The 110,919-nt window shown below is 70.7% G+C and carries 117 protein-coding genes, 1 tRNA gene, 1 other RNA gene and 1 pseudogene (2 of these 120 running past the window's edge); 73 read left to right on the plus strand and 47 right to left on the minus strand.

Annotated elements, in window-relative coordinates:
- Positions 1–115: the end of a purine-nucleoside phosphorylase gene (gene deoD / locus IW245_RS29905; RefSeq protein ID WP_197006474.1), read on the plus strand. It extends 593 nt beyond the left edge of the window; 115 of the gene's 708 nt are visible here — the last part of the coding sequence; its start codon lies beyond the left edge, outside the window; its stop codon occupies positions 113–115.
- 208 nt (positions 116–323) lie between these two features.
- On the opposite strand, the gene IW245_RS29910 is transcribed toward deoD, so the two are convergent.
- Positions 324–671 carry a DoxX family protein gene (locus tag IW245_RS29910; protein WP_197006475.1) on the minus strand — a complete coding sequence of 116 codons (348 nt, stop codon included), beginning with the start codon at positions 669–671 and terminating at the stop codon, positions 324–326.
- Between the two features lie 204 nt (positions 672–875).
- Positions 876–963: transfer RNA gene (locus IW245_RS29915), tRNA-Ser, on the minus strand.
- Between the two features lie 62 nt (positions 964–1,025).
- Here IW245_RS29915 and ffs point away from each other — a divergent pair.
- Positions 1,026–1,122, plus strand: an RNA gene (gene ffs / locus IW245_RS29920) — signal recognition particle sRNA small type.
- Positions 1,123–1,171: 49 nt separating this feature from the next.
- Here ffs and IW245_RS29925 read toward each other — a convergent pair.
- A complete protein-coding gene (locus IW245_RS29925) occupies positions 1,172–1,663 on the minus strand; it encodes a DUF402 domain-containing protein (RefSeq protein ID WP_197006476.1) in 492 nt (163 codons plus the stop codon).
- Between the two features lie 80 nt (positions 1,664–1,743).
- A complete protein-coding gene (gene sigJ, locus IW245_RS29930; protein WP_233472818.1) occupies positions 1,744–2,631 on the minus strand; it encodes an RNA polymerase sigma factor SigJ in 888 nt (295 codons plus the stop codon).
- Positions 2,632–2,662: 31 nt separating this feature from the next.
- Between sigJ and IW245_RS29935 the strand changes: the two genes are divergently transcribed.
- The 3 genes from IW245_RS29935 (at position 2,663) to IW245_RS29945 (ending at position 5,236) form a co-directional block, all read left to right on the plus strand.
- Complete coding sequence (locus tag IW245_RS29935; RefSeq protein WP_197006478.1) at positions 2,663–3,508, plus strand: polyphosphate kinase 2 family protein; 846 nt, start codon at positions 2,663–2,665, stop codon at positions 3,506–3,508.
- A gap of 115 nt (positions 3,509–3,623) precedes the next feature.
- Positions 3,624–4,250 (plus strand): DUF47 domain-containing protein, encoded by a 627-nt coding sequence (locus tag IW245_RS29940; RefSeq protein ID WP_197006479.1) that lies wholly within the window; start codon positions 3,624–3,626, stop codon positions 4,248–4,250.
- Positions 4,247–5,236 carry an inorganic phosphate transporter gene (locus IW245_RS29945; RefSeq protein ID WP_197006480.1) on the plus strand — a complete coding sequence of 330 codons (990 nt, stop codon included), beginning with the start codon at positions 4,247–4,249 and terminating at the stop codon, positions 5,234–5,236. The genes IW245_RS29940 and IW245_RS29945 overlap by 4 nt, the downstream gene beginning before the upstream one ends.
- Positions 5,237–5,341: 105 nt before the next feature.
- Here the strand turns inward: IW245_RS29945 and IW245_RS29950 are convergent, their stop codons facing one another.
- The 3 genes from IW245_RS29950 to IW245_RS29960 all read right to left on the minus strand — a co-directional run bounded on the left by IW245_RS29950 (position 5,342) and on the right by IW245_RS29960 (position 7,011).
- A complete protein-coding gene (locus tag IW245_RS29950; protein ID WP_197006481.1) occupies positions 5,342–5,503 on the minus strand; it encodes a hypothetical protein in 162 nt (53 codons plus the stop codon).
- A gap of 66 nt (positions 5,504–5,569) precedes the next feature.
- Positions 5,570–6,229, minus strand: coding sequence for an NUDIX hydrolase (locus IW245_RS29955; RefSeq protein ID WP_197006482.1), 660 nt, complete (start codon positions 6,227–6,229; stop codon positions 5,570–5,572).
- Entirely contained in the window at positions 6,226–7,011 is a 786-nt protein-coding gene (locus IW245_RS29960; protein WP_197006483.1) for a GNAT family N-acetyltransferase, read from the minus strand. Before IW245_RS29960 ends, IW245_RS29955 begins: the two co-directional genes overlap by 4 nt.
- Positions 7,012–7,034: 23 nt before the next feature.
- Between IW245_RS29960 and IW245_RS29965 the strand changes: the two genes are divergently transcribed.
- Positions 7,035–8,192 (plus strand): thiolase family protein, encoded by a 1,158-nt coding sequence (locus IW245_RS29965; RefSeq protein WP_197006484.1) that lies wholly within the window; start codon positions 7,035–7,037, stop codon positions 8,190–8,192.
- A 163-nt stretch (positions 8,193–8,355) separates the two neighbouring features.
- Here the strand turns inward: IW245_RS29965 and IW245_RS29970 are convergent, their stop codons facing one another.
- The 8 genes from IW245_RS29970 to IW245_RS30005 form a co-directional block, all read right to left on the minus strand.
- Positions 8,356–8,871 (minus strand): RNA 2'-phosphotransferase, encoded by a 516-nt coding sequence (locus IW245_RS29970; RefSeq protein WP_197006485.1) that lies wholly within the window; start codon positions 8,869–8,871, stop codon positions 8,356–8,358.
- A 76-nt stretch (positions 8,872–8,947) separates the two neighbouring features.
- Positions 8,948–9,724: a phosphate ABC transporter ATP-binding protein PstB gene (pstB, locus tag IW245_RS29975; RefSeq protein ID WP_197006486.1), complete on the minus strand. Its 777-nt coding sequence runs from the start codon at positions 9,722–9,724 to the stop codon at positions 8,948–8,950.
- A 6-nt stretch (positions 9,725–9,730) separates the two neighbouring features.
- Positions 9,731–10,774 (minus strand): phosphate ABC transporter permease PstA, encoded by a 1,044-nt coding sequence (gene pstA / locus IW245_RS29980; RefSeq protein WP_197008751.1) that lies wholly within the window; start codon positions 10,772–10,774, stop codon positions 9,731–9,733.
- The gene (gene pstC / locus IW245_RS29985; RefSeq protein WP_197006487.1) at positions 10,774–11,739 is read right to left on the minus strand and encodes a phosphate ABC transporter permease subunit PstC; all 966 of its coding nucleotides are present in this window, start codon (positions 11,737–11,739) and stop codon (positions 10,774–10,776) included. The genes pstA and pstC overlap by 1 nt, the downstream gene beginning before the upstream one ends.
- A complete protein-coding gene (gene pstS / locus IW245_RS29990) occupies positions 11,739–12,842 on the minus strand; it encodes a phosphate ABC transporter substrate-binding protein PstS (RefSeq protein ID WP_197006488.1) in 1,104 nt (367 codons plus the stop codon). The genes pstC and pstS overlap by 1 nt, the downstream gene beginning before the upstream one ends.
- Before the next feature lie 178 nt (positions 12,843–13,020).
- Positions 13,021–14,496 carry a hypothetical protein gene (locus IW245_RS29995; RefSeq protein ID WP_197006489.1) on the minus strand — a complete coding sequence of 492 codons (1,476 nt, stop codon included), beginning with the start codon at positions 14,494–14,496 and terminating at the stop codon, positions 13,021–13,023.
- A 42-nt stretch (positions 14,497–14,538) separates the two neighbouring features.
- A complete protein-coding gene (gene mshD, locus IW245_RS30000) occupies positions 14,539–15,450 on the minus strand; it encodes a mycothiol synthase (RefSeq protein ID WP_197006490.1) in 912 nt (303 codons plus the stop codon).
- Positions 15,447–16,151, minus strand: a complete 705-nt coding sequence (locus tag IW245_RS30005; RefSeq protein ID WP_197006491.1) for a winged helix-turn-helix transcriptional regulator — start codon at positions 16,149–16,151, stop codon at positions 15,447–15,449. The genes mshD and IW245_RS30005 overlap by 4 nt, the downstream gene beginning before the upstream one ends.
- A 72-nt stretch (positions 16,152–16,223) precedes the next feature.
- Between IW245_RS30005 and IW245_RS30010 the strand changes: the two genes are divergently transcribed.
- The 5 genes from IW245_RS30010 to IW245_RS30025 all read left to right on the plus strand — a co-directional run bounded on the left by IW245_RS30010 (position 16,224) and on the right by IW245_RS30025 (position 19,355).
- Positions 16,224–17,135, plus strand: a complete 912-nt coding sequence (locus IW245_RS30010; protein WP_197006492.1) for a hypothetical protein — start codon at positions 16,224–16,226, stop codon at positions 17,133–17,135.
- A 36-nt stretch (positions 17,136–17,171) separates the two neighbouring features.
- Positions 17,172–17,897, plus strand: a complete 726-nt coding sequence (locus tag IW245_RS30015) for an LmeA family phospholipid-binding protein (RefSeq protein WP_197006493.1) — start codon at positions 17,172–17,174, stop codon at positions 17,895–17,897.
- Between the two features lie 57 nt (positions 17,898–17,954).
- Positions 17,955–18,023, plus strand: a complete 69-nt coding sequence (locus IW245_RS42745; protein WP_372445316.1) for a putative leader peptide — start codon at positions 17,955–17,957, stop codon at positions 18,021–18,023.
- Positions 18,024–18,189: 166 nt separating this feature from the next.
- Entirely contained in the window at positions 18,190–19,029 is an 840-nt protein-coding gene (locus IW245_RS30020; RefSeq protein ID WP_197006494.1) for a sulfurtransferase, read from the plus strand.
- Between the two features lie 2 nt (positions 19,030–19,031).
- On the plus strand, positions 19,032–19,355 hold the full coding sequence (locus IW245_RS30025) for a DUF1416 domain-containing protein (protein ID WP_197006495.1): 324 nt from the start codon (positions 19,032–19,034) through the stop codon (positions 19,353–19,355).
- A gap of 81 nt (positions 19,356–19,436) precedes the next feature.
- On the opposite strand, the gene IW245_RS30030 is transcribed toward IW245_RS30025, so the two are convergent.
- A complete protein-coding gene (locus tag IW245_RS30030; protein ID WP_197006496.1) occupies positions 19,437–20,957 on the minus strand; it encodes an Ig-like domain-containing protein in 1,521 nt (506 codons plus the stop codon).
- Positions 20,958–21,069: 112 nt separating this feature from the next.
- Entirely contained in the window at positions 21,070–21,786 is a 717-nt protein-coding gene (locus IW245_RS30035) for a TetR/AcrR family transcriptional regulator (RefSeq protein WP_197006497.1), read from the minus strand.
- 118 nt (positions 21,787–21,904) lie between these two features.
- Here IW245_RS30035 and IW245_RS30040 point away from each other — a divergent pair, with 118 nt between their 5' ends.
- From IW245_RS30040 to IW245_RS30065, 6 genes are all read left to right on the plus strand, one after another.
- Positions 21,905–23,350, plus strand: a complete 1,446-nt coding sequence (locus tag IW245_RS30040) for an MFS transporter (protein WP_197006498.1) — start codon at positions 21,905–21,907, stop codon at positions 23,348–23,350.
- A gap of 168 nt (positions 23,351–23,518) precedes the next feature.
- On the plus strand, positions 23,519–23,725 hold the full coding sequence (locus tag IW245_RS30045) for a hypothetical protein (RefSeq protein ID WP_197008955.1): 207 nt from the start codon (positions 23,519–23,521) through the stop codon (positions 23,723–23,725).
- Positions 23,722–24,240 (plus strand): DUF6879 family protein, encoded by a 519-nt coding sequence (locus IW245_RS30050; protein WP_197006499.1) that lies wholly within the window; start codon positions 23,722–23,724, stop codon positions 24,238–24,240. Before IW245_RS30045 ends, IW245_RS30050 begins: the two co-directional genes overlap by 4 nt.
- The gene (locus IW245_RS30055) at positions 24,221–25,081 is read left to right on the plus strand and encodes a helix-turn-helix domain-containing protein (protein ID WP_197006500.1); all 861 of its coding nucleotides are present in this window, start codon (positions 24,221–24,223) and stop codon (positions 25,079–25,081) included. The genes IW245_RS30050 and IW245_RS30055 overlap by 20 nt, the downstream gene beginning before the upstream one ends.
- A 217-nt stretch (positions 25,082–25,298) precedes the next feature.
- The gene (locus tag IW245_RS30060; protein ID WP_197006501.1) at positions 25,299–25,523 is read left to right on the plus strand and encodes a DUF397 domain-containing protein; all 225 of its coding nucleotides are present in this window, start codon (positions 25,299–25,301) and stop codon (positions 25,521–25,523) included.
- A 707-nt stretch (positions 25,524–26,230) separates the two neighbouring features.
- Positions 26,231–26,986: a hypothetical protein gene (locus IW245_RS30065; protein WP_197006502.1), complete on the plus strand. Its 756-nt coding sequence runs from the start codon at positions 26,231–26,233 to the stop codon at positions 26,984–26,986.
- Positions 26,987–26,992: 6 nt separating this feature from the next.
- Here the strand turns inward: IW245_RS30065 and IW245_RS30070 are convergent, their stop codons facing one another.
- Positions 26,993–27,355, minus strand: coding sequence for a DsrE family protein (locus IW245_RS30070; RefSeq protein WP_197006503.1), 363 nt, complete (start codon positions 27,353–27,355; stop codon positions 26,993–26,995).
- Positions 27,356–27,377: 22 nt separating this feature from the next.
- Between IW245_RS30070 and mtfM the strand changes: the two genes are divergently transcribed.
- Together mtfM and IW245_RS30075 are read left to right on the plus strand one after the other, a co-directional pair.
- Positions 27,378–27,479, plus strand: coding sequence for a small membrane protein MtfM (gene mtfM, locus IW245_RS41835; protein WP_018347585.1), 102 nt, complete (start codon positions 27,378–27,380; stop codon positions 27,477–27,479).
- 12 nt (positions 27,480–27,491) lie between these two features.
- The gene (locus IW245_RS30075) at positions 27,492–28,067 is read left to right on the plus strand and encodes a heme-binding beta-barrel domain-containing protein (protein ID WP_197006504.1); all 576 of its coding nucleotides are present in this window, start codon (positions 27,492–27,494) and stop codon (positions 28,065–28,067) included.
- A 59-nt stretch (positions 28,068–28,126) separates the two neighbouring features.
- On the opposite strand, the gene IW245_RS30080 is transcribed toward IW245_RS30075, so the two are convergent.
- Entirely contained in the window at positions 28,127–31,183 is a 3,057-nt protein-coding gene (locus IW245_RS30080) for a Kelch repeat-containing protein (RefSeq protein WP_197006505.1), read from the minus strand.
- Between the two features lie 488 nt (positions 31,184–31,671).
- On the opposite strand from IW245_RS30080, the gene IW245_RS30085 reads away from it, so the two are divergent.
- On the plus strand, positions 31,672–32,064 hold the full coding sequence (locus IW245_RS30085; RefSeq protein ID WP_231400425.1) for a winged helix-turn-helix domain-containing protein: 393 nt from the start codon (positions 31,672–31,674) through the stop codon (positions 32,062–32,064).
- Between the two features lie 126 nt (positions 32,065–32,190).
- Here IW245_RS30085 and IW245_RS30090 read toward each other — a convergent pair whose 3' ends face one another.
- Complete coding sequence (locus IW245_RS30090; RefSeq protein WP_372445267.1) at positions 32,191–33,030, minus strand: aminotransferase class IV; 840 nt, start codon at positions 33,028–33,030, stop codon at positions 32,191–32,193.
- Between the two features lie 62 nt (positions 33,031–33,092).
- Between IW245_RS30090 and ygfZ the strand changes: the two genes are divergently transcribed.
- Entirely contained in the window at positions 33,093–34,100 is a 1,008-nt protein-coding gene (gene ygfZ, locus IW245_RS30095) for a CAF17-like 4Fe-4S cluster assembly/insertion protein YgfZ (protein WP_197006508.1), read from the plus strand.
- A 118-nt stretch (positions 34,101–34,218) separates the two neighbouring features.
- Here ygfZ and IW245_RS30100 read toward each other — a convergent pair whose 3' ends face one another.
- Positions 34,219–35,451, minus strand: a complete 1,233-nt coding sequence (locus tag IW245_RS30100) for an MFS transporter (RefSeq protein WP_197006509.1) — start codon at positions 35,449–35,451, stop codon at positions 34,219–34,221.
- Positions 35,452–35,482: 31 nt separating this feature from the next.
- Positions 35,483–36,022, minus strand: a complete 540-nt coding sequence (locus IW245_RS30105) for an ArsR/SmtB family transcription factor (RefSeq protein ID WP_197006510.1) — start codon at positions 36,020–36,022, stop codon at positions 35,483–35,485.
- Here IW245_RS30105 and IW245_RS42750 point away from each other — a divergent pair.
- From IW245_RS42750 to IW245_RS30140, 7 genes and pseudogenes are all read left to right on the plus strand, one after another.
- On the plus strand, positions 36,003–36,983 hold the full coding sequence (locus IW245_RS42750) for a dihydrofolate reductase family protein (protein ID WP_443673918.1): 981 nt from the start codon (positions 36,003–36,005) through the stop codon (positions 36,981–36,983). The two genes, IW245_RS30105 and IW245_RS42750, sit on opposite strands and share 20 nt — an antisense overlap.
- Positions 36,980–37,807 carry a beta-keto acid cleavage family enzyme gene (locus IW245_RS30115; RefSeq protein ID WP_197006512.1) on the plus strand — a complete coding sequence of 276 codons (828 nt, stop codon included), beginning with the start codon at positions 36,980–36,982 and terminating at the stop codon, positions 37,805–37,807. Before IW245_RS42750 ends, IW245_RS30115 begins: the two co-directional genes overlap by 4 nt.
- Positions 37,804–38,769, plus strand: a complete 966-nt coding sequence (locus IW245_RS30120; protein ID WP_197006513.1) for an asparaginase — start codon at positions 37,804–37,806, stop codon at positions 38,767–38,769. Before IW245_RS30115 ends, IW245_RS30120 begins: the two co-directional genes overlap by 4 nt.
- A 42-nt stretch (positions 38,770–38,811) precedes the next feature.
- Positions 38,812–39,147, plus strand: a pseudogene (locus IW245_RS30125) (helix-turn-helix domain-containing protein); the annotation flags it as partial.
- A 29-nt stretch (positions 39,148–39,176) separates the two neighbouring features.
- Complete coding sequence (locus tag IW245_RS30130) at positions 39,177–39,794, plus strand: hypothetical protein (protein ID WP_197006515.1); 618 nt, start codon at positions 39,177–39,179, stop codon at positions 39,792–39,794.
- 346 nt (positions 39,795–40,140) lie between these two features.
- Complete coding sequence (locus IW245_RS30135; protein ID WP_197006516.1) at positions 40,141–40,476, plus strand: DUF2516 family protein; 336 nt, start codon at positions 40,141–40,143, stop codon at positions 40,474–40,476.
- Positions 40,473–41,252, plus strand: a complete 780-nt coding sequence (locus IW245_RS30140; RefSeq protein ID WP_197006517.1) for an alpha/beta fold hydrolase — start codon at positions 40,473–40,475, stop codon at positions 41,250–41,252. Before IW245_RS30135 ends, IW245_RS30140 begins: the two co-directional genes overlap by 4 nt.
- A 173-nt stretch (positions 41,253–41,425) precedes the next feature.
- Here the strand turns inward: IW245_RS30140 and IW245_RS30145 are convergent, their stop codons facing one another.
- Positions 41,426–41,911 carry a carboxymuconolactone decarboxylase family protein gene (locus IW245_RS30145; protein WP_197006518.1) on the minus strand — a complete coding sequence of 162 codons (486 nt, stop codon included), beginning with the start codon at positions 41,909–41,911 and terminating at the stop codon, positions 41,426–41,428.
- Positions 41,912–42,086: 175 nt separating this feature from the next.
- Here IW245_RS30145 and IW245_RS30150 point away from each other — a divergent pair, with 175 nt between their 5' ends.
- Positions 42,087–42,965, plus strand: coding sequence for an RNA polymerase sigma-70 factor (locus tag IW245_RS30150; protein ID WP_197006519.1), 879 nt, complete (start codon positions 42,087–42,089; stop codon positions 42,963–42,965).
- Positions 42,966–43,014: 49 nt separating this feature from the next.
- Positions 43,015–43,785 (plus strand): EI24 domain-containing protein, encoded by a 771-nt coding sequence (locus tag IW245_RS30155; protein ID WP_197006520.1) that lies wholly within the window; start codon positions 43,015–43,017, stop codon positions 43,783–43,785.
- Here the strand turns inward: IW245_RS30155 and IW245_RS30160 are convergent.
- Together IW245_RS30160 and IW245_RS30165 are read right to left on the minus strand one after the other, a co-directional pair.
- Entirely contained in the window at positions 43,750–44,949 is a 1,200-nt protein-coding gene (locus IW245_RS30160) for an allantoate amidohydrolase (RefSeq protein WP_231398987.1), read from the minus strand. The two genes, IW245_RS30155 and IW245_RS30160, sit on opposite strands and share 36 nt — an antisense overlap.
- Entirely contained in the window at positions 44,946–47,591 is a 2,646-nt protein-coding gene (locus IW245_RS30165; RefSeq protein ID WP_197006521.1) for an AAA family ATPase, read from the minus strand. The genes IW245_RS30160 and IW245_RS30165 overlap by 4 nt, the downstream gene beginning before the upstream one ends.
- A gap of 121 nt (positions 47,592–47,712) precedes the next feature.
- Between IW245_RS30165 and IW245_RS30170 the strand changes: the two genes are divergently transcribed.
- Together IW245_RS30170 and IW245_RS30175 are read left to right on the plus strand one after the other, a co-directional pair.
- Positions 47,713–48,075, plus strand: a complete 363-nt coding sequence (locus IW245_RS30170; protein ID WP_197006522.1) for a nuclear transport factor 2 family protein — start codon at positions 47,713–47,715, stop codon at positions 48,073–48,075.
- Positions 48,076–48,198: 123 nt separating this feature from the next.
- The gene (locus IW245_RS30175) at positions 48,199–48,774 is read left to right on the plus strand and encodes an O-acetyl-ADP-ribose deacetylase (protein WP_197006523.1); all 576 of its coding nucleotides are present in this window, start codon (positions 48,199–48,201) and stop codon (positions 48,772–48,774) included.
- On the opposite strand, the gene IW245_RS30180 is transcribed toward IW245_RS30175, so the two are convergent.
- The gene (locus tag IW245_RS30180) at positions 48,771–48,959 is read right to left on the minus strand and encodes a hypothetical protein (RefSeq protein ID WP_197006524.1); all 189 of its coding nucleotides are present in this window, start codon (positions 48,957–48,959) and stop codon (positions 48,771–48,773) included. The two genes, IW245_RS30175 and IW245_RS30180, sit on opposite strands and share 4 nt — an antisense overlap.
- Complete coding sequence (locus tag IW245_RS30185; protein ID WP_197006525.1) at positions 48,950–49,276, minus strand: hypothetical protein; 327 nt, start codon at positions 49,274–49,276, stop codon at positions 48,950–48,952. The genes IW245_RS30180 and IW245_RS30185 overlap by 10 nt, the downstream gene beginning before the upstream one ends.
- A 149-nt stretch (positions 49,277–49,425) precedes the next feature.
- On the opposite strand from IW245_RS30185, the gene IW245_RS30190 reads away from it, so the two are divergent.
- On the plus strand, positions 49,426–50,325 hold the full coding sequence (locus IW245_RS30190) for a helix-turn-helix domain-containing protein (RefSeq protein WP_197006526.1): 900 nt from the start codon (positions 49,426–49,428) through the stop codon (positions 50,323–50,325).
- Positions 50,276–50,458, plus strand: coding sequence for a DUF397 domain-containing protein (locus IW245_RS30195; protein ID WP_231398989.1), 183 nt, complete (start codon positions 50,276–50,278; stop codon positions 50,456–50,458). Before IW245_RS30190 ends, IW245_RS30195 begins: the two co-directional genes overlap by 50 nt.
- Before the next feature lie 25 nt (positions 50,459–50,483).
- Here the strand turns inward: IW245_RS30195 and IW245_RS30200 are convergent, their stop codons facing one another.
- Together IW245_RS30200 and IW245_RS30205 are read right to left on the minus strand one after the other, a co-directional pair.
- Entirely contained in the window at positions 50,484–51,215 is a 732-nt protein-coding gene (locus IW245_RS30200) for a class I SAM-dependent methyltransferase (RefSeq protein WP_197006528.1), read from the minus strand.
- Positions 51,212–51,946 (minus strand): SDR family oxidoreductase, encoded by a 735-nt coding sequence (locus IW245_RS30205; protein ID WP_197006529.1) that lies wholly within the window; start codon positions 51,944–51,946, stop codon positions 51,212–51,214. Before IW245_RS30205 ends, IW245_RS30200 begins: the two co-directional genes overlap by 4 nt.
- Positions 51,947–52,090: 144 nt before the next feature.
- Between IW245_RS30205 and mshA the strand changes: the two genes are divergently transcribed.
- Positions 52,091–53,365 carry a D-inositol-3-phosphate glycosyltransferase gene (mshA, locus tag IW245_RS30210; protein ID WP_233472815.1) on the plus strand — a complete coding sequence of 425 codons (1,275 nt, stop codon included), beginning with the start codon at positions 52,091–52,093 and terminating at the stop codon, positions 53,363–53,365.
- Between the two features lie 11 nt (positions 53,366–53,376).
- Complete coding sequence (locus tag IW245_RS30215) at positions 53,377–53,862, plus strand: type III secretion system chaperone family protein (protein ID WP_269216224.1); 486 nt, start codon at positions 53,377–53,379, stop codon at positions 53,860–53,862.
- A 262-nt stretch (positions 53,863–54,124) separates the two neighbouring features.
- On the opposite strand, the gene IW245_RS30220 is transcribed toward IW245_RS30215, so the two are convergent.
- Both IW245_RS30220 and IW245_RS30225 read right to left on the minus strand, forming a co-directional pair.
- Positions 54,125–55,306: an MFS transporter gene (locus tag IW245_RS30220; protein WP_197006532.1), complete on the minus strand. Its 1,182-nt coding sequence runs from the start codon at positions 55,304–55,306 to the stop codon at positions 54,125–54,127.
- A gap of 185 nt (positions 55,307–55,491) precedes the next feature.
- The gene (locus IW245_RS30225) at positions 55,492–56,718 is read right to left on the minus strand and encodes an MDR family MFS transporter (protein ID WP_197006533.1); all 1,227 of its coding nucleotides are present in this window, start codon (positions 56,716–56,718) and stop codon (positions 55,492–55,494) included.
- A gap of 106 nt (positions 56,719–56,824) precedes the next feature.
- Here IW245_RS30225 and IW245_RS30230 point away from each other — a divergent pair, with 106 nt between their 5' ends.
- On the plus strand, positions 56,825–57,568 hold the full coding sequence (locus tag IW245_RS30230; RefSeq protein WP_372445270.1) for a phosphoglyceromutase: 744 nt from the start codon (positions 56,825–56,827) through the stop codon (positions 57,566–57,568).
- A gap of 96 nt (positions 57,569–57,664) precedes the next feature.
- Here IW245_RS30230 and phoU read toward each other — a convergent pair whose 3' ends face one another.
- Positions 57,665–58,312: a phosphate signaling complex protein PhoU gene (gene phoU / locus IW245_RS30235; protein WP_197006535.1), complete on the minus strand. Its 648-nt coding sequence runs from the start codon at positions 58,310–58,312 to the stop codon at positions 57,665–57,667.
- A 162-nt stretch (positions 58,313–58,474) separates the two neighbouring features.
- Here phoU and IW245_RS30240 point away from each other — a divergent pair, with 162 nt between their 5' ends.
- From IW245_RS30240 to IW245_RS30255, 4 genes are all read left to right on the plus strand, one after another.
- Positions 58,475–59,623 carry an ATP-binding protein gene (locus IW245_RS30240; protein ID WP_231400434.1) on the plus strand — a complete coding sequence of 383 codons (1,149 nt, stop codon included), beginning with the start codon at positions 58,475–58,477 and terminating at the stop codon, positions 59,621–59,623.
- On the plus strand, positions 59,620–60,300 hold the full coding sequence (locus IW245_RS30245) for a response regulator (RefSeq protein ID WP_197006537.1): 681 nt from the start codon (positions 59,620–59,622) through the stop codon (positions 60,298–60,300). The genes IW245_RS30240 and IW245_RS30245 overlap by 4 nt, the downstream gene beginning before the upstream one ends.
- A 314-nt stretch (positions 60,301–60,614) precedes the next feature.
- Positions 60,615–61,577, plus strand: a complete 963-nt coding sequence (locus IW245_RS30250) for an ATP-binding cassette domain-containing protein (RefSeq protein WP_197006538.1) — start codon at positions 60,615–60,617, stop codon at positions 61,575–61,577.
- Positions 61,574–62,320, plus strand: a complete 747-nt coding sequence (locus tag IW245_RS30255; protein WP_197006539.1) for an ABC transporter permease — start codon at positions 61,574–61,576, stop codon at positions 62,318–62,320. Before IW245_RS30250 ends, IW245_RS30255 begins: the two co-directional genes overlap by 4 nt.
- 5 nt (positions 62,321–62,325) lie before the next feature.
- On the opposite strand, the gene IW245_RS30260 is transcribed toward IW245_RS30255, so the two are convergent.
- The 3 genes from IW245_RS30260 to IW245_RS30270 all read right to left on the minus strand — a co-directional run bounded on the left by IW245_RS30260 (position 62,326) and on the right by IW245_RS30270 (position 66,661).
- Positions 62,326–65,436, minus strand: coding sequence for an ATP-binding protein (locus tag IW245_RS30260; RefSeq protein WP_197006540.1), 3,111 nt, complete (start codon positions 65,434–65,436; stop codon positions 62,326–62,328).
- A gap of 123 nt (positions 65,437–65,559) precedes the next feature.
- On the minus strand, positions 65,560–65,814 hold the full coding sequence (locus IW245_RS30265) for a DUF397 domain-containing protein (protein WP_197006541.1): 255 nt from the start codon (positions 65,812–65,814) through the stop codon (positions 65,560–65,562).
- Positions 65,777–66,661 carry a Scr1 family TA system antitoxin-like transcriptional regulator gene (locus IW245_RS30270; protein ID WP_197006542.1) on the minus strand — a complete coding sequence of 295 codons (885 nt, stop codon included), beginning with the start codon at positions 66,659–66,661 and terminating at the stop codon, positions 65,777–65,779. The genes IW245_RS30265 and IW245_RS30270 overlap by 38 nt, the downstream gene beginning before the upstream one ends.
- A gap of 129 nt (positions 66,662–66,790) precedes the next feature.
- Here IW245_RS30270 and IW245_RS30275 point away from each other — a divergent pair, with 129 nt between their 5' ends.
- Positions 66,791–67,087 (plus strand): hypothetical protein, encoded by a 297-nt coding sequence (locus tag IW245_RS30275; RefSeq protein ID WP_197006543.1) that lies wholly within the window; start codon positions 66,791–66,793, stop codon positions 67,085–67,087.
- Here the strand turns inward: IW245_RS30275 and IW245_RS30280 are convergent.
- Positions 67,084–67,860: a DUF3109 family protein gene (locus tag IW245_RS30280; protein ID WP_233472813.1), complete on the minus strand. Its 777-nt coding sequence runs from the start codon at positions 67,858–67,860 to the stop codon at positions 67,084–67,086. The two genes, IW245_RS30275 and IW245_RS30280, sit on opposite strands and share 4 nt — an antisense overlap.
- Before the next feature lie 34 nt (positions 67,861–67,894).
- Here IW245_RS30280 and IW245_RS30285 point away from each other — a divergent pair, with 34 nt between their 5' ends.
- The 3 genes from IW245_RS30285 to IW245_RS30295 all read left to right on the plus strand — a co-directional run bounded on the left by IW245_RS30285 (position 67,895) and on the right by IW245_RS30295 (position 70,341).
- On the plus strand, positions 67,895–68,491 hold the full coding sequence (locus tag IW245_RS30285; protein ID WP_197006544.1) for a type III secretion system chaperone family protein: 597 nt from the start codon (positions 67,895–67,897) through the stop codon (positions 68,489–68,491).
- Positions 68,492–68,493: 2 nt separating this feature from the next.
- Complete coding sequence (locus tag IW245_RS30290; RefSeq protein WP_197006545.1) at positions 68,494–69,393, plus strand: Ppx/GppA phosphatase family protein; 900 nt, start codon at positions 68,494–68,496, stop codon at positions 69,391–69,393.
- Positions 69,394–69,534: 141 nt separating this feature from the next.
- Positions 69,535–70,341 (plus strand): sugar phosphate isomerase/epimerase family protein, encoded by an 807-nt coding sequence (locus IW245_RS30295; protein ID WP_197006546.1) that lies wholly within the window; start codon positions 69,535–69,537, stop codon positions 70,339–70,341.
- A 114-nt stretch (positions 70,342–70,455) separates the two neighbouring features.
- On the opposite strand, the gene IW245_RS30300 is transcribed toward IW245_RS30295, so the two are convergent.
- On the minus strand, positions 70,456–71,052 hold the full coding sequence (locus IW245_RS30300) for a CGNR zinc finger domain-containing protein (protein WP_197006547.1): 597 nt from the start codon (positions 71,050–71,052) through the stop codon (positions 70,456–70,458).
- Between the two features lie 132 nt (positions 71,053–71,184).
- On the opposite strand from IW245_RS30300, the gene IW245_RS30305 reads away from it, so the two are divergent.
- From IW245_RS30305 to IW245_RS30325, 5 genes are all read left to right on the plus strand, one after another.
- Positions 71,185–72,105: a proline dehydrogenase family protein gene (locus tag IW245_RS30305; RefSeq protein WP_197006548.1), complete on the plus strand. Its 921-nt coding sequence runs from the start codon at positions 71,185–71,187 to the stop codon at positions 72,103–72,105.
- A 330-nt stretch (positions 72,106–72,435) separates the two neighbouring features.
- Positions 72,436–72,645, plus strand: coding sequence for a helix-turn-helix domain-containing protein (locus IW245_RS30310; RefSeq protein ID WP_197006549.1), 210 nt, complete (start codon positions 72,436–72,438; stop codon positions 72,643–72,645).
- Positions 72,646–72,729: 84 nt separating this feature from the next.
- Positions 72,730–72,831: a 30S ribosomal protein bS22 gene (locus IW245_RS30315; protein WP_007465623.1), complete on the plus strand. Its 102-nt coding sequence runs from the start codon at positions 72,730–72,732 to the stop codon at positions 72,829–72,831.
- 150 nt (positions 72,832–72,981) lie between these two features.
- On the plus strand, positions 72,982–73,902 hold the full coding sequence (locus tag IW245_RS30320; RefSeq protein WP_233472871.1) for an NAD-dependent epimerase/dehydratase family protein: 921 nt from the start codon (positions 72,982–72,984) through the stop codon (positions 73,900–73,902).
- A complete protein-coding gene (locus IW245_RS30325) occupies positions 73,889–74,704 on the plus strand; it encodes a lysophospholipid acyltransferase family protein (RefSeq protein ID WP_233472811.1) in 816 nt (271 codons plus the stop codon). Before IW245_RS30320 ends, IW245_RS30325 begins: the two co-directional genes overlap by 14 nt.
- A gap of 107 nt (positions 74,705–74,811) precedes the next feature.
- Here IW245_RS30325 and IW245_RS30330 read toward each other — a convergent pair whose 3' ends face one another.
- The 3 genes from IW245_RS30330 to IW245_RS30340 form a co-directional block, all read right to left on the minus strand.
- Positions 74,812–75,636: an HAD family hydrolase gene (locus IW245_RS30330; RefSeq protein WP_197008756.1), complete on the minus strand. Its 825-nt coding sequence runs from the start codon at positions 75,634–75,636 to the stop codon at positions 74,812–74,814.
- A gap of 25 nt (positions 75,637–75,661) precedes the next feature.
- Entirely contained in the window at positions 75,662–76,771 is a 1,110-nt protein-coding gene (locus IW245_RS41085; RefSeq protein ID WP_233472809.1) for a DUF5667 domain-containing protein, read from the minus strand.
- 121 nt (positions 76,772–76,892) lie between these two features.
- Complete coding sequence (locus tag IW245_RS30340; protein ID WP_233472807.1) at positions 76,893–77,756, minus strand: ECF subfamily RNA polymerase sigma factor, BldN family; 864 nt, start codon at positions 77,754–77,756, stop codon at positions 76,893–76,895.
- Positions 77,757–78,121: 365 nt separating this feature from the next.
- On the opposite strand from IW245_RS30340, the gene IW245_RS30345 reads away from it, so the two are divergent.
- Genes IW245_RS30345 through IW245_RS30355 form a run of 3 tightly spaced genes read left to right on the plus strand, consistent with a single transcriptional unit; the run spans position 78,122 to position 80,588 of the window.
- Positions 78,122–79,675, plus strand: a complete 1,554-nt coding sequence (locus IW245_RS30345) for an AMP-binding protein (protein WP_197006551.1) — start codon at positions 78,122–78,124, stop codon at positions 79,673–79,675.
- Positions 79,672–79,899, plus strand: a complete 228-nt coding sequence (locus IW245_RS30350; RefSeq protein ID WP_197006552.1) for a glutaredoxin family protein — start codon at positions 79,672–79,674, stop codon at positions 79,897–79,899. Before IW245_RS30345 ends, IW245_RS30350 begins: the two co-directional genes overlap by 4 nt.
- Before the next feature lie 50 nt (positions 79,900–79,949).
- Entirely contained in the window at positions 79,950–80,588 is a 639-nt protein-coding gene (locus tag IW245_RS30355) for an HAD family hydrolase (protein ID WP_197006553.1), read from the plus strand.
- Between the two features lie 137 nt (positions 80,589–80,725).
- Here IW245_RS30355 and IW245_RS30360 read toward each other — a convergent pair whose 3' ends face one another.
- Positions 80,726–81,367, minus strand: a complete 642-nt coding sequence (locus IW245_RS30360; RefSeq protein WP_197008758.1) for a response regulator — start codon at positions 81,365–81,367, stop codon at positions 80,726–80,728.
- Between the two features lie 11 nt (positions 81,368–81,378).
- Positions 81,379–82,623 carry a sensor histidine kinase gene (locus IW245_RS30365; protein WP_197006554.1) on the minus strand — a complete coding sequence of 415 codons (1,245 nt, stop codon included), beginning with the start codon at positions 82,621–82,623 and terminating at the stop codon, positions 81,379–81,381.
- 436 nt (positions 82,624–83,059) lie between these two features.
- On the opposite strand from IW245_RS30365, the gene IW245_RS30370 reads away from it, so the two are divergent.
- The 5 genes from IW245_RS30370 to hemB are packed head-to-tail and all read left to right on the plus strand — an operon-like array spanning position 83,060 to position 88,597.
- Complete coding sequence (locus IW245_RS30370; protein WP_197006555.1) at positions 83,060–83,758, plus strand: redox-sensing transcriptional repressor Rex; 699 nt, start codon at positions 83,060–83,062, stop codon at positions 83,756–83,758.
- Positions 83,755–85,092 (plus strand): glutamyl-tRNA reductase, encoded by a 1,338-nt coding sequence (locus tag IW245_RS30375; protein ID WP_197006556.1) that lies wholly within the window; start codon positions 83,755–83,757, stop codon positions 85,090–85,092. Before IW245_RS30370 ends, IW245_RS30375 begins: the two co-directional genes overlap by 4 nt.
- A complete protein-coding gene (gene hemC, locus IW245_RS30380) occupies positions 85,089–85,997 on the plus strand; it encodes a hydroxymethylbilane synthase (protein ID WP_197006557.1) in 909 nt (302 codons plus the stop codon). The genes IW245_RS30375 and hemC overlap by 4 nt, the downstream gene beginning before the upstream one ends.
- Entirely contained in the window at positions 85,994–87,592 is a 1,599-nt protein-coding gene (locus tag IW245_RS30385; protein ID WP_197006558.1) for a bifunctional uroporphyrinogen-III C-methyltransferase/uroporphyrinogen-III synthase, read from the plus strand. The genes hemC and IW245_RS30385 overlap by 4 nt, the downstream gene beginning before the upstream one ends.
- A gap of 21 nt (positions 87,593–87,613) precedes the next feature.
- A complete protein-coding gene (gene hemB / locus IW245_RS30390; RefSeq protein WP_197006559.1) occupies positions 87,614–88,597 on the plus strand; it encodes a porphobilinogen synthase in 984 nt (327 codons plus the stop codon).
- An 89-nt stretch (positions 88,598–88,686) separates the two neighbouring features.
- Here hemB and IW245_RS30395 read toward each other — a convergent pair whose 3' ends face one another.
- Positions 88,687–91,386, minus strand: coding sequence for an ATP-binding protein (locus IW245_RS30395; RefSeq protein WP_231400447.1), 2,700 nt, complete (start codon positions 91,384–91,386; stop codon positions 88,687–88,689).
- Positions 91,387–91,794: 408 nt separating this feature from the next.
- Here IW245_RS30395 and IW245_RS41090 point away from each other — a divergent pair, with 408 nt between their 5' ends.
- The 10 genes from IW245_RS41090 to mqnP all read left to right on the plus strand — a co-directional run bounded on the left by IW245_RS41090 (position 91,795) and on the right by mqnP (position 101,927).
- Positions 91,795–92,457 carry a lytic transglycosylase domain-containing protein gene (locus IW245_RS41090; RefSeq protein ID WP_233472805.1) on the plus strand — a complete coding sequence of 221 codons (663 nt, stop codon included), beginning with the start codon at positions 91,795–91,797 and terminating at the stop codon, positions 92,455–92,457.
- A 77-nt stretch (positions 92,458–92,534) separates the two neighbouring features.
- Positions 92,535–93,521, plus strand: a complete 987-nt coding sequence (locus IW245_RS30405) for a GNAT family N-acetyltransferase (RefSeq protein WP_233472803.1) — start codon at positions 92,535–92,537, stop codon at positions 93,519–93,521.
- Between the two features lie 111 nt (positions 93,522–93,632).
- Complete coding sequence (gene hemL / locus IW245_RS30410) at positions 93,633–94,934, plus strand: glutamate-1-semialdehyde 2,1-aminomutase (RefSeq protein WP_197006560.1); 1,302 nt, start codon at positions 93,633–93,635, stop codon at positions 94,932–94,934.
- A complete protein-coding gene (locus IW245_RS30415) occupies positions 94,931–95,584 on the plus strand; it encodes a histidine phosphatase family protein (RefSeq protein ID WP_197006561.1) in 654 nt (217 codons plus the stop codon). The genes hemL and IW245_RS30415 overlap by 4 nt, the downstream gene beginning before the upstream one ends.
- Positions 95,585–96,139 carry a TlpA family protein disulfide reductase gene (locus IW245_RS30420; RefSeq protein ID WP_197006562.1) on the plus strand — a complete coding sequence of 185 codons (555 nt, stop codon included), beginning with the start codon at positions 95,585–95,587 and terminating at the stop codon, positions 96,137–96,139. It abuts the gene before it with no gap.
- Positions 96,140–96,141: 2 nt separating this feature from the next.
- On the plus strand, positions 96,142–96,897 hold the full coding sequence (locus IW245_RS30425; protein ID WP_372445271.1) for a cytochrome c biogenesis CcdA family protein: 756 nt from the start codon (positions 96,142–96,144) through the stop codon (positions 96,895–96,897).
- Positions 96,897–98,423 (plus strand): cytochrome c biogenesis protein ResB, encoded by a 1,527-nt coding sequence (gene resB / locus IW245_RS30430; protein WP_197006563.1) that lies wholly within the window; start codon positions 96,897–96,899, stop codon positions 98,421–98,423. The genes IW245_RS30425 and resB overlap by 1 nt, the downstream gene beginning before the upstream one ends.
- Positions 98,423–99,439, plus strand: coding sequence for a c-type cytochrome biogenesis protein CcsB (gene ccsB, locus IW245_RS30435; RefSeq protein WP_197006564.1), 1,017 nt, complete (start codon positions 98,423–98,425; stop codon positions 99,437–99,439). The genes resB and ccsB overlap by 1 nt, the downstream gene beginning before the upstream one ends.
- 137 nt (positions 99,440–99,576) lie before the next feature.
- The gene (locus IW245_RS30440) at positions 99,577–101,037 is read left to right on the plus strand and encodes a menaquinone biosynthesis decarboxylase (RefSeq protein ID WP_197008762.1); all 1,461 of its coding nucleotides are present in this window, start codon (positions 99,577–99,579) and stop codon (positions 101,035–101,037) included.
- Entirely contained in the window at positions 101,025–101,927 is a 903-nt protein-coding gene (gene mqnP / locus IW245_RS30445) for a menaquinone biosynthesis prenyltransferase MqnP (protein ID WP_372445317.1), read from the plus strand. Before IW245_RS30440 ends, mqnP begins: the two co-directional genes overlap by 13 nt.
- A 145-nt stretch (positions 101,928–102,072) precedes the next feature.
- Here the strand turns inward: mqnP and IW245_RS30450 are convergent, their stop codons facing one another.
- A complete protein-coding gene (locus tag IW245_RS30450; protein WP_197006565.1) occupies positions 102,073–102,516 on the minus strand; it encodes an Lrp/AsnC family transcriptional regulator in 444 nt (147 codons plus the stop codon).
- Positions 102,517–102,652: 136 nt separating this feature from the next.
- Here IW245_RS30450 and IW245_RS30455 point away from each other — a divergent pair, with 136 nt between their 5' ends.
- Complete coding sequence (locus IW245_RS30455; RefSeq protein WP_197006566.1) at positions 102,653–102,892, plus strand: BldC family transcriptional regulator; 240 nt, start codon at positions 102,653–102,655, stop codon at positions 102,890–102,892.
- Between the two features lie 115 nt (positions 102,893–103,007).
- On the opposite strand, the gene IW245_RS30460 is transcribed toward IW245_RS30455, so the two are convergent.
- Entirely contained in the window at positions 103,008–103,679 is a 672-nt protein-coding gene (locus IW245_RS30460; RefSeq protein ID WP_197006567.1) for a UbiX family flavin prenyltransferase, read from the minus strand.
- 130 nt (positions 103,680–103,809) lie between these two features.
- On the opposite strand from IW245_RS30460, the gene cds1 reads away from it, so the two are divergent.
- The 3 genes from cds1 (at position 103,810) to IW245_RS30475 (ending at position 106,773) form a co-directional block, all read left to right on the plus strand.
- The gene (cds1, locus tag IW245_RS30465; protein ID WP_197006568.1) at positions 103,810–104,895 is read left to right on the plus strand and encodes an L-cysteine desulfhydrase Cds1; all 1,086 of its coding nucleotides are present in this window, start codon (positions 103,810–103,812) and stop codon (positions 104,893–104,895) included.
- A gap of 122 nt (positions 104,896–105,017) precedes the next feature.
- Positions 105,018–105,539, plus strand: coding sequence for an RNA polymerase sigma factor (locus tag IW245_RS30470; protein WP_197006569.1), 522 nt, complete (start codon positions 105,018–105,020; stop codon positions 105,537–105,539).
- Positions 105,532–106,773 carry a hypothetical protein gene (locus IW245_RS30475; protein WP_197006570.1) on the plus strand — a complete coding sequence of 414 codons (1,242 nt, stop codon included), beginning with the start codon at positions 105,532–105,534 and terminating at the stop codon, positions 106,771–106,773. Before IW245_RS30470 ends, IW245_RS30475 begins: the two co-directional genes overlap by 8 nt.
- A gap of 59 nt (positions 106,774–106,832) precedes the next feature.
- Here the strand turns inward: IW245_RS30475 and IW245_RS30480 are convergent, their stop codons facing one another.
- Positions 106,833–108,449 (minus strand): DEAD/DEAH box helicase, encoded by a 1,617-nt coding sequence (locus IW245_RS30480; protein ID WP_231398992.1) that lies wholly within the window; start codon positions 108,447–108,449, stop codon positions 106,833–106,835.
- A gap of 242 nt (positions 108,450–108,691) precedes the next feature.
- On the opposite strand from IW245_RS30480, the gene IW245_RS30485 reads away from it, so the two are divergent.
- A complete protein-coding gene (locus IW245_RS30485) occupies positions 108,692–109,834 on the plus strand; it encodes a MalY/PatB family protein (RefSeq protein WP_197006571.1) in 1,143 nt (380 codons plus the stop codon).
- A gap of 126 nt (positions 109,835–109,960) precedes the next feature.
- Here IW245_RS30485 and IW245_RS30490 read toward each other — a convergent pair whose 3' ends face one another.
- A protein-coding gene (locus IW245_RS30490; protein WP_197006572.1) for a hypothetical protein crosses the window boundary here: on the minus strand, positions 109,961–110,919 show its 3' portion. It continues 118 nt past the right edge of the window; 959 of the gene's 1,077 nt are visible here — the last part of the coding sequence; its start codon lies off the right edge, out of view; its stop codon occupies positions 109,961–109,963.

The raw sequence follows: 110,919 nt of genomic DNA on the forward strand, positions 1-110,919 counted from the left end.
GACCCTTCTGACGATCAGCGACCACATCCTCCAGGGCACGGCGATGCCCGCTGAGGACCGCGAGCGGAGCTTCTCCCAGATGGCCGAACTCGGCCTGGACACGATCATCGCGTGATCCTCGGCGACGGCCCCAGGGGCGTCGCCGAGACTCGACGGCCGCGATCCACCCGGGGTCGTGGCCGTCCTCTGTTCATCGCGTGGGTGGCGTGCCGGGCCGGGCCGGGCCCGCGGGAGACGGGGCTGGAGAAGGTCGCGGCCCGACCCGACGCGCGACGTAGGGCCGGAACCCCGACGGGTTCCGGCCCTTACACGTGGGGCGGTGCTCAGCTGGCGAAGGCGAGGACGAGCGAACCGACCGCCGGCGCCATGTAGATCAGCGGGAAGGCGACGTGCCCGTAGGAGCGGGCCCGCAGAACCGTGATCACGGCCCCGCCGAAGTAGAGCACCAGGCCGATGGCGGCCGCGATCCCGATGACGGGTACGAACAGGCCGACCACCATCCCCAGGCCGCCGGCGACCTTGGCGGTGGCGAGCCAGGTCCACCACGACCGGGGCACGCCGTAGGTGGCCAGGGGCTCGACGACGAACGCAGCGCCCCGGAAGATCGAGATGCCGGAGAAGGCGGCCATGGCCGCGCCGAGCAGGGTGACGATGATGAAGGCGATGGACATCGGATGGCTCCTCTGGCGGGTGCCGGCGCTGGGGTGCTCCGGTCGGGTTCACTGTGTTGACCCGCGGCGGGGCGCGGGTGTGACAGGACCGGGCGAGAATTTTTCTGGCGCTGGTGCCGGCGCGGAGGAGACCAGAGTTGAGACCGGAAACGACGTAGGGCCGGAACCCATCGGGTTCCGGCCCTACGTTTCGCCTGTACAGGCTGGCGGAGGATACGAGATTCGAACTCGTGAGGGCTTTCACCCAACACGCTTTCCAAGCGTGCGCCCTAGGCCACTAGGCGAATCCTCCGTGGGAGAGGCTACAGGATGCCCCCCGGCCCGCGCATTCCGGTACCACCCCGGTATGGTTGTCGAAGCTCCTCGTGCGGCGTGTATCTCGTGAACCTCCCCAGGGCCGGAAGGCAGCAAGGATAAGCGGGCTCTGACGGGTGCACGGGGGGCCCTAATTTTTTCCGGGCCCGACGTGGCCGGCCGGGCCCCGAGCTGCGGCGACGGCCCTACGGCACGAGCCGCAGCCATTCCTCGTGGATCCCGTCGAACGGCGACTGCCGCTCGCGTACCGCCCGCAGCAGCCAGTCCGCCGAGTCCTGCGCGGACTTGACCACCTGCGGCGGGTAGTCGTACTTCACCTGGTGCTCGATGAACTCGTCCTCGTCGAGCAGGTTGACCGTGCCGTCCCGCCACCGGGTGACGTCGAGATCCAGGTCGACCATGGTCACCTCCTCGGGGGTGATCACGGGCACAGTGGTGATGTCGCAGTACAGCTCGGTGCGGGTGGGTTGGGCGTTGAAGCACGCCGTCCACCACGCGTCCCGGGGGAAAAGCATGACAAACTTATACGAAAGCGTCTTCGGAGTCGTGTCCCGCAGCAGGGTCGCGCCGGCCGGGACCCCCAGCCACGTCCCGTGCTGGTCCGCACCCAGGTAGGTCGCCGGGTGGTTCCAGTGCAGACTGCCGTCGAATTTCGTGTACCGAACGAAAGTCTCCATCTGTAGACACTAACCGGAGACCCCGGTCACAGCTGACACATCCCGGGCCGGGGCCGGTCACCTCCCGTTCACCGAAATGGCTAGAACGCGATCGCGCGCGTCCGGTCCAGCTCGGGCACAAAGTGGAGTTTCTCCGGATTGAGCTGGTCGTACATCGCCGTGATCTTCCCGTCGGCGATCGCGAACGACATCACCACCGGGTTCTCGCCGTCGTGCGCGAGCACGCCGAGGTCCCCGTTGACGTCGACCAGCTCCGCGTACCCGCCGAGTTTGTGGCCGCGGCGGGCGAGGCCCAGCATGAACCTGGCCACCCGCAGCGCGCCGGGGATCGGGGTCGAGGCCGCCGGGGCGAGGCCGTTGCTGTCCCCGGTGACGACCACGTCCGGGGCGAGGACGGCGAGCAGGCCCTCCAGGTCGCCCTGTTGGACGGCGGCGAAGAAGGCGCCGAGGACACGTTCCTGCTCGGCGCGGTCCGCGGTGTGCCGGGCCTTGCCCTCCGCGACGGCTTTACGGGCGCGGGAGGCGAGCTGGCGGGCGGTGGCCGGGGTCGTGCCGAGCGTCGCGGCGAGGGTCTCGAACGGTACGCCGAACACGTCGTGCAGCACGAAGGCCGCGCGCTGTTCCGGGCTCAGCGTCTCCAGAACGACGAGCAGCGCCATGCTGATGTCCTCGCCGAGGGTGACGGCTTCGGCCGGGTCGGGCTCGTCCGACGGCCGGCTGACGAGCGGCTCCGGCAGCCACTGGCCGATGTAGGTCTCGCGGCGGACCCGTGCGGAACGCAACACGTCCAGGCAGATGCGTCCGGTGACCGTGATCAGCCAGCCGCGCAGGTCGATGATGGCCGCCTGGTCCGCGGCCGCGTACCGCAGCCAGGCTTCCTGGACGGCGTCCTCGGCGTCGGCGCGGGTGCCGAGCAGCCGGTAGGCGACTCCGAACAGGTGCGAGCGGTGCTCCTCGAAAACGTCCACGCGATCACCGTAACGGGGGCAGGATTGCAGGATGTTGACCAGTGACCTGCTCAGGGCCGGGCCGGGCGTCCGGCTCGCCGACATCGACCCGCGCGGCACGCCGGGGGTCACGTCGCGAAAGGACCCGAAACAGTGGTCCCGGGTCGAGGTCTCGCTGATCGGGGCCGAGCTCGCCAGCCACCAGGAGATGCTGTACGCGGACGCGAAGGCCGGCTCCGACCCCCGCCGGGTGCTCCTGGTCCTGCAGGCCATGGACTGCGGCGGCAAGGACGGCACGGTGAAGAACGTCGTCGGCCAGTTCGACCCGCTCGGGCTGCGGATCGTCAGCTTCGGCGCGCCGACGAAGGAGGAGTTGGCGCACCCGTTCCTGTGGCGGATCAAGAACGCGCTGCCGCCGGCCGGGTACGTCGGCGTGTTCAACCGCTCGCACTACGAGGACGTGCTGATCGTCCGGGTGCACGACCTGGTGCCCCGCCGGGTGTGGGCGCGGCGGTACGACACGATCAACCGGTTCGAGGCCGAGCTGGTCGGCGAGGGCTACACCCTGGTCAAGGTGATGCTGCACATCTCGAAGGAGGAGCAGCGCAAGCGGTTGGCCGACCGGTTGTCGGACCCGACGAAGCACTGGAAGTACAACCCGGGGGACATCGACGAACGGGGCTACTGGGACGACTACCAGGAGGCCTACCAGGCGGTGCTGGACCGGTGCTCGACCGAGGCCGCCCCGTGGTACGTGGTGCCGGCCGACCGGAAGTGGTACCGGAACTACGCGGTGGCCGCGCTGCTGAGAGAGGCGTTCGAGGGGCTCAACCTGAAGTACCCTAAAGCAGATTTTGATCTGAAAAATGAGGTCAAACGCCTGGAGGCCAGCATGTGAACGGCGGGTTAACCAGGGTTGAACCATTGACAAAGTAGGGTACGCGCCTGTAACCGCCGCCGAGGCAGTGCCTAGCATTCGCCTGGACCTGTCCATACACGCTCATGAGGTTGCCGTGCGATTCAAGCTTCGTCCCAGCGAGGACGCGTTCTACGAGTTCTTCAGTCGGGCCGCGCAGAACCTGGTCAAGGGCGCGGAGATCCTGAGCGAGCTGGGGCTGGCGGAGGTCGACATCCCGTCGGTCGCCGAGCGCCTGGTCGACGTCGAGCACGACAGCGACCAGATCACGCACGAGCTGTACAACAAGATCAACTCGACGTTCGTCACGCCGTTCGACCGGGAGGACATCTACCGGCTCGGCTCGCTGCTGGACGACTGCATGGACCACATCGAGGCCGTCGGCAGCCTGGTCTACCTCTATGGCCTGACCAGCCTGCCCACCCTGCCCCGGGAGATGCACGACCTCGTCGAGGTCATCAACGAGCAGGCCAGGGTCACCGCCGCAGCCATGCCGGGCCTGAAGGGCATGCGGGGCCTCAAGGACTACTGGGTCGAGATCAACCGGCTGGAGAACGCCGGCGACCGGGCGTACCGGATGCTGCTCGTCCGACTGTTCTCCGGCGAGTACGACGCCCTCACCGTGCTGAAGATGAAGGAGGTCGCCGACGAGCTCGAGGCCGCCTGTGACGCCTTCGAGCACGTCGCGAACACCATCGAGACCATCTCGGTCAAGGAGTCATGAGCGCCGCGCTCGTCGGCACGATCGCGGTCATCGTGCTGGCCATGGGGTTCAACTACACCAACGGCTTCCACGACGCCGCGAACGCCATCGCCACCTCGGTCTCCACCCGCGCGCTGACGCCGCGGATCGCGCTCGGCGTCGCCGCCGTGGGCAACCTCGTCGGATCCTTCCTCGGCGTCAAGGTCGCCGCGACGGTGGGCAAGGGCGTCATCGCGCACGCGACGCTGCCCGTCGTGGGCGCCGGCCTGGTCGGCGCGATCACCTGGAACCTCGTCACCTGGTACTTCGGCATCCCGTCCTCCTCCTCGCAGGCCCTGATCGGCGGCCTGGTCGGGGCCGCGCTCGCCGGCGGCGTGACCGTCCTGTGGGCCGGCATCTGGGAGAAGATCATCAAGCCGATGCTCGTCTCCCCGCTGGTCGGCTTCGCGCTCGGCTTCCTCGTGATGCTCGCCGTGTACTGGATCTTCCGGCGCGGCCACCCGGGCAAGCTCAACCGCGGCTTCCGGATTGCGCAGACCCTGTCCGCGGCCGGGATGTCGATCGGGCACGGCATGCAGGACGCCGCCAAGACCATGGGCATCGTGGTACTGGCCCTGGTCGCCGGCGGGTACCACGGCGAGCACGACAAGAACATTCCGCTGTGGGTGTTCTTCCTGACCGCGGCGGTGCTGGCCGCCGGCACGTACTCGGGCGGCTGGCGGATCATCAAGACCCTCGGCCGCAAGGTCATCGACCTGGGCCCGGCGCAGGGGTTCGCGGCGGAGACGGCGGCGACGACGGTGCTGTTCGTCTCGGCGCAGTACGGACTGCCGATCTCGACCACGCACACGATCACCTCGGCGATCATGGGCGTGGGCGCGACCAAGCGGCTGTCGGCCGTGCGGTGGGGCGTGGCGGGCAACATCATCATCGCGTGGGTGTTGACCTTCCCGGCGGCGGCGGCCGTGGCGGCGTTGTCGTACTTCGTATACTCCCGGTTCGCTTAGGCCGCCCTGCGGCCCCGGGCGGTGCTGCCGAACGCGGGGCCTGCCGGTCGGTGGACACGGCGAAGGCGCGGCATCCCTGGCGGGGTGCCGCGCCTTCCGCGTTCGTCACGCCTTGCGGGACCTGCGGCTCTTCGTGAGCGCCAGCCCGGCGCCCACCAGGGCGAGCCCGCCGACCAGGAGCGCGATCTTCTTCCCGCGCCCGCCACGGACCGCGCCGTCGGCGACCGTCGGATCCGTCGTCGACTCCCATGCGTCCTGCTTGGCCATCTCTGCCCCCTTCGCCACCCGTGACTGTCTCGACCGTAGCCTAGGCGACAAAAGGTGCATTACGGGTCAATATCCGGGCTCGCCGGGCAGGACCATCCGCGCGCCGTCCGGCGTGACCACGGCGCGGGGCACGATCGGGGTACCGGCGTCCCGGCCCACGGCGGCCCCGAGCACCGCTGCCACGTCCGGCAACCCGGCCAACTCGCGCAGCGTCTCCACCGTCGGCGGCAACATGGCCAGGTCACCGGCGGCGTGCCGGCGCACCGCCTCCGCCGGGCTCAGCCAGACGACGTGGTCGGCCTCCCCGCCCTCGAAGTACTCCGGGGCCTGGCCCTCGGGCAGCGCGGCGACGAAGAACCAGGTGTCGTACCGGCGCGGCTCGAATTCCGGGGTGATCCACCGAGCCCAGGGGGCCAGCTCCGTCAACCGCAGCCCGGTCTCCTCGAACACCTCGCGCACGGCGGTCGCTGCGATGTCGGCGTCCTCCGGCTCGGCGCCCCCACCGGGGAACGCGTGCATCTGGGCCGCGAACTTCATCGTCGTGGCCCGGCGGAACAGGTACACCTCCGGACCCGTTGGCGTGTCCCGCAGGATCATGACGGTGGCCGCCCGCCGGGGCTCCACAGGGGTTCCCGGGGACTCGGCCCAGGCGCGGGCGCGCTCGACGAGCCAGTCGGGAAGGATCCGGGCCGGATCGACGAGCTCACCGTGCGTGGGGTCGGTCATGCCGGTTCTCCCGCCATCGCGGTACCGACCCGGCGGAAACCCACCTGCTCGTACATCCGGGCCACATCCGGGTCGCCGGCCGACAGGAACACCGTCCGCACCCCGGACGCCAGCGCGTCGGCCGCCAGGGCCCTGGTCACGGCGGCACCGAGGCCCCTGCGCCGGGCCGAGGGCAGCGTGGCCACCCCGACGATCTCGGTCACGTCGCCCACGGGCTGGTGCATGCCGGCAGCCAAGGGACCTTCGGGGTCGAACGCGGCGTACACCATCGTGGTGTGCGCCCTGATCCGGGCGCGCAGCGGCTCCAGCGCCGGCTCCTCGCCGGCGGCGGTGTCCCGCTCGGCCGTGCCCGCCGCGCCGACCATGGTGCCGGGCGCGCCGAAGCCCACGTGCTGCACCCCGCGGATCAGGGCGAGGTCCGGGTCGTTGGCCGCGATCCGTCGGACCCTGTCGTCCACCGGGTCCGCGCTGAGCTGCTCCAGGACCATCAGCGGATGGGCTGAGACCCGCAGGCCGGCCTCCTCGGCGGCGGCGCGCATGCTGGGGCTGATCTCGTCCACCCACTCGAACGACTCGGGCAGGCCCAGCTCGCGCTGCCGGTCCCGGACCTTGGTCACGTCCGCTGCCGTGATCTCGGCGGCGAGCCCCAGGGCGGGCCGGGCGTAGTACGGCCAGCCGCCGTCAACCGTGATGAAAAGGGTGAGTGGGCCATAAGTCTCGGTTCGCGCCGCTGTCCGGGGGACGGCGTCGAAATACGCCTCGAGCTGGAGAAGATCGGTCACGCCCCCAGACTAGGCTCTGCCTCGTGGACGCCTACCTGATTAACGCCGTGCGTACCCCCTTCGGCAAGCACCGCGGCGGTCTCTCGCACATCCGCACCGACGATCTGGCAGCGTTGCCCCTCGTCGAGCTGCTCCGCCGGGTGCCCGGCCTGGACCCGGCGAGGATCGACGACGTCATCCTCGGCGACACCAACGGGGCCGGCGAGGACAACCGCAACGTCGCCCGGATGGCGGCGCTGCTCGCCGGCCTGCCGGTGACCGTGCCCGGGGTGACCGTCAACCGGCTGTGCGCGTCCGGCGGCGAGGCCATCACCCAGGCCGCGCGGGCCATCGGCTCCGGCGACGCGGCCGTGATGGTCGCCGGCGGGGTGGAGAGCATGAGCCGCGCGCCGTTCGTGCTGGCCAAGCCGGACAAGCACCTGCCGCCCTCGATGGAGCTCCTGCAGACCCAGGTCGGCTGGCGCATGGTCAACCCCGCCTTCCCCGCCACCTGGACCCGGTCGCTCGGGGCCTGCGCGGAGTCCGTGGCCGCCGAGCTGGGCGTCGGCCGCGCCGAGCAGGACGAGTGGGCGCTGCGCTCGCACACCCTCGCCGCCGAGGCCTGGGACCAGGGCCTGCACGACTACGTGCTCCCGGTCGGCGACGTGACCCGCGACGAGTCGATCCGCGCGTCCACCCTCGACCAGCTGGGCGCCCTGAAGCCGGCGTTCACCCGGGACGGCACGGTCACCGCAGGGAACTCCTCCCCGATCAACGACGGTGCCATCGCGGTACTCATGGGCAACCGCGCCGTCGCCGACGAGTTCGGCGGCCCGATGGGCCAGGTCGTGTCCTCGGCGACCGTGGGCGTCGAGCCCGACCGGTTCTCCGTGGCACCCGTTCCGGCGATCGAGAAGGCGCTGGCCAAGGCCGGGCTCTCGGCCGGCGACATCGACGTGTGGGAGATCAACGAGGCGTTCTCCGCGATGGTGCTGTCCTGCCTGACCCTGTTGAAGATCGACCGGGAGAAGGTGAACCCGCACGGCGGGGCGCTCGCGATCGGGCACCCGCTCGGGGCTTCCGCGCCCCGGGTGATCGTGGACCTGTGCCGGGAGCTTCGCCGGCGGGGCGGGGGCTATGGCGTGGCCGCCGCGTGCATCGGGGTCGGTCAGGGGACCGCCATGGTGATCAAGGTCGAGTAGTGGTCGGACGCGCGGCTGCGGGCTGACCGTGGCCGCGCTCCGGCCGCAAGGGCCTTTGCGATGCCGTCCGGCCCCGGGTCGCCGACGCGTGCCGGGGCAGGTGTCGCCGTAACCGTGTGGTGACGGGGTTGACCTTGAAGCCTGTGCCGCGCCGTGGGCGCCTCTAGCCGGCCGTCACGAACTCCGCTGGCACGTGCTCCGTCAGCCACACGCCGTTCGTGGAACGGTAGAACACGTGGCCGGCCGCAGCCATCCGTCCGGAGTGGACGGTGAGCACCGCCGGTCGGCCGCGCCGGGCCCCCACCTGCTCGGCCGTGCCGGTGTCCTGGGACAGGTGCACGTGGTGCCGGTTGCCCTTGAGCAGGCCCTGCTCCAGGATCGGGGCCACGTTGCCGATCGGGGTGCCGTGGTAGAGGACCGTCGGGGGTTCGGCGGGCTCGTAGCCCAGGTCGACGTCGACGGAGTGGCCCTGGCTGGCCCGGATCCGGCCGTCGACGATCTCGAAGCGCTTCTTGTTGTTCTCGGCGACCACCTGGTCGAGCTGGTCGCGGGTGAGGCGCAGCGCGGCGAGGAGGTCCTCGACGTCGACCCATCCGGCCGGGTCCAGGGTGAGACCGGCGCGCTCGGGTTGGTGCCGGAGCACCTTCGACATCCGCTTGCTGACTTTCACTACATCCATGGCTTCAATGTAGGACCCGGGGCCAACGAGATTCGGCCGCCCAGACAGCGTCCGGACGGCCGAAGTGAGGTGGGTGCTACCCGAACCGACCAGTGATGTAGTCCTCGGTCTTGCGCTCGGTCGGGTTCGTGAAGATCTTCTGCGTGTCGTCGTACTCGACCAGCCGGCCCGGGTCGCCCGTCTTCTCGATCGAGAAGAACGCCGTCCGGTCCGACACCCGCGCGGCCTGCTGCATGTTGTGGGTGACGATCACGATCGTGTACTTGTCCTTCAGCTGCGAGATCAGGTCCTCGATCGCGAGCGTGGAGATCGGGTCGAGCGCGGAACACGGCTCGTCCATGAGCACGATCTGCGGCTCGACGGCGATGGTCCGGGCGATGCACAGCCGCTGCTGCTGACCGCCGGACAGGCCGCCGCCGGGCTTCTTCAGCCGGTCCTTGACCTCGTTCCACAGGTTCGCGCCGCGCAGGGCCTTCTCAGCGGCGTCCTCCAGGGTGGCCTTGCCGCGCACGCCGTTGAGCCGCAGCCCGGCCACCACGTTATCGAAGATCGACATGGTGGGGAACGGGTTGGGGCGCTGGAACACCATGCCGATCATGCGGCGGACGGCCGTGACGTCGACGTCGCGGGCGTACACGTCCTGGTGGTCGACCGTCAGGCGGCCCTCGACGCGCGCGCCCGGCAGTACCTCGTGCATGCGGTTGATCGACCGCAGGAACGTGGACTTTCCGCAGCCGGAGGGCCCGATGAGGGCCGTCACCGACTTGGGCTCGATCGTCATGCTGACGCTGTCGATCGCCTTGAATGCTCCGTAGTACGCGGTCACGCCGGCCGCTTCGATGCGCTTGGCCATCTCAGGTCACCTCGAGAGCTTGCTGCGGCGTGCCAGGAGCTTGGCCGCGACGGTCAGGGTCAGAACAATGACGATCAGGGTGAGCGCCGCGGTCCAGGCCCGCCCGGGGGCGAACTTGGAGGAGTCGGTGGCCTGGTCGTACACGAAGAGCGCCAGCGACGACTGGCTCTCGAACGGGTTGAAGTTGATCGCCTTGCTCGCACCGGCCACCAGCAGCACCGGGGCGGTCTCGCCGGCGGCCCGGGCGATCGCCAGCATGACGCCGGTGACGATGCCGGGCGCGGCGGTCGGGAGCACGATCTTGGTGATGGTCTTCCACTTCGGGATGCCCAGCGCGTACGAGCCCTCGCGGAGCTCGTTCGGCACCAGGCGCAGCATCTCCTCCGTCGACCGGACCACGGTCGGGAGCATCAGCACCGCCAGGGCCAGCGAGGCGGCGAAGCCGGAGAGCACCGGGCGGCCGTCGGCGGAGAACATCGGCGTGATCGCCATGACCCAGAAGGCCAGGATGAACAGGCCGGCCACGATCGACGGGATGCCCGTCATGACGTCCACGAAGAACTGGATGGCCTTGGCGAGCCTGCCCCGGCCGTACTCCACGATGTAGACCGCGCCGAGGATGCCCAGCGGCACGGCGATCACCACGGAGATGGCCACCTGCTCCAGGGTGCCGATGATCGCGTGGTACGCGCCGCCGTGGGCGTCGCGTGCCGTGATCAGGTTCATCGACGTGCTGAAGAAGTTGGCGTCCAGGCGTGCGGAGCCCTTGCTCAGCACCGTGATGATGACCGAGACCAGCGGGATGATCGCCAGCAGGAACGCGCCGTAGATGAACGACGTGGCGACCCGGCTCCGCGCGGCCCGGGGGCCCTCGACGGCCCGGGTGGCGATGTAGAGGCCGACCACGAACAGGACCGCGCTGAACAGGGCGGTGAGAACCACGCCGCCCAGGCCCAGGCCGAAGCACAGCGCTGCGGCCACGACCACGGCGGCCGCACCGATGCCTGCCGGTGCGAACCGGGGCAACCTGCGTGCGGTGAGTGCGACCATCACCGGAACTCCCTCCGCCGGTACACGATGATCCGGGCGGTCATGTTGACGACCAGCGTGATGATGAACAGCACCAGACCGGAGGCGATGAGCGCGCCGCGGCCGATCTCGCCGGCCTCACCGAAGCCGTTGGCGATGTTGGCGGCGATCGAGTTGCCGCCGCTCTCGATCACGTTGAAAGAGATGACGAAGGTGGCGCCGAGGGTCATCGCCAGCGCGATGGTCTCGCCGAGCGCCCGGCCGAGGCCGAGCAGGACGGCCGCGATGATGCCGGGCCGGCCGTAGGGCAGCACCGAGGTGCGGATCATCTCCCACTTGGTGGCGCCGAGGGCGATGGCGGCTTCCTCGTTGGCCTTGGGGGTCTGCATGAACACCTCGCGGGACAGCGAGGTGACGATGGGCAGGATCATGATCGCGAGCACGACCGAGCCGAGCAGGATCGACTTGCCGAACGGGCCGTCGCCGCCGAAGATCGGCAGCCAGCCCAGGTTCTTGTTCAGCCAGGTCGACAGCTCGGTGACCGGACCGACCAGGTACTCCCGGCCCCAGAGACCGAACACGATACTGGGTACCGCGGCGAGCAGGTCGATCACGAAGCCGAGGGCCGTGGCCACCCGGCGCGGAGCGTAGTGCGACAGGAACAACGCGATCCCCAGGGCGACCGGCACGGCGAGCAGCAGCGCGATCGCCGAGCTCAGCACGGTGCCGAAGGCCAGCGCCGCGATACCGAACTTGGGCGTCGGGTCGTTGGGGAACCACTTCGAGTAGGTGAGGAAGTTTTCACTGTTCGCGTTCAGGGCGGGGATGGCCTTCACGATCAGGAACGTCGCGATGGCCACGATGATCACCAGGACGGTGACGCCCGCGCCGGTGGTCAGCCACCGGAAGATGGTCTCCGCGCCGAAGCGCCGCCGCCGGGGGAGAAGCTCCCCGGCGACGGGCTCGGTGGTCGTGCTCGGCAGCATTAGGCTGCGATCTTCGCCGCGACCGCTGCGACCTTGGCCCGGACCGACTCGTCCAGCGGGGCGTAACCGAGCTTGGTCAGCACGGCCTGCCCGTCCTTGCTGGACGTGTAGGTCAGGAAGCTCTTGATCAGCGGAGCCTTGTCGGTGTTGCCGGCGGTGCAGACGATCTCGTACGTGACGAGGACCAGCGGGTACGCCTTCGCCTCGGTCGTGTTGTAGTCGATCTTCAGCTTCAGGTCGTCACCGGTGCCGGCGATCTTGGCGCTCGCGACGGTCGCCGCAGCGGCCTCCGGGGTGAGCGCGACGGCAGCGCCGGACGCGTTGTAGACCTTGGCGATCTTCAGGCCCGAGGTCTCCGCGAAGGAGAGCTCGACGTAGCCGATGGAGCCGGTCGTCTTGGCCACGTCAGCCGCGACGCCGTCGGAACCCTTGGAGCCGACGCCGCCCGGGGCCTTCCACTCCTTGGCCTTGCCGAACGTCCAGGCGTCCTTGGCCGTGTCGGTCAGGTAACCGGTGAAGTTGTCCGTGGTGCCCGAGCTGTCCGAGCGGTGCACGGCCTGGATCGCGGTCTCCGGGAGCTTGGCGCCCGCGTTGTCCGCGGCGATCGCCGGGTCGTTCCACTTGGTGATCTTGCCGCCGAAGATCCCGGCGATGGTGGCCGGCTTCAGGGACAGGTTGTCGACGCCGTCGACCTTGAACACGATCGCGATCGGGCCGGTGACCATCGGGAGGTTGACGGCCTTGCCAGTGGCGCAGCGCGCGTCAGCCGGACCCTGCTCGGTGTCCTTGAGAGCCGAGTCCGAGCCCGCGAAGTCGGCGGTCTTGGCCGTGAAGCCCTGGATGCCGGCGCCGGAGCCGTTGCCGTTGTACTCGATCTTCCCCGCGGGGCAGGCCGTGGTGTAGTTCTTGATCCACTCGGCCATCGCGTTCTTCTGGGCGGACGAACCCGCCACAGCCAGGGAGCCGGACGCACACTCGATCTTCGCGGGAGCGGCGGAACCGCTGGCACCCGGAGCCGGGGTGTTGTCCGAACCACATGCCGTCAGCGCTAGCGTCGCCGTCAGGCCTACGCCGGCGATCATGCCGAGCCGCTGGAGCTTCACTTCGGTACCTCTCAACGCAGGGAGCCGGTCCTACTCACCGGATGCCTGGGACGTTAGGAGCGCCAGGTTGCGGGTTCCCCGAAGTCGGGTGAACGAAGAGTGAACAGGTCTAGCGCTCAGAGTGACGCCGTGCTGTTGGCGAGATGTATGTCACGTTAACGAGGTCGCGAACCGGTGATCAGGAAAACGACGGAAGTGACACCCTGTCCTCCGCTGGCAACGTGCTGACCAGGGACAACGCCTTCGTGTTCACGTCCCACGCGACCAACGGCCGATAGGTCGGGTCACCCAAACGGACGAGGACGGTGGCGTTGTCGAGCCAGCCGAGAACGACCGGGGCCGATGGAATCGAGGTGTTCAGGATCTGTTGGACGAGCGCTCCGCGGACCTTTCCCGCCAGGTCCACGACGACCGTCGCGAACTGCGGAGTGCCATAGCCCTTCTTGACGGGTACCCGCATCGAGCCGGCGTTGCAGCCGCGCACGATCAGGTCCCCGCGCAGCCACGCCGTGCCGTCCCAGTAGCCGATCCACTTCAGGTCGTCGCCGACGGCGATCGCCCGCACCTGGCGGGGCGCGCCGGTGGGCAGCGGGCCGTCCGCGGGGCCGGCCGGCTCGGCGTCGGTGGCGCTCGCCGGCCAGACGGACACCGTCGGAGCCCTGCCGGCGATGGTGGGGTCGAGCACCACGAGGTCCGGGCCGGAGCCGACCGCGACGGACTCCACGTCGTAGGCGACCGGGCGGACGGAGACCGTCGCGACGTCGAACACCCGGGACCGCGCGCCGCCGGCGCTGAGCAGCCGGCCGTCGGGCAGCCAGGTCAGCTGGCCGTGGTAGCCGCCGACCTCGAACCGGCGGACCGTACCGGTCGGCATGTCGGCGATGAAGATGACCCCGCGCTGGCCGAACGCCGCCCGGGTGCCGTCCGCCGACAGGGAACTGGGCTGCACCCAGCCGGGGATGGAGGGGTCCAGGTCCTGGAGGAGGCGGTACTCGCCGTCGGCCCCGAGCGCGTACACCCCCTCGCTGTTGCCGACGATCGCCAGCGCCCTGGGCGTCGGCCGGCCGGCCAGCGTCGGCGCGGAGACCGGCGGGGTGAGCTGCGCGGGCAGCCCGGTCGACCGCCGGGGCAGCCCCGACAGCACGGCCGGCTCCGGCGCGAACTGGACGAGCTTGGGCAGCGAGGTCGGCGGCGGCTCGATCGTCGACTCGGGGGCCGGCGTGAGGCTCACCCGGCTGCTGACGGCGAACAGGCCGGCCAACGCCACGGCCCCGCCGCCGATCAGGAACCGGCGACGCCGGATCGCCCCGGCGCCGGCCCACGCCGCGGCGGCCAGTTCCGCCGGGGGCTGCACGAAGGCCCGGCCGCGCAGGCCGATCTGCACCGTGTCGCCGTCCGGGGTGATGGTCAGGTGCGCGCCGTGCGGGTCCTCGCGCCACTCCTGGAGGTTCTGTTCCAGCCGGTGGGTGACGAACGGCAGCCGTCGGCCCTCGGCGAGCTTCCGCCACCGGGTGGCCAGGTCGCCCAGGGCCTCCCGGAGCGCCTGTTCCGTCTGTTGGTCGTGCCCGACGAACGCGGTCGCGGCTTGACGCAGTGGCCCGGCATAGGTGGAGACGAAATCCACGTACTCCTCAGGCGGCGACCCCTCCAACATGAGGTTGATACTGGCCGCAACCGGGGGGCAGTGGAAGGGACATCACGTGTTTGTAATGCGTTGGAAACCGACGTCGACGGTCCAACGTGAGAAGCCCAGTTTTTCGTACAGCTTCACGGCATTCGGGTTGTCCTCGTCCACGTACAGCATTGTTTGGGATAGACCAAGATCCCTTAAGTGACGCAATCCGGCGAGGGTGACGGCCTTGCCCAGCCCGAGGCCCTGGGCGTCGGGATCCACGCCCACGACATAGACCTCTCCGATCGGCTCTTTCCCGTCGGTGTGCACCTTTGTCCAGTGATACGCGAGCAGTTCGCCGCCGCGCTCGGCGAGCAGGAACCCGGCCGGCGAGAACCACGGCTCGGCCATCCGCAGATCGAGGTCCGCCCGGGTCAGCCTGCCCTGCTCCGGATGGTGCACGAACGCGCGCGCGTTCACCCGCAGCCACGCGTCCTCGTCCCGGCCGGGCTCGAAGGCGCGGATCGTCACCCCTTCGGGCAGGATCGGCGCCTCGATGGGCGCGAACAGCGACCTGCGCATCTGCCACAGCGACCGGTACCTCGCGAAGCCCAGCCGGATCGCCAGCGCGCTCGCAGACGGGTGGTCCCCGTGCGCCCACAGCTTCAGCCGGCCCCGGGGGTCGGCCTCCTCGGCGATCGCGACGGCGGTGTCGACCAGTCGGCGGCCGTGCCCGTGCCGGCGGTGCCCCGGGTGCACGACCAGCTCGGCGGCCGGGCCGTCGACGGGGTCGCCGGTGTCGACGTGCGCGTAGCCGGCCAGCGCCCCGCAGTCGCGGACCATCGCGTGCCAGCCCGGCGCGCCGGACTTGATCTGAAGAACGACATGCTCGGACAGGGGGTACGCCCCATCGGTGTTGCCGGCGGCGGCTGCCAGTGCCAGCACCTCGTCGACCTGGTCAGGCGTGAGCCGCGCCTCGCGCGTTACGGAGATCACCGGGCAACGGTAACCGGCTCCGGTGCGATGGCCGGTTCGCGGCTCGACGGCGGGGTGACGAACTTGTAGCCGACCTGGCGGACGGTCCCGATCATCGACTCGTACTCGCTGCCCAGCTTGGCGCGCAGCCGACGGACGTGCACGTCGACCGTCCGGGTGCCCCCGAAGTAGTCGTAGCCCCAGACCTCGCGCAGCAGCTGGTCGCGGGTGAACACCCGGCCCTGGTGCTGGGCGAGGAACTTCAGCAGCTCGAACTCCTTGTAGGTGAGGTCGAGCGGCCGGCCCTTGAGCTTCGCCGCGTACGTGTCCGGGTCGATCGTCAGCTCGCCGGCCTTGATCAGCCCCTCGCCGGGGGCGACGCCGCCGAGCCGGCCCACGGCGAGCCGCAGCCTGGCCTCGACCTCGGCCGGGCCGGCGCTGGCCAGCAGCAGGTCGTCGAGGCCCCAGTCGGCGGAGACGGCGATCAGGCCGGCCTCCTCGACCACGGCGAGCATCGGGACGCCCAGGCCGGTCGCGTGCAGGAGGCGGCAGGTGGACCGCGCGTCGGCCAGCTCGCGCCGGGCGTCGACGAGCACGACATCGGGGCTCGGACCGGACATCAGGGCCCGCACGTCGCGCTCGGCCACCCGGATCGTGTGCGGGAGCAGGTCGAGAGCGGGCAGCACGGGAAGCTGGGCGGTCGTCAGGACCAGAATCTCCACGTTCGTCACCTCCGGGCGCTATAAAACGCTACCCCGGCTGCAGTGGCGGGCGGATGCAACGAGAATAACAAGGTGACCGCCCCTGACATAGCCTTGAACGAACCGCCCCGGCGTGCCGGACGCCACACGTCGCGGCAGGCCAGGCGCGAGGCGCTGGCCGCCGGCGAGGTGCGCAGGGTCCCGGTGTACAAGCTCCGGTCCCTCGTGCTGGCCGGGATCGCCGTGCTGCTCACCGGCGTGCTGCTGGCCGGAGCGCGCCAGAACCACTGGGTGTACGCGGGCGTCCTGCTCGCCGTCCAGCTCCTGTGCGTCGCCACCTGGATCAGGGCGACGAAGCCGGCCGGCTGGCCCCTCGTCGGCGGGGTGGCCCTGCTCGTCGGGGCCCTGGCCGACGTGGGCGCGGTGCTGTGGAGGAGCACGTCCCTGGCCCCGGTGGCCTACGCGCTGGCCTCCGGCTTCCTGCTCGCCGTGTTCGGCCAGCTGGCCCGGCGCGACGGGCGGGGGCGGCTCACCGAGGCGTTCGCGTCCACTCTGGCCCTGAACGTACTGGTCGTGGGCTATCCGATTGCCCTTATTCTTGTCCGACAGGACAGCGGTGCCCGAACGCTGGGCGTGTGCCTCCTCGCGGCCGGCGCCGCCGTGGCCGTCGCGCGGATCGTCGACATCGTTCCGGTCGGCCCCCGACTGGCCCCCGATGTGCCCCGCCCCCTGCTTGGCCTGCTGCTGGGCATCGCCGCCGGTGTCGGGGTCGCGGTGCTGGCCGCCCAGTTGCGCACGGATCTCCCCGTCCTGCATGCCGTCCTCCTGGGGGTCGTCACCGCCGGCGCGGCGGTGCTCGCGGACCTGGCCGTCGCGTACTTCGAGGCCGACGAAAGTGGCAGTGAGTGGACGAACTGGCTAGCCTCGGCGCGGGGACCGGTGACGGCTTTCGCCGTGGCCATCCCCGTCGCGTACGTGGCGAGCGTTCTGATCCAAGGGGTCTAATCCGTGAAGAGTCATCGACCAGGGGAGCGTCGGGCCGTGCCCAAGGCTGCGAAGATCGCGATCATCGTGCTGGTGGTTCTCGGCGTCGTGGTGGTGGCCGCCGACCGGGTGCTGGCCGTGGTCGCGGAGAACGTGCTGGCCGACAAGGTCGCCGAGCAGCTCAAGAGCCGCGAGATCACCTCGACCGGCAAGCCGGACGCCACGATCGAGGGCTTCCCGTTCCTCACCCAGGCCGCTGGCGGCGAGTTCCAGGCGGTACAGGTGCACGCCGCCGGGCTGAAGTCCCAGGGCGTGGCGCTCACCGACCTCACGGTCCGCGCGACCGGGGTGAAGGCCGACGTGCAGGCGCTGGCCTCCGGCAAGGGCGAGGTGACGGCGGCGAAGGTCACCGGCACCGGCACCGTGCCGTACTCGTCGATCGCCGGCCTCCTCCAGCAGGCCGACCTGACGATCACGGCCGAGAACGGCCAGATCAAGCTGCGTACCCCGTTCCGGGTCGCCGGGCAGACCTTCCGGGTCGTGGCGACCGGCACCGTGGCGCTGGACAACGGCCGGGTCCGGCTCACGGTCACCGACTTCCAGGCCGACGGCGGCGGGCTGCCCCCGGGCGCCCAGCCGCTGCTGCGGGCTCTGGCCACCCGGCTCTCCCAGGACATCGCGCTGCCGACCCTGCCGTACGACCTGAAGCTCGAGCGGATCGAGACCGGAAACGACGGACTGACCGTGCACGCGAGCGCACTCAACGTGCCATTGTCGGGCTGAGACCCGCCTCACCCTTCAGTTGGTCCGCCGCCCCTGCTAAGGTCCCTGACTATGGCTATGCGGCTCACGAAGCGCCGGGCGATCGACTTGTGTCGAGTCGCCGCCGCGCTGTGTCGCCAGGGCTGAGTAGACCCGTCTCTTCGACGCGGCGCCCCCTGAAGCTGTGAGTCCCGGCCAATGTCGGCCTGATCTCCGTTGTTTCTTTGTGTAGCTGAACCCTGTTTTCCGGCGGGGTCCGGTTGTGGCGTCGCATCCCCACACCATCTTTCTAGTGCACAAAAGGGGCAACTCTATGAGCCGCGACACCGCGCTCGTCTCCGCCGAGTGGGCGGAGCAGAACCTCGACCAGTCCGGTCTCGTGTTCGTCGAGGTCGACGAGGACACCGCCGCGTACGCCACCGGGCACATCCCCGGCGCCGTCCGGCTGGACTGGAAGACCGAGCTGCAGGACCAGGTCCGCCGCGACTTCGTCGACCAGGAGCAGTTCTCCGCGCTGCTGTCCTCCAAGGGCATCGGCAACGACGACACCGTCATCCTGTACGGCGGCAACAACAACTGGTTCGCCGCGTACGCCTACTGGTACTTCAAGCTCTACGGCCACGGCGACGTCAAGCTCCTCGACGGTGGCCGCAAGAAGTGGGAACTCGACGGCCGCCCGCTGACCACCGAGGTGGCCGAGCGTTCGGGCAGCGACTACAAGGCCCAGCCGCAGGACCTGTCGATCCGGGCGTTCCGCGACGAGGTCATCAACGCGATCGGCGTGGTCAACCTGGTCGACGTCCGCAGCCCCGACGAGTACGCCGGCCGGCTGCTCGCCCCGGCCCACCTGCCGCAGGAGCAGTCGCAGCGCGCGGGGCACATCCCGACCGCGATCAGCGTCCCGTGGTCGAAGGCCGCGAACGAGGACGGCACCTTCAAGTCCGACGCGGAGCTGCAGGCGCTCTACGCGGATCTCGAGGACAAGCCGACCATCGCGTACTGCCGGATCGGCGAGCGCTCCTCGCACACCTGGTTCGTGCTCAAGGAACTCCTCGGGCAGCAGAACGTGAAGAACTACGACGGATCCTGGACCGAGTACGGCTCGCTGGTGGGCGTTCCCGTCGCCCTCGGCGACAACCCTGGAGGTAAGTAGACATGGCTACTGCGACTGTTTCCGCCGCGAGCTGCGCTGCCCCCGACCAGGCTGCGCCCATCCCGGCCAGTGTGGACCTGGAGAAGGAGACCGTGGTCTCCGGCGTCGTGCTGGCGGGCGACCTGCCGGTCCCGGGCGCGTACGTGCGCCTGCTCGACGCCACCGGTGAGTTCACGGCCGAGGTCGTGACGTCGGCGGAGGGCGTGTTCCGCTTCTTCGCCGCGCCCGGCACGTGGACTCTGCGGGCACTGTCCCGGGCCGGCAACGGCGACGCCGTCGTCGCTGTCGACCGGGGCGTGTCCCAGGTGACCGTCAAGGTCGCGTAGGTTTACCGGCCCGCCTATCGGGCCGGTAAGAAAAGGGAGTCGGTACGCGGGCGGCGCACCGACTCCCTTTTTCATGCCCGATCAGCAGATGCTCAGCCAGGCCCGGTCCGACTTGTCGGTCGCCCCGGTCCGGTTGACGTCACCGGCGTAGGTCGCGTCGTACTTGCCGCCCAGGATCACCCAGGCCAGCAGCTCGATCGTCAGGTGCCGCGTGGTGCACGCCGCGTCGCCGCGCGCGTCGGTGACCGCGGTGCAGTACGTGACGCCGTTGCGGGACATCGCCACGGTCTTCCCGACCAGCGGCGTGCCGTCGACGGCGGTGAGCCGCGCGGAGAACGTGACGCTGAGCTGTGCGATCCGCAGATGCGCCCCGTCGGCCTCCAGCTTGGAGCCTGCCTTCGTGACCACCTGGGTGTAGGTGCCGGTGCTGCCCGTGTGGGTGGCGTCCCCGGCGTAGGTGGCGGTCACGGCGTGGCTGCCGGCGGCCAGACCGGCCACGGAGACGCTGGCCTTGCCGGTGGCGTCGAGCGTGCCGGTACCCAGAACGGTCGTGCCCTCGGCGAACGTGACGGTGCCGGTCGCGGCCGGGCCGGTGGTGGCGACGGTCGCGGTCAGGGTGGCCGGGGTGCCGTAGACCGTGGCGGTGCCGGTCAGGGTCAGCGTGGTGTCCCAGCTGAGCGTCGCGTCGCCGTCGACGGCGGTGCCGGCGGTGTTGCCGGCCGCGTCTGTGACCCGCAGCTCGATCCGCTTCGGACCGTTGCCGGCCGACAGCGCGAACGGCGCGCCGCTGGCGCAAGGCACCCAGGCGGTCTCGGCGGGCAGCGTGTTGCGGCACTCGGTGGCCGCGACGCCCGACAGGGTGGGCTGGTCGGCCGCCGTGAACGTGAGGACCACGCTCGGGGTGGTGGCGTGGAAGCCGGTCGCCGGGGCGGTCAGCGTCACGGTCGGGGCGACCTTGTCGATGCCGAGGACCGCGTCGACCTTGCCCGGGAGCGCGGAGACGGTGTCACCGGGGCCGATGGCGACGGTGTAGATGCCCCACAGGCCGTTGGCCGGCTTGTTGGGGAACGTGGACACGATCTGCCCGTCCGGGCTGTCCGGGGTCACCTCGGAGCCACTGGTGATGTGGCTGGAGCCGACCCGACGGCCGCCGGGGCCGCACGGGTCGGCCCGGGTGTGGCTGGTCGGCATCGTGAACAGCCCGGTGGCGTCGCCGCCGGCCGGGACGGCCTCCGCCGAGTAGATGCCGCACATCACGGCCGAGTAGCGGCTGACGGCCGGGTCGCCGCTGCTGGCGTAGTAGCCGCTGGTGACCTCGGTGCCGTTGTACCAGAGCTTGGCGGGGGCTGCGGCGTGCGCGGAGAGCACGCCGGGGCCGGCCAGCGCGAAGGAACGGGCGGCGAGGCGCGGAGCCTGCGCGGCGTCCGCTGAGGCCGCTTCGTCGGCGTACGCGATGTCGGCGGCCAGAAGAGCGTCGTTGGCGTAGTTGTACTCGTCTTCCCAGTCGGCGTGCGCCGAACCCGGGGTGACGGCGACCAGGGCCACCGCGCACAGGGCGGCGGTGCGCACGGCGCGACGGATTCGTACTGTCTGAGTGGTCATGCGGCATCCCTGCGATCGAGGGGAGGAGTAATGCTCGCAGGAGATCTATCCTGTCGCGTGCCGCGAGCGCAAATCCTGATCGGAATAGCGTCGAAACACTTGACTCTGAAAGCTATCCGTGTGCTTTCCGGGCTTCCTCGGCGCGGGCCGCCAGCCCCCTGATGAGCAGGTCGAGTCCAAACTCGAATCGCACGTCGCCGTCCCCGGTCGTCAATAGTCCGGCCAGCCCGACAATATTGGGAAACCGGTCAGACGGCAACTGGTGGAAATACTCCCCGATCGCGGCGACATACGCCATTCCCTCGTCCTCGTCGCCGTGGAGTTGTTGTAGGCCGTTCTCGTAGGCGTGCGCCACGACGTACAGCGAGAGGATGTCCGCCGCCCACGCGCAGTCCTGGTCGGGCACTCCGCCGGTCCGCAGGATCGCGAGCAGCGCCTCGGAGGAGGCGAGCGCGTTGGGGCTGACCGGGATCCGGGCGAGCGCGGCCCGGCCGAGGTCCTTGTGGCTGATGAGGACCCGGTTGAGATCGCGGAGGAAGTCCTTCGCCCGGTCCTGCCAGTGTTCGGCGTCCGGTGCAGGGAGCCGCACCTCGCCTGCCGCCTGATCGAGCAGCAGGGCGTAGAGCTCGTCCTTGTTGGCCACGTGCGCGTACAGCGACGCCGGGCCGGTGTCGAGCTCGTCGGCGATCCGCCGCATCGTGACGGCCTCAAGCCCCTCGGCGTCCAGGATCTTGAACGCCGCCGCCACGATCGCCTCCTGGCTCAGTGGCTGCTTGGTCGAGCGCCGCTTCTGCGGGCGCTGCTCCCACGGGGGTACCGGAAGGCTCATGTCCGGCAGCTTACTCCATCACGAACGGCGTTCGCTGAACGAACATAGTTCTTGACGCGAACGCCGTTCCCCGTGTAGAACAGTGTTCGTAACCAACGAACAGCGTTCGGAGACTCCGATGACTCTCGCCACCGCCCCGCACACCGAAGCCGAACCGGCGCCCTACAAGTACCGCTGGATGGTCTTAGCCACGGTCCTGGCCGCCGAGGTCATGGACCTGCTCGACTCCACGATCATCAACGTCGCGGCCCCGTCGGTCCAAAGGTCGATCGGCGGCACGTTCTCGACCATCCAGTGGATCGCCGCCGGCTACACCCTGGCCTTCGCCGTCATGCTGATCACCGGCGGCCGCCTCGGCGACATCTTCGGCCGGAAGAAGATGTTCCTGCTCGGCGCCGCCGGCTTCACCCTCAGCTCGATCGCCTGCGCCCTCTGCCAGACCCCCGGCCAACTGATCACGGCCCGCGTCCTGCAGGGCGCGCTCGGCGCGATCATGATCCCGCAGGGCCTCGGCGTCCTCAAGGCGGTCTTCCCACCGAAGGAGATGGGCGCGGCCTTCGGCGCGTTCGGCCCGGTCATGGGCCTGTCGGCGGTGTGCGGCCCGATCATGGCCGGCGCGCTGATCGACGCCGACTGGTTCGGTACCGGATGGCGCATGATCTTCCTGGTCAACGTCCCGCTCGGCCTGATCGCCTTCTTCGCGGCCCTGAGGTACATGCCCGAGGGCGGCTCCCCCGACAGGCCGAAGCTCGACCTGCTCGGCGCGCTCCTGGTCACCGCCGGCTCGCTCGCGCTGATCTACCCGCTCGTCCAGGGCCAGGAGAAGGACTGGCCGGCCTGGATGTTCGCCCTGATGGCGGCGTCGGTCCCGATCTTCGCCCTGTTCACCTGGTACCAGAGCCGCCGCAGGAACTCCCCCCTCGTCGAGCCGAGCCTGCTCAAGCAGCGCGCGTTCACCGGTGGCCTCGCGGTGTTCCTGGTCTTCTTCGCGGCCATGGTCGGCTTCATGCTCGTCTTCGGCCTGTTCGCCCAGATCGGCCTCGGCTACAGCCCCCTCAAGGCCGGCCTGAACATGGCCCCCTGGTCCTTCGGCATCGCGATCGGCGCCGTCCTCGCCGGGGCGGTGCTCACCGCGAAACTCGGCCGCAGGGTCGTGCACCTCGGCCTGATCGTGATGGGCATCGGCCAGGTCGCGATCTGGTTCACCCTCGGCCACTACGGCACGGCCGTCACGGTGTGGAACTTCCTGCCCGCCACGCTGCTCAGCGGGATCGGCATGGGCATGGGCATGGTGCCGCTGTTCGACTTCATCCTCGCTGGCGTGAACGAGCGCGAGGTCGGCTCGGCCTCCGGGGTGCTCAACGCCTTCCAGCAGTTGGGCGGGTCGATCGGGGTCGCGCTGCTGGGGACGCTGTTCTTCCACGGGTTGGGCGGGCGGCCGTCCGGTGGGGACTTCGTGCACGTCACGCAGAACCTGCTCTGGATCTGCCTGGGGTTGTACGCCCTGACCTTCGCCCTGGTCTTCCTGCTCCCGAAGAAGGCCCGCGAAGACCAGACCCACTAGACGGGTACTGAGCGAGCGGCGCGCCGGGACGTTGTTCCCGGCGCGCCGTGATGTTGTTTGGGCTCGGCGGTGGCTCGCAACTATCCGCAACCTCCTTGACCGCGTAGCGTCCACAAACGAACACTGTCGATGCGCAACCATCCGCAACCGCCACGACAGGGAGCTGTCATGCGCCTAACATTCATTGGCAAGGACCCCGACTCCAACCCGGGCGGGTCGCCTACGGTGTACCGCACCGACAGAGGGAGTTGGATCGTGCAGGGCTGGATTGTCACCGATCCCGAGGCACTCGCGTTGATGGACATTCCTGCGGGTGAGACCTCCGTGGAGATTCCTGATCGCATGATCCAGTTCTTTGGGCTGGGGGATCGTTGATATCTATCACCGATCAGCAGTTTGCCGAGCTTGTGGCCGGCTTTGAGGACAACTTCATTCACCTCGAAACCCGTGACGCCTACGGGACGGCAGTCGAACTGCCGTACATGGCGAAGTGGGCGGCAGGCGAGCGAGACGACCTTGGGTGGCTGCAAGACTGGTGCACCAACCTTCGCCAGAAGCGCACCGCCGGGAAGTCGATGCGTAGGGCGCGCATCGTGTCCGAGCCGCTGAGCGACTACCAGCGCTGGTCCTACAGCATCGCGCACCCAATGGTCGAGGCCGGGGAGGACATCCGCTGGGTTCCTCGACGGCTCGTGTCCTCGATCGCGTTTCCTGGGAATGACTTCTACGTATTCGACAATCGGACGGTCATGTTCCTGATCTACGCGGGAAACGGGCTGGCCACCGAAAAACTTGTCTCTACCGATCCTGCGGACGTTCAGCTCTGCCGGTCCGCGTTTGAAGCCGCATGGAAGTTGGCCGTTCCTCACCGTGAGTACAAACCCCTCTAGCTCCGCCAAACAGGCGCAGAACGAGCTAGGCTCCCGGCTGCGAGAACTCCGCTTGGACGCGGGGCTCTCGGGCCGTACTCTGGCTGTGGAAACAGGGCAGCACTTCACGCGCGTCAGCAAGATTGAAAATGGCGTTCAAGCTCCCACCGAACACGACGTCAGAGCCTGGTGTCGTGCCTGCGACGCTGAGGACCAGGTTCCAGACCTCATAGCGACCCTTCGCGCGATTGACTCGGCATATACCGAGTTCCGACGGCAGAGCCGTGCTGGAATGAAGCGGGTGCTGGGGGCCCACACGAACGGGCGTTACGACCAGACTTCGCTGTTCCGGATCTATGAACACAACGCCGTACCGGGCCTTTTCCAGACGGCCGAATACACGGCGGCCATGCTGTCGTTCTGGGTTGACTTCCTGGAGGCGCCAGACGACGTAGATGCCGCTGTAACCGCTCGCGTGGAGCGCCAGAGACTCATCTACCGGGCGGACAAACGATTCGCGGTGGTCCTCGAGGAGCAGGTATTGCGAACCTGGTTCGGAACCGAACAGGTTCAGGCTGGGCAGTTGGATCGACTCTTGACGGTGATGTCTCTACCCACCGTCTCGCTCGGCATCATTCCGATGATGGCCGAACGGGGGGCGGTAGGGTCAGCTGGATTTTGGATGTTCGACAACAACCTGGTCGCGTTGGAAACCCCCACGGCGAGTATTGAGGTCTCCAGGCCACGAGAGATCGAAATGTACAGCCGAATGTTTGAAAACCTAAGAGGATCGGCCCGCTATGGCCGAGACGCTCGGGCGCTTATCATCAAGGCGCTTGAAGACTTGCCCTCTCGCAACTAGCGGCAACTTTCTGGACCTCCACTTGGTGTCCCCTTTAGCGTTTCTTCCAGAGCGTCCCCCGTCGGTTGGGTAGGCAGGCCGAGTGCAGGCTGACAGCCCTTAGTCGCATGGTCACAAGCGAAGGCACCGGCGGGGGCTCGCTCATCAAGGTCCCGACCGGGTGAGAGATCGCCTGATGGTCGGGACTACCTGCCCAACGTACGAAGGGAGTTCGACCATGAAGGATCTGTATGCCGTCGACCTGGACGGCGTGACCGGAGTCAAGGCGTGCGGCGGCAATACCGGTGACTCCGGCACCGGCGAGTCATGTGCGGTCTTCACCGCCATCCCTGGCACGACCGGCGCCTACGAGCTGACCGACTCGAAGCGTCCAGAGCTGTCCGGGCTGCGGTTCACCAAGGATGAGTTGACCGCTGCCGCGCGGTTCATCCTCATCGACTAGCACCGGCGAACCGGGGGCTCCCTGCCCGCTGATATCAGGCAGGGAGCCCCCTTCATTTTCACGGGGACGTCATGCCTGAACAAGCGCGGTGGATCTGTTTTCAGTGGGTTGGTCGGCCCAGGCACGATATCGGCGAGAACACGTCCAAGCCGAACATGCCTCCGGCGGGAGATGCGAAGCGTCGTGATCCGAACGTAGCCGTGCCACCACTCCTGACCCGAGAGTGGTTGAACAAACCCGAGTCGATGCGCCGAGGTGAACACGATGAACCCGGGCACGCCACTGCTTGGCTCAGGGAGGTGATTGGGCAATATGAGCCGCAACTGCCCGCACGGGCTCAGTTCCTCATGACGTATGACGAACAGTCGAAACGGAGCCTCGGCCATCTACGCTGCGGTAGCGACGTCGTTTGGTGCTCATGGCTATCGGACGGTTCCACTCAACTGGTACTGGCAATTCTCCGAACCTCAGCTTGAAACCAGACACGGGAGACCTCATGTTGAGCGAACGTCCGAAGCGCTCCGTCAGTGTCGCGGCCGTTCAATGCGACTGAGAATCGACCACGGATTCGAACACCGGGACAAGCCTTACATCGGCTGAGTGCCCTTGGCGCGCAAAATGGCTGGTGTCGCTAGATCCGTGGACAATTCGACGAGGCTGGCTGGTCCGGTCGGGGGGAAGTTGACCTCACCTGCCACCATGGGCGGATGACCAAGCAGCGTCGGTGGCTCGTGTGGTTCAGCGTGGCGTGGGGCGTCGTGCTCGTCGTCGCGGCGCTGTACGCGATCGCCAACGGCCACGCGACCGTCAAGGAGCAGCGCACCATCACCCAGGCCCAGCCCGTCGTCGACCGGGCGACCGAGGCCGTGGTCGTCGCGGCCGGGCCGGTGGCGGCGCGGATCGGCGGGTACGACCAGCGGGAGACGTGCAACGTCACCGTGGCCCGCGCCGGGCTCAACTTCCAGCGCACCATCAATCTCTACACCTCGCCGGGTGAGGAGAAGGCGCTGCTCAAGGGGCTGGCGGACCGGCTGCCGAAGGGGTATCGGGCTTCGCTGGTCGGGGACTCGCTGTATGCCGACGCCGGGGAGTTCATCCGGGTGACCGGGATGGTCGCCGGGCCGGGGCAGGTCAGGGTGCTGGCCGCGACGGGGTGCCGGCCGGCCGGGGACGGGCCCGTCCGGGCCAAGGAGCAGCCGGACCGGCCGCCGGTGGCCGCGGTGTTCGCCGCACTGGGCGTCGAGCCGTTGGACTGGGCGGCCTACCACGCGGGATGCGTGGACACGACCGTGGCGACGACCCGCAGTGCCGTGGCGGGTCCGTTGACGGCGAAGTTCGCGGGGCGGGAGCTGATTGTCGGTGCTCCCGAGCTGGTCGTCTTCCGCGATGGCGCCGCCAGCGTGGTGGTCACGGCGACGGCCGGCAGCGTCAGTGTGTCCCGCACGGTCACGACCTGCCGGTAGCGGCGGTCAGTAGACGAGGGCCTGGGTGCCGTCGGCGAGGCACTCCTCGACGAACAGGGCTGCGCCGGCGATGCGTACCCCCGGGACGAGGTCCTTGTCGGTGATGCCGCGGCGCACCGCGCACTGGGTGCACAGCGTCACGGTGCCGGCGGTGAGCACGGCGTCCAGCAGGTCCTGGAGCGGCGCGGAGTGCGGCAGTTCGAAGGTGGCGGCCCGGCCCGGCAGCGCGAACCACGACGCCTCGCCGGTGAGCCACAGCGAGACCTGGGCCCCGGCGGCGACGGCCGTGGCGGCCACGGTGAAGGCCTGCGCGCAGCGTTCCGGCGCGTCCGAACCGGCGGTGACCTTGACAATCAGTGAGCGAGCCATGCGGGCAGTCTAGACTTTGCCGGTGACCGAGATCGGGTTTGTCAGCCTGCTGGTGGCGGGCTTCGGCGCGCTGGCCGGTGGCCTGGGCTACCTGGCGTTGCGGGTCGCGAGAAGTCGCTGGTAGAAGGAGATTCGCATGGAAACGCCTCCGTGGCTCAACGCGCCGCCGGTCGAGGAGTACCCGTATGAGGAGACCCACGACCTGCGCGTCGGGCCGGATCTGCACCCGGGTCTGCTCGCGCTGCTGCCGTACGTGGGCGTGTGGCGCGGCCGGGGCCAGGGCGGCTACCCGGACATCGAGGACTTCCAGTTCGCGCAGGAGATCCGGTTCAGCCACGACGGCCGGCCGTTCCTGTCGTACGAGTCGCGGACCTGGCTGCTCGACGAGGACAGCAAGCCGATCCGGCCGGCGGCCCGCGAGGTGGGCTGGTGGCGGCCGGTGCTCAACGACGGGCAGGCCACCGACGACGTCGAGGTGCTGCTGACGATGCCGACGGGCTTCCTGGAGCTGTACATCGGCAAGGTGTCGGGGCTGAAGGTGGAGATGTCCACCGACGCCGTGGTGCGGACGGTGACGGCCAAGGAGGTCACCGGGGGGCACCGGCTGTACGGGATCGTGGAGGGCGCGCTGCTGTACGCGTACGACATGGCGGCCGTGGGCCAGCCGCTCCAGCCGCACCTGTCGGCCCGGCTGCTGCGGGTCGCCGGCTAGGGACACACGAAACCGCCCCGGAGGGAATCCCTCCGGGGCGGTTCGCCGTTCCTCCCCGACTACTGCAGCATCACCCGTGCGGCCATCGTGCACGGGCTCGACGGCCGCAGGTTGAAGTCCACGGTGTGCACCTGACCCGCGACGAGCGACTGGTCCTTGACCTGCGGGATCCAGCCGTCCTTCGCGACGATGATCTGGTACTTGCCGCGCGGCACCCAGTACTGGTACTTGCCGTCGGCGACCGACGACTTCAGCGTGAACTGGTTGGTGCCCGTCCCGTTGACCTGCACGGTCGCGCCGACCGGGCCGGTGCCGCCGGCGCACGAGGTTCCGGTGACGGTGCCGGTGAGCTTGCTCCAGTTGCTCGGCGGCAGGGCGTGCATCAGGATGTCGACCTTCGGAGCCGTGTACGGGGTCGCCCCGTTCGCTGCCAGCTCGGCCCGGTAGTCACCCGGCTGGGCGACGCCCTTCTCCGGGGTCGCGGTCAGCTGGACGAGGACCTTGACCGACTTGCCCGGCTGCAGGGTGACCTGCGACGGGGTCTCGGTCAGCCACGGGACGTCGCCGCCGCCGGGGCCGCTCGCGCCGCACTGGTCGTAGCCGGCCAGCTTCTCGACGCCGGTGGACGGCTCGAACGGGCCCGTCCAACCGCCGACCTTGTACGAGCCGCAGGCCCCGCCGCCACGCGCGGTGGGCACCCGGGACTCGGGCAGCTCGGTCCACGTGTTGTCGGCCGGGTTGTAGGCGAACCCGCGGTTGGTCAGCGCCGTCGACTGGCCGGTGATGCCGCCCAGCAGCAGGAACTGGCCGTTGGCCGACGCGCCGCCGGAACCCCACAGGTCGATCGGCAGGTTCGCGATCGGGGTCCACGCGTCGGCGGCCGGGTCGTAGGAGTACCCGTCGGTGTACGCGCTGGCGGCGGTGCCACCGGCGCAGTACGCCTTGGCGCCCAGGTTGGCGCAGTCGATCCACGCGACGCCGTGCGGGTACGCCGCGGCGGTGCCGAACGTGCCGGCGGCCGGGTCGTACACCGTGACGTCGGAGGTGTCGCCGCACTGGGAGCCGTCGCACCCGCCGACCAGGTAGACCTTGCCGCCGAGGACGGCCGAACCGGCGGCGGCCTTCGGGGACGGGTTGGTCGCTGCGGCCGTGGTCCAGGTGTTGGTGGCGAGGTCGTACACGTCGACGCTGGCGTTGTTGCCGCTGGCGCCGAAGCCACCGAAGGCGTAGAGCTTGCCGCCCACGATCGCGATCTGCGGCTTCGAGCGGGCCGAGGGCGCGTCGGCGCCGGCGGTCCAGGCGTTGGTGGCCGAGTCGTAGATCCAGAGCTTCCTGGTGTTCGTCCCGTCGGAGTTGCCGCCGAGGTTGTAGATCTTGCCCTGGTAGCCCAGCGCGGTGTTGTCGGAGATCGTGGTCGGGAATGCCGCCACGTCCTCCCAGCTGCCGTCGAGGGCCGCGTTCAGGTTGCCCGGCTTGTGGGTGATCCCCTCGGTGCCCGGCTTGCTGTCGGCGGCGACGAAGCCCTTGTCCACGCCGCCGGCGACGACGACGTTGCGGACGCCGGCGCCCTTCTTGGCCAGCGTCGGGGTGGTGGCCCCGGACTGCTCACCGAGGGTGACGTCGACTGCGGCCGAACCGGTGTTCTTCACCGTCACGTAGGTGTTGCGGTTCGCGCCGACCGACTGGTACATCTCGATGTTCGCCGTGTCGATCTCGAGCCGGCCGGCCTTCAGCGAGCTGTTGAAGCACACGACACCGTCGGCCACCACGTTCGCGGTGACGCTGTCAGAGACATAACCGGATTTCACAATCCCGAACGGGTGCGGGCCTGTGATGGTCGAGAACAGCCAGAAGAAGCCGTCGTCGGCGCCCGGGTCGTCCGGGGTCGCGGCCGAGGTGGCCTTCTCGGCCGGCTTGTCGGTGCTGGTCACGGTCGCGCCGTTGACCGGCTTGCCGGTGTTCACGTCGTAGGTGTTACCGACGACGAGGCCACCGGCGGTCGGGTCGCAGCTGCGGTTCTGCAGGACGACGTCGTCGACCTCCCACCAGTAGTCGTAGGTGCCGACGTAGTGGAAGCGGACCTGCGCCGCGGCGGCACCCGCGGCGGCCGCGAGGGACACCTCGTTGGTGACCGGGCCGCGCTGGCTCTGACCGGCCATCCGGTGCCACACGTTCGTCCAGGTCGCGCCGCCGTCGGTCGTCACGTCGACGTCGACGGTGTCGTGCAGGAACGTCCGGTAGTCGCTGTTGAACTTGAGGATCGGCGCGGTGGCCGTGCTCAGGTCGACGACCGGGGACAGCAGGACACTGTCCTGGTGCTTGCCGGAGCCGTAGGCGTCACTGTCCAGGATCGCGAACTTGCCCGAGCCGCCGGTCATGTTGCCGCGGTTCTTGACGTCGTTGAAGACCCAGCCGCCCTGCGTGGTCGCGTCGACGACGGACCAGCCGGACGGCGCGGCGCTCGCCGAGTCGAAGGACTCGTTGATGATCGGGGCGCCCAGGTGCACGCCGTACCCGGCGGCGGTGCAGGCCGGGTCGACCTTCAGCCTGGCGTTGCTGACCACGTCGGAGTCCGACGCCGGCAGGGTGACGGAACCGCCGGTGTACCCCGGGTACGCCGGGGCGTAGCTGATCACCGACTTGACGCCCTTGGGCACCGAGAGGGTGTACTCGCCGGTCAGCGGGTTCGTGTAGGTACTCACCGGGGTGCCGACGACCGACACCTTGCTGTAGAGCGGGTAGCCGTGGCCCGAGTCGTCCAGCACCTTGCCGGTGATGGCGACGCTCGGGACGGGCACCAGGTTGAAGCCCTGGGTGACAGTTCCGTCCTCGACAACGTTGACGGTGACACTCTGCGGCGCGTATCCGTACGCGGAGATGTCCACCGGTTGCGCGCCGGCCGGCACGTTCAGCGAGTAGCGGCCGTCGGCGCCGGTGACCGCCGAGATGCCGCTGACCTCGATCCTGGCCCCGACGACGACGTGGCCGGTGCTCGCGTCGTACACGAGACCGGTGACGGCGCCGACGCCCTCGATGTTCTGGACGCTGTTCTGGCCGACCGCCGCGGCCGGGGTCGACGGCGCGGCGAGTGCCAGCTGGTTGCCGGCGCCCAGCATCGCCAGCACTGTGGTGCCGACGATGACTGGTGGTGCGAGTAAACGTCGAACGTGGACAGATGCCACGTGTGACCTCCCCAACTCCGATGTGCGATCCGGGGCCGCGACGCTCTCCGCCACGCCAGACCTAAGTGGTCATGCTCCCCAGTGGCTTAAGAGACATTCAAGATCGTGAGTCTGGCAGTTTCCGGGCAGGATTCTGTCATGAGGTAACGACATCGATGGTTACGGGGAGTAGTGGGGGCTTGACGTCGGCCTTCCGGACGGCTTGGCTGTACACGAACGACCCATGGGCAAGCTCGCCCGAGAGGTGGTACAGGATGGCGGCTCCAGTCCTCCGGTTGGTGGAGGCCGGTCGGACGCAACGGCGTCGGACCGACCTCGGGCAGGCCCTTGACGGAGAGTTACCTCTCGTCGTCTGCGTCACGCCCGACGCCGGGTTGCGGCTCCGGCTCGCCCGGGAGTTGGACGGCACCGGCGTCGTGCTGATGTGCCCCGACCTGGACACGCTGCGTTCCCTGCTCGCGCTGCCCGGCAGCCAGCAGGCCGTGCCGCCGCCTCCGCAGATGCCCGAGCCGGGGGTCGTGGCGGTCGGCGAGCTCACGATGGACCGCCGGGCCGCCCAGGTCACGTGGCGGGGCAGCCCGGTCGAGCTGACCCGGCTCGAGCGCGAGCTGCTCGACAGCCTCGCGACCCCTGTCGGTCGGGTGTGGAGCTACGAGAGGCTGTACCGCAGGGTGTGGCGCTCGGCGTACCTCGGGGACGCTTCGGTGCTGCACTCGGCGATCAAGCGGCTGCGGCGCAAGCTGCGCGAGGCCGGCGTGGCTGTCGGGGTGGAGACGGTGCGGGGCGTGGGTTACCGGTTGCGCCAGACCGCCTGACGGCCGGGCTGCCTTACGGCCGGACCGCCTGACGGCCGGGCCGGGCGCTGCCCGGCCGCCACAGTCCGGTCAAGCCCCGCCCGACGGTTACGGACAGCTGCATGCCGGGTGAATGAATAGCCCGCCCTAGACGGGGTAGCTGACAAGATCCTGCAACGAGCGGGTCTTCGCCGCGGTAGGCAACGCCGCCCCGTCGATCGCCGTGATCTCGACCAGCCCCCGCACCGAGGACGCCAGCCACACCCCCTGGGACCCGAGGAGCTCCGACGGGGTGACCAGCTTCTCGCCGGCCGTCAGCCCCACGTCCCCCGCGCGGTCGAGCACGAACCGCGCGGTGGTCCCGGCCAGCACCCCGGTCGACGTCGGCGTGGTGAGCAGTTCCCCACCGACCTGCCAGAGCAGGGTCGAGGTGGGGGCCTCCAACGCGTACCCGTCGGTGGACAGCCACAGCGCGTCGTCGTAGCCGTTGCGGACGGCCCAGCGCTGACACGCCATGTTCATCGCGTACGACACGCTCTTCACGCCGCCCAGCAGCCACGGGGCCGGGGTGCGGGCGTGGGTGGTGACGCCGAGCGGGAGGGTGGCCACGGCGACGCCGCCGGCCCGGTACGTCTTGAGCTTGGGGGAGACGGGGGCCAGGGTGGCGTACACCGTGGGCGGGCCGCCGTCCTCCGGTCCCCGGGTGCACACCAGGCGCAGCGCGCCCTCCTCGGTGTGCGGCCACGCGGAGCACGCCTGGCGGGCCAGCTCGATCATGTCCGTGACCGGCGGCAGGTCCAGGTCGAGCCGGTCCGCCGAGTTGATCATGCGGGCGAGGTGCTCGTCGAGCAGCCAGGGCGCCCCGGCGCGCACGTGCATCGTCTCGAAGACCCCGTCGCCGCGCACGGCCCCCAGGTCGTCGGCGCGCAGTAGCGGAGTGTCGGCGGGCACCAGGCCCCGGCCCAGGACGGCGACTATGCGGTTCACGGAAAAGGATCGTAGTCGGCTGACCGGCATATGATCGGTAGGTGTCGGACAGGAGAGTGCCCATGACCGCGGTTTTCGGTGAGGGTCGAGACGCAGGGGTGCCAGCGCACTACGGCGACCCGGCGCGTGAGCAGCGGCTTCTCGCCACCCGGGCCGGCCTCGTCGACCGCTCGCACCGGGGCGTGCTGGCCATCCCCGGCGAGGACAGGCTGACCTGGCTGCACAGCCTGACCACCCAGTTCCTCCAGGGCGCCGTGGAGGGCACGGAGACCCTGTTCCTGTCCCCGCACGGCCACGTGGAGCACCACGCCGTGCTGGCGGACCTCGACGGCACCCTGTGGCTGGACGTCGAGCCGGGCACCGCCGGCGATCTCTACACGTACCTCCAGCGGATGCGGTTCATGCTCCGGGTCGAGCCCGTGGACCTGTCCGCCGAGATGGCCGTCTGGTCCGTGGTCGGCCCGGAGGCGCTCAAGCACTTGCCGGAGCTGGGCCCGGTGAGCGGGTCCCCGGTGCCGGGGGCCAAGTTCGCCTCCGCCGACGTCCCGAAGCGGCCGACCACGGGATATCCGGTGCTGCCGCTGCCGGGCGGCGGGTTCGTCCGGCGGATGTCCTACGGCGCGGACCTCGTGCTGCCCCGGTCGTCGACCTTCCTGGACACCCTGGACCTGCCGTTGGCCGGCCTGTGGGCGTTCGAGGCGCTGCGGGTCGAGGCCCGCCGGCCCCGGCTCGGCTTCGAGACTGACCACAAGACGCTGCCGGCCGAGGTCGACTGGCTCGCGCCGGCCGTGCACCTGGACAAGGGCTGCTACCGGGGCCAGGAGACGGTCGCCCGGGTGCACAACCTGGGCCGCCCGCCCCGCCGCCTGGTGATGCTGCACCTGGACGGGGTGGACGAGGAGCTGCCGGCGATCGGCGCTCCGGTCGAGCTCGACGGCCGGCAGGTCGGCTTCGTCGGCACCACCGTCCGGCATCACGAACTGGGCCAGATCTCCCTCGCGGTGCTCAAGCGCACCGTCGCCGACGACGCCAAGCTGATGATCGGCGCGCGCGCGGCCGCGATCGACTAAAACCTTTTTGATGGTTACGGCGGTCCCCGACCCGGGCGCGTCGGCGGTCCCGCGCCGGAGATTCCGGTCCGCTCCCCGGCCGCCGGGGCGGTCCGCGCGCTGACGAGGGCCGGCCGCCTCAGTGCCGCCGGCTCGCCGTGTCCGCCAGGGTCGGCTCCCCGGCCACAGCGGGAGTCCGCGCGGCGCGCCGGCCGTCGAGGAGCCGGGTCACGGTCAGCGCAAGGGCCGCCAGCACCAGGCCGCCGGAGATGGCGAAGATCAGACGGGGTTCGAGCACGGACGTCAGCGTCCCGCCGGCCACCAGCGCGAGCACCATCACGGTGTTGTTCACGGCGCTGCCGGCCGCCGACGCGCTGCCCCGGTGCTCGGCGGGCACGTCCCGGCCGATCGTGGTCTGCTTCGCGACCGAGAACGCCGCCCCGGTCGACCCCTCCACCGCCATGATCACGAAGAGCACCGGCAGGTGGAACGTCACGGCGGTGCCCAGGATCAGCAGCCCCGACACGCCGGCCGCCACGAACGCGACGGTCCCCGTGGGCCGCCGGGCCAGGTGGTTGCCGGCGAACCACGCCCCGGCCATCTGGCCGGCCGCGCACACCATGGTCAGCGCGCCGAACGCCGTACCGCTGCCGCGCAGGTCGTCGCGGACCAGGAACACCTCGGCGACGTTCATCAGCTGGATGGCGAACCCGAGCACCGCGCCCAGCACGAGCAGCCGGAACACCAGGCTCTGCCCGCGCAGGGCCCGTATGCCGACGAGGAAACCCGACCGGTCGGCGCGCGGGTGCTCCTCGCCGGGCCCGAGCCGGGGGAACGCGAACCCGGCGAGCAGGATCGCGACGTACGTGGCCGCGTCGATCAGGAGCACCTCGCGCAGGCTGAGCCAGTCGAGCAGGAAGCCGCCGAGGGCCGTGCCGAGCAGCACGCCCAGGCTGGCCCCCGCCGAGACCCGGCCGGTGGCCCGGCTGAGCAGGTCACCGGGGGCCGACCGGGTGACCGCCACGAACACGGCGGGCATCACGATCGTCATCAGCGCGGACAGCACGGCGAACAGGCCGATGAGCACCCCGACCGCCTCCGCGTACGCCATCGCCGCGCACACCGCCGTCAGGGCCGCGCCGACGGGCGGGAGCAGCCTGCGGGGCGGCACCCGGTCCGCGATCCGGCCGGAGACCCCGGCGAGCAGGACGGCCGGCAGGGACATGGCCGCGAACAGCGCAGCGATGGCGCCCGCCCCGGCGTGCCGGTCGTGGAAGTCGAGCATCAGCGCGGTGATGGCCAGCCCGTCGCCGAGCATGGTCACGGCGAACGCCGCGGACACGGCGTGGATCTGACGCGGCAGCCTGGTCATACTCCGAAGGATAAACTTCGAAGTTTTCACTTCACAAGAGTGGAACCGCCCGGAACGAGATCGACACCTTCCGCGCGTCGCCCTCGGCCTCGTCCCGGTACTCCTCCAGCAGGCCGTGCACCCGCTCCATCAGCTCGACCAGCCGCTCCGGGGTCACGGTCACCCGGACGTTGTCCACCCGGACCACGTCGCGCCACTCCGGCGCCTGGGTGTGCTCCTGGTCCATCCAGTCGTCGAGGACCTGATCCTGGCGGGCCAGCCACGCCTTCAGCAGGTGCCGGCCGGCGGTCCGGGACTCCGGCGTGTCCTGATGGACGTGCATGTGGGTCGACTTCGACTGCCAGACCGTCTCCCGGCCGTCGCCCCGGGACTCGGCCTTCTCGATCAGTCCGTAGTCGGCGAGAGCCCGCAGGTGGTAGCTCGTCGCGGACGGGGACAGGCCCGTGACCTCGGCGCACTCGGTCGCCGTCGTCGGGCCGTGCTGATGGAGGCGGGTCAGGATCGCCAGCCGGGCGGGGTGCGCCAGGGCTCTCATGACCTTCGGGTCATCGATGTGCACAGGACTCGTCACACTAGAGATTATGTATGTGGTCCTGAGCTGCGCCGCTTCCATCGACGGCTACCTCGATGACAGTTCCGACACGCGCCTCCTGCTGTCCAACGCCGCGGACTTCGACCGGGTGGACGAGGTCCGGGCCGGCTGCGACGCGATCATGGTCGGGGGGAACACGTACCGGCGGGACCAACCCCGGCTGCGGATCCGCTCAGCGGACCGGATCGCCGCCCGACGGGCCTCCGGCCTGCCCGAACACCCGCTGCGCGTCGTGGTCAGCCGGTCGGTGGCCGCTGTGGACGACTGGTTGGCGTACCCGTCGATCGATCTGGCTCTGAAAGATCTTGAGGCGCGCGGGGTGCGCCGGCTGATGGTCGAGGGCGGGGCCGACGTGCTCGCCCAGTTCCTCAACCGGGGCCTGGCGGACGAGCTGCACCTGGCCGTCGCGCCGCGGTTCGTCGGCGACCCGCGCGGCACCCGGCTGAACGGCATCGCCGAGGCCACCCTCGCCGAGGTCACCCAGCTCGACCAGATCGTCGTCCTGCGCTACCTGCTCCGCGACCACGCCTTCATGCGCCAGGCCATCGAGCTGTCCAAGCTCTGCCCGCCCTCGGACACCGCGTTCGCGGTCGGCGCGGTCATCGTCCGGGAGGGAAAGATCCTCTCCACCGGGTACTCCCGCGAGACCGACCCCACCGTGCACGCCGAGCAGGCCGCGCTCAACAAGATCGGCGACGCGAAGGGCGCGACCGTCTACTCCTCGCTCGAACCGTGCTCGATCCGCAAGTCCGGCGCCCGCCCCTGCGCCGATCGCCTCATCGAGGCCGGAATCGCCCGAGTTGTCTACGCATGGCGGGAGCCGCCCCTCTTCGTGCACGGCGACGGCGCCGCGGTGCTGAAAGACGTCGGCATCGAGGTCGTGGAGCTGACCGAACTGGCGGCCGAGGCGCGGGCGACCAATGTCATGATGGGGCCATGACGCTGATCACTGTGGCCCCGACCGGGGCGGAGACGAGCAAGTCCGACGTCCCCGCACTCCCGGTGACCCTGTCCGAACTGGTCGGCACCGCGCAGGAGTGCGAGGCGCTGGGGGCCAGCGTCATCCACATCCACGTCCGCGACGCCGACGCCAAGCCGTCCCTGGACCCGGCGATCCTCAGGGACACCGTCCAGGCCGTGCGCGCCGAGACGAACCTGATCGTCCAGCTGTCCACCGGCGGCGCGGTCACCGACCCGGAGGCCGCCCGGCTCGCCGTGGTCGACGCCGGCCCCGACATGGGCTCCTGCACGATGGGCACCCTCAACTTCGGCGACGACGTGTTCATGAACCGGTGGGAGTTCATCGTCGCCCTGCACCAGAAGATGCAGGACAACGGCGTCGTCCCGGAGTACGAGATCTTCGACCTCGGCCACCTGACCGCCCTCGGCCGGCTCCTCGACAAGTACGGCCTGCCGGCCGGCGGCCACGTCCACGTCGACTTCGTCCTCGGCGTCCCCGGCGGCGCGCCCGGCACCGTGGAGAGCCTGGTCGCCTTCAAGCACGCGCTGCGGGACCTGCCGGCCGGGGCCACGTTCTCGGCCACCGGCGTCGGGCGCTCCAGCCTGCCGGTGATGCTCGCCGCGCTGTCGGCCGGAGGCCACCTCCGGGTCGGCATGGAGGACACCCTCACCTATGCCAAGGGCCAGCCGGTCGACGGGAACATGCAGCTCGTGGCCCGGGCGGCCGGGTTCGCCCGCCTCGCCCAGCGGCCGCCGCTGACCCCGGACGAGGCGCGGAGCATGCTGGGGATCAAGGGCCGATGACCCGCAGCTACCAGGGCGGACGACTCCTCGTCGAGGTCGTCCGCTCCGGGTTCGTCGAGTGCCTGCACCACGGTTCCGTCGTCGTCCTCGACGCGGACGGCCGGGACGTCAGCGTGACCGGCGACGGGGACGCCCCGATCTTCCCCCGGTCGTCCAACAAGCCGCTCCAGGCCGTCGCGATGCTCCGGGCCGGGCTTCAGCTCGACGACACCGCCGACCTGGCGATGGCCTCGGCCAGCCACTACGGCGAGCCCCGGCACGTCGCCAGGGTCCGGGCGATGCTCGCCGCCGGCGGCCTCGACGAGTCGGCGCTGTCCTGCCCGGCCGACCTGCCGCTGTTCGAGCACGCCCGGCGCGCCGTCCTGGCGTCGGGCGGCTCGCCGGCCCCGATCTACATGAACTGCTCCGGCAAGCACACCGCGATGCTCCTGACCTGCCTGGCGGCCGGCTGGCCCCTCGACGGGTACCGCGAGGCCGACCACCCGTTGCAGGTCGCCACCCGCGAGACCCTGGAGGACCTGGTCGGCGGCCCCGTCGTCGCCACCGGGGTGGACGGGTGCGGCGCGCCGGTCTTCTCCCTGACGTTGCGGCAGCTCGCGGCGTCGTTCCTCGCGCTGGTGTCCGCCGAGCCGGGCAGCCCGGAGCGCCGGGTGGCCGACGCGATGCGCGCGCACCCGGACCTGATCGCCGGGACCGGCGCCGACGACACCCTGCTGATGACCGGGATCCCCGGCCTGCTGTCCAAGGGCGGGGCCGAGGGCGTGTCCGCGGTGGCCGTGCCCGGGGTGGGCGCGGTGGCCGCGAAGATCGACGACGGGGCGATGCGCGCGCGTACCCCTGTGACGGTCGCCGCACTCCGCCGCCTCGGCATCGACGCCCCGGTCCTCGAAGACCTCGCTGAGCAGGTGCTCCTCGGCGGCGGCCGCCCCGTCGGAAAGGTACGTGTGCTGTCTCTCAGCTAGCGCTTGCTTGCAACAGTTAGCACGCCGAGGTACCGTCGGGTCATGACAGATGGCCCCCGGGACCTCGGCGAATTCATTCGCGGCCTCCGCCGCAACGCCCAGATCTCCCTCCGCGAGCTCGCGGAGCGTGCCGGGGTCAGCAATCCCTACCTGAGCCAGATCGAGCGCGGGCTCCGCAAGCCCAGCGCTGAGGTGCTGCAGCAGATCGCAGCGGCCCTGCGGGTCTCCACCCCGATCATGTATCTGCGGGCGGGTCTCCTCGACAACAAGGATGACCAGGGCGTTCCGGCAGCCATCGCCGCCGACCCGAGCCTCGACGCGTCGCAGAAGCAGACCCTGATCCAGATCTACGAGTCTTTCCGGCAGCAGAACCAGCGAGCCGAAACCCCCGAGCACAAGGAGTCGAAGTGACCACCGAGACCAAGCTCCCCACCGCCCTCTACGCCGCCGCCGGTGCCGCCGACATCGCCCGCGAGAAGATCGAGCAGATCCCGGCCCAGGCCGCCAAGCTGTCCGCCAAGGTCCGCGAGGGCAACCTGAAGGACAAGGCCCTCGACCTGGGCGGCCGCGCCGCCGGCGACATCGCCGAGCTGGGTGCCCGCGCGTACGTCGAGATCTCCGGCCTGCGCCGCAAGGTCCGCAAGGGCCAGGCCCGCGACTACCTGCTGTCCGAGGCCGAGAAGGCCCGCGAGGCGGCCAAGCGCAGCGCCGACAAGCTCGCCGAGCGGGCCCAGACGACGTTCGAGAAGCTCGTCGAGCGGGGCACCGTCGTCCTCGAGGGGGAGCCGACCCCGGAGCCGGTCAAGGCCGAGGCGACGATCGACGCGGCTCCGCACACCTCTTCCGCGCCGAAGGACCCGGCTGACGCTGCCGAGTTCATCGCGTCCGCTCCGGCGGCGCCTGCCGCCTCGGCTCCGAAGACCGACGCGCCCAAGGCCGAGGCTCCGAAGGCTGAGGCGCCGAAGGCTCCGGTCAAGAAGGTCGCCAAGAAGGCCGTGAAGAAGGCCACCCCGCCGGCCGAGTAGTCAGCATCCCACGCACGACGGAGCCTGGGCCGGGAGGCCGGGGCTCCGTCGGCGTTTCCGGATGGGGCGGCCGGCCGGCCTTCGAAACGCGGCGGAATTCTGCGGTCGCGAGGTCGCGAGGTCGCGGGGTCGCGGGGTCGCGAGGTCGCTATGTCGGCAGGTCGCCCGCGCCGAGCCACGCGTGCGCCGGACCGCTCCCGCTGGAAGGCCCGCTACCGGCCCCGCGCATCCCGGCCTGCGCCGCCCACTTGTGCCACCCGGCCCATGCGACCGGGCACCGGGTCGCCCGGGTCGGAGCCGGGCGCAGGTCGCCGATCCGGGGACGGGGCGGCAGTACTCTGGGGGCATGAGCAACCTCCTCCCGCTGGGCGGTCCGTGGGTCTACTCGGTGATAGCGCTGGTCAACCTCGTGATCGCCATATTCGCCATGATCATCTCGGCGGCGGCTCTGATCCACTGCGTGCGCCAGCGCGCCGACGCGTTCACCGCGATCGGCACCCTCGCCAAGGGCCCGTGGATGGCGCTGCTCGCCGGGGCGACCCTGATTTCCCTGGTCACCATCCTGGCCGGGGTCGGCAGCAGCGCCCCTGGCCTGTTCAGCATGCTCGCGATCCTCGCCTCGTCGGTGTACCTGCTCGACGTCCGCCCCGGCCTGCGGGACGCGACCAACGGCCACTGGTGACCATCGAGACCTCCCCCGGGGTGCGCCTGGAGAGCCTGACCACCGGCTCCGGCACCCCGGTCACCGTTTTCGCGCACGGCCTGGCCGGCGGCATCGCCGACACCCGCCCCCTCGGGGGCGCCGTGCACGGCAGCCGGGTGTTCTTCCAGTTCCGGGGGCATGGCGCTTCGACGGCGCCGGCCGGGGAGTGGACCTACCGCGACCTGGCCGACGACCTGCGCGGCGTCGCCGACGCGACCGGCGCGACCCGGGCGCTGGGCGTCAGCCTCGGGGCCGGAGCGCTCTGCCGGCTGCTCGCCGACGATCCGACGAGATTCGACAGGATCGTCCTGTTCCTCCCCGCCGTCCTGGACATGCCCCGGCCCGCCGCCGCGCGGACCAGGCTCGGCGGTCTGCTCCGGGGCATCGCCGCCGCCGACCGGGACGCGGTCTCGGCCGAGGTCGCCGCAGAGGTGCCGGCTGACCTGCGCGGCACGTCCGCCGCCCGCGCCTTCATCGCGCACCGCACCACGACCCTGCTGGCCAGCGGCCTCGGAGCCTCCCTGGCCGGCCTGCCGGACCAGACGGCCGTCGAGTCCGCCGAGCCGCTCAAGGCCGTGACCGCCGACGCGCTGGTCATCGGCTGCCGGGGCGACACGCTGCACCCGGTCGAGACCGCCGAACGGATCGCCGGCATCCTGCCGTCGGTGACCCTGCACGTCTACGACGAGCCGCACCCCTTGTGGCGGCACCGCCACGACCTGCGCGAACGCATCTCGGCATTCCTCAACCGGTAGACAGGATCAAAAACAAACCTCAGACGGTTACGCCGCGTCCCTGCTCCCTGTTCCGACGGCACCTCCGCCAGCCTGTCCTGGGCCGCTGAGGGACGGGTCCGCCAACGGGTGACCACGTGGACCACCCCCGGCGCCCCGCCCGCCAGGCCCGGATCGCACGTTCGTGGGCGTGGTCAGTCGAGTGCGGTGGCGAGCATGCCGGGTTCGTAGGAGCCGCCCGGGTTGCGCACGATCACGTTGAACCGGTTGGCCGCGTTGATGAACGCGATCAGGCTGACCAGCGCCCCGATCTGGTCGTCGTCGTAGTGCTCGCGTACCTCGGCCCAGGTCGCGTCGGACACGCCGTGGTGGGCGTCGGCGATCCGAGTACCCTCCTCCGTCAGCGCCAGCGCGGCCCGCTCGGCCCCGGTGAACACGGTGGCCTCGCGCCACACGGCCACCAGGTGCAGCCGGAGCGGGGTCTCCCCGGCGGCCGTGGCCTCCTTGGTGTGCATGTCGGTGCAGAACGCGCAGCCGTTGATCTGGCTGGCCCGCAGGTTCACCAGTTCCTGGGTGGACTTCGGGAGCGTCGACTGCGCGATGGCCGACCCTGCGTTGTGGAACCGCTTGGCGACCTTCACGGCGGTCGGGCTGTCGAACAGGTTGAATCGGGCGTCCATGGCTTCGTCCTCACTCGTGGTGTCGCGCGTACCGAACGAACACAAGATGCCGGTGACCCGTGTTCTGTGACAGGGCGGCGACGTGACGCACGACACCGGTCCCCGGTGTCACAGGGTGGTGGTGGCCGGCGTCCTGTGCGTGACACAGTCGAGCGCCCAGAGACAGGAGCGACCCATGGACCCGGCCACCGAGGTGTTCGTCGCCCACCGCAACCTGCTGTTCACCGTCGCCTACGAGATGCTCGGCTCGGCCGCCGACGCCGAGGACGTCCTGCAGGAGACCTGGCTGCGGTGGGTGGGCGTCGATCTCGACTCGGTGCGCGAGCAGCGCGCGTACCTGGTGCGGATCACCACCCGGCAGGCGCTCAGCCGGTTGCGTACCCTCAGCCGGCGCAAGGAGTCCTATGTCGGCCCCTGGCTGCCCGAGCCGCTGCTGACCGCGCCCGACGTCGCCGAGGACGTCGAGTTGGCCGACAGCGTCTCGATGGCGATGCTGCTGGTGCTGGAGACGCTCACGCCGACCGAGCGCGCGGTGTTCGTGCTCCGCGAGGTGTTCGACCTGGACTACGACGAGATCGCCGAAGCCGTCGACAAGTCCCCGGCGGCGGTCCGCCAGATCGCCCACCGGGCGCGGGCGCACGTCGCCGCGCGCCGACCGCGCGGGGTCGCGTCGCGGGCCGAGACCCGGGGCGCGCTCGAGGCGTTCCAGCGGGCGATCGAGACCGGCGACCTGCAGAGCCTCCTCGACATTCTCGCCCCGGATGTCGTCTTCCTCGGTGACGGCGGTGGGGTCGTGCAGGCCGTGCTGCGGCCCGTCCTGGGCGCGGACAAGGTGGCCCGCCTGCTGACGGCCGGCATCCCCCGGATCGACGCCGAGGTGTCGGTCGAGCTGGTCCAGATCAACGGCGGCCCGGCCCTGATCATCCGGTTCGACGGGGACATCGACAACGTCGTGGCGGCACGCGTCGACGACGGCCTGATCACGGGGCTCTACGTGGTGCGCAACCCCGAGAAGCTGTCGCGGGTCGAGAACGAGACCGCGATGAGCCGCTGAGCCGGCGTACCCGGATGATGGGTTTGAAGGGGTCCCCTACTCTGTGCCGATGAGTGTCGTGCGGGACTTCTTCGCCGGTGTCGGCTACCTGGGCAAGGGCATCGGCCTGTGGTTCCGGTCGCCGCGACTGCTCGCCCTGGGCCTGATCCCCGCGATCATCGCCGGGGCGGTGCTGCTCACCGCGATGATCTTCTTCTGGGTCAACGTCGGCGACATCGCGACCTGGATGACCCCGTTCGCCGACTCCTGGGACGAGACCGGCCGCGACGTGTTCCGCTTCACAGCCGCAGCGCTGCTGGTCGGGGTGTCGCTGCTGCTCGGCGTGCTGCTGTACACCGCGCTGACCCTGGCGATCGGCGACCCGTTCTACGAGAAGATCTCCGAGCGGGTCGAGGACTCCCGGGGCGGCGTGACCGGCGAGGTGCAGCTGTCCCTGGCCCGGTCGATCGGCCGGTCGATCGTGGACTCCCTGCGGTTGGTCGGCAAGTCGCTGCTGTTCGGGATCGTGCTGTTCGCGTTGGGATTCATCCCGGTCGTCGGGCAGACTGTGGTGCCGGTGCTCGGCGCGCTCGTCGGCGGCTGGTTCCTGACCATGGAGCTGACGTCCGTGCCGTTCGAGCGGCGCGGCCTGCGGGTCTGGGACCGGCGGCGGATCCTGAAGGGCCGGCGCGCGCTGGCGGTCGGCTTCGGTACGGCGACGTTCCTGTGCTTCCTGGTCCCCGGCGGGGCGATCCTGGTCACCCCGGCGGCCGTGGCCGGGGCGACCCTGCTGGCCCGCGAGGTGCTAGGCGAGCGCCCGCAGCACGTCGACCAGGGCTGACACCCCGGACAGACAGTCGGGGATCTCGGCGTGCTCGTCGGGGGAGTGCGACACGCCCGTCGGGTTCCGGACGAACAGCATCGCGGTCGGCACGCCGGCCACGGCCAGTACACCGGCGTCGTGCCCGGCCCCGGTGCCCAGGATCGGCGCGCCGTCCAGCAGCGCCGACAGCCGGTCCCGCAGCGCCGGGTCGAACGCCGTCTCCCCGGTGTAGGACTCGTTGACCATGTGGAAGCCGGTCTCGTCGCGCTGCGCCCGCTCGGCGGTCGCGTCGTGGATCTCCTTCACGACGTCGGTCAACGTGGACTCCTGGGGAGCCCGGGCGTCGAGCCAGGCGGTGACCCGGGACGGCACGGCGTTCGTGCCGTTCGGCTCGCACACCAGCTTGCCGATCGTGGCGACAGCGCCACCGAGCCGGGCCTTCTTCCGCGCCGCGAGCACCGTGTTCGCGTACGTCAGCATCGGGTCGCGGCGGTCCTCCAGCCGGGTGGTGCCCGCGTGGTTGGCCTCGCCGGTGAAGTCGAGCCGCCACCGGCCGTGCGGCCAGATCGCCTCGCCGACCGCCACCGGACGGTCCATGTCGATCAGGCCCCGGCCCTGCTCGACGTGCAGCTCGATGTACACCCCGACCTTCGCCATCAGCGCCGGGTCCGGCCCGACGGCCGCCGGGTCGAAGCCCGCTGCGCCCATCGCGTCGCCGAAGGTGGTGCCGGCCGCGTCGGTCAGGCTCAGCGCCTTGTCGACCGTGATCGCCCCCGCCATCAGCCGCGAGCCCAGGCACGCGATCCCGAACCGCGCGCCCTCCTCCTCCGCGAACGCCGTCACGGCGATCGGCCGCCGGGGCACGAAGCCCTCCGCCCGCAGCCGGTCCACGGCCGCGAAGGCGCTCACCACGCCGAGCGGCCCGTCAAAAGCACCACCATCGGGTACCGAGTCCAGATGGCTCCCGGTCACCACCGCGTCCCCGGCGTCCGGGTCGCCCCACCACGCCCACAGGTTGCCGTTGCCGTCGGTGCGCACAGGCATGCCGCGCTTGTCCGCCTCCTGCCGGAACCACGCCCGGCACTCCAGCTCGGCCGCCCCGAGGGTGTACCTCCGGTAGCCGCCCGTCGCGTCGAACCGTCCGACCGGGGCCAGGTCGCGCCACATCTCCTCGAAGCTCATGCCACCAACTTAGCCAGCTCACCCCGGGACAGGATCCCCAGCTTCGGATACGCCTTGTACAGGTGGTGCCCGACCGTCCTCGGGCTCAGGAACAGCCGGGCCGCGATGTCCCGGTTCGACAGGCCCTGGGCCGCGAGGTGCACGATGGCCAGTTCCTGCGGGGTGAGCACGGCCAGCGGACCACTCCGCGGTGCCGGCGCGGCATCACCGGTGGCACCGAGTTCCGCGCGCGCCCGGGTGGCCCACGGCTCCGCGCCGAGCTGTTCGAAGATCTCCATCGCGGTGCGCAGTGGCCCGCGCGCCTCGGCCCTCCGCCGGCCCCGGCGGAGCCATTCGCCGTAGAGCAGGTCGGTGCGGGCCCGCTCGAAGGGGCGCTCGGGACGCTGGCCGGTCGGGTCCATGACCGGTCTGGCCGCCTCGTGCGCCGCGTCGTGGTCGGCCTCCTCGCCGGTGAGGAGCGCCCGGCAGCGCAGCGCCAGGGCCAGGGCCCACGGCTGGCCCGTGTGCCCGGCCCAGGCCTCGAACCTGGCCAACGGCGCGACCGCCCGCTCCGGCCGCCCCAGCCGTACCGCCGCCTCCACCAGGTCCGGCACGCACCGGGTCGCCGACACGTGGAACGCCAACGGCCCGGTGGCCAGGCCCTCGAACCGGTGCAGGGCCGCCTCCACCCGGCCCAGCCCGAGGTCGAGCATCCCGAGCGCCCACTCCGTCCACGGCCCACCGGCCTCGGCGCTGCGGGCGGCTGCGGCGTACCCCAGGCAGGCCTCCTCGTCGCCCCGGATCGCCGCCAGGTACGCCAGCAGCCCGTTGACCTGGCTCAACCACTGCCGCTGTCCGGTGTCCGCGGCGATCTGGACCGCCTCGTGCGCCGCCGCGGCGGCCTCAGCGTGCCGGCCGGCGAACAACTCGGCCTCGGCCTGGAAGAACAGCGCTGTGGGAAGGAAACCGAAGCCGCCCTGGGCCCGGCCGGCGACGGCGAGCGCCCCGGCATGCTCCGCCGTCAGGTCGTCGCGCCCCAGCGCGAGCGCGATCCCCAGCACCATGACCAGGTCCCTCGGCTCGCCGGCCGCCGACAACAGGGCCGCGTCGAGTGCCTCGTCGACAGGTACCGGCAGCCCCGTCCACGGCGACACCGCTGCCGTCAACAGCCGGGTGACCGGGGTGGCCGGGGCGGTCGCCATCCGGCGGACCACGTCCAGGACAGCGGCCTCATCGGTGTACCAGCCGGTGTGGAACGCCTGGACCAGCATCCTGGTCCCCTCGCCGGGCCCGGTGTCCCGGCAGGCCTCGAACCCGGCGATCAGGAGGGCGTGCGCTGCCCGGAACTCGCCCCGCCAGAAGGCGACCGTGCCCTGGAGCAGGGTGAGCCGGGTACGGGCCGCCCTCGGGTCGACGTCCCGGACCGCCTCGTCGGCGAGGGTGCCCGCCCGGTCGAGGTCGCCCGACTCCACGGCCGACTCGGCCGCCAGCAGCAGTCGGTCGGCGCGGGCCGCCCGGTCCGGGCTGAGCCGGGCGGACCGTTCGTAGCCGGTGCTCGCGGCGGCGTACCCGCTCCGGGATCTGCTGTGTTCGGCGGCCCGGGCCAGTTCTGCGGCGACCTCCTCGTCCGGGCCGGTCGCCGCGGCGGCCAGGTGCCAGGCACGCCGGTCGGTGTCCCCGTCGCCGAGGGCCGCGGCGAGCGCCCGGTGCGCGGCGATCCGGTCGAGGAGGGGTGCGCCCTGGTAGACGGCGGCCCGGACCAGTGGGTGCCGGAACGCCACGGTGCCGTCCCCCTCGGCCAGCAGGTGCTCGGCCGGGGCCACGTCGGCCAGGCCGGCGCCGAGCAGCGCGCCGGCCCGCAGGATCAGCCCCGGGTCCCCGGTGTCGTCGGCGGCCGCGACGAGGAGCAGGGTTCGGGTGGCCGGCGGGAGCATGGCCGCCTGGCCGTGGAAGGCGAGCTGGAGCCGGTCGGAGAGTGGTAACGGTCCTGTCGGGCCGGAGGCCGTGGCCAGGCTCGCCGGGAGTTCGCGCAGCGCGAGCGGGTTGCCCCGCGCCTCGGCCAGCACCCGGTACCGGACGGCCGGGGTCAGTCCGGCGTCGTGCGCGTCCAGCAGCGCTGCGGCGGCGTCCGGTTCCAGCCCGGCCACGGTGCGGGTCGGCAGCCCCGGTGCCCGGAACCCGGGACGGGCGGCGAACAGCAGCCCGACGCCCTCGGAGTGCAGCCGGCGGGCCGCGAACAGCAGGGCCTCGGCGGACGCCCGGTCCAGCCACTGGGCGTCGTCCACGAGACAGAGCACAGGTCCCAGCTCGGCCAGCAAGGACAGCACGGCCAGCCCGGTCAGCAACCGGTCGACCGGGTCCGCGACGCCGAGCCCGAACGCCCCGCGCAACGCCCGGCGCTGCGGCCCGGGCAGCGCGTCGACCCGGTCGAGGGCCGGCCGGAGCAGCATGTGCAGCCCGGCGAACGGCAGCTCCGCCTCCGACTCGATGCCGGTGCCCCGCAGGAGGGGGAGGTCGGTGGCGCGCCCGGCCGCGTACCCCAGCAGGTGGGTCTTGCCGATCCCTGGTTCTCCACTGAGGACCAGGGTGCCGCTTTCCCCGGCCCGGCATCCGGCCAGCAGCGCGTCGATCGCCTGCCGCTCTCCCGTCCGACCGAAGATCATTTGTTGACCCTACCTATGGCGGTGCGCGGAATTACCTATGCGACGACCGATTCCGGGGCACACGGAACTCCGTAGCGTTCTCCCTGTCAGCAACAAGCACAACGAACCAGGAGAAAATGCCATGAGCGACTTCACCGAGCTGGTCGGCCGCTACCTCGCCAGCTGGAACGAGACCGACCAGGCCGCCCGGCGCGCCGCCCTCGACGAGATCTGGACCGCCGACGCCGTCTACATCGACCCGATGGTCTCCGTCGAGGGCCGCGACGCCATCGACGCCGTGATCGGCGCGGTGCACGCCCAGTTCCCCGGGCTGGTGTTCACGCTGGTGGGGGCGGTGGACGAGCATCACGACCTGGCCCGCTTCCAGTGGGGCCTCGGGCCGGCGGGCGCGGAGCCGATCGTGGTCGGGTTCGACGTGGCGGTCCGGGTGGATGGCCGGATCAGCACGGTGCACGGCTTCCTGGACAAGGTCCCCACCGCCTGAGGGGCGACCGCCACCCGGGGCCCGGAGCCCGGCCCCGGGAGCCTGGCCCCGCAGGACCGGCGACCGACCCGGAATCGGCCACCGTTCCGGACAACGACCGAGCCAGCGGCCTACCCTGGGGTCATGCGGATCGAGGTCGTGGCCGGGGACATCACCACCCAGCAGGTGGACGCGATCGTCAACGCCGCCAACTCCTCCCTCCTCGGCGGAGGCGGCGTCGACGGCGCGATCCACCGCAAGGGCGGCCCAGAGATCCTCGCGGCATGCCGGGCCCTCCGCGCCGGCCACTATGGCAAGGGCCTGAGGACAGGCCAGGCGGTCGCCACCACGGCCGGCCTGCTTCCGGCCCGCTGGGTGATCCACACCGTCGGCCCGGTGTACTCGCCGTCCCTCGACCGTTCCGCCGACCTGCGCTCCTGCTACACGGAGTCGCTCCGGGTCGCCGACGAGCTGGGCGCGGCCACGGTCGCGTTCCCGCTGATCTCCGCTGGGGTCTACCGCTGGCCGGCCGAGGACGCGATCCGCCAGGCCCTGGAGGCGCTCCGGACCGCCGACACCACGGTGGAAGTCGCCCGGCTGGTCCTTTTCGAGGCCGACCGGGTGCCTCTGGCGGAGCGGCTTCGGCGTGGCTCTGTACCCCGAACCGGTCCTGGTCCGGGGCCACACCCGGACGGCCGCGACGCGCCCAGGGTCGGCTAGATTCGCCAGCCCTTTCTAGCCCGGGTGTGGAACATGCCGGGAAACGTCGGGCACGCGAACACCTCGACCCGGCTGAGCTGCACGGCCGAGAACGCCTGCACCTCCGCCAGCGTGAACCTGCTCCGTTCCATCCGGCCGTCGAAGCAGCTCGGATGCTTGCACTGCGGCGGCACCGTCACTGGCACCGGGAGAGCCACCACTCGCCCTGCCCGGCATGGGATATCTGGTACTCGTGCGACGGCAGCAAAACGACCTCACCCCGATCGGTCGGTATGGAAACGAGGGGATTCCCGGCGCGGGTGAGCCGGTAGCCGTGTCCGGCCACGAACCACGCGCCCCCGGTGACCTGCCAGTGGAAGCCGACGATCCGGAGCCGGTAGGTGTCACCGGTCTCCATCCAGTACGTGTGGAATCCGTCGTTGTCGAGCCGCAGGCTGACGACCGCGGCCCGGCCGCCCCTGACTACGGTCTCCACTGTGGCAAGTCGGGTGATCGTGGGCATGGTGGACCTCCTCGTCGGTTAGTTCGTGTCGCAGGGTGGTTTCCGTTACACGCTCGGTCGAGGGGATCTGTCGGGTTTCGGATTCGCCTAGCCAGATTGGCACTGTGACAGATCTAGCGCAAGGTAATCGCTAGTGCCAACATGAGTGAGTGACGTCGAACATGCTGAGCCGGTACATCGGCGGCGAATTACGCCGGTACCGGGATGCGCTCGGCCTGACCCAGGACCACGCGGCCGACCACCTCAACATGAGCCGGCGCACGATGATCCGGGTGGAGGCCGGGGACAGCCGGATCAGCATGGGCAACCTGCGCACCCTGCTGGACCTGTACGGCGTGACGAACGAGGTGACCCGGCACGACCTGGAGATCATGCAGCGCGAGGCGAAGCGTCCCGGCTGGTGGGTGCGCGACATGGCCGTCGGCCCGGCGTCCTACAAGCTCTACGTCGAACACGAGCAGTGGGCGACGGCCATCGCGATCTTCGCGTCTCTGGTGGTGCCGGCACTTCTGCAGACCGAGGACTACGCCAGGGCGGTGCAGACGGCCGGCCTCGGGTCCTCGGACCCGGAGTTGGCGGTCAAGCTGCGACTGGAGCGGCAGCACCACTTCTTCGCCCGGTCGCCGCTGCCGGACATGTCAGTGGTCCTCGACGAGGCGGTGCTACTCCGCAGGGTCGGCGCCCATGAGGTGATGGCTGGCCAGTTGCGGCACATCGCCAACTTCGCCGAGGCCGGGCGGTACACCGTGCGGGTGGTGCCGCTGGACGCCGGCGAGTTCCTCACGCCGGAGCACTTCACGGTCTTCACTCCGATCTGGGGCACACCGATCGCCTGTTCGGAGGGGGTGCTGGCGATGGGCTTCCACGAGGAGCAGCATTTCGTGGAGCGCTACACCCGTGCGCACGCGGTTTGCCGGACGGCGGCGCTGTCCCCCACGGGTAGCATCGCGTTGATCCGCGAGCACGCGGACCGGTATGGGCAACAGGGGAAAGCAGCTCATGATCGAGCCAAGGTTCCGAAGGGCGACCGGGAGCAACGCGGGCGATAACTGCGTCGAGGTGGCCACCGCTCCGGGGGCCGCGTTCGTCCGGGACAGCAAGGACCGGTCCGGCCCGGTCCTCGCCGTGTCCGCCGCGGACTGGTCAGCCTTCGTCACCGACATCAAGTCCGGCCGGATCTAGCCCGTCCACCTCGGACGGTGCGCGCTCACGGCCAGTCGAGGGTCAGTTCCCCGAGGCGCCACCGGCCCGGCCGGTCCCGCACCAGCCAGCCGGCGTCCCGTACCGCCGCCACCGACCGCACCCACCGGTCCCGGGCCCCGAACGCCTTGTACGGCGCGGCGGCCAGCCACGCGTCGTCGAGCGCGGCCAGCAGGTCGTGCACCCGTTCGCCGTGCACATTGCGGTGGATCAGCGCCTTGGGCAGCCGTTCGGCGATCACCGCCGGGCGTTCCAGGTGCGCGAGGCTGACGGAGAAGGTCAGCGACTCCGGGCCGGCCGGGGTGACGGCGAGCCACGCGCAGACCCGGCCCAGTTCGTCGCAGGTGCCCTCGACGAGTACCCCGCCGGGGGCGAGCGCCGCCGTCATCTGCCGCCACGCGTCCCGCACGGCCCCCTCGTCGTACTGGCGGAGCACGTTGCACGCCCGGACCAGGGTCGGCCGCAGCCCGGCCAGCTCGAAGCCGCCCCGACGGAACTCCAGGTCGGGGCGGGCGAAGGGCTGGGCGGCCAGTACCCGGAAAGGGTCGATCTCCAGGCCGACGGTGCGCGACGGGCGCAGCCGCCGGTGCATCTCGACCGTGGTGACCGGTGAGGCCCCGTAGCCGAGATCGACGACGAGGCCCAGCCGGTCCGGGTACCGCCAGGCGATCCACCGGTCGAACCTGCGCAACCGGTTCGGGTTGGTGGTCCCCCTGGTGATCTCCCCGACGGGCTTCACAGCACCCGGTGCACCTTGTAGTTGGACGCCTGGGCGAGCGGCCGGAGCACGATCCGGTCGATGTTCACGTAGTGCGGCCGGGTCACGGTCCACGCCACGGCGTCGGCGACGTCCTCGGCGACGAGCGGCTCGGCCACGCCCGCGTACACCTTGGCGGCCTTCTCCGGGTCCCCGAGCCGGTTGACCGCGAACTCCTCGGTCCGCACCATCCCGGGATCGATCTCGATCACCCGGACCGGCCGGCCGCACAGCTCCAGGCGCAGGGTCCCGGTCATCGCGGTCTGGGCGTGCTTGGCGGCGACGTAGCCCCCGCCGCCCTCGTAGACGTCGAGCCCGGCGGTGGACGAGATCATCACGATCGAGCCCCGGCCGGAGACCTCCAGCGCCGGCAGCAGGGCCTGGGTGACCCGGAGCGTGCCGAGGACGTTCAGCTCGTACATCCGGGCCCAGTCCGACACCTGACCGGTCTGCACCGTGTCGGCCCCGAAGGCCCCGCCGGCATTGTTGACCAGCACCTCGACCTCGCCCACCGTCGCGGCGAGTGCCGCGACGTCGGCGTCGGAGGTGATGTCGCACGGCACGGCGGTGCCGTCCAGCTCGTCGGCCAGGGCCTTGATCCGGTCGACGCGGCGGGCGGCGAAAACGACGTGGAAGCCCTCGGCGGCGAGTCGGCGCGCGGTGGCGGCCCCGATCCCGCTGGAAGCTCCGGTGACGACGGCTGTGGGTCTCATGAGCCGATCTTAGGTGCGGCCAGGTCCGGGCCGCGCCGCCCGGCCTGGGCGGGACGGAGGTCCATGTCCGATTTCAGCTGTGAGTCACGACACGATGGGTACCGGCGGGGGAAGAGCCATCTTGTGAACACAGTTGGAAATCGCGTGCCATTCTCTTCTGAGCTGCCGCGCCGGATCGCCACGCTGTCCGTGCACACGTCGCCCCTGCACCAGCCGGGCACCGGCGACGCCGGCGGCATGAACGTGTACATCGTCGAGGTGTCGCGCCGCCTCGCCCAGGCGGGCGTCGAGGTGGAGATCTTCACCCGCGCCACGTCCAGCGACCTGCCGCCGACCGTCGAGATGGCCCCGGGCGTGACCGTCCGGCACGTGCACGCCGGCCCCTTCTCGGGGCTCAGCAAGGAGGAGTTGCCGGCGCAGCTGTGCGCGTTCACCAACGGCGTCCTGCGCGCCGAGGCCGCCCGCACCCCCGGCTGGTACGACCTGGTGCACTCGCACTACTGGCTGTCCGGCCAGGCCGGCTGGCTCGCCAAGGACCGGTGGGGCGTGCCGCTCGTGCACACCGCGCACACCCTGGCCAAGGTGAAGAACGCGCAGCTCGCCGAGGGCGACAAGCCGGAGCCGAAGGCGCGGGTGATCGGCGAGGAGCAGGTCGTCGCCGAGTCGGACCTGCTGATCGCCAACACGCTGGCGGAGGCCAGGGACCTGATCAACCTGTACGACGCCGAGTGCGCCCAGGTCGAGGTCGTCCAGCCCGGCGTGGACCTCGACCGGTTCAGCCCCGGCAGCCGGTCCGCCGCGCGCCAGCGGTTCGGGCTGCCCGACGACGCGTACGTGCTGGCGTTCGTCGGCCGGATCCAGCCGCTCAAGGCCCCCGACGTGCTCGTGCGGGCCGCCGCCGAGATCGTGGCGCGCGACCCGGAGCTCGCTCGCAAGCTGGTGGTCCTGATCTGCGGCGGCAACAGCGGCAGCGGCCTCGACCTCGCGGCCCTGACCAGCTCCCTCGGGCTCGGCGACGTCGTGCGCTTCATCCCGCCCCAGGGCGGCTCGGCGCTCGCCGACCTCTACCGCGCCGCCGACCTGGTCGGCGTCCCCAGCTACAACGAGTCCTTCGGCCTGGTGGCCGTCGAGGCGCAGGCCTGTGGCACCCCGGTCGTCGCAGCGGCGGTCGGCGGGCTCACCACCGCCGTGAAGCACGAGGTCAGTGGCCTGCTGATCGACACCCACGACCCGCACGACTGGGCGACGGCGATCTCCGGCCTGCTGCACGCCCCGGCGCGCCGTGCCGAGTTGGCCGCCGGAGCCGTCGCGCATGCGCAAGACTTCTCCTGGGCGCGGACCACGGACGGGCTGCTCGCCGGCTACAAGGCCGCGCTCGCCGTGCACCGTTCCCGCCTGCTGGAGGTCGCCGGGCTGTGAGTGTCCCCGAGCTGATCGAGACGACGCTGCGCGCCCGCGAGTTGGAGTTCGAGCGGGTGGACGACCGGTTCGTGGTGACGCTGCCCGGTACCCACAAGCTCAAGACGGTCTGCAACCTCGTCGTCGGCGCGCACGCGCTGCGGATCGAGGCGTTCGTGATCCGACAGCCCGACGAGAACCGCGAGGCGGTGTGGGCCTACCTGCTGCGCCGCAACGCGGCCATGTTCGGGGTCTCGTTCGCGATCGACGCGGTCGGCGACGTGTACCTGACGGGCAGGGTGCCGCTGTCCGGGCTCACGGAGGACGACCTGGACCGGCTGCTCGGCTCCGTGCTCACCTACGCCGACGAGAGTTTCGACCCGCTGCTGGAGCTCGGCTTCAGTTCGGCGATCCGGCGCGAGTGGGCCTGGAGAGTCTCGCGTGGAGAGTCGCTGGCGAATCTCGCGGCGTTCCAACACCTGGTAGAAGACTCGGACGGGTCTAATAGCAGACAGTGAGCGTGTGAGGGATCGTACAGTTGGCAACGCTTGCGTATCAATTTGTTGATCACCTATGGTTACCCCTAGTTACGGGGGCGAGGTGTCGCGCGACACCAGGACAGTGGTCGGGGGGCTACGGGTCCGGTGTTGCGCGACTGAGTCGCTGAGCGCTGCCGGGGGGTGGCGGCCGCCGCGACGAAGGTTGGCGGGCGTGGGATCAGAGTCGGGGGGCTCCTTTCCTACGCCCGCTTCTCTACGCGTATTTTCCTGCGCCGCTTCTCTACGCGTCGACGAGTTCGCGCAGCTCCGCGACCCGGCGCTCCCGGGTCGGACCGCTGAGCAGGTGCCCGGCCGCGGCGAGCAGCCCCAGCCCCAGACAGATCACCCAGTGCCAGTCGCCGAGGGTCTGCAGGCTCAGCCCGCCCAGCGCCGGCGCGGCGAAGGCCGAGGCGGCGAAGGACAGATTGAACACTCCCTGGTACTGGCCCCGCAGCCGCTCCGGCGACAACTCCGCGATGATGGCGGCGTTGGGCGGGGCCGCCAACATCTGGCCGACGGTCCAGATCACGACGGTGATCGCGTACCCGGCCAGTGAGCCCACCAGCGCCGTCAAGCCGTAGCCGACGGCCACGAGGAGCAGGGCCAGGGCGAGCACCCGGGCCTTGCGCGCCCGCCCGATCAGCTTGGGCACGAACAGCTGGCCGGCGACGACCATGCCGGCGCTGAGGGCCATGACCAGCCCGTACTGGCCGGTGCTCAGGCCGTCGCCCTTCATCGCGAGCGGCAGCATCGTCGTGCTCTGCGCGAAGACCATCGCCATCAGGAACGTCAGCCCGACGAACACCAGGTAGGGCCGGTCGCGGAGTGCCCGGCCGAGACCCTGCCCGCCGGAGGCCGTCGGGTGCCGGACCAGGGTCTCGGGCACCCGGAACGCGATGATCAGGACCGCGATCAGGGTCGCGGCGGCGTCCAGGCCGAAGAGCAGCAGGTAGGACACCTCGGCGAGTACCCCGACGAGCAGGGCGGCGATGGCGGCGCCGCCGAAGAAGGCCCAGTACAACAGGTTGAACGCTGGCAGGCGCTGCGGCTCGGGCACCACGTCCGTGATCGCCGCGACCGAGGCCGGACCGCCGAGCTGGGTGGCCACGCCGAGCAGGGTCGCCGTGACGCCGATCGCGACCGGGGTGCTCGACAGCCCGACGGCCATCATGAGCACCGAGGCGGTCGAGTACGCCAGCAGCATCGTCTTCCGCCGCCCCCATCGGTCGGCGAGCACGCCCCCGGCGAGGACGCCGAGCGCGCCGCCCGCGCCGTGCAGGCCGATGACGAGGCCGGTCGCGGCGGTGGTCAGGCCCCGGATGTCCTTGAGGTAGATCGCCAGGAAGATGATGGCGAAGCCGCCGAGCCGGTTGATCAGGAGTCCGGTCCAGATCGCCCAGTAGGTGCCTGACAGCCCGCGCACGGCGCTCCCCAGTAAAGAAGGTAGTCGGTAAGCGATTACCAACGCTACGAGCTGGGACTCGCCACCAACAGAGGTCGACTCGGCACCCGGCTGTGTCTCTCGTCACGGGTCAGCGATCTCGGTCCAACCACGGGCCGTGGCGGCACCGGGCCCCGCCGGTTGCGAGGTCGGCCGTGCACCGGTCGCTACGCGTTGACGAGTTCCGGTTCCTTCAGGGCCGCCGTCCGCCGGTTGCGGGCCGGGCCGGCGGCGAGGTTGAGGCCCGCGACGAGCAGGCTGAGCACGAGGCAGCCGATCCACAGCGGCGCGTTGCCGAACTCGTCGAACACGAACCCGCCGACCAGTGGGGCGGCGAACGCGGCCCCGGAGAAGGCGAGGGAGAACACGCCCTGGTAGCGGCCCCGCGCGTCGGCCGGGGACAGCTCGGCGATCAGCGTCGAGTTCGACGGGGACTGCAGCATCTCGCCGAGGGTCCAGATCAGCACGGTGGCCGAGTACAGCCACAGGTCGTGCGCCAGGGCGGTCAGGCCGAAGCCGACGCCGACGATCAGGGACGCCATCGCCAGGGTCTTCGACCGGTCGCGGCCCCGGACGAGGCGCGGGATGAACAGCTGGCCGAGCACGATCAGGATCCCGTTCAGCGCGATCACGGTGCCGAACGTCCTCGCGGACAGGCCGTCGCGGGCCATCGCCAGCGGCAGGGACGACAGGTGCTGCATGAACACCATGGCGCTGAGGAAGGTCAGGCCGACGAGTCCGAGGTACACCGGGTCGAGGAAGGGGCTGCTACTGGGCCGGGCGGGGCCGGCGACGGCCGGGCGGGCCGCGGCCTGCGGCCGGGTCTCCGGCACCTTCAGGAACACGATCAACGCTGTGAGCAGCATCGTCGCGGCGTCCACGATGAAGATCCACAGGTAGTCGAGGTCCGCCACCAGGCCGCCGAGCAGCGCCGCGACCGAGAACCCGAGGTTGATCGCCCAGTAGTTCAGGCTGAAGGCGCGCAACCGGTCCTTGTCGGGCACGATGTCGACCATCATCGCCGAGAACGCCGGCCGGGACATGTTCTGGACCAGACCCAGGACGAAGCCCATCACCACGATGAGCCACCTCTCCTGGGTGAGCCCGAGCAGCACCAGCATCACCGCAGTGCCGACCTGGGCCACGAGCAGCGTGCTCCGCCGCCCCCACCGGTCGGCCAACTGTCCGCCGATCAGGACCCCCACGGCCCCGCCGGCGCCGATCATGCCGATCACGAGCCCGACGAAGGTGGGCTTGAAGTGCCGCTCGTTGCTCAGGTAGAAGGTCAGCAGGATCGTGACGAAAGCCCCGGCGCGGCTGATCAGGGTGCCGGACCACAGGTACCAGAAGGTCTTCGGCAGGCCGCCCGTCGTCTGCTGTAACCACCCGCGCAAGGAGCACCTCCGTGTAAGGATCGTGGCTCCTACAATTCCTTACCGCCCCGGCTCGGGTCACCCAGTTTTGGACGTGTCCTCGGTCACTGGGCGTGACGTCCCTAGGATGAGCGTCATGACGATCGGAACCCTGGTTCTCCTCCGGCACGGCGAGAGCGTCTGGAACGCGAAGAATCTGTTCACCGGCTGGGTGGACGTCGACCTCACCGAGAAGGGTGAGGCCGAGGCCCGGCGGGCGGGTGAACTGCTCCGGTCGGCCGACGTGCTGCCCGACGTGCTGCACACCTCCCTGCAGCGCCGCGCCATCCGGACCGCCGAGCTCGCTCTCGACGCGGCGGACCGGCACTGGATCCCCGTGCACCGTTCCTGGCGGCTCAACGAGCGGCACTACGGAGCGTTGCAGGGCAAGGACAAGAAGCAGACGCTGCAGGAGTACGGCGAGGAGCAGTTCATGCTCTGGCGGCGCTCCTACGACATCCCCCCGCCGCCGATCGACCCGGCGGACGAGTTCTCCCAGGCCGGCGACCCCCGGTACGCGGCGGTGCCCGCCCCGCTGGCCGAGTGCCTGGCGGACGTGGTCGACCGCGCCCTGCCGTACTGGTACGACGCGATCGTTCCCGACCTGCTCCTCGGCAAGACGGTGCTGGTCGCCGCGCACGGCAACTCGCTGCGCGCGCTGGTCAAGCACCTCGACAACATCTCGGCGACCGACATCGCCGGCCTGAACATCCCGACGGGCTTCCCGCTGCGATACGAGCTCGACGAGGAGCTGCGCCCGGTGAAGTCGGAGTACCTGGACCCGGCCGGCGCAGCTCAAGCGGCTGCCGCCGTCGCCAACCAAGGCCGCTAGAAAACGAGGGAGCCCGACCGCCGCATGCGGGGCCGGGCTCCTACTCGTAAAAAATAATGATCTTGATCTTTGATCTAAGGCGCCCTGAGCGGGTCCTCACTCACCAAGAGGGGCACCCGTTACCAGGTAGACGACCTGCTTGCCGGCGTTGACCGCGTGGTCGGCGTAGCGCTCGTAGAACCGGGCCAGCAGCGCCGTGTCCACCGCCGCCTCGATCCCGTGCTGCCACTCCGACTCGAACAGCGCCTTGAAGAGCTTGCGCTCCAGGGCGTCCATCTCGTCGTCGTCCTTCTCCAGCTCCGCGCCGAGGGTGGCGTCGCGCTCGGCGAGCACGGACACGACCTTCTTGGCCATCCGGTCGGCGACCTTGCCCATCTCCGTGAAGATCTCGTGCAGCTCGGCGGGCACCGCGATCTCGGGCTTGCGGCGCAGCGAGGTCTTCGCGATGTGCTCGGCCAGGTCGCCCATCCGCTCGATGTCGGTGGCGATGTGCAGGCTGGTGATGATGGCGCGGAGGTCGCCGGCGACCGGCGACTGGCGGGCGAGGAGCTCGTAGACGGACTCCTCGACGCTGCGGTACATCGCGTTGATGCCCTCGTCGTCGGCCAGCACGTTCTCGGCGAGCACCTGGTCGGCCGTCAGCAGCGCGCGGGTGGCCTGGCGGAGGGCGTGGCGCACCTCGCCGGCCATGGCCACGAGGGTGCCGGCGAGTTGGGCGAGGTCAGAGCGGAATACGTCGCGCATGGTCACCACCGTAGGGCGGATCGGCATACGGTGCATGAACGTCGGTGAACGTGGACAATCCTGAGAGTGAACATTCGGGAGAACCGAGCGTTTCCAGAGGTACCGGCTGGTGGAATCCGACGAAACTCACCCTACGATCGCCCTGTGAATGTGGTGCTGGCGATGGTTGTGGGCGCCGCTCTTGGTGCCGGAGTGACCGCGCTCTTTTTCAGGGCGGTTCGGGGGAGTAAGACAGTGCAGGTTGTGGAGACCGACCTCGCCAGGACCAGCCTCGACGGCCTGCGGGCCGGCGTGATCGTCCTGGACCCGACCGACCGGGTGGCGCTGGCCAACCCCGCGGCGGTCGGGATGAAACTACTCAAGAACGACGAGAGCGGCCTTTCCCATGCCGTACTGCGCAGCCTGGTCGCCCAGGTCCGCCGCAGCGGCGACCCGCGCGACGTCGAGCTGGACCTGCCCCGCAGCGGCGGGCGCAACCCGCTCGGCGTGCGGGTCCGGGTCACGGTGCTCGACGACGAACACGTGCACCTCGAGGTCGAGGACGTCACCGAGGCGCACCGCGTCGCCCGGGTCCGTCGGGACTTCGTGGCCAACGTCAGCCATGAGCTCAAAACCCCGGTGGGCGCGTTGCAGCTGCTCAGCGAGGCGCTACTGGAGGCGGTGGACGATCCGGAGACCGCCCGGCGGTTCACGGAGCGGATCCAGCACGAGTCCGCCCGACTGGCCCGGCTGGTCAGCGAGCTGATCGAGCTGTCCAGGCTCCAGGGCGCCGAGCCGCTGCCCGAACCGGAGCCGGTCGGCGTCGACCGCATGATCAACGAGGTGCTGGACCGGTCGCGGACCGCCGCCGTCGCCAAGGAGATCGTGGTCCGCTGGGAGGGCGAGCACGGCCTGACGGTGTACGGGCACGAGGGCCAGCTCGTCACCGCGCTGGCGAACCTCGTGGAGAACGCGATCGCGTACAGCCCGGAGAAGACCTCCATCACCATCCACTCGGAGAAATCCGGCAAGCGTGTGAAAATCGCGGTGGCGGACGAGGGGATCGGCATCGCGGCCGAGGACACGGATCGCATTTTCGAGCGGTTCTACCGGGCCGACCAGGCGAGGTCCCGGGCGACCGGTGGAACGGGCCTTGGCCTGGCGATTGTCAAACACATCGCCAGCAACCACGGTGGGAGGGTCGAAGTGAGCAGCGAAGTAGGGGTTGGGTCAACGTTCACTTTGCGGCTACCGTCCCGCCCCCCTGCGGGGGCCTCCGCTTTGAAAAGTCAGACTCGTATGGCTGACATGAAGACGAAGGGACGCCCGTGACCAGGGTACTTGTGGTCGAGGACGAGGAGTCGTTCTCCGACGCGCTGAGCTACATGCTGCGCAAGGAAGGGTTCGAGGTCTCCGTGGCCGCGACCGGCACCGCGGCGATCGTCGAGTTCGACCGGGCCGGGGCTGACATCGTGCTCCTCGACCTGATGCTGCCGGAGATGTCCGGCAGCGAGGTGTGCCGGCAACTGCGCACCCGGTCCAACGTGCCGATCATCATGGTCACCGCGCGGGACAGCGAGATCGACAAGGTCGTCGGCCTGGAGATCGGGGCGGACGACTACGTCACCAAGCCCTACTCGCCGCGCGAGCTCGTCGCCCGGATCCGCGCCGTGCTCCGCCGCCAGATCGAGCCCGCCGAGCTGCTGCCCGGCACCCTCGAGGCCGGCCCGGTCCGGATGGACGTCGACCGGCACACGGTCAGCGTCTCCGGCGGGACGGTGCAGCTGCCGCTCAAGGAGTTCGAGCTGCTGGAGCTGCTGCTGCGCAACGCCGGCCGGGTGCTGACCCGGGGCCAGCTCATCGACCGGGTGTGGGGCGCGGACTACGTCGGGGACACCAAGACCCTCGACGTGCACGTCAAGCGCCTGCGCTCGAAGATCGAGCCGGAGCCGTCGACCCCCCGCTACATCGTCACCGTCCGAGGTCTGGGCTATAAATTCGAAGCTTAGGGGTTGTGCCGACCCGCTGAGAACGAATCTGGACGGCGCAACGACAAGAGCCGCAGGGCCTGCCCTAGCGGCTCTTGTCGTTGCTTGCCAGATTCGCCCTCAGCGGGCCACCGCGCCTTAGGTCAAGAGCCAGATCGACACCATGCGACGGTTACGCCGCGTTTCTGAGCCTGTCGCGGCGGCTCGACCGGCCCCCCGGTCGGCACCTCGCCGCACCCGGCCGCGTGGCGTCCCGGCCAGGCACGACACCGTGTCAGCCCCCGTGTCAGGGCGACGACAGGTCGGTGACAGACCGGCTGTCGATAGTTGGCCGCATGACGAGTTCAGCGATCGCGGTCTCCGGACTGCGCAAGGCCTACGGGAGCAAGGTCGTGCTCGACGGCATCGACCTGGATGTTCCCGCCGGCACGATCTTCTCCCTCCTCGGCCCGAACGGCGCGGGCAAGACGACGACGGTCAACGTGCTGAGCACGTTGATGAAGGCGGACAGCGGGACGGTGCGTGTCGCCGGCCACGACGTGGCGACCGAAGCCAGGGCGGTGCGCGCGGCGATCGGGGTCACCGGTCAGTTCGCGGCGGTGGACGAGCTGCTGACGGGGCAGGAGAACCTGCAGCTGATGGTGGACCTGAAGGGGATCCCCACCGGCGACGGCAGGCGGCTGGTCGCCGGGCTGCTGGAACGCTTCGACCTGGTGGACTCGGCGCGCAAGCCCGCGTCGACCTACTCCGGGGGCATGCGCCGCAAGCTCGACCTGGCGATGACGCTGGTCGGCACCCCGCGGGTCATCTTCCTGGACGAGCCGACGACGGGTCTGGACCCGCGCAGCCGCCGCACGATGTGGTCGATCATCCGCGATCTCGTGGCCGACGGCGTGACCATCTTCCTCACCACCCAGTACCTCGACGAGGCCGATCAGCTCGCCGACCGGATCGCGGTGCTCGACCAGGGCCGACTGGTCGCCCAGGGCACGCCCGCCGAACTGAAGCGCCAGATGCCCGGGACGCACGTCCGACTCCGGTTCACCACGGTCCCCGAACTCGACGCGGCCGCGGGTCTGTTCCCCGGCGCCACCCGCGACGACGAGGCTCTGGCCCTGCGGGTGCCCAGCGACGGTGGCACAAGGTCGCTGCGGGCCCTGCTGGACCGGCTCGACGAGCACGTGCTCAGTGCCGAGGAGTTCTCCGTGCACACCCCCGACCTCGACGACGTCTTCCTCGCCCTGACGGGCCACACCACCCTCGCCGCGGCGGGCCAGAGCACGGAGGCCACGAAATGAGCAAGTCCCACTCGATGGTGATGTTGCGTCGCAACTTCAAGCACATCGCCCGCAATCCCACCTCGGTGTTCAACGCGGTCCTGATGCCGATCGTGGTCATGCTGATGTTCGTGTACATGATGGGCGACGCCTTCAACGTCGGCGTCGACTACATCGACTACGCCACGCCGGGCCTGATCCTGCTGGCCGTCTGCTACGGGCTGGGGGCCACGGCCACCTCGGTGAACTCCGACATGACGAAGGGCATCATCAACCGGTTCAAGGTCATGGACGTCTCCCGGGGCGCGGTGCTGACCGGTCACGTCATCGCCAGTGTGCTGACCAATCTGGTGGCCATCGGGGCGCTGATCGGGGTGGCGTTCCTGCTGGGGTTCAGCCCGAAGGCCGGTTTCCTGGAGTGGCTCGGCGTGGCCGGCATCGTCGTACTGCTCGGCTTCGCGGCCGGCTGGCTCACCGTCGCGCTGGGTCTGGCGGCGAAGTCCCCGGAGACCGCTGGCCTGGCCTCCGTGCCCCTGGTCATGCTGCCGTTCTTCAGCAGCGCGATCGTGCCGGCGGAGAAGATGGGGCCGGGTCTGCGGGAGTTCGCGGAGTACCAGCCCTTCACGCCGATCATCGAGACGATGCGCGGGCTCCTCAACGGCGCGCCGGACACGGGCGACGCGACGATCGCCATCGCCTGGTGCGTCGGGATCGCGCTGGTCGGTTACCTGTGGGCGCGTTCCACCTTCAAGAAGCGGGCCTGACGGCCTCAGGGGCCGAGCGTGACCTCGACCAGGTGGGACCAGTTGGCGAGCGTGCCCTCCCGCGTAGCCTCGGCGAACCCCGTGTCGCCGAGGCGCACGCGTGCGGCCTGTCCGATTCGGGCCACGTCCGGGTGGAAACGGTCCTCCAGCCCGCGCACGCCGGCGCTGGCCGCGAGCAGCCGCGCGGCCTGCGCGGGCTCGTCGCGGCGCAGGGCCAGGTCCGCGACGCCGACGAGGACCAGGGCGATCAGGGGCGCGTGCCCCGCCTCGGTGGCCGCCTGGACGGCGGCCGCGTGGTGCGCGCGGGCCTGGCCCTGATCGTCGGCGAGGTAGCCGAGCAGGTCGGACGTCAGCGCGCGGACGTGCGCCCACTCCGCCTCCTCGCCCAGGGTCCTCGTCGCGACGCCGAGTTGCCGGAGCGCCTCCTCGGCGTCGCCGTGCCAGCGGGCCAGTTCCGCCCGGGAGAGGGCCAGCATGCCCAGCGCGCTCGGCCAGGTGACCCGTTCGGCGCACCGCTGGGCGTCGGCGAGGGCGGCGGCGCTGGAGTCCTCGTCGCCGAGCAGCCAGTACAGCTGGGCCTGTCGGGCGCGCAGCCGGATGACGTCCTCGATGGCGCCGACCTCGGTGACGACGGCGACCGCCTGTTCGTAGTACGCGCACGCGCCGGCGAACTCGCCGCGGACGGCGATCCGGTCCGCCAGTTCGGTCAGGGCGAAGGAGATCCCGAACCGTTCGCCGACGGCCCGGAACTCGGCGAGCGCCCGCTCCAGGTGCTCGTCGGCCTCCCGCCCGGCCTGGCCGAGCAGCACCCGGGTCTTGCCGAGGTGCAGCCTCACCATCGCGCGCGCCCAGGGGTCCTCGTGCTCCAGCAGGGATTCCCACGCGGACAGGACCTCGTCGGGTGCCCGCACCATGAGTTCCAGCGGGACGATGAACCCGATCAGCGGGTGTCCGCCCTGGCTGCGCAGGCTGAGCTGGTACGCCTTGTGGATCCACTCCGCGACCTGGTGCGCGTCGCCCAGCCCGGAGGTCATGAACTGCACCACCAGCGCGTACACCATGGCACGGATCTCGTCGGTCACCTCGCCGGGCGTGGCGGTGGCCGCGGTGATCAGTTCCATGCCTTCGGACCGGTGCCCGCCCAGCCACCAGTACCAGCCGGTGCCGGCCGCGAGCCGCATCGCCGACTGCGCCTCACCGGCGGCGCAGGCACCGCGCAGGGCGGCGCCGATGTTGTCGTGTTCGACCACGAGCGTGGCGAGCCATTCGACCTGCTCGGCGCGGCGGAGGTGCGGTTCGGCGGTCTCGGCGAGTTCGGTGAAGTGGGCGAGGTGCGCGTGCCGCGCCTGATCGGATTCCCCGGCCTCCGCGAGCCTGAGCCCGGCGTACTCCCGGATCGTCCCGATCATCCGGTAGCGCGGGGCGCCGTCCTGTTCGGTGCGCAGCAGGGACTTCTCCGTCAGCGACGTGAGCAGTTCGAGCACGTCTTCCTGCCGGACGGCGGCACCGACGCAGACCCGTTCGGCCGCGTCCAGGCTCGCCCCGCCGGAGAACACCGAGAGCCTGCGCAGCACCATCCGTTCGGCGTCGGTCAGCAGCTCCCAGCTCCAGTCGATCACCGCCCGCAGCGTCTTGTGCCGGGGCAACGCTGTCCGGCTCCCCCCGGTCAGCAGCCGGAACCGGTCGTGCAGCCCGTTGGCGAGCTGGTCGATGGTCATGGTCCGCAACCGGGCAGCGGCCAGTTCGATCGCCAGCGGCATCCCGTCCAGCGCCCGGCAGACCCGCACCATCGTCGCCAACGTCCGGGCGTCGACCGCGAGATCCTTGCGCACCGCGCCCGCCCGGTCCCGCAGCAACCGGACGGCCGGCGAGGACCCGGGGTCGGCCCCGCCCTCCGGCAGGGCCAGCGGCTCGACCAGCCACAACGCCTCCCCGGTGATGCCGAGCGGTTCCCTGCTGGTCGCCAGGATCCGCAGCCGCCGGCACTCCCCGAGCACCCGGTGCGCGAACGCCGCCGCCGCCTCGATCACGTGCTCGCAGTTGTCCAGGATCAGCAGCGCGTCCCGCTCGCGGATCGCGGCGATCAGCCGGTCCGCCGGCTCGGCGTTCGACGTCCCGCCGAGCAGGGCGTCGCGGAGGCCGAGCCCGGCGAGCGTCGCCTGCGCCACGTCCCCGTCGGCGCCGATGGCCGCGAGTTCCACCAGCCAGGCCCCGTCGGGCAGCTCGTCGAGCAGCGTGCGCGCGGTCTCCGTGGCCAGCCGGGTCTTCCCGGAGCCGCCCGGCCCGATCAGGGTGGTCAGCCGGTGGTCGGCGACGAGTTCACGGACCGCTGTGACGTCGGCGTCCTTGCCGACGAAGCTGGTCAGCTCGGCCCGCAGGTTGGTCCTCCGGTTCTCCTCCCGCCGCCCCAGCTCGCCCCGCAGCAGCGCGACGTGCACGGCGGCCAGTTCGGCGGAGGGGTCGACGCCCAGCGCGTCGGCCAGGGCTTCGCGCGTGCGCTCGTAGACGAGGAGGGCCTCGCTGTCGCGACCGGCCGCGGCCAGGGAACGCATCAGCGCCGCGACCAGCCGTTCCCGCACCGGATGCGCAGCCACCAGGTCGGTCAGCTCCGCGACCAGCCCCGGGCCGACCTCCGCCTCGAACCGGTCCTCCATGGCGGCCAGCCGCAGCCCCTCGAGCCGGCCGGCCGCCGCGTCGAACGCCGCACTGTCCTGCAATCCGACTTCCTGCATGGCCGCACCGCGCCACAACCCGAGGGCCTCACACAGCAACCGCAGCCGCTCCGGCTCGTCCTCACGCGCGAGACCGACGAGCCGCTCGAACCGCACGGCATCGACAGCGTCGGGCGCCACCACCAACCGGTAGCCGCCCGCCTGCCCTTCGACCGCCCCGTCCGGCAGCGTCTTCCGCAGCCGGGAAACCAGGCGCTGCAAGGCGTTCGCCGCGTCCGACGGCGGCTGCTCCCCCCAGATCCAGTCGATCAGGGTCCCCTTCGGCACCACATGCCCCGGCTGGAGCGCGAGCGCGATCAGCAGCGCGCGCAGCCGGGCACCCGGCACGTCGGCGAGGACGCCGTCCGCGCGAACCTCGAACGGCCCCAGCATCCCGATCTGCATCCGGCTGATTCTGCCACGCCCCACCCGGCGTTCAAGCGGGCGCGAAAACCTAGATCAACCCCGTCATTCGGTGACGCCGCGTCTCTGCTCCGACGCGCGGCGGCCGATCCGCGGGAAGGTCCCTCAGCCGCGTACGGCGGCGAGAAAGCCCCGCCAGTCCTCAGCGGACACCACCAACACGGGCGACTCGTCACCCAACTTCGAATCCCGCACCCCAACGAGCCCCACCCCGACAGCCACCTCGACACAATTGCCGGTGTCAGCGCTGCGGCTGCTCCTTCGCCAGGCGAGGCCGTTGAATGGGGCGACCTCGACGCAGTTTCCGGTCCCAGCGCTGCGGCTACCCCTTCGCCAATTCGCGCTCCGCAGGTTGTTCATCCAGCTCCTCCAGCAGCGTCTCGATCAGCGCGCTCGACCGGGCCTTGCTGAGCGCCTGACCGATGAGGCCAGCATAGACGGAGCGGGCGATCTCGATTTCAGAAGCTTCGATGAAGAGCTTGGTCCCGACCAGGGTCTCTTGATAAGCGACTGCTGGATAGGGGCTTGGCATTTCTAGCAGCACGAAGGAGCCGCGAGCACCAGGTCTGTAGCCGCGCGGGAGTGGAAGCACTCGGAGTATCACCCCGGGCTGATCGGCGACGGTGAGCAGGTGTTGGAGCTGGTTCCGCATGATCTCGGGGTCATCGAACTCTTGGCGGAGCACGGCTTCCGCCAGCACAAATGTCAGCTCCGGTCGGCGACCCGTCTGAGTGAGGAGTCCCTGGCGGCGCATCCGCAATTCGAGAACGCCAGCTCGCCTGTCGTCGGCGAGGTTCGGGACCGCTTCGATCACAGCCGCAGCGTATTCGAAGGTCTGGAGCAGGCCCGGGATCGCGTCGGTCTCATATGCGCCGACGCTGGTCGCGTGTTGTTCCAGCCAGATCAGGTCCAGGAGGCCCTGGCTTGCGTGTTCGGCGTATTCGCCCCACCACGGCACCCGGATGGTCTCCTCGAACATGCCGATCAGTTCGGCGCGGAGGTCGGAGTCGTGGCCGATCGCGTACATCTCCATGAAGGCCAGCAGGTCGCCCCGCTTCACGCCGACGTTGCCGCTCTCCATCTTCGAGATCACGGTCGAGTCCTTGCCCAGATACTTCCCCACGTCGCGGAGCGTGAAGTCGCACTCGTCCCGGATCTCCCTCAGCCGCCGACCGAGCTGCCGGGTCACGAATGTCGGGGTCGCCATACCGGACATCTTTCCCGACCGGGCACGCTGTGGCAACAGTACCCATCAAAAGATCTTGATGCTTGCAACTTGCATAAATAGGAGACGGCGATCTAACGTCGAGTGACCTGAGCCACACAGGAGGTTGCCATGATGATCGAGGACAGGTTCAGTGAGCTGCTGGAGAAGGTCGGTTGCGGCTGCGGGGTCCCGGGCTATGACGAGGAGCTGGCCTGCGAATTCAGGGTGAGCTTCTCGGCGGTCTCGCCGGAGCACGCACACGCCGTGGCATATTCCATCGCCAAGGGCATCCAGCACCTACGGGCCGGCGACGACGTCGCCTGCGGCACGGCCACCCTGCTCCTGCCGGACGGCAAGCCGGTCGACGTCTATTGCGCCGGGCGCTGCCGCCGCCCCTCCGGCCACGAGGGCGACTGCAAGGTCTAGCCGGTCGCCGCGGCCGTCGCCGGGTGGATCGCGATCAGGCCGCTGGCCAGCCGCGCCGCGCACAACTCCGCCAACTTGTCATACGCCGGCTGCCCGATCAGCGCGATCAGCTCCGGGCCGTACTCCAGATACATCGGCTGGGTGCCGGTGTGCGCCTCCGGGGACGACGTGCACCACCAGTGCAGGTCGTGCCCGCCCTCGCCCCAGCCGCGCCGGTCGAACTCCCCGACCACGTCCAGCAAAACCTTCGTGTCGTCGGGCCGCTGCACCCAGCTCTGCTCCCGCCGAATGGGCAACTGCCAGCACACGTCCGGCTTGTACTCCAGCGGGTGCACCCCGTCCCGCAACGCCTGGGCGTGCAACGCGCACCCCGCGCCGCCGGCGAACCCGGCCCGGTTCAGGAACACGCACGCGTTGTCCTCGGTCGCGGTCCGTCGGGCGGGCTTGTCCTCCAGGTCGTCCATCTCCGTGTAGTTCTTGAAGCCCTTGCGGAAGTGCTGCCACGTGTCCGGGGTGAGCTTCTTGACGGCGGCCTTCACCCGGTTCTCGTCGTCATCGTCGGTGAAGAACGCGCCGTGTGAGCAGCAGCCGTCCGGCGACCCGCCGGGGGTGATTCCATGACAACCCCGGCCGAAGATGCACGCCCACCGGGACAGCAACCAGGTCAGATCGGCCCTGACCATGTGCTCGGCGTCGCCCGGGTCCACGAACTCGATCCACTCGCGCGGAAAGTCGAGGGCCACTTCTTTCGTAGGTATTGCACGCTGCGTCACCAGGTCAGATTACGCGCAGGGCATGATGGGGCGTGTGACTGATGATGTGTTCACCGTAGATTCGTTGCGCGGCGTCGCCCTGGCCCAGGGCTGGAGCTACCGGGAGAACGACCAGGGGTTCGCCGACCGGTGGGGCGGCCCGCCGTTCGACACCTGGTCCGGCTCGAAGAGGGCCGCTGACGTGGTGTCCGGCGAGTACCGCGAACGGCCCGTTGCGGCGTTCTGCCTGCTCACCGGCGACGAGAACTTCCTGGTCATGGCCACGTCCCTGCCGGGCCGGCTGCCCAGGTTCGCCCTCGCCCCGCCGGTCGGCGCCGTCGACCCGGGCCCGTTCGGGTACGGCTTCGAGGCCGAGGACCCCGACCTCGCCCAGCGCTACGAGGTATACGCGGCCGACGCGGACCTCGCAGCCGCCGTCCTGCACGTCGAGGCCGTGGCCGTGCTCCGCAAACACCGGAGCATGGACTGGCGGATCGAGGGCCGCGACCTGCTCGCCATCGAGCGCCTCGACCGCGAGGTGTCCGAGGAGGAGCTGCTGAACACCCTCGACGCGCTGGTCACGATCGCGGCGGGCATCCCGGCGGGGCTGTTCGACCGGTACCCGACCCCGACTCCGTACCCGGCAGTCTGACCATGCGGCTCGGCGTGCTCGACGTCGGTTCCAACACCGTCCACCTGCTCGTCGTGGACGCCCACCGGGGCGGTCACCCCTGGCCGGCGCACTCCGAGAAGAGCGTCATCCGGCTCGCCGAGCACTTGGACGCACGCGGGCGGGTCACGGCGGAAGGCGCCGAAGCGCTGGTCGAGGCCGTGAAGACCGCCCGCCAGGCCGCGGAGGACAACGGCGTCGAGGAGATGCTGGCGTTCGCGACCTCCGCGCTGCGCGACGCCGGCAACGGCAAAGAGGTGCTGGCCCGGGTCAAGGCGGAGACCGGCGTGGTCCTCGGCGTGCTCAGCGGCGAGGACGAGGCCAGGCTGACGTTCCTCGCCGGCCGGCGGTGGTTCGGCTGGTCGGCCGGCAAGCTGCTGCTCCTCGACATCGGCGGCGGTTCCCTCGAACTCGCGGCCGGCGGCGACGAACTGCCCGCCGTGGCCATGTCCCTGCCGCTCGGCGCCGGCCGGCTCACCCGGAACTACGGCGACGACCTCGACGGGCTGACCGAACACGTGGAGAAACTGCTCGCGCCGGTGGTGCCGGAGCTGAAGGCGCACGGCTGGGACCGGGCGGCGGCGACGTCGAAGACGTTCCGGAGTCTGGCGCGGCTCGCCGGGGCCGCGCCGTCCCGGGCCGGGTTGTGGGCGCCGCGCACCCTGACCAGGGAGGGCGTGCACCAGGTGCTCAGTTTCATCCGGCGGATGGATCCGGCGGCGTTGGGGGAGTTGGACGGGGTCAGCCCCCGGCGGGCGCATCAGCTGGTGTCCGGGGCGGTGGTCGCGGAGGTCGCCATGCGGCAGCTCGGGGTGGAGAAGCTCGACATCTGCCCGTGGGCGTTGCGGGAGGGCATGATCCTGCGCTGGCTGGATTACGCCTGACGGCCCGGCCCGCCCCGGCCGCTCGACGGCCGGGGCCTGGCCTGCGGTGGCGTGCTCCGGGCCGGGCGGCCCCGTCTGAAGTCACCTGGACGTAACACGCCCTACACACGGTGATCATCCGGACACGGCTACCCTGGGTAGGTGACGCCGATTCCGGTCCTGCTCTCCAGTTCTTCCGTCTACCCCGAGGCCACTCCCGCCGCGTTCGAGCTCGCGGCGGGTCTCGGCTATGACGGCGTCGAGGTCATGGTGTGGACCGACGCCGTGAGCCAGGACGCCACGGCCCTGCGCCAGCTCTCCGCACACTATGGCGTGCCGGTCCTCGCCATCCACGCTCCGTGCCTTCTGGTCACCCAGCGTGTCTGGAGTCCGGATCCGTGGGAACGGCTGCGCCGGGCCGCGATCCTCGCCGAGGAGATGGGTGCGCCGACGGTCGTCGTGCATCCGCCGTTCGCCTGGCAGCGCGACTACGCCCGGACGTTCGTCGACGGCCTCGACCGGCTGACCCGCCAGCACCCCGCGGTCCGGTTCGCCGTGGAGAACATGTATCCGATCCGGATGGCGCGCCGCGAGTTCGTCCCCTACTCCCCGCACTGGGACCCGACGGAGGTCGGCTACCAGGCGTACACGCTGGATCTGTCGCACTGCGCCGCCGCCAAGATGGACGGTCTGGAGCTGCTCGGGGCGATGGGCGACGCGATGACGCACCTGCACCTCGGCGACGGCACGGGCAAGGGCACCGACGAGCACCTGGTGCCCGGCCGGGGCACCCAGCCGTGCGCGGAGGTGCTGACGGCGCTGGCCGACGGCGGGTTCACCGGGCAGGTGTCGATGGAGGTCAACACCCGCAAGGCGACGTCCCGGGCCGCCCGGGAGGCCGACCTCGCGGAGGCGCTGGCGTTCGCCCGGCGCTACCTGACGCCGTCGACGGTGCCGGCGGCCAGCTGACGAAAACGGGCCGCGCCCACCCGGCGCGGCCACCGAACCGGGCCCGCCCGTGACGGCCACCGAACCGGGCCCGGCTGCCGCGTGGCGGACCGTGCCTATGGCCGGCCGCTCCGACTAGCGGAGCGCCTCGGCCGCCACGGCCCCGACGGCCGCCTCGGGCCGGGCCGCGCCGACCGGCAGCTGCTGTGCCTGCAACTCGGCCTTCTTCCTGGCCCGGTGCGCGGCGACATGCGACCGGGTCGCGCACCGCTCGGAGCAGAACCGCCGACAGCAGTTCGACGAGGTGTCCAGGTACACGTTGCCGCACCGCTCGTCGGCGCACACCCCGAACCGGGCGCTGCCGTGCTCGCACAGCCACACCGACAGGCCCCACACCGCACCGGCCAGGTACTCCGCGCTCACCGCCTCCCCGCGACCGGTCACGTGCATGTGCCAGTCGGTGGAGTCGTGCCCGGAGATCCGGGGTTGCATCGGGTGGGCCTGCAGGAGAGCATTGAGCTCGGTGACGGCCTCGGGGTCGTTGCCCGACGTGCCGGCCTCGAAGACTCCCCGGAGCCGCTTCTGGGCGCGCCGCATGGTGACGAGGTCCCGCTCGGCGAGCTTGCTCTGCCGCCACGGGTGCCCGTCGAAGAACGCCACGAGGGCGTCCATGTCGCCCAGCGGCGCGTTGACAAGATCAACCGCAGTCTGGGCGTACTGATCGAAATCCACGCCCTAACGGTAGACAATCACCGGCGAAGTAACCAGCATCGAGCGTCACAAGTCCTTACAGTTCACACTCCTTACCCTGCCAGGTGGTCCCCCTCGCCAAAGATGGGACGACCGCCGGATACCCTTCGAACCATGCTCCGTTCGGTAATCCTCGCCGCGGCCCGCAGCAAGCGGGTCGAGCGGCTGGTCGAGAAGGCCCCGGTCAGCCGGGACGTGGTCCGCCGTTTCGTCGCGGGCAACACCACCGAAGACGCGCTGGCCGCGACCCGCGAGTTGGTCGCCGACGGTCTCGCCGTCACGCTGGACTTCCTCGGCGAGGACACGTTCACGGCGGAGCAGGCGACCGCGACGAAGGACGAGTACCTGCGGCTGCTGGCAGCGCTCGACGCCGCGGAGCTGACCCCGGAGGCCGAGGTCAGCCTGAAGCTGTCGGCGCTCGGGCAGAAGTTCGACGAGGAGCTGGCGCTGGCCAACGCGCGGGAGATCTGCGCCGCGGCGATGAAGGCCGGCACGACGGTGACCCTCGACATGGAGGACCACACCACCACGGACTCCACGCTCGACATGCTCGCCGAGCTGCGCAAGGACTTCCCGACCACGGGCGCGGTGCTCCAGTCGTACCTGCGGCGGACCGAGGCGGACTGCCGGGAGCTGGCGGTCTCCGGGTCGCGGGTGCGGCTGTGCAAGGGGGCGTACAAGGAGCCGGAGTCGGTGGCCTACCAGACGGCCCTCGACGTGGACAAGTCCTACGTGCGCTGCGTGAACACCCTGATGTCCGGTGCCGGCTACCCGATGCTCGCCACCCACGACCCGCGCCTGATCACGATCGGCGAGGACCGTTCGCGGTGGTTCGACCGCTCGGGTGACTCGTTCGAGTTCCAGATGCTCTACGGGGTCCGCCCGGAGGAGCAGCGCCGCCTGGCCCGCGACGGCTACACGGTCCGGGTCTACGTCCCCTACGGCACCGAGTGGTACGGCTACCTGATGCGCCGCCTCGCCGAGCGCCCGGCGAACCTGGGCTTCTTCGCCCGGGCCCTGGCCACCAAGAAATAGGTCCCAGCTGTCCGCCGCCCCCGGCCCGCCCCGTGCGCGCCGGGGGCGGCGTGTTTCTCGCCACGCCGGCCGCCACGCCGCCCAAGGGATGTCAACGCTTCTGTCGCCTATTGGCGGAAATACGTGCCTCGTTAGGGTTTGAGCTGCACAAATGGCAACCGTGACACACTTCGATTACGTAGAGCTATCGCGCTGGCCACACCCGCCCCGTTACCGTACAAGGAGCACGTGCGTGTCCGCTGATGGCGGCTCCGCCGTCGGCCGCCGTGTGGAAGTGCACGGACGTGCGGTGTCGTCGCCGAGCGGCCGGGAGAGGCGCAGGTGGTGGTCATGTCCGTCGCGCAGAGCGAGAGCCGGCTCGGAGAGGTGCGGTTCCTCACCGTCGCCGAGGTGGCGCTGTTGATGCGGGTCTCGAAGATGACGGTCTACAGGCTGGTGCACTCCGGGGAGCTGGCGGCCGTCCGGGTCGGACGGTCGTTCCGGGTCCCCGAGCAGGCGGTGCACACGTACCTCAAAGGGGCGTTTTCGGACTCAACCTGAGCATCCCGCCGGGCCGATTAGCCCGCCGTGGATGCTACGGCTACCCTGAACAGGTTCACCTTCCGACTCTCGAGGGGTTGCCGTATGGGCTCCGTGGTCAAGAAGCGCCGCAAGCGCATGGCTAAGAAGAAGCACCGCAAGCTGCTGCGCAAGACCCGCGTCCAGCGTCGCCGTCTCGGCAAGTGATCTCGGCGCCGGTCATTTCCGGCGCTGATCCACTTGCCATCCCCTGGGGAGCCGCCCGTGTCTGAGTCATTGGCGGCCTCCGTTCGCCCGCGCACCACGTCGGCCACCCGGCCGGCGGCTGCGGGGCACCCGTCCGGCGGCACGGTCCTGGTGACCGGGGCCGGGCGGTATCTGGGAGCACACACCGCGGCCAAGCTCGCCGCGGACGCGACGGTTCTCGCGGTGGATGTCGTTCCCCCCACGCCCGACCTGGCGAAGGTCCTGGCCGGCGCGGGGGTGGACTTCTCCGTTGTCGACCCGACTCAGGGCCCGGCGCTGGCCCAACTGCTGGACCGGGCCCGGGTCGAGACTGTGGTGCACATGGCCGTGGCGGCCATGCCGTTCCGCGACGGCGGCCGGGACGCGATGAAGGAACTCAACGTCATCGGTACGTTGCAGCTCCTCGCCGCCTGCCAGCGGGCCGAGAGCCTGCGCAAGGTGGTCGTCCGCTCCTCCAGTGCCGCGTACGGGGCATCGTCCCGCGACCCCGCGATCTTCACCGAGGACACCGAGCTGCGCGCCGTCCCGCGCGGCGGTTTCGTGAAGGACATCCTCGACATCGAGGGGTACGTGCGCGGCTTCCGTCGCCGTCGCCCCGACGCCGTGGCCACGGTGCTGCGGTTCTCCCCCTTCCTGGGCCCCACGGCCGACACGGCCCTGACCAGGTATTTCGACCAGGCCTTCGTGCCCACCGCCGCCGGTTTCGACCCCAGGGTGCAGTTCGTGCACGTGGACGACGCGCTGGAGGTCCTCCGCCGCTCGGTCGTCGAGGACCACCCGGGCGTGTTCAACGTCGCAGGCCCCGGGGTGCTGCTGCTGTCCCAGGCCATCCGGCGGGCCGGCAAGACGCCGGTCCCCGTGCCGGGCCTCGCGATGGGCGCAGTGGGACGGCTGTTCGACATCTCCATCGACCAGTTGGAGTTCCTGGTGCACGGCAGGGTGGTGGACGTGTCGCGGCTCGTCGCGGAGTACGGCTTCTCCCCCCGCTCCACGCCTGACACCTTCAAGGAGTTCGTCAGTGTCGTTCGGTGACTTCCTCCGCCGTCGGCTCGACGGCGACTACGACGTCGACGAGTTCGGCTTCGACCCGGACATGACGGAGAACGTCTTCTTCCCGCTGCTGCGCCCGCTGTACAAGAAGTGGTTCCGGGTCGAGATGATCGGCCTGGAGAACATTCCGGCCACCGGGCGGGCGCTGGTCGTCGCCAACCACTCCGGCACGATCGCCGTGGACGCGATGATGCTGTCCCTCGGCATCCATGACGAGCACCCGGAGCACCGGATGCTCCGCCTGCTGGGTGCCGACTTCGTGTTCGACACCCCGGTGCTGGGGGAGTACGCCCGCAAGTCCGGTGCGACCCTGGCCTGCAATCCCGACGCCGAGCGGCTGCTCAACACCGACGAGCTGGTGGGCGTGTTCCCCGAGGGGTTCAAGGGGGTCGGGAAGCCGTTCCGCGAGCGGTACAAGTTGCAGCGGTTCGGCCGGGGCGGCTTCGTCTCGGCGGCGCTGAAGACCCGCGCGCCGATCATCCCGGTGTCCATCGTGGGCGCAGAGGAGATCTACCCGCTGATCGGGGACATCAAGCCCCTGGCCCGGCTGCTGAAGATCCCGTACTTCCCGGTGACCCCGACGTTCCCGTGGCTCGGGCCGCTGGGTGCCGTCCCGCTGCCGAGCAAGTGGCTGATCGAGGTCGGCAAGCCGATCGAGACGGCGGACTACGCCGACGCCGTCGACGACCCCGCGGTCATCTTCAACCTGGGCGACCAGGTCCGCGAGACGATCCAGACGACCCTGGACGCGCTCCTCCTCAAGCGCCCGGATCCCTTTGCCTGAATGGGTGGGGCCCGCAGGCCAAGACGTCAGATCAACAGCTCAGATCAAGACCCTTTGACGGTTACGCCGCGTCCCTGGGCCGGCAGCGGCGGCACCTCTGTGGGGCCTCAGCCCCGCCGCCGGGCCGCCCGGATCGCCCAGATGACCGCCAGCGTGCCGAGCACCCCGGCCACCACCACCGGCGCGGTCACCTTCGCCGCCTTGCGCACGGTCCGGAAGTCGCGCACCTCCCAGCCCGCCCGGTGCGCGGCCCGGCGCAGCTTCGGGTCGGGGTTCACGGCCACGGCGTGCCCCACGCAGCTGAGCATCGGCACGTCGTTGGCCGAGTCGCTGTACGCGGTGCACCGCGCCAGGTCCAGCCCCTCCTTCGCGGCGAGCTGCCCGATCGCGAGGGGCTTCGCCGGCCCGTGCAGCAGGTCGTTGACGAGCCGGCCGGTGTAGATCCCGTCCACGACCTCGGCCTCGGTGCCCAGGGCCCCGGTGAGGCCCAGCCGGCGGGCGATGATGTCCCCCAGCTCGACCGGCGCCGCGGTGACCAGCCAGACCCGTTGGCCGGCGTCGAGGTGCAGCTGGGCGAGGGCCCGGGTGCCGGACCAGATCCGGTGCGCCATCAGCTCGTCGAAGATCTCCTCGCAGAGCCCGACCAGCTCGGAGACGTGCCGGCCGGCGACGAACGACAGCGCGGACTTCTTGGCCTCCTCGATCTCGGCCGGGTCCTCCGACCCGCCGACCCGGAACTTGACCTGGGCCCACGCGAACTTCGCGAGATCGCGGTGCGAGAAGAACCTGCGCGAGGCGAGGCCCCGGGCGAAGTAGTAGATCGACGCGCCGCGCACCATGGTGTTGTCGACGTCGAAGAAGGCCGCAGCGGTGGGGTCCTGCGGCACCGATAGGGCGGCCTCCACCTCGGCGGAGGCCCAGCCCGTTTTCATCTCCACACGTCTGAGGGTAGACCCGCTAGCCGAAAATCCCGCCGAGGATCTTCCCGACCGTATCGAGCAGCCCGCCGCCGCCACCGTTGGCGGGTGCCGCGCTGGCCGACGGGGTCGGCGTCGCACTGTTCCCGACGATGGGCAGCTTGTCCAGCGGCCCGTTGCCGCCGCCGGGGAGCATGCTCGGCACCACAGTGGGCACCACCACGACCGGGGCCTTGGTGCCCGGCTGGGAGCTGCCCGCGCCGTGCGTGGGCCGGCCCGGGGTCGGGGTGCTCTCGGTGGGCCGGCCGCCGGTCGGGCCGCACTTCTGCGGGATCGGACCCAGGTCGTCCAGGACGCTGCCGGTGCTGGTCATGCAGTTCAGCACGCCGCGCAGGCTCGCCGACCGGGTCGCCACCTCGTCGAGCAGGGTGAGCGACGTGACCGCCCGGCCCCTGTCCCCCTCGGTCCGGCTGAGCAGGTCGGCCATACCCCTGCGCTGGACGGCGACGAACGCGTCCACCGCGTCGAGGGCCGTGGCGTCCTTGCGGTCGACGGCCCCGCTGGTCAGGAGCCGGACGCCCTGGCGGGTCTCGTTGTCCATGTCGTTGAGGACCGAGCCGAGCGCGTCGGGGTCCCCGGCGATCGTGAGCGCCTCGTCCATCCGGGTCCTGGCGAACTGCAGGTAGAGCTGGCCCCTGCTGATGTCGGTGCCGGCGAGGGCCAGTTGCGCCTTCTCCGTGGACCGCTTCATCCCGTACAGGGCGTCGCCGGGATTGGCGTCGCCGCTGGCCATGCTCATGCTGGACACGGCGAGCGTGCCGGCGGCCAGGCCGGCGATGGCGGCGATCCGCACCCGCCGGCCCCGGGACGCCCGGGGAGCCTCCTCGACGGTCTGGTCCGCGGCGGTGACGCCGATGCCGTCCCGCTCGATGGTGGCCATCAGCATGGCGTGCAGGTCGCGCTTGAAGTCGGGCGCCGGGGCCGAGTCGACCGCGTGTCCGAGGCCGGTCAGCCGGTCGACGACCGGGAACATCCCGGACAGGTCCGGGTCGTACTCGGTCCGGACGTGGTGCCGGGGCCCACCGCCCTGTTCGTCCAGGAGCTGGGCGAAGCGTTCAGTCTGGCGCCGCTTGAGCAGAAATGCGTTCACCGTGCGCACCCCCATTCATTCGTGTGCCGCACCCTGACAAACTCCCTGGGCCGGCCAGGGGTTACGGCCCTGGTCACGAACGTGATTCGCATCATCTGGCGAACTTCGCATATCCCCATATTCATAGCGTGAAGCCCTCGGGGAGCAGGCGGGCCAGGGCCCGGACGGCGCGGTACTGCAGGGCCTTGATCGCGCCCTCGTTCTTTCCCATCGTCTGGGCCGTCTCGGCGACCGAGAACCCCTGGAGGAAGCGGAGCACGATGCACTCCTGCTGCTCGGGGTTGAGCTGCTTGACCGCGGTCAGCAGGGTCACGTTGGTCAGCTTGTCGATGACGGCGGCCTCGGGGCTGCCCTCGGGGCCGCGTTCCTCCCGGTCGGCGTCGAGGACGTCAGCCGTGGCGACCTCGAGCCGGTACCGGCCGGATTTGAAGTGGTCGGCCACCAGGTTCCGCGCGATGGTGACCAGCCACGCGCCCAGGTCCCTGCCCTGCCAGGTGAAGCTGCTGATCCGCTTCAGGGCGCGCAGGAACGTGTCCGAGGTCAGGTCCTCGGCCAGGGGGCGGTTGCCGACCCGGAAGTAGATGTACCGGAACACCGTGTCCACGTACCGCTCGTAGAGCATCCCGAACGCCCGCGCCTCGCCGGCCTGCGCGCGCTCGATCAGCGCCCACACCTCCGCGCCGGCGTCGCCCGGGTCGGGGCGGGCCGGCGGGGTGGGCGGCGGCTCCGGCGTACCCCCGGGAATGGCCTCCTCGGTGACCGGCGCCGTGTCGGTCGGCCCGGCGTTGCGGCGCGGCGGGGTCAGCGTGCTGCCGCCGGCGACCGGGCCGCGTGCGGCCGGCCCGGCATTGGGCCGGGGGCGGCGCACCACCCCCTCGTCGCTGCGCAGGGCGCCCGCGAGCAGGATCCGCAGGGACGTGAGCCCATCCGTCAGGGTCTGCCGCACTCCGAACACGTCGTCCGCGGGCAGCGATAGTCCGTTCACCTGTCACCCACCAGGGGACAGTGGTGGACAGATGGTGCTTCGACGGGCACAGGGGCCTCCTCAGGCGAGGGGTGTCGGGAGCGAGCACGCACTGGAATGGCCGACTCGGTGATGATACGACCGCAAATCTTCCACATGTCCGAACTCCGATACGCAGTGAAACAGTATGCTGCCGCAGCGGGTAGTCGTCGCACTTACTGTCCGTCATTTGTGGCACGACACGCCCGTACCGGAATCCGACACGCCGCACTAAATGTCTGGAATGCAAGTTTGGACCGGGTTGGTTTGGGTGAAACCTCGCATAGTGGGCGATCGAACCGGGGTTGATCAGCACGAGACCACCCAGTTGTGCCAGACTCGGCCGCGTGCACTCCCTCGATGAGCCTGAGAACCTCGCCGACCTGATCCGCCGTGCGGCGGCCCGCGACCCCGAGCGCACAGCGCTCGTCGCCGGGGCCCGCACCGTGACCTGGGGCGAGCTGGACAGTCTGGTGGACGCGACGGCCCGGGGCCTGCTGGTCCGAGCCGTGGCTCCAGGCGACCGGGTCGCGGTCATGCTACCGAACACAGTGGAGTTCGTCGCTGCCTTGTACGGCATCTGGCGGGCCGGTCTGATCGCGGTGCCGATCAATCCCTCGTACACCGACCGGGAGCGCGACCACGTCCTCGACGACTCCGGCGCGGCCCTGGTGATCGGGCTGGGCGGCGTGGACTTCGACGACATCCCGCTGACCGGGGGCCCGGTCGCTGACCCGGGCGGCGGGCTCGCCGCGCTGCTCTACACGTCCGGGACGGCGGGGATGCCCAAGGGCGCGATGCTCACCCACCGGGCGCTGATCGCCAACCACGACCAGTTGTCGCAGGTCGATCCGCCGATCGTCCGGTCGGACGACGTCGTGCTGCTGGCCGTCCCGCTCTTCCACGCCTACGGCCTGAACTCGGGCCTCGGCGCCGTCGCCTACCACGGCGCGACCGGGGTGCTCGTGGAGCGCTTCGACCCCGTCGACACCCTCGAGCAGGTGCGCCGGCAGGGCGTGACCACGATTCTCGGCGTGCCGCCGATGTACGTCGCCTGGTCGCTGCTGCCCGACCTAGCCCTCTCGCTGGACAGCCTGCGGATCTCGGTCAGCGGCGCCGCGCCGTTGGACGTCGACACCGCGCGCCGGTTCCAGGCCGCGAGCGGACACCCGATCTTCGAGGGGTACGGCCTCACGGAGACCGCCCCGGTCCTGACCAGCACCCTGGTCGGCGGCCCACCGCTGAGCGGCTCTCTCGGTCTCCGACCGAAGCGAGGCTCGATCGGCCGGCCGGTGCCCGGGGTGGAGATCATGCTCGTCGACTTCGACGGCGACGAGGTGGAACCCGGCGACCCGGGCGAGATCATGGCCAGGGGCGACAACCTCTTCGAGGGGTACTGGCCCGACCGCCGCGAGGGCCCCGACGCCGAGGGCTGGTGGCACACGGGCGACGTCGCGTACGCCGACCCGGACGGGGACCTGTTCCTCGTCGACCGGCTCGGCGAACTGATCCTCGTCTCCGGCTTCAACGTCTACCCGCACGAGGTCGAACTGGTCCTGTGTGGCCACCCGGACGTCGTCGAGGCGGCGGTGGTGGGGGTGCCGCACCCGTACACAGGGCAGACCGTGAAGGCCTATGTCGTGGTCCGCCAGCCGGTCGGGGTCGAGGAGCTGATCGCGCACTGCGAGCGGGGCCTGGCCCGGTTCAAGTGCCCGACGGCGATCGAGTTCGTGGCCGAGCTGCCGCACTCGGTGACCGGCAAGGTCCGCAAGCGGGAGCTGGGCACCCCGCGCGAGCAGTGGCGCACCGACGGCCGGGCGCTGGGCGGCGCGACCGCCGGCGAACCGGCGTCCGACCGGTCCGCCATGCCGGACGCCCGGGTCGTCGAGGGGGAGCGGTGACGCCCAGGATCACCCTGCTCACCCGGGACGGCTGCGGGATGTGCCAGCCGGCCCGCGAGGCCCTCGACCGGGTCGGGGAGCCCTGGGTGGAAGTCGACGTGAGTTCGGACATCGCCCTGGAGCGCGAGTACGGCGACCGGCTGCCCGTGGTCCTGCTCGACGGCCGGGAACATGGCTACTGGCGGGTGGAAGAGGACCGGTTGCGCCGAGATCTCGGTCACTGACGAGCCGTAATTCTTTCGTCAATGTCATACCCCGGCCTTAGCCTGCCGATGTGGGAAGACACCTGATCTGGGACTGGAACGGCACCCTCCTCGACGACATCACCCTCGTCGTGGCGGCCTGCAACGACGCGTTCGCCAGCGTCGGGGGCCCGGTGATCGACGTCGACGAGCATCGACGCAGTTTCCGCCGCCCCATCATGGATTACTACGCGGAGGCCCTCCGCCGTCCGGTCGACGCCGACGAGTTCGCCCGGCTCGACAAGATCTTCCATGACTCCTACCGGGTGGCGCTGCCCGAGTGCGAGCTGCGCGAGGGCGTCGTCGACGCGCTCACCGGCTGGGGCCCGCGCCAGTCGCTGCTGAGCATGTGGTTCCACGACGAGCTGGTGCCCTGCGTCGACGGGTATGGGCTGACGGAGTTCTTCCAGCGGATCGACGGGCTGCGCGCCGAGGTCGGCGGGGACAGTAAGGCCGCGTCGCTGGCCGCGCACCTGGGCGCGCTGGGCCTGGCCGGGGCCGACGCCGTGCTGATCGGCGACACCGTGGACGACGCGCACGCCGCGGCGTCGGTGGGTGCGGCCGTGGTGCTGGTCGGCGGCGGGTTCACCGACGCCGAGCGGCTGCGGGCGCACGGGGTGCCGTTCGCCGAGACCATCCCCGAGGCCGTGGCCCTGGCCGCAGCGTTGTAGGCCCGCTGAGGGCGACGATGCGCGCGTTGTCAGGAACCTCGCATACAACACCGGTATGCGAGAACCCTTCCGCCTTCGCCTCCCCGCCCTCAGTGGGCCGATCAGGCTAGATCAAGACCGAAGGTCAAGAGCAAGATCTATCGCAGGTAGGCCAGTACCGCCAGGACGCGGCGGTGCTGGTCGGAGTCCTGCGGCAGGTCGAGCTTGGTGAAGATGTTGCGCACGTGCTTTTCCACCGCGCCCTCCGTGACCACGAGCCGGCGGGCGACGGCGGTGTTCGAGTAGCCCTCGGCCATCAGCGCCAGGACCTCCCGCTCGCGCGGGGTCAGGGTCGCCAGGGGGTCGTTGCGCCTGCGCCGGACCATGAGCTGGGACACCACCTCGGGATCGAGGACCGTGCCGCCGCCGGCCACCCGGCGCAGCCCGTCGAGGAAGTCGTCGAGGTCGACGACCCGGTCCTTGAGCAGGTAGCCGATCGCGCCGCGCGCGTCAGCGAGCAGGTCCTCGGCGTAGGAGACCTCCACGTACTGGCTGAGCAGCAGCACCGGCGTGCCCGGCACGAGCCGGCGCGCCTCCACCGCCGCACGCAGCCCCTCGTCGGTGTGCGACGGCGGCATCCGGACGTCCACGATGGAGACGTCGGGCCGGTGTTCCACCACGGCCTCGACCAGGCTCGGCCCGTCGCCGACAGCGGCCAGTACCTCGCAGCCCGCCTCGGCCAACAGCCGGACGAGGCCCTCCCGGAGGAGGACCGCGTCATCGGCGACGACGATCCGCAAACTCGGTTCAGTCACAGGGGGACCTCAGCTACTAGGACCGTCGGCCCCCCGGGCGGGCTGTCCACGGCGAGCTCGCCGTCGACCGCGCGGAGCCGGTCTGCGAGCCCGGCCAGACCGTGCCCCTTGGCCACGTGCGCGCCACCGGTGCCGTTGTCGGTGATGATCAGGTACAGCCGATCATCCTTCCGGGTCAGCTCCAGCGTGCCGAGGGTGGCCCCCGAGTGCTTGGCGAGGTTGGTCAGCGACTCGGCGGCCGTGAAGTACAGGGCGTTCTCCAACGCGTCCGGCAGCCGCTCGGCGATCTTGATGTCCAGTTCCACCGGGACCATGGACCGGCCGGCCAGCGCGCTGAGGGCCGCGACGAGCCCCCGGTCGGCGAGCACCGGCGGAGCGATCCCCCGGGACAGCGCGCGCAGCTCGTCGAGGGTCTCGCGGGTCTGGCCGATCGCCTCCGTCAGGGTGGCGCTGACGGCCGTGGGGTCCTTCTCGAGCTGGCGCTGGGCCCTCGACAGCTCCATGGCGAGCCGGATCAGGCGCTGCTGAGGGCCGTCGTGGATGTCGCGCTCCAGCTTGCGCAGCGCCGTGGCCTCGGCGGACACCGCTGCGGCCCGGCTCTCGGTGAGGTCGGAGATCCGGCCCTGCAGCCCGGCGAGACGGGTGAGCAGGGTCTGGGCGACCCCGGCCTGGAACGCGGCGAGCCCGCGCTGCACGAACGGGGTGATCAGAAAGAACACGACGCCGGCGATGGAGTACACCCAGATCCGGTTGGCCCGGGTGTCCGCGCCGACCAGCCACTCGATCGCGACGTCGCGCTGGTCGTCGCCCTGCGGGAGGAACCGCTCCCAGAACCAGTAGGTGACGCCGCCGCCGGCCGCCGCCCAGAACGACACCGTGACGCAGAACGTCGTGATCGCGATCGGGAAGTTGATGATGCCGTGCATCAGGTCGAGCCAGCCCTGGCCCTGGCGGAGCGGCGTGAACATCCGTCTGACCCAGCCGTCGCCCGGCTGTGCCCTCACGTAGTGCGGCCGGGGCACCGGGTGGCCGAGGACCTGGCTGAGTCGCACCCGTTCGAGGTCGGCGAACGTCCGGGCCGACAACAGGGCGATCGCCAGGACCGGCCAGCCCAGGGTCACCACGACGGTGGAGATGCCGGCGCAGAAGAGTGTGAGAAGCACGACGAAGCTGAAGACGGCGATGGGAAAGCCGGTCAGCAGGTAGGCCGCGTCCCGGCCGATGTGGCGGCGGATGTTCATGCGGCTAACGCTAGGCAGCCCACGCCACGGTGCCCATCCGGCCGTCCGGCCTCTTCTGGGTGGGGTTAACCCCCGGTCCCTGTGGGGCGCGCCACGCCGAACCGCTCATATTTGTCCAGACAGATCCTACTTTCGGTAATAATTACGGCACAGTGCCCACCCGCCTTCCGGTGCGAGCCCGAGAATGGAGGGCCTAGTGCCGCGGGGGCATACCTCGAGCTCACGACGTGGGTGGGTGGGCGCTGTCCCGGCTTTCGGCGCCCTGAGGCTCCACACTGAGAGTGTGGTCTCCGGCACATCCCGTGACCCGTTGTCAAGATCGCGATTTGTGCACTCGTTCACAAGCGCATACGCTGTCTGCGCGAGGAGCCCCGATAGCACAGATCAACATCGTGCTGGGTGCGGGGGTCCGAAGTCCCCGTCGTCACGGAGTCAGATGAGCCAGCAGCGCACCGGCAGCCCGGGTAACACACCCGGCACACCGGACTTCCCGGATATCCCGGAGGCGACCGTCGCGCGCCTTCCGGAGTACCTTCGGGCCCTGCACAGCCTCGCCGAAGCCGGTCATGACACCGCGTCGAGCGAGTCCCTGGCGGTGGCGGCCGGCGTCAACTCGGCGAAGCTCCGCAAGGACCTCTCCCACCTGGGCTCCAACGGCACCCGGGGGGTCGGCTACAACGTCGAGCGCCTGATCGGCCAGATCGAGCACGTGCTCGGCCTGACCACGCTGCGGGCCGTCGCCCTGGTCGGCGTCGGTAACCTCGGCCACGCCCTCGCCGGCTACTCCGGCTTCACCACCCGCGGCTTCCACATCGCCGCCCTCTTCGACGCGGACCCCACCCGGGTCGGCGAGAGGATCAACAACCTGGTCGTGCGGCACATCGACGAACTCGCGGCCGTCGTGGACACCTGCCGGATCGCGATCGGCGTCATCGCCACCCCTGCGCACGCCGCCCAGGGGGTCGCGGATGTGCTGGTCAACTCAGGTGTGACCAGCATCCTCAACTTCGCGCCGTGCGTCCTGTCCGTGCCCGATGGCGTGGATGTCCGCAAGGTCGATCTGGCAGTAGAGTTGCAGATCCTCTCGTTCCACGAGCACCGTAAGGCAGCACTGACCGGGACGGTGACCCTGTGAACCCGTTAGTCGTCGGGGTGTCCTACCGGACCGCCCCCGTCAGCCTGCTCGAGCGGGTCGCCGTCGCGGCCGACGCCGTGCCGGGGGTCCTCCGCGACCTGCTGGCCCAGCAGGCCGTCAGCGAGGCCGTGATCCTGTCGACCTGCAACCGGGTCGAGATCTACGCCGGCGTCTCCGCCTTCCACGCCGGCCTCCTCGAACTCTCCACGGTCCTCGCCGAGCACGCCGGGGTGCCGATCGAGGAGCTCGTCGAACACCTCTACGTCCGCTACGACGACGAGGCCGTCCGGCACGCCTACCGCCTGGCCGCCGGCCTGGACTCCATGGTCGTCGGCGAGGCGCAGATCCTCGGCCAGCTCCGCGAGTCCTACCGCGTGGCCACCAGCGAGGACTCAGCCGGCCGGGTGCTGCACGAGCTGCTGCAGTCCGCGCTGCGGGTAGGCAAGCGGGTGCACGCCGAGACCGGCATCGACCGGGCCGGCCAGAGCGTCGTCACGGCGGCCCTGGAGTTGGGCGCCGCCGAGTCCGGCCTGGAGCCGGCGAACGCGAACGTGCTGGTCATCGGTGCCGGCGCGATGGGCGCGTTGGCCTGCGCGACCCTCCAGCGCGCGGGCGTGGCCCAGCTCGTCGTCGCCAACCGGACCCTGGACAAGGCCCAGCGGCTCGCCGACTCCTACGGCGGCACCGCGATCGACTTCACCGGGCTGCCCGCGGCCATGGCCGCCGCCGACATCGTGCTGAGCGCCACCGCGTCCTCCGGGCACGTGCTGTCCGCGACCGCCGAGCCGGGCGCGGCCTGGACCCTCGACCCCGGTGCGGGCGCGGCCCCGGGCGCCGCCGGGCCGCTGGGCTCCAAGCTGATCCTCGACCTGGCCGTGCCGCGCGACGTCGACCCGGCGCTCGGCGAGCTCGACGACGTCATCCTGCTCGACATCGAGCGGCTCGGCTCCGCGCTGGCCGGCCACACGAGTAGCACGGACGTCGCCGCCGCCGAGTTGATCGTCGACGACGAGGTCTCCGGCTACACGGCCTGGCTGCGTGGGGCCGAGGTCGCCCCGACCGTCGCGGCGCTGCGGGCCCGGGCCGACGACGTGATGGCCACCGAGCTGCGCCGCCTCGACCAGCGCCGGCCCGAGCTGACCGACGAGGTCCGCTCGGAGATCGCCCGGACGGTGCACCGCGTCGTCCAGCAGCTCCTGCACCAGCCCACGGTCCGGGTGCGTCAACTGGCGGCGGAGCCGGGCGGTGCGCAGTACGCGGCGCTGGTCCGCGAGCTCTTCGCCCTCGACGTCACCTCGGACAGCGTGCAAGAAGCCCTGGGGGGTAAAGAGTGACGCTTCGTCTTGGTACTCGCGGCAGCGCGCTGGCCCTCGCCCAGTCGGGCCTGGTCGCCGCGGCCGTGGAGAAGGCCACCGGCCGCAAGGTCGAGCTGGTCGAGATCGTCACGCCCGGCGACCGCTCGGCTGCCCCGGTCGCGCAGCTCGGCGTGGGCGTGTTCGTGTCGGCCCTGCGGGACGCGCTGCTGGCCAAGGACATCGACTTCGCGGTGCACTCGTACAAGGACCTGCCGACCGCGCCCGCCGACGGCCTGGTGATCGCCGCGATCCCGGCCCGCGAGGACGCCCGCGACGCCCTGGTCGCCCGGGACAACCTGACGCTGACCGAGCTGCCGTCCGGCGCCCGGATCGGCACCGGAGCCGTGCGGCGGATCGCGCAGATCAACGCGCTGCGGCTCGGCTTCGAGCTGGTCCCGATCCGCGGCAACGTCGACACCCGGATCTCCAAGGTCACCTCGGGCGAGCTCGACGCCGTCATCCTGGCCCGCGCCGGCATCGCCCGGCTGGGCCGCACCAGTGAGATCACCGAGAGCCTCGACCCGATGCTGCTCCTGCCGGCCCCCGCACAGGGCGCGCTGGCCGTGGAGTGCCGGTCCGCGGACCTCGACCTGGCCGCGGCGCTCGCGGCCCTCGATCACCCGTCCACCCGGGCGGCCGTCACGGCCGAACGGGCCCTGCTGGCGGCCCTGGAGGCCGGCTGCAGCGCCCCGGTCGCCGGCCTCGCCGAGGTCACGGACGACGAAGAGATTTACCTGCGCGGTGGGGTGTTCAGCCCGGATGGCACAGACGCCATCCGACTGTCGGCCACCGGGACGCTCACCGACGCCGAAGGTGTGGGACGACGGCTCGCCGCCGACCTGCTCGCCGACGGCGCCAACAATGTACTGGGGAGTGCAGCATGACCCGCACCCGTAAGTCCGTCGGCCGGATCACCTTCGTCGGGGCCGGCCCCGGCGACCCAGGTCTGCTCACCAGGCGCGCCTGGGACGCCCTGACCGAGGCCGACCACATCGTGTACGACAGGGGCGTCCCCGAGGCGCTGCTGTCCGTGCTGCGCACCGCCGTGGCCCCCGAGGCCGAGGACGCGCACGGCCCGGAGTTCTCCCCGGCGGAGGGCGTGCCCGGCGACGTCGCCAAGGTGCTGCTGTCGGCGGCCCGCTCCGGGCTGCGCGCCGTGCACCTGGTGACCGGTGACCCGTTCGGCCACGACTCGGTGGTCAAGGAGGTCCAGGCCGTGGCCAGGACCGCCGTCCCGTTCGAGGTCGTCCCGGGTGTCGGGCAGGCGTCCGGCGTCGCGACGTACGCCGGTGTGCCGCTCGGTACCGCCCGCACGACCGTGGACGTCGACGACGTGGCCACCCTCGACTTCGAGGCCCTCGCGGCGGCGGTGGCCCGTGGCGGTCTGGCCGTGGCGGTCGACGCCGGCGACCTGGGCCAGATCCGTGACGGCCTGCTGGCCGCCGGGGTCGAGGGCTCCTCGCCGATCGCGGTGACCGGGGACGGCACGGGCGAGACGCAGTACACGACGGCTTCGGTGGTGGACAGCTTCGTCGAGGCGGCGCTGGGCTTCTCGGGCCGGGTCGTGCTGACCCTGGGCCACGGGGTCAAGGAGCGCGACAAGCTCGGCTGGTGGGAGAACCGCCCGCTGTACGGCTGGAAGGTCCTGGTGCCCCGCACCAAGGAGCAGGCCGGCGTGATGAGCGCGAAGCTCCGCGCGTACGGCGCGATCCCGTGCGAGGTGCCGACGATCGCCGTCGAGCCGCCGCGCACCCCGGCCCAGATGGAGCGGGCGATCAAGGGCCTGGTCGACGGCCGGTACGCCTGGGTCGTCTTCACCAGCGTCAACGCGGTCCGCGCCGTGTGGGAGAAGTTCGCCGAGCACGGCCTGGACGCCCGGCACTTCGGCGGCGTGAAGATCGCCTGCATCGGCGAGGCCACGGCCGACGCGGTGCGCGCGTTCGGCATCCAGCCGGAGCTGGTGCCGGCGGGCGAGCAGTCCTCCGACGGCCTGCTGGCCGAGTTCGCCCCGTTCGACGAGGTCCTCGACCCGGTGGGCCGGGTGCTGCTGCCCCGCGCGGACATCGCGACCGAGACCCTGGCCGCCGGGCTGACCGAGCGCGGCTGGGAGGTGGACGACGTCACGGCCTACCGGACCGTGCGGGCCGCCCCGCCGCCGGCCGACATCCGCGACGCCATCAAGTCGGGCGGGTTCGACGCGGTCCTCTTCACCTCGTCCTCCACAGTGCGCAACCTGGTGGGTATCGCCGGCAAGCCGCACGCCCGTACTGTGGTGGCTGTGATCGGACCGAAGACCTCGGACACCGCGACGGAGTTCGGCCTGCGCGTCGACGTGCAGCCCGACCACGCCGCCGTGCCGGACCTGGTCGAGGCCCTGGCGCAGTACGCGGTCGAACTGCGCGACAAGCTCGCGGCGATGCCCGCCAAGCAGCGGCGCGGCTCGAAGGTGCAGGGCCCGACGGCTCTGCGGTTCCGCTAGGCACCTCTCCCGGAGGACCGGATGTCGTTCCCGAATATTCGTCCGAGAAGGCTCAGGACCAGCCCGGCCATGCGCCGGCTGGTCAGCGAGACCCGGCTGAGCCCGGCGGAGTTCGTGCTGCCGCTGTTCGTGAAGGAGGGGCTCACCGAGCCCCGCCCGATCGCCTCGATGCCCGGGGTCGTGCAGCACTCGCGGGACTCGCTGCGCAAGGCCGCCGTCGAGGCGGTCCAGGCCGGCGTCGGCGGACTGATGCTGTTCGGGGTGCCGGAGAACCGGGACCCCGAGGGCTCGGGCGGCGTCGATCCGGGCGGCATCCTGAACGTGGCGATCCGCGACGTCATCCGCGAGGTCGGCGACGCCACGGTCGTCATGAGCGACCTGTGCCTGGACGAGTTCACCTCGCACGGGCACTGCGGCGTGCTCGACGCGTCGGGTGAGGTCGACAACGACAGGACCCTTCAGCTGTACGGGGAGATGGCGCTCGCCCAGGCCGCCGCCGGGGTGCACGTCCTCGGCCCGTCCGGGATGATGGACGGCCAGGTCGGGGCGGTCCGGGCCGCGCTCGATGGTGCGGGCTACCAGGACCGGACGATCCTGGCGTACGCCGCGAAGTACGCCTCGGCGTTCTTCGGCCCCTTCCGGGACGCCGTGGAGTCCGAGCTCGACGGCGACCGGCGCACGTACCAGCAGGACCCGGGGAACCTCCGCGAGGCGCTCCGCGAGGTGGAGTTGGACATCGCCGAGGGCGCGGACATGGTCATGGTCAAGCCGGCGGGGGCGTACCTCGACGTGATCTCCGCCGTGGCCGAGCGGGTCACGGTGCCGGTCGCCGCGTACCAGGTGTCCGGCGAGTACGCGATGGTCGAGGCCGCCGCCGCGAACGGCTGGATCGACCGCGAGCGGGCGATGATGGAGAGCCTGACGGCGATCAGGCGGGCCGGCGCCCAGATCACGCTCACCTACTGGGCCGTCGACGCCGCCCGCCTCCTCCGCGACCACTACTGAGCCCGACCGGTTGGGGCACTCCGGTCCGCCACCGGGGCCCCGCCACGGTCGGGCCGACGCGTGTCGGCCCAGAAACGTGGCGTAACCGGCTAATGGTCTTGGTTGTTGGGTTTGACCCTGATGGGGACGGTCGGGGCCTCTGACGCTGCGGACTGGGCCGCGTAGACCCCGCCCGAGGACAGGTCCGGGTGCTCCACCGCCAGGGCCACCGCCACCGCCTCCGTGAGCGGCAGCGCGCTCCCCTCGGCGTACAGCGCGTCGAACCTGCGGTCGCCCAGCAGCGCCCGGGTCCGGGAGTGCTGCTCGGCCCAGTACACCGCGTACGAGCCGGCGGAGCAGCGCAGCCGGCCGCGTTCCGCCTCGGACGCGCCGAACAGCATGGCCGCCGTCTCGGGCAGCCCGCCCAGGTGGCAGCGCACCCCGATCGCGTTCAGGGTCTCCACGGCCCGGGCCCCGAAGCCGTAGGCCATCCGGGACCGCAGCGCGACCTGGAGGTGTTCGTGCGCGGCCACCAGGTCGCCGCGTTCGAGGGCGACGAGGCCGAGCAGCATGTCCACGGTCCGCCGGCCGCGTTCGGCCGGCCGGGCGGCTTCGAGGGGGCGGGCGGAGGCCAGCAGGTTGGCGGACTCGTCGAGTTCGCCGCGCCGCCAGAGCAGCTGGGCCAGGTAGAAGACCGCGAACAGCGCGTCGGCCTCCACGTCCAGCTCCGCGGCCAGCCGCAGGGTCTCCCAGCAGCTGCGCTCGGCCTCGGCGGTCAGTCCGATGTCGACCAGCGGCGCGCCCCGGCCGGCGAGCACTCGGACGAGCAGGCCCGGGTCGCCGGCCTGGCGCGCGGCAGCCTCGGCCCGCTGGGAGAACCGCAGGGCCTCGGCGAACTCGCCGTCGACCCCGGCGTGCGCGGCGTGCATGTGGTACGCCATCGCCAGCTCCCTGCTGGGCACCGGCGCGTCGGTGGACGTCATCCGCTCGTACAGCCGGTACAGCCAGACCCGGCCCTCCCTGGCCAGCCCGCGCTCGCGCCACCACTGGTCGAGCGCGCCGGCCAGCCGCAGGCCCTCGCGGACGTCGCCGCCGGTGGTGCTCCACCGCAGGGCGGCGCGCAGCTCGACGGCGAGCGGGTCGAGGGTGTGCATGGACAGGGTCACCGGGCGGCCCTCGGCGTCGCGGCCGGCGCGTTCGGCGGCGTGCCGGCACCAGGCCACGTGCCGGTCGCGGGCGGCCTCCTCCTCGCCGGCCTGGACGAGTTTGCGCTGCCCGTAGGCCCGGATCGGGTCCAGCATCCTGTACGTGGTGCCCACAGCCGTCGGCTCGGCCTGCACCAGGGACTTGTCCACGAGCACGGCGAGCGGGTCGAGCGGGTCGGCCCCGAGCAGCCACTCGATGGCGTCGAGCTCGACGGGCCCGGCGAACACCGACAGGTACCGCAGCAGCTTCGCCGCCCGGGGTCCCAGCGTCTTGTACGACCAGGACACGGTCGCGCTCAGCGTCTCGTGCCGGTTGGGCGAGTCGCCCGGCCCGGACAGCAGCAGGTCCTCGATCCGCTCGGCGAGCTGGCCGGCGGCGAGCAGCCGGAGCCGGGCCGCGGCGAGTTCGAGGGCCAGTGGCAGGCCGTCGAGCCGGCGGGCCACCCGGTCGAAGTGCGGCATCTCCGCGGGGTCGGCGCGCCGGCCGCCCCGGGCGGCCGTGGCCCGGTCGAGCAGTAACGCTACGGCGTCGGACGGGCCGCCGTCGGCCGGCGCGGTGACCGACAGTGAGGGGATCCGCCACACGGCCTCGCCGGGCAACCCGATCGGTTCCCGGCTGGTGGCCAGCACGGTCAGGCCGGGGCAGCCGGCGAGCATCCGGGTGATCAGCGGGGCGAGCGAGGACAGCTGGTGGTCGCAGGTGTCGAGGACCAGCAGGCACTTGCGGCGGGCGGCGTGTTCGACCAGGGTGTCCGGCATCGGCCGGCCCGGCTCGGGGCGCAGGCCGAACGCCCCGGCCACGCCGACGGCGATCAGGGCCGGGTCGGTGACGGAGGCGAGGTCGGCGAACCAGACCCCGTCGGGGTAGGAGTCAACCAGTTCCGTGGCCACGGCGACCGCGAGCCTGCTCTTGCCGGCCCCGCCGGCTCCCACCACGGTGACCAGCCGCTGTTCACCGATGAGCTGGCGGAGTTTCACCTGCTCGTCGACCCGGCCGATGAAGCTGGTCGGAGCCGCGGGCAGGTTGTGCGGGGTGGCGTCCATGGTCCTCGGGCGGGGGAAGCGACTCTCGAGGCCGGGGGCGACGAGCTGGAAGAGGCGTTCGCGGTCGTCGAAGTCGCGCAGGCGGTGCAGCCCGAGGTCCATCAGGGACAGACCCTCCGGCAGCTCCTCGACCCGGCGGGCGGTGGAGGCCGAGCAGAGCACCTGGCCACCGTGGGCCGCCGCGGCGACCCGGGCCGCGCGGTGCACCTCGTAGGTGGCGTACTCGCCGGCGTGCGGCACCGCGTACCCGGTGTGCAGTCCCATCCGGACCCGGGGCCGGGCGGCCGGCGTGGGCCAGGTGTGTCCGGCCAGGGCCCGCTGGGCGGTGACGCAGGCGGTCAGCGCGGCGGTCGCGTCGGCGAAAGCGACGAAAAAGGAGTCACCCTCTGTGAGTAGTTCTGCGCCATCGCAGTCACTGAAAGTGAGCCGCATCAGTTTTCGGTGGTCATTGAGGACAGGCCGGTACCCATCACCGAGTAGCTGGGCGAGCCGAGTCGACCCCTCGATATCGGTGAAGAGGAACGTCACCTGTCCGCTCGGCAGGTGGAAACGTGCCGCCAAGCCCTTGACCTCCGCCCATGCGAGTGGACTCATGGTGCCGCATCCCCACAAGTCTTCGCATCGGGAGAACGGTTGGTCGATATGTCGATCACCGGGCCCGGAGGGGAGAGCGGTCGGAATCCGTCGCTGTGTTCGCGCTATGACGCCTGGGGCAACGAGGTTACGCCGCCCTGGTTGCGGGTGGAAGACGAATCTTGATCTTTTTCCCGTGAATGGGCGATACTCGGGTTCGTGTTGCGCCGAGTGCCTTATTCCATCGCCCATGCCGCGTGCTGGGCTGCGATGAAAGTGTACGGCTGGGTGGGCGCTCCCCGGCTGAGGTTGGCGGTGACCAGCCTCTTCGGGACCGTGGTGTTGATCTCCGTGCTGATAGCGGGAAATTTTCTTTTGCCGACGGGTAAACCGGCGGTGGCCGAGGGATTGCCGGAACCGCAGCCCACGGCAATCGAATGGCCGACACCGCAGACCAATCCGACCGGTACTCCGGCCCCCAACCCGTCCACGGCCTCGCTGGCCGCCTGGGCGGCAGCCCTGTCGCCCAAGCTGGACATTCCCGCCGTCGCGATCCAGGCCTACGGCAGCGCCGAGCTCAAGCTCGCCGAGACCCGGCCGAGCTGCCACCTGGCGTGGACGACCCTCGCAGGCCTCGGCTCGATCGAGTCGAACCACGGCCGCACGGCCGGCTCCACGCTGCTGGAGGACGGCCGCACGTCCAAGCCGATCACGGGCATTCCGCTGGACGGCCGCAGCAACACCCAGGTCATCAAGGACACCGACCAGGGCCAGATGGACGGCGACCGGGAGTACGACCGGGCGGTCGGGCCGATGCAGTTCATCCCGTCGACGTGGAAGACCTGGGGCGCCGACGGCAACGCCGACGGGACCATCGACCCGAGCAACATCTTCGACGCGGCCCTCGCGGCGGCGAACTACATGTGCTCCGGCACCCGGGACCTGAGCAACCCGGCGGACTGGCAGAGTGCGGTGCTCTCGTACAACGCCGTGCAGATCTACCTGCGCGATGTCTTCGCCAAGGCCGATGATTACGGCAAGCGGAGTCGCGGACGGTAATCATGTGGACACAAGCGGTACATTATTTCTCTGTTCGAGGTATCGCGTTCACCGCCGATGTCGGGTAAGCAAAGAGAGTGCACGTACGCGAATGGAATCCAGCCACGGCCCCAGGCAGTGACCTGGAGGCCTGGCGTCTGCTGTACAACGAGATGCTGGCCGCCGACATGCCCGGCGAACCCCACTGGCGGGCGGACAACCTCCGCGCCTACATGGCCGTCACCATGCCCGACGAGAACCGGGGCGACTGGTTCGCCGAGTACGACGGCCGGGTCGTCGGGGTCGCGGATCTGCTGCTGCTCGACGACCTCGGCGTCGTCGAGGTGTACGTCAGCCCGGACCACCGGCGCAGGGGCGTGGCGCGCACCCTGCTGGCCGAGGCCGTCCGCCGGGCCCACGAGTCCGGCCGGACAGTCCTGGGGGCGGAGGTGGCCGCTGGGACGCCCGCGACGGCCTTCTACCAGGCGTACGGCTTCCAGCTCACCTGTGTGGAGCAACGCAACCTGCTCGACCTGGCCACGGTGGACTGGGGCCGGCTCCGCGAGCACGCGACCAGGACCGGCTCCGGCTACCGGATCGAGTACTTCCCCGGCGGGCCGCCCGCCGAGCTGCTGAACGCCTACGCGACCGCCAAGCAGGTCGTGCAGGGGGACTGGGAGCTGCACCCCAGCTCGTACTCGCCGGACCGGCTGGCACACAGCCTCGCGACCCTGCACGCCCGGGGGCTCACCCCGCACGTGGTGTGCGCGGTGCACAGCCGGACCGGGGCGATCGCCGGGCTGACCGAGGTGGTCGCGTCGGCGCTGCACCCGGAGCGGGCCGACCAGTACGACACCGTGGTTGTCCCGGCGCACCGGGGCTACGGGCTGGGCCTGGCGATGAAGGCCCGGATGCTCCTCGAACTCCGCGACGCGGTGCCGGACCTGCGCGACGTGCAGACCTGGCAGTCGATGGAGAACGAGCCGATGGCCAGGGTCAACGCCGAGCTCGGTTTCGTGGCGGACCGCGAGTGGCACGAGTACGAGGCGAGCGTCCCTGCCCTGGCGGCCCAGCTGGGGATCTGAGGGCGATTCCCGACAAATTTATCGATGCCCCGGGGCCCGGGAAGGTGAACTTCGACACTCTGTAGAGGGTGAAGTCGATCTTCCCGAGGGCTCTGCCAGAATTACCAGATTGTGAAGCAGTATCCGGCCGACGCACCGGCCTCCCAGGAGCTCTTCGACCGCGCCCAGGCCATCGTGCCCGGCGGGGTCAACTCGCCCGTGCGCGCCTTCAAGTCGGTCGGCGGCACCCCCAGGTTCATGGTCCGCGGCGAGGGTTGCCGCATGTACGATGCCGACGACCGTGGGTACGTCGACCTCGTCTGCTCGTGGGGCCCGCTGCTGCTGGGCCACGCGCACCCGGAGGTCGTGGCGGCGATCCAGGACGCCGCGACCCGGGGTACCAGCTTCGGCACCCCGACGCCGGGGGAGGTGGCGCTGGCGGAGGAGCTGGTGGCGCGTACCCCGATGGAGCAGGTCCGTCTGGTCAGCTCCGGCACTGAGGCGACGATGTCCGCCCTGCGGCTGGCGCGCGGGTTCACCGGTCGCTCGAAGATCATCAAGTTCGCCGGCTGCTACCACGGCCACTCGGACGGGCTGCTCGCCGCCGCGGGTTCCGGGGTGGCCACGTTCGCGCTGCCGGACTCGCCGGGCGTGCCCGCGACGATGGCCGGCGAGACGATCGTGCTGCCCTACAACGACGTCGAGGCGGTGCGCGCGGCCTTCGCGGCGCACCCCGGCGAGATCGCGGCGATCATCACCGAGGCCGCGGCCGGGAACATGGGGGTCGTCGCGCCCCGGGACGGGTTCAACGCCCGGATCGCGGCGATCGCGCACGCCGAGGGCGCGCTGCTGATCTCCGACGAGGTGATGACCGGTTTCCGGGTGTCCCGCAGCGGCTGGGAGGGCGTGGAGGCCACCGGCGCGGACCTGTTCACCTACGGCAAGGTCATGGGCGGCGGCCTGCCGGCGGCGGCGTTCGGCGGCCGGGCCGACGTGATGGCGATGCTGGCCCCGGCCGGCCCCGTCTACCAGGCCGGCACCCTGTCCGGAAACCCCCTGGCCTGCGCCGCCGGCCTGGCCACCCTGCGCCTGGCGACCGACGAGGTCTACGCCGCCCTCGATCGGAACTCCGCGTTCATCCAGGCCGAGGCCACCGCGGCCCTGGAGAAGGCCGGCGTCCCGCACCGGCTGTCCACGGCCGGCAACATGTTCTCGATCTTCTTCACCGACACCGACGTGTCCGACTACGAATCGGCCAAGGTCCAGAACGTCGATGCCTTCCGGGCGTTCTTCCATGGCATGCTGTCGCGCGGCGTCTACCTGCCGCCGAGCGCCTATGAGGCGTGGTTCGTGTCCGCTGCTCTCGACGAGGAGGCGCAGGAGACGATCGCCGCCGCGCTGCCGTACGCCGCGAGAGAGGCGGGTGCCGCATGAGCGGGACCGAGACGATCGTGCACGTGCTCCGGCACGGCGAGGTGCACAACCCGGACAAGATCCTCTACGGCCGGCTGCCGGGCTTCCGGCTGTCCGAGCTGGGGATCCGGATGGCCGAGGCCGCCGCGGAGTACCTCGCGCCGCGGGACGTCACCCATGTGGTGTCCAGTCCCCTGGAGCGCGCGGTCCAGACGGCCGAGCCGATCGCCGGGAAGTTCGGGCTGGACATCGCCCGGGACGAGCGGCTGCTGGAGAGCACGAACTACTTCGAGGGCAAGCGGGTCAGCGTCGGTGACGGCGCGCTGCGGTCGCCGCGGAACTGGCACGTGCTGTGGAACCCGTTCCGGCCGTCGTGGGGCGAGCCGTACACGGAGATCGCCGAGCGGATGTACGCCGCGTTGCTCGACGCGCGCGCGGCGGCCGAGGGCCACGAGGCCGTGTGCGTGTCGCACCAGCTGCCGATCTGGACCCTGCGCCGGTACGCCCAGCACGAGAAGCTCTGGCACGACCCGCGCAAGCGTGAGTGCGGGCTGGCCAGCCTGACCAGTTTCCGGTTCGCGGGCACGTCGCTGATCGGCGTCAAGTACGCCGAGCCGGCCGCGCACCTCGTCGCGCTGTCCCCGACAGCGAAGAAGGCCAAGGGGGCCTAGATGAGACGGGCCGTCGTGGCGCTGGTGGCCGTGCTGGCGCTGGCCGGTTGCCAGGGCGGCAAGGGGTCACCTGATGTCACCAACGAGCAACGCTACGTCGCGGGTGACGGTACCTCCCAGCTGTTCGAACCGGGGCAGCGGAAGAAGTCGCCGACGGTCTCCGGCACCCTCCTGGACGGCGCGAAGTTCACCCTGGCCACCGGCAAGGTGACCGTGATCAACTTCTGGGCGTCCTGGTGCGCCCCGTGCCGCACCGAGGCCGACGACCTCGAGGACGTGTACCAGGCCAGCAAGGGCAAGGGCGTCGAGTTCCTCGGCATCGACTTCCGGGACGGCCAGGACGCCGCGCGCAGCTTCGCCGACGGCCGGATGACCTACCCGAGCCTGTTCGACCCGGCCGGCAAGGTCGCGCTGAGCTTCCGGGACGTGCCGCCGAACACCATCCCGGCCACGATCGTCCTGGACAAGCAGGGCCGGGTCGCCGCCGTGATCCGCAAGCCGATCGAACGCGACGAGCTGCAGAAGATCGTCGACCCGATCGCGGCGGAGCAGTAGCCGTGGGGGCGAAGCTCGCGAACATCGCCAGTACCGGGCCGCTGATGCTCGCGGTGCTGGTCGCGGCGCTCGCCGGCCTGGTCAGCTTCCTGTCCCCGTGCATCCTGCCGCTCGTGCCCGGCTACCTGTCCTATGTCACCGGCCTGGCCGGCGCGGACCTCGACGCCGGCGGCCGCCAGGCCCGGGCCCGGATGCTCACCGGGGCCACCCTCTTCGTGGCCGGGTTCACGGTCGTGTTCGTCGCGACGGGTACGGCGTTCGCCGGCCTCGGCCGCGCCCTGCTCGAACACCAGCGGGTCGTCGAGATCGTCACCGGGATCCTGATCGTGATCCTCGGGCTGAGCTTCGCCGGGCTGGTGCCGGGGCTCCAGCGCGAGTTCCGGCTGCACAGGATGCCCGCGGTGGGGCTGGCCGGCGCGCCCTTCCTCGGCGCGGTGTTCGCCCTCGGCTGGGTGCCGTGCGTCGGCCCGACGCTGGGCGCCGTGCTCGGCCTGGCGGCGGCGGAGGGCTCGGTGGGCCGCGGCGCACTGCTGTCCGTGGCGTACTGCGCGGGGCTCGGGATCCCGTTCCTGCTGTTCAGCCTGGGGCTGCGGAGCGTGATGGGACTGCTGGGGTTCGTCCGCCGGCACAGCCGGTGGGTGACCAGGATCGGCGGGGCCCTGCTGGTGATCGTCGGGTTGGCGCTGGCCACCGGCGTGTGGGGCGAGTTCCTGAACTGGCTGCGCGCGACGGTCGGGCCGGGGAGCGTGGGGATCTGATGGCGGCCCAGGACAGTCGAGCCACGGAGGCCAGGCCCGGCCCGGGCGCCGGCCCGCTGGCGCTGCTGCGCAACGCGTGGCGGCAGCTCACCAGCATGCGGACGGCGCTCATGCTGCTGTTCCTGCTCGCCGTGGCCGCGGTGCCCGGCTCGCTGCTGCCCCAGCGCGCCGTCGCGCTCGAGAAGGTCGGCGACTACCTGCGCGCCCACCCGGACTCCGGCCCCTGGCTGGACCGGTTCTACCTCTTCGACGTCTACTCCTCGCCCTGGTTCGCCGCCATCTACCTGCTGCTGTTCACCTCGCTGATCGGCTGCATCCTGCCGAGGCTGCGCGCCCAGGCGGAGTCCCTGCTCCGGCCGCCGCCCGCCGCGCCGTCCCGGCTCGACCGGCTGCCCGTGTCCCTGTCGCACCCCTCGTCGCGCTCGGTGCAGGACGTGGCCGCCGTGCTGCGCCGGGCCCGGTTCCGGGTGGCCGTGCGCGACGGGGCGGTCAGCGCCGAGAAGGGCTACCTGCGAGAGACCGGCAACCTGCTCTTCCACACCGCGCTGATCGTGCTCCTCGTCGGGGTGGCCCTGGGCTCCTGGTACGGCTGGCACGGCAACCGGATCGTGGTCGAGGGTCCCGAGGGCGAGTTCTGCAACACCCTCCAGCAGTACGACGAGTACGCGCTGGGCCCGCGCCTCGGGGCCGAGGACCTGCCGCCCTTCTGCGTGCGGCTCGACACCTTCCACGCCGGCTACCTGGACAACGGGCAGCCACTGTCGTTCTCGGCTGACGTGACGTACACGGAGAATGGTCCCGAGAAGAAGAAGTCCCTGGCCGTGAACAGCCCCCTGCGGCTGCACGGCGCGAACGTCTACCTTCTCGGCCATGGCTACGCCCCGGTGCTGGAGTACACCGACCGCTTCGGCCGCAGGCAGACCACCACGGCGGTGTTCCTGCCCCAGGACGGCATGCTGACCAGCTCCGGGGTCGCGATCTTCCCGGACGCCAACCTCGACCCGGCCACCGGCCGGCGCGATCCGTCCCAGCAGCTCGGTTTCCAGGGCGTCTACCTGCCGACCGTGCCCGACAACGTCTCCGACGGCAGCTCCAAGCACCCGGAGGAGAGGAACCCGGCGCTGATGCTGGTCGCCTACCAGGGCAACCTCGGCGTCGACAACGGCATCCCCCGCTCGGTGTACTCGCTGGACAAGGCCCAGATCGACGCCGGCCGGCTGAAGAAGCTCGGCGAACCGCACATGCTGCTCAAGGGCGGCGAACCGTGGAAGCTGGCCGACGGCTCCTCGATCCGGTTCCTCGGCACGAAGAAGTGGGCCACGGTCTCCGTCCGCAACGACCCGGGCGAGCCGGTCATGCTGGCTGGTGCGGTGCTGCTGCTCCTCGGGCTGCTGCCGTCGCTGGCCCTGCGCCGCCGCCGGGTGTTCGTCCGGGTGACCGACGGGGTGCTGACGGCGGGCGCGCTCGCCAAGAACGAATATCCGGGGCTCGCCGAAGAACTCGAGCTGCTGATGGAGGAGAAGTGATGGCCGCCCTGTCCGACCAGTTGCTGACCGTGACGATCCTGCTGTACACGCTGGCGATGCTCGGCTACGCCGTGGAGTACGCGTTCGGGATCCGGGGCGTGGTCGCCACCTCGGCCGTCCGCGAGCCGGCGCTGATCGGCGGCCCGTCCGGCTACGCGCCCTCGGCCGGCGAGGAGCCGTGGGGCTCCCCGGACGACCCGGCCGGCTATGTCTCTCCGGCCGATCCCGGCCCGACCGGTGTCGCAGACCGCCCCGGTCGCGCCTCCGTCGCCGGCAAGGTCGCCGTCGCCCTGACCGTCGCCGGCGTCCTCGCCCACATCGCCTCCGTCGTCCTGCGCGGCGTCGACGCGCACCGGATGCCCCTGGGCAACATGTACGAGTTCGTCGTCTTCGGCTGCCTGGTCGCCATGGCCATCTGGTCGGGCATCGCCATCCGCAGGCCGGCGCTGCGCCCCCTGGGCCTGTTCGCCTCGCTGATCATCGTGCTGCTGCTGGGCATCGCGGCCACGACGCTGTACGTGAAGGTCACCCCGCTGGTTCCCGCACTGAACTCCTACTGGCTGGCCATCCACGTCACGGCCGCCTCGATCTCCTCCGGCGTGTTCATGGTCGGCTTCGTGCCGGCGGCGATGTTCCTGATCCGCCGCCGCTGGGAGCAGACCGGCAGCCAGAGCTTCCCGGTCTCCCTGGGCGCGAGGATGCCGGCCTCCGACACCCTCGAACGGCTCACCTTCCGGATCCACGTGTTCGCGTTCCCGATCTGGACGTTCGCCGGGATCTCCGGCGCGATCTGGGCCGAGGCCGCCTGGGGCCGCTACTGGGGCTGGGACCCCAAGGAGACCTGGCTCTTCATCTCCTGGGTGGTCTACGCGATGTACCTGCACGCCCGGGCCACCCCGAGCATCCGCCGGACGACCGTCACGTGGATCGCGGTCCTCGGCTGGGTGACGATGCTGGTCAACCTGTTCGGCATCAATCTGGTCGTCTCGGGCCTGCACTCCTACGCGGGCGTCTGAAAAACCCCAAAAATCAGACGGTTACGGCGAGGCCCGCCCGCCAGCGTCGGCGCGACGGCCGGGCGCTGGCGGCACCGCGCGGTCGTCCGCCACAGTAGGAGCCACCAGCGCGGGGCGGCAGGTGCTGGGCTGGGATACTGGCGCGCATGGGCTTTCCGTACACCGATCTCAAGGACTTCCTCCGGGCGCTGGAGAAGGCCGGTGAGCTGGTCCGGATCAGCGCACCCGTGGACCCCGACCTGGAGATCAGCGAGATCGTCCAGCGCGTCGTGAAGGCGAAGGGGCCGGCGCTGCTGTTCGAGCGGCCGACCCGGGGCGACATGCCGCTGGCCATCAACATCTTCGGCACCGAGAAGCGGATGGCGATGGCCCTCGGCGTCGAGCGGCTGGACGAGATCGGCGAGAAGATCGGCGCGCTGCTCAAGCCGGAGCTGCCGCAGGGCTGGTCGGGCATCAAGGACGGCATCTCCAAGGTGATGCAGCTCAAGAGCGTGCCGCCGAAGAAGGTGAAGACCGCGCCCTGCCAGGAGCTGGTGATGAAGGGCGACGAGGTCGACCTGAACCGGCTCCCTGCCCTGCAGACCTGGCCCGACGACGGCGGCGTGTTCCACAACTTCGGACTCACGCACACCAAGCACCCGGAGACGGGCAAGCGCAACCTGGGCCTCTACCGGCTTCAGCAGCACTCGAAGAACAGCCTCGGCATGCACTGGCAGATCCACAAGGACTCCACGGCGCACCACGCTGTCGCGGAGCGCCTCGGGCAGCGGCTGCCGGTGGCCGTCGCGATCGGCTGCGACCCCGTGGTCACCTACGCGGCGACGGCCCCGCTGCCGAGCGACATCGACGAGTACCTGTTCGCCGGGTTCCTGCGCGGCGAGCGGGTCGAGATGGTCGACTGCCTCACCGTGCCGTTGCAGGTGCCGGCTCAGGCCCAGATCATCATCGAGGGGTACGTCGAGCCCGGCGAGCGCCTCCCCGAGGGCCCCTTCGGCGACCACACGGGCTTCTACACCCCGGTGGAGCCGTTCCCGGTCCTGCACGTCACCGCCATCACCATGCAGCGCGAGCCGGTCTACCACACGATCGTGACGTCGAAGCCCCCGCAGGAGGACGGCCCGATCGGCAAGGCCACCGAGCGGATCTTCCTGCCGCTGCTCAAGCTCGTGGTGCCCGACATCCACGACTACGACATGCCCGAGCCGGGCGTGTTCCACAACTGTGTGATCGTGTCGATCAAGAAGCGGTACCCGAAGCACGCCCAGAAGGTGATGAACGCCATCTGGGGCGCGCACCTGATGTCCCTGACCAAGCTGATCGTGATCGTGGACGACGACTGCGACGTGCACGACTACAACGAGGTCGCGTTCCGCGCCTTCGGCAACGTCGACTACTCCCGGGACCTGCTGCTCACCGAGGGCCCGGTGGACCACCTGGACCACGGCTCCTACAACCAGTTCTACGGCGGCAAGGTCGGCATCGACGCGACCCGCAAACTGCCCTCCGAGGGGTACCACCGGGGCTGGCCGGACGAGCTCGTCATGTCGCCGGACGTGGTGGAGAAGGTCAGCGCGCGCTGGAAGGAATACGGCCTGTGAGCACCGTGGCGACGAGGTCCCGGGACTTCCTCCGGCTCGTGCGGATCGAGCACTCGGTGTTCGCGCTGCCGTTCGCGTACCTGGCCGCGCTCACCGCGATGACCCGGCACGGCGGACACGTGCGGTGGCTGACGCTGCTGATCGTCACGGTGGCCATGGTCGGCGCGCGGACGTTCGCGATGGCCGCCAACCGGATCATCGACCGGCACATCGACGCGCAGAACCCGCGGACCGCCGAGCGTGAGCTGGTCACGGGCGCGCTCTCGGTCCGCACGGCGTGGATCGGCGCGCTGGTCGCGCTCGTGGTGTTCCTCGGCGCGGCGCTGCTGCTCAACCCGCTGTGCGCCCTGCTGTCCCCGCTGGCCGTCGCCCCCCTGATCATCTACCCGTACGCCAAGCGGTTCACCGACTTCCCGCAGGGCGTGCTCGCGATCGCCCAGATGGTGGGACCGGCCGGCGGCTGGCTCGCGGTCACCGGCAGCTTCGACGGCTTCGGCCCGGCGTTCGTCCTGAGTGTCGGGGTCGGACTGTGGATCGGCGGCTTCGACCTGATCTACGCCTCGCAGGATGCCGAGGTGGACCGGGTGATCGGGGTGCGCTCGGTGCCGGCCCGGTTCGGGGTGCGTGCGGCACTGCACGCGTCGTCTGTCGTACACCTGCTTGCGTTTGGTCTGTTTGTATGGTTTGGGCAGTGGGCCGGCTTCGGCTGGTTGTGGTGGATCGGGCTGGCCCTGACCGCCGCGTCCTTCGTCTACCAGCACGCCATCGTCAAGCCCGACGACCTTTCCCGGGCGAACCGGGCGTTCTTCACCGCAAATGGATTCGTCGGGATCGCCCTGTTTGTCTTCGCGCTCGCCGATCTGGTTTTTCTCCAGCATCTGCGGGGTTAATTCACTCACGTGCCGGGTAGTGACACACTGGGAGTTCGCCCCTAGAAGGAGGCGCCATGCTCAGGTACCCGAACGAGCCCCTAGACATGTGGGCTGAAGACGAAGAGCTGGAATCCGCCGACACCGCGGAGGATGCCGGGGACGGCTAGGCCGGATGCTGCGGTCGCCCCTCCCACTTGGTGGAGAGGGCGATCGTGGTCCGGGTCCGCGACACCCCGGAGATCCGGTTCATCCGGGCGATGAGCTGCTCCAACTGTGAGATCGTGCCCACCCGTGCCTTGCAGAGGAACGACTCCTCGCCGGCCATGAAGTAGCACGACTCGATCTCCGGCAACTCGTGCAGCGCCGCGGCGATCTCCTCGATCTCGCCCTCGTTCGTGATGATGCCGATCAGTGCCGTCACCCCCAGGCCGATCGCGTCCGGGTTCACCGCCGCCTGGTAGCCGAGGAGCACACCGCTCGACTCCAGCTTGCCCACCCGCTCGTGCACGGCCGGCGCGGACAGCCCCACCTGCCGGGCCAGCTCGGCGTACGACAGCCGGGCGTTGATGCGGAGAAGCTGGACGAGTTGGCGGTCGATGGCATCCACACCGCAGACCATATCCGGAGGGTGGCAAGGTACTCCAAAAACCACCCAGATAAGTGCTCTTTTGTTGTTTCCGGGATGAGCACCCAACGACGGTGCTCTAATGGTCAGTACGTCCATTGCGACGTAAGGGGGGGTTGTGGACACAGGCGATCGTCTATTGACGCCGGGCGAGGTGGCGGCACTGTTCCGCGTCGACCCGAAGACTGTCACCCGATGGGCAGCGGCGGGGCGGATCGGAAGCATCCGGACGCCCGGCGGCCACCGGAGGTTCCGGGAGTCTGAGGTCAAGGAGCTGCTGGGTTCCGAGGGGCTGCACGAAGAGCAGCCCGTCGCGGCGACTCCTCCGCCGACGCAGCACCGGCCGCCGCAGCACTAGGCCCGGTCCGGGACGCAGGTCCCACCGGGGCCAGGGTTCGGGCCGCGCACGCGGTCCGGGCGGACACGGACATGCGGCCCGCGGAGGTTGAGCGGGCCGCCGGGTCCCGTTGTGCTTATCGGGCCGAGCCCAGCTCGCCGGCCCAGCGCTGGAACAGGGTGTGCGGCACCCCCACGGCGTCCAGCACCTTCCCGGCCACGAAGTCGACCAGCTGGTCGACCGTCTTCGTCCCGGCGTAGAAGCCCGGGCTGGCCGGCAGGACCACCGCCCCGGCGTCGTGCAGCCGCAGCAGGTGCTCCAGGTGGCTCCTCGACACCGGCGTCTCCCGGGGCACCACAACCACCGGGCGGCGCTCCTTGAGGTTGACGTCCGCCGCGCGTTGCAGCAGGTCCTTGGACAGGCCCAGGGCGATGCCGGCACAGGCTGCCGTGCTGGCCGGGACGACGAGCATGCCCCGGACCGGGTAGCTGCCGCTGCTCGGGCCGGCGGCCAGGTCGCCGGCTGGCCAGTACCGGACGTCGCCGACACCGGGGACTCCGTGGGCCTGGGCGGTCCCGCCGGCCTCGCGGCCCGTGGCGGCCTCCCGGCCCAGCCAGAGGGCCAGGTCCTCCGCCCAGTGCGCGTCACGGAACGCGATCCCCGTCTCGTCGAGGATCGTCAGGCGGGCCGCCCGGGACACGACCAGGTCCACGGGCAGGCCGGCGTCGAGAAGGGCGTTCAGGGTCGCTCTGGCATACGGCGTCCCCGACGCTCCGGAGATCCCGACCACCCACGGCACACGCTGCATCCCCCCAGCCTGCCAGGGCGGCACCCGCCCGCCACGGCCAGCCCGCACGATCTTCACCACAGAGGGAACAAGTACCCCGAACTTGTTCCCTCTGCGGTACCCCCGCGCAGCTCAGAGGTAGCCTCCAGGCATGGAGCAGCTGGATCGGCGTTGTGACGACACGCGCGCGTGGGTGACCGAGGCGATCAGGAAGGTGGCCGCCGACGCCAACCGTTCGGCCGACACCCACCTGCTGCCGTTCCCGCTGCCCCCGGAGTGGGGCATCGACCTCTACCTGAAGGACGAGTCGGTGCACCCCACCGGCTCGCTCAAGCACCGCCTGGCCAGGTCGCTGTTCCTCTACGCGCTGTGCAACGGCTGGATCGGCCCCCGTACCACGATCGTGGAGGCGTCCTCGGGCTCGACGGCGGTGTCGGAGGCGTACTTCGCCCGGATGCTCGGCCTGCCCTTCGTCGCGGTCATGCCGGCGTCCACCTCGCCGGAGAAGTGCGCGCTGATCGAGTTCAACGGCGGCAGATGCCATCTGGTGGACGACCCGGCCAAGGTCGTCGTCGAGGCGCGCTGGCTCGCCGACGACATCAAGGGCCACTTCATGGACCAGTTCACGTACGCGGAACGGGCCACCGACTGGCGCGGGAACAACAACATCGCCGAGTCGATCCACGACCAGCTCAAGCTCGAACGGCACCCCATCCCGGCGTGGATCGTCGTCGGGGCCGGCACCGGCGGCACGAGCGCCACGATCGGACGTTACCTGCGCTACCAGCAGCACTGCACCAAGCTCGCCGTCGTCGACCCGGAGAACTCCGCCTTCTACGCCGCCTGGAAGGCCTTGGACTACACCGTCAACACGGGCATGGGCTCGCGGATCGAGGGCATCGGCCGGCCGACCGTCGAGGCGTCGTTCATGCCGACGGTGGTCGACCGGATGATCTCCGTACCCGACGCGGCGTCGCTGGCGGCGATGCGGCGCGCCTCGGAGTTGCTGGGGCGGAAGGTGGGCGGGTCCACCGGTACCAATCTGTGGGGGGTGTTCGGTCTCATCAGCGAGATGCTGGCGGCCGGCGAGCGGGGCTCCATCGTCACGCTGCTCTGCGACGGCGGAGAGCGCTATGTGGACACCTACTACTCCGACGAGTGGGTGCGCGCGCAGAACATGGACCTCGCCCCGCACCTCGCGCGGATCGACGGCTTCCTGAAGACCGGCACCCTCTGACCCTGGGTGCCTGCATCATCGCCCTGAGCTGAGGGGCAAAATTCCCTGCAACCTTTCCCTACGCTGCCGTGTGTTGGTGGTGCACGGCCCGGACCGCCCGGGGCGTCGGGGGAGGAAGCAGCGTGATCGCGGTGCGGGAAGTGTCGGGAACCGCCGAGGTGCAAGGGCCACCCGGTCGGTTCGAGGAGTTCTACGCTGCACATTTTCACGGTCTGACCGTGCAGCTGTTCGCGTACACGAACGATCTGGGTCAGGCCCAGGACGTCGTGCAGGAAGCGTTCTGCCGGGCGTTGGCCCGCTGGAACAAGATCTCGAAGTACGAGGACCCCGTCGCCTGGGTCCGCAGGGTCGCGTGGAACCTGGCGACCAACAAGTTCCGCCGGGCCCAGGTGGCCATGGCCTTCCTGCGCAAGCAGCGGGAGGAACGCGTCGAGGGCCCGTCCCCGGACCGGGTCGCCCTCGCCGCCGCGCTGGCCACCCTGCCGGAGAACCACCGCCGCGCGGTCATCCTGCATCACCTCGCCGACCTGCCGATCGCGGAGATCGCCGCGCAGGAGAACGTCGCGGAAGGCACCGTCAAGTCCTGGCTCAGCCGCGGTCGTACCGCGCTGGCCACCCAGCTGAAGGAGAAGCGCAATGTCTGAGTTCGACGACCTCGACATGATCAACGGTGCGTTCGCGGAATTGCGGAACGAGACCATGCCGTTCGTGAAGCCGGCCGGCACGGCCAGCGCACACGCCACGGTGCGGCACCAGAAGAAGGTAAGGGCGATCACGGTCGGGGTGTTCACAGTCCTCGCCCTCGTCGTCCCGGTGGCGGCCATCGCCTCCATGAACCCGTCGAACGCGCCCCCGACCGTCGCGGGGGCGAGCGAGTCGCCGACGCCCTCGCCGTCGGCCAGCCCGACGCGGAGCACGCCGGCCGCCGCCCCGGTGACCGCCGCCGAACTGGCCAACGCCAACCTGGACGTGCCGGGCATGTACAAGTGCGACGGTCCGGCTGTGGGCAAGCACCAGTTCACCGACGGCAGGAGCGAGCTCCCGCAGGACGTCCGCGAGAAGGTACTCGCCAGCCACCTGCAGCTCATGAAGATCGCTCCGGTCGACGTGGACAGGGACGGTGTGCCTGAGCTGGCCGCCCTGATCCGGTGTGAGGCCCAGGACGGGCCGGGCTACCAGGTGGCGGTCTTCGGCCGGGACGGCGTCGACGGCATCCGGACCCTCGGCCAGGTGCTCGGCCTCAAGGGCTTCTCCGACAACTACCCGGCGGGAGTGCCGGGCATCCGGGACATCGCCGCCGGTGATGGCGTGGTCAAGGTGCAGGTCGCGGACCTCGACTACGAGTGCGCCGGCTGCAACCAGTACAAGGACATCGCGCAGTTGCAGTGGCGGGAGTTCGGCTGGAACGGCCAGAAGTTCACCCAGACCGGTGGCCCCAGCACGTTCGAGCGCAACGAGTACCGGGCCAACACCGCGGTGACGGCCTCCGAGGTGGTGTTCGGTTCGATCGCTGGCGGCTACGCGCACGGCACGCTGACCGTGACCGTGCGCAACAAGGCCGCCCGACAGGTCGACGTCCTGTTGGTGAGCCTGTTCATGCCGGCGGACACCAGGGTCGAGGGCACGCTGCCGGCCGGCTGCACGGTCGAGGGCCAGCCGGGGATCGACCCGTCGTGCACGCTGGGCTCGCTCGCGCCTGGTGCCACGAAGACTCTGGTGTTCCGGCTCAAGACCACGCGACTGTCCGCCGACGCACCCATGGTTGAGACGTTCCGCTCTGCGCCCTTCGTCCTCGTGCAGGCGACCGAGGCCGGTCAGACCGGCGAACTGCCGAATGACGGGCAGGGACGGGTCGACTTCAAGATCTCCTGGAAGTAGGCCGCGGAACGAGAAAGGCCCGACACCGGCGACGGTGTCGGGCCTTTCCTCATCTGGTACTAGCGGGGCGCGCTGTCCCGCGAGCCACGGTAGCCACCCTCACGGGGGGCGGCGTCGCGGTAGCTGCGCGGGGCGGCGCTGTCCCGGGCGCCACGGTAGCCACCCTCGCGGGGAGCGCTGGAGCCGGCACGGTAACCACCCTCGCGGGGGGCGCTGCTCGCGCCACGGTAACCACCGGTGGACGGGGCGCCACCCTCACGGGAGCCGCGGTAGCCGCCCTCGGAGGAACCGCCCCGGTAGCCGCCACCCTCGGAAGAACCGCGGTAACCGCCCTCGGAACCGCCCCGGTAACCGCCGCCCTCGGAGGAACCGCGATAGCCGCCGCCCTCGCTCGAGCCGCGGTACCCGCCGCGCGGGCCGCCGTCGCGGTAGCCGCCACCCTGCCGGTAGCCGCCGCCCTGCGGGCGACCGCCCCGACGCGGGCGCTCGGCGCGCGGGTCCGGAACAGTGGTCGGCTCGTAGCTGGGAACGCTCGAACCGGTGATCTCGATCAGCTTGGCGTCACCCGGGCGGACCCGGGTCTCGGTCGGCTTGACGCCGGCCTTGTCCATCAGCTGGGTGATGGAGCGACGCTGCTTCGGCAGGCCCAGCGTGACGACCGAACCGGTCTCGCCGGCCCGGGCGGTACGACCCGCGCGGTGCAGGTAGTCCTTCGGGTCGGCCGGCGGGTCGATGTGCACGACGAGCGAGACGTTGTCGACGTGGATGCCGCGGGCCGCGACGTCCGTGGCGACGAGGACGTTGACGACGCCGTCCTTGAACTGCGCGAGCGTCCGGGTCCGCAGACCCTGCGGCTTGCCGCCGTGCAGGCCGACGGCCGGCACCCCGGCGGCGAGGAGCTGGTCGGTGACCCGGTCCACCGCCATCTGGGTACGCACGAACATGATCGTCCGGCCCGCGCGGTTGGCGATCTCGGCGACGATGGAGAACTTCTCCTGCGGCGGAACCAGCAGGATGTGGTGGTCCATGGTGTCGACCGGCTGGCCCTCGGGGATGATCGAGTGGGTGACCGGGCTGTTCATGTAGCCCTTGACCAGCTTGTCCACGTCGCCGTCGAGCGTCGCGGAGAACAGCAGGCGCTGGCCGTCCTTCGGGGTGCGGTCCAGGATCGCCATGACGTCGGCCTGGAAGCCCATGTCACACATCTGGTCGGCCTCGTCCAGGACCGTCATCTCGATCTCCGAGAGGTCACAGACGTTGCGGTCGCACAGGTCGGTCAGACGGCCGGGGGTGGCCACCAGCACCTCGGTGCCCCGGCGCAGGGCGTCGATCTGCCGGTCGTACTTCACGCCGCCGACGGCGGTGTTGACCCGCAGCCGCAGCGAACGGGCCAGCGGCGCGAGCGCGTCGGTGACCTGCATCGCCAGCTCACGGGTCGGAACCAGGATCAGGGCCAGCGGCTTGTGCGCCTTGGCGGACCGGCCGTCGAGCCGGGCCAGGACGGGCAGCCCGAAGGCAAGAGTCTTGCCGGAACCGGTGGAGGCCCGACCAAGAACGTCATAACCGGACAAAGCATCCGGGATCGCCACGTTCTGAATGGCGAAGGGTGCGTCGATGCCACGGGCAGCGAGCGCGGTGATCAGAGAATTGGGCAGGCCAAGCTCAGCGAAGGACAACAGAAACCTTCCGAATACAGGCGCGCCATCCAGAAGGACCCCTGTTACTGCAAGCGCTGGGGTTCCGGGCAGCGCCTGATTAATTGCGCTGGCTGGCCGACGGGCCGGGGGCACGCTAAAACAGCGCGCCGTCAACATGATTGGACCCAGTCTAGCGGAAAGGGGGCCGACCCCGCTCCACGTGGTGACGCAGTCGACTGTGACCTGCCCAACTGTCTGGGGTCTCGGGCAGGATGTAAGGCATGGGAAACCCTCTCAGTCAGTACACCTTGGAAGAGCTGCGCCAGCGGCGGAGCGTGAAGTGGCGGCACTACCCGGACGACGTCCTGCCGCTGTGGGTCGCGGAGATGGACACCCCGCCCGCCGAGCCGATCCGCGCCGGCCTCGCCGACGCCCTGAGCAGGGGAGACCTCGGCTACTCCACCCCCGGCGGCACGCTGGACGCCTTCGCCGGCTTCGCCGCGGCCCGCTACGGCTGGACCGTCGACCCGGCGAACGCCCGGCTGTCCCCCAACGTGATGCTCGGCGTCTCCGAAGTGCTCCGACACGTCACCCGACCCGGCGACGGCGTCGTCATCAACCCACCGGTGTACCCGCCGTTCTACCACTACATCCCCGACAGCGGCCGGCGCGTCATCGAATCCCCGCTGGTCAGAGTGGACGGACACTGGACCATCGACCTCGAACGGCTCGACAGGGACTTCGCCGACGCGTCCGCGTACCTGCTGTGCAACCCGCAGAACCCGACCGGGGTGGCCTACCCCCGCGAGGTGCTCCTCGCCATCGCCGAACTCGCCGAACGCCACAACGTCCGGGTCCTCGTCGACGAGATCCACGCGCCGCTCACCTACCCGGGCGTCACCCACGTGCCGTTCCTCAGCCTCGACACGGCCGCGTCCCGCCGCGCCATCGCGTTCCACTCCGCCTCCAAGGCCTGGAACCTCGCCGGCCTCACCACCGCCGTCATCGTCGGCGGCCCGGAAGCGGGGCGCGACATCGCCCAGATCAGCGAACACTTCGGCGACGCCGTGGGCATCTTCGGGGTACTGGCGACCGAAGCAGCCTTCGCCCACAGCGTCCCGTGGCTGGACTCCCTGCTCCTCGGCCTGGACTCCAACCGCCGCCTCCTCGACACCCTGCTGCGCGACCAGCTCCCGTCAGTGGGGTACTCGCAGCCCGACGCCACCTATCTGGCCTGGCTGGACTGCTCCGAGCTGGGGCTCGGGGACGAGCCGGCGGCGGTGTTCCTGGAGCGGGGGCGGGTGGCTTTCAACCCGGGGGGTGCGTTCGGGAAGCCTGGGGCCGGGCATGTGCGACTGAATCTGGCGACGTCGGCGGAACGGATCGAGGAAGGGGTGCGGCGGATGGTGGCGTCGCTGGGCTAGAGGCAGGGGTGCACCGGACCAGACCCGGGCCGGGCCGGGCCGGACAGGTCCGGTCCAAGCCGGCTTGAGGCGCGGGGTGCGGCTCCGGCCTGCGACCCGCGTCAGGAGTGCGGGTCGCAGGCCGGGTCAGCCGCTGAACATCCAGGTGATCAGGTCCTCCATGTACAGCGCCGCAACCACGCCCAGGCCCACCATCACCGTGAACACGATGCCCAGAATGATCAGGACCCGTCGGTTGCTCCGCCGCTCCGGCTCGGGCTCCGGAGGCGGCAGCGAGAACGGCGACCGGGGACCGAAGATCTGACCCGTCAGCGAGCCGTTGGTCGTCTCCAGCGGACTGAGGACGCCGTAGCCACCGGTGTTCCCGTAGGGGTGGGACCGGGCGGGCGGGGCTGGGAGTGTTCCACCGCCGTAGACGGTGCCTCTGACGGGGTCAGCCCGGTGGTCCTGGTCCGGCCGCTCGGCCGGTTGGACGGCCGGGGGTGTGTGCGAAGCCGAAGGTCGGGTCGGGACCTGGGCGCGGCCCTGGTAGCGCTCGGCAGGATGCGGAGGGACCGCCGGTCCTGATTCCGGCTGCGCCGGCGAGGCCGATACCTCGGGGGTCGAGTCGGGTTCGGGCCGCATGAGCGAAGCCGCCACGTTGAGGACCGGGTCCCCGGCCTGGCCGCCCTGCTCGCCGAGGTCCGCGTCGGCACCTGGTTCGGGTGTCGACGCGCCCGCCACCTCGGGGGTTGGCCCCGCCTCGGATGCGGTAGAGCTGCTGAACGACGCCTGCTCCGACCCGGCCGGCGAAAGCGCGTCCGGAGACGAGTCCTCGGCGGACACCGAAGGAGGCATCGACGAGCCCGACGACTGAGTCGGAATCCGCGTCGCCGGCATCGTCGAGACCGCCGGCGCGTCGGACGTCGGGACCGACGGCTCGGAGCCGGGACCACGCCGGGGCGGTGTCTCCTCGCCGCGCTCACCACTGAACGCCGCGTGCACGGCCCCCGGACTGTCGGCGGACTCCGGCGGCCACGGCTGCCCCGGCGCGCCGAAGGTCGACGGCGTCTGGAACTGGCCGCCACCGGTCGGGGGCCACCCTT

The sequence above is a fragment of the Longispora fulva genome, assembly GCF_015751905.1.
Taxonomy (GTDB): Bacteria; Actinomycetota; Actinomycetes; order Mycobacteriales; family Micromonosporaceae; genus Longispora; species Longispora fulva.

What these genes read in the sequence shown, in the direction of transcription:
- IW245_RS29910 (WP_197006475.1), bottom strand. Translation starts at nt 671, where the DNA reads ATGTCCATCGCCTTCATCATCGTCACCCTGCTCGGCGCGGCCATGGCC.
- IW245_RS29925 (WP_197006476.1), bottom strand. Translation starts at nt 1,663, where the DNA reads ATGGAGACTTTCGTTCGGTACACGAAATTCGACGGCAGTCTGCACTGG.
- IW245_RS29935 (WP_197006478.1), top strand. Translation starts at nt 2,663, where the DNA reads ATGTTGACCAGTGACCTGCTCAGGGCCGGGCCGGGCGTCCGGCTCGCC.
- IW245_RS29945 (WP_197006480.1), top strand. Translation starts at nt 4,247, where the DNA reads ATGAGCGCCGCGCTCGTCGGCACGATCGCGGTCATCGTGCTGGCCATG.
- IW245_RS29950 (WP_197006481.1), bottom strand. Translation starts at nt 5,503, where the DNA reads ATGGCCAAGCAGGACGCATGGGAGTCGACGACGGATCCGACGGTCGCC.
- IW245_RS29955 (WP_197006482.1), bottom strand. Translation starts at nt 6,229, where the DNA reads ATGACCGACCCCACGCACGGTGAGCTCGTCGATCCGGCCCGGATCCTT.
- IW245_RS29970 (WP_197006485.1), bottom strand. Translation starts at nt 8,871, where the DNA reads ATGGATGTAGTGAAAGTCAGCAAGCGGATGTCGAAGGTGCTCCGGCAC.
- pstB (WP_197006486.1), bottom strand. Translation starts at nt 9,724, where the DNA reads ATGGCCAAGCGCATCGAAGCGGCCGGCGTGACCGCGTACTACGGAGCA.
- pstA (WP_197008751.1), bottom strand. Translation starts at nt 10,774, where the DNA reads ATGGTCGCACTCACCGCACGCAGGTTGCCCCGGTTCGCACCGGCAGGC.
- pstC (WP_197006487.1), bottom strand. Translation starts at nt 11,739, where the DNA reads ATGCTGCCGAGCACGACCACCGAGCCCGTCGCCGGGGAGCTTCTCCCC.
- IW245_RS29995 (WP_197006489.1), bottom strand. Translation starts at nt 14,496, where the DNA reads ATGTTGGAGGGGTCGCCGCCTGAGGAGTACGTGGATTTCGTCTCCACC.
- IW245_RS30020 (WP_197006494.1), top strand. Translation starts at nt 18,190, where the DNA reads ATGAGCCGCGACACCGCGCTCGTCTCCGCCGAGTGGGCGGAGCAGAAC.
- IW245_RS30025 (WP_197006495.1), top strand. Translation starts at nt 19,032, where the DNA reads ATGGCTACTGCGACTGTTTCCGCCGCGAGCTGCGCTGCCCCCGACCAG.
- IW245_RS30030 (WP_197006496.1), bottom strand. Translation starts at nt 20,957, where the DNA reads ATGACCACTCAGACAGTACGAATCCGTCGCGCCGTGCGCACCGCCGCC.
- IW245_RS30035 (WP_197006497.1), bottom strand. Translation starts at nt 21,786, where the DNA reads ATGAGCCTTCCGGTACCCCCGTGGGAGCAGCGCCCGCAGAAGCGGCGC.
- IW245_RS30040 (WP_197006498.1), top strand. Translation starts at nt 21,905, where the DNA reads ATGACTCTCGCCACCGCCCCGCACACCGAAGCCGAACCGGCGCCCTAC.
- IW245_RS30045 (WP_197008955.1), top strand. Translation starts at nt 23,519, where the DNA reads ATGCGCCTAACATTCATTGGCAAGGACCCCGACTCCAACCCGGGCGGG.
- IW245_RS30060 (WP_197006501.1), top strand. Translation starts at nt 25,299, where the DNA reads ATGAAGGATCTGTATGCCGTCGACCTGGACGGCGTGACCGGAGTCAAG.
- IW245_RS30065 (WP_197006502.1), top strand. Translation starts at nt 26,231, where the DNA reads ATGACCAAGCAGCGTCGGTGGCTCGTGTGGTTCAGCGTGGCGTGGGGC.
- IW245_RS30070 (WP_197006503.1), bottom strand. Translation starts at nt 27,355, where the DNA reads ATGGCTCGCTCACTGATTGTCAAGGTCACCGCCGGTTCGGACGCGCCG.
- IW245_RS30075 (WP_197006504.1), top strand. Translation starts at nt 27,492, where the DNA reads ATGGAAACGCCTCCGTGGCTCAACGCGCCGCCGGTCGAGGAGTACCCG.
- IW245_RS30080 (WP_197006505.1), bottom strand. Translation starts at nt 31,183, where the DNA reads ATGCTGGGCGCCGGCAACCAGCTGGCACTCGCCGCGCCGTCGACCCCG.
- IW245_RS30085 (WP_231400425.1), top strand. Translation starts at nt 31,672, where the DNA reads ATGTGCCCCGACCTGGACACGCTGCGTTCCCTGCTCGCGCTGCCCGGC.
- ygfZ (WP_197006508.1), top strand. Translation starts at nt 33,093, where the DNA reads ATGACCGCGGTTTTCGGTGAGGGTCGAGACGCAGGGGTGCCAGCGCAC.
- IW245_RS30100 (WP_197006509.1), bottom strand. Translation starts at nt 35,451, where the DNA reads ATGACCAGGCTGCCGCGTCAGATCCACGCCGTGTCCGCGGCGTTCGCC.
- IW245_RS42750 (WP_443673918.1), top strand. Translation starts at nt 36,003, where the DNA reads ATGTGCACAGGACTCGTCACACTAGAGATTATGTATGTGGTCCTGAGC.
- IW245_RS30115 (WP_197006512.1), top strand. Translation starts at nt 36,980, where the DNA reads ATGACGCTGATCACTGTGGCCCCGACCGGGGCGGAGACGAGCAAGTCC.
- IW245_RS30120 (WP_197006513.1), top strand. Translation starts at nt 37,804, where the DNA reads ATGACCCGCAGCTACCAGGGCGGACGACTCCTCGTCGAGGTCGTCCGC.
- IW245_RS30135 (WP_197006516.1), top strand. Translation starts at nt 40,141, where the DNA reads ATGAGCAACCTCCTCCCGCTGGGCGGTCCGTGGGTCTACTCGGTGATA.
- IW245_RS30145 (WP_197006518.1), bottom strand. Translation starts at nt 41,911, where the DNA reads ATGGACGCCCGATTCAACCTGTTCGACAGCCCGACCGCCGTGAAGGTC.
- IW245_RS30150 (WP_197006519.1), top strand. Translation starts at nt 42,087, where the DNA reads ATGGACCCGGCCACCGAGGTGTTCGTCGCCCACCGCAACCTGCTGTTC.
- IW245_RS30155 (WP_197006520.1), top strand. Translation starts at nt 43,015, where the DNA reads ATGAGTGTCGTGCGGGACTTCTTCGCCGGTGTCGGCTACCTGGGCAAG.
- IW245_RS30160 (WP_231398987.1), bottom strand. Translation starts at nt 44,949, where the DNA reads ATGAGCTTCGAGGAGATGTGGCGCGACCTGGCCCCGGTCGGACGGTTC.
- IW245_RS30165 (WP_197006521.1), bottom strand. Translation starts at nt 47,591, where the DNA reads ATGATCTTCGGTCGGACGGGAGAGCGGCAGGCGATCGACGCGCTGCTG.
- IW245_RS30170 (WP_197006522.1), top strand. Translation starts at nt 47,713, where the DNA reads ATGAGCGACTTCACCGAGCTGGTCGGCCGCTACCTCGCCAGCTGGAAC.
- IW245_RS30175 (WP_197006523.1), top strand. Translation starts at nt 48,199, where the DNA reads ATGCGGATCGAGGTCGTGGCCGGGGACATCACCACCCAGCAGGTGGAC.
- IW245_RS30185 (WP_197006525.1), bottom strand. Translation starts at nt 49,276, where the DNA reads ATGCCCACGATCACCCGACTTGCCACAGTGGAGACCGTAGTCAGGGGC.
- IW245_RS30195 (WP_231398989.1), top strand. Translation starts at nt 50,276, where the DNA reads ATGATCGAGCCAAGGTTCCGAAGGGCGACCGGGAGCAACGCGGGCGAT.
- IW245_RS30205 (WP_197006529.1), bottom strand. Translation starts at nt 51,946, where the DNA reads ATGAGACCCACAGCCGTCGTCACCGGAGCTTCCAGCGGGATCGGGGCC.
- IW245_RS30230 (WP_372445270.1), top strand. Translation starts at nt 56,825, where the DNA reads ATGAGCGTCATGACGATCGGAACCCTGGTTCTCCTCCGGCACGGCGAG.
- phoU (WP_197006535.1), bottom strand. Translation starts at nt 58,312, where the DNA reads ATGCGCGACGTATTCCGCTCTGACCTCGCCCAACTCGCCGGCACCCTC.
- IW245_RS30240 (WP_231400434.1), top strand. Translation starts at nt 58,475, where the DNA reads ATGGTTGTGGGCGCCGCTCTTGGTGCCGGAGTGACCGCGCTCTTTTTC.
- IW245_RS30250 (WP_197006538.1), top strand. Translation starts at nt 60,615, where the DNA reads ATGACGAGTTCAGCGATCGCGGTCTCCGGACTGCGCAAGGCCTACGGG.
- IW245_RS30255 (WP_197006539.1), top strand. Translation starts at nt 61,574, where the DNA reads ATGAGCAAGTCCCACTCGATGGTGATGTTGCGTCGCAACTTCAAGCAC.
- IW245_RS30260 (WP_197006540.1), bottom strand. Translation starts at nt 65,436, where the DNA reads ATGCAGATCGGGATGCTGGGGCCGTTCGAGGTTCGCGCGGACGGCGTC.
- IW245_RS30265 (WP_197006541.1), bottom strand. Translation starts at nt 65,814, where the DNA reads ATGAACAACCTGCGGAGCGCGAATTGGCGAAGGGGTAGCCGCAGCGCT.
- IW245_RS30270 (WP_197006542.1), bottom strand. Translation starts at nt 66,661, where the DNA reads ATGGCGACCCCGACATTCGTGACCCGGCAGCTCGGTCGGCGGCTGAGG.
- IW245_RS30275 (WP_197006543.1), top strand. Translation starts at nt 66,791, where the DNA reads ATGATGATCGAGGACAGGTTCAGTGAGCTGCTGGAGAAGGTCGGTTGC.
- IW245_RS30290 (WP_197006545.1), top strand. Translation starts at nt 68,494, where the DNA reads ATGCGGCTCGGCGTGCTCGACGTCGGTTCCAACACCGTCCACCTGCTC.
- IW245_RS30305 (WP_197006548.1), top strand. Translation starts at nt 71,185, where the DNA reads ATGCTCCGTTCGGTAATCCTCGCCGCGGCCCGCAGCAAGCGGGTCGAG.
- IW245_RS30310 (WP_197006549.1), top strand. Translation starts at nt 72,436, where the DNA reads ATGTCCGTCGCGCAGAGCGAGAGCCGGCTCGGAGAGGTGCGGTTCCTC.
- IW245_RS30315 (WP_007465623.1), top strand. Translation starts at nt 72,730, where the DNA reads ATGGGCTCCGTGGTCAAGAAGCGCCGCAAGCGCATGGCTAAGAAGAAG.
- IW245_RS30330 (WP_197008756.1), bottom strand. Translation starts at nt 75,636, where the DNA reads ATGAAAACGGGCTGGGCCTCCGCCGAGGTGGAGGCCGCCCTATCGGTG.
- IW245_RS30365 (WP_197006554.1), bottom strand. Translation starts at nt 82,623, where the DNA reads ATGAACATCCGCCGCCACATCGGCCGGGACGCGGCCTACCTGCTGACC.
- IW245_RS30370 (WP_197006555.1), top strand. Translation starts at nt 83,060, where the DNA reads ATGAGCCAGCAGCGCACCGGCAGCCCGGGTAACACACCCGGCACACCG.
- IW245_RS30385 (WP_197006558.1), top strand. Translation starts at nt 85,994, where the DNA reads ATGACCCGCACCCGTAAGTCCGTCGGCCGGATCACCTTCGTCGGGGCC.
- hemB (WP_197006559.1), top strand. Translation starts at nt 87,614, where the DNA reads ATGTCGTTCCCGAATATTCGTCCGAGAAGGCTCAGGACCAGCCCGGCC.
- IW245_RS30415 (WP_197006561.1), top strand. Translation starts at nt 94,931, where the DNA reads ATGAGCGGGACCGAGACGATCGTGCACGTGCTCCGGCACGGCGAGGTG.
- IW245_RS30420 (WP_197006562.1), top strand. Translation starts at nt 95,585, where the DNA reads ATGAGACGGGCCGTCGTGGCGCTGGTGGCCGTGCTGGCGCTGGCCGGT.
- resB (WP_197006563.1), top strand. Translation starts at nt 96,897, where the DNA reads ATGGCGGCCCAGGACAGTCGAGCCACGGAGGCCAGGCCCGGCCCGGGC.
- ccsB (WP_197006564.1), top strand. Translation starts at nt 98,423, where the DNA reads ATGGCCGCCCTGTCCGACCAGTTGCTGACCGTGACGATCCTGCTGTAC.
- IW245_RS30460 (WP_197006567.1), bottom strand. Translation starts at nt 103,679, where the DNA reads ATGCAGCGTGTGCCGTGGGTGGTCGGGATCTCCGGAGCGTCGGGGACG.
- cds1 (WP_197006568.1), top strand. Translation starts at nt 103,810, where the DNA reads ATGGAGCAGCTGGATCGGCGTTGTGACGACACGCGCGCGTGGGTGACC.
- IW245_RS30475 (WP_197006570.1), top strand. Translation starts at nt 105,532, where the DNA reads ATGTCTGAGTTCGACGACCTCGACATGATCAACGGTGCGTTCGCGGAA.
- IW245_RS30485 (WP_197006571.1), top strand. Translation starts at nt 108,692, where the DNA reads ATGGGAAACCCTCTCAGTCAGTACACCTTGGAAGAGCTGCGCCAGCGG.